Genomic DNA, 111,374 nt, shown 5'->3' on the forward strand with positions numbered 1-111,374 from the left:
GGGGTCCTGGGTCACAGGTCCGATTATCACCCGGTGTCGCGGGAACGCGGAGGGGGGGGGGGGCCCCCCCCCGGGGGCCCCGCAACCCGCAGCCGCCGGGGGCCAGGGCAGGAGGGGACCCGGCCCCGCCCCGGGCGGCGGGGCGGGGGCGGCGCCCGCCGGTCTGCCGCTTCTCGCACTCAGCCCCACGGAGCCACGCTCGCTGACGAAGTTTGCTTTCTACTGCCCTACTCCGACCGCCTCAGACGGGACGGGCGGACCGGGGAACTCCCCGAAGAGAACCGGCGGGATGAACCTTCGGACACTCGTAATTCACCTGCCGCATGGTGGGGCGCATACCACCCCGTGATCCGGCGGTGGGAAAACCTGTTCGGCCACCCTGCCCCCGCGCCTACCGAAAAGGGCCCGCGAGGCGGCATCCGGGTGACCGCTGCATTCGCCGAATGGCTCATGGGCTTTGTCCCGGGGTGGGTCACCGGAGTTCCCGGGCTCACCCGTGGCCAGCAACTCAAGGCCGTGGGCAACGCCGTGCAGCCGCAACAGGCTTACGAGGCATTCACATATCTACTTGATTACCAGGGGGACGAAGACCATGGGTAAGCGCGGAATTATTGTCGACTACGCCGGCGAGGAACTGCACCGGGGCGACCTGGTGGTGTACGGCGCCCGCCAGGGTAACCGTGTGAGGCTCGCTGACGCCGTGGTGGAGAAGGTCACCACGAAGCTTGTTGACGGCCGTCTGCGGCCCATGCTGCTGGTCAAGCCGACCGGCACCGAGAGCGGTTTCACTCGTCGTAAGAGCCTTCGCCGAGAGTGGATTTCCAGCGAGCATGTGCGGCTTGTCCTGCCGGACGTGGCGGACCTGTACGCGGACGACGAAGACAACGACTGACACGACACGGAAGGGGTCGGGGGCAACGCGCCCTCGGCCCCTTTTTGCATTTTAGGGGGATTCCATGATTGTGATCACAACGGAGCCTTTCGGCTTCTTCCTGGTCGCCGCCCTGGCCGGAGTCATCTTCTGTGCCCTGGCGCTGGCCGTAATCGTCATCTGGGGAATCGGTGGCGACGATGAGTAACCCAAACAAGGCGCGCGGGACCGCGTGGGAGAGCGCCGTTCGGGACTTCCTTAACCGCTCCCTCGGCCTGGTCGACCCCGCGGGCAAGCTTCTCGACCCGATGAACGGCGAGAACATCCGCCGAGCCGCACAGGAAGGCGCCCGGGACGTAGGCGATATCCACGCGGCCCCGTTCATTATCGAATGTAAGGATGTGAAGTCCTCGGCGGTCCCGACGTGGATTCGGCAGGGGCTTACCGAGGCGGACAACGCCGGATTCCCCCTCTCCGCCGTGGTGCACAAGCGCCGGAACTCCGGCACGGGGACGGCTCGCGTTCACTTCTCCGTGAGCACGTGGACGGCGATCCGGGATTCCCTCGGCATGCCCGTCGATGACGCCGTGTGCCTGTACGGCGCCGAGTACACCGCGCGCGGAATCGACACCGCTCGGTGGTACGTGACTATCAGCCTCGCGGATTTCGCCTATCTGCTGAGCGACATTCGGGGGGCGCATCGTGCTGTTCACTGATCTGCTCGGCCGGTTCGCCGGGGTCTCAGAGCACCAGGACGGCGGGTACACCGCTGTGTGTCCCGCACACTCCGACTCTCGGCCGAGCCTGCGAATCTGGCGGGGCGACAACGGGAAGATCCGCATCACGTGCCGCGCCGGCTGCGACACCGAAGACGTGATCCGCTCCGTCCGCCTCTCCTGGTCGGACCTGTTCGACTCGACCGGCCCCGGCGCCACGGTCACCAGTGTGCGCCCCGAGCTGGTCGTCGTGCAGCACGTCGCCGCCCTCGCCGCGTACGTCGACCGGACCCGCGCCGCCCTGGTTGACCAGGCCGACGACGCGCACGCGGGCCGGGTCGCCCTCGGGTACCTCCGGGCCCGCTTCGGAATCGACCCGGAGACGGCCGCGGATCTCCAGCTCGGTGCCGACGACGGTCACCAGGGTGGTACCTTCCCGTACCTCTCCCGCGGGTACCGGGCGTATCCCCGGCTGGTGGTGCCGCTGCTCGATTGGGACGGCAGACCCCGAGGACTACAGGGCCGGGACCTGTCCGGCGACTGCCCCGCCCGGTGGGTGTCGTTGAAGAACCCGAGGGGCCACAGGTGGACCCCGTACGGCGTGATGCGCGGGCAGGGCGGGTACGGCACGTGGCTGCTCTGCGAGGGGCCGAGCGACGCTCTCACGGCCTGCGCGGTCGGGTACGACTCGGTAGCAATCCGGGGCGCCTCGCTGTCCCACAGTCCCGAGCTGGTCGCCGAGCTTGCCGAGGGCCTGCGCGGTTCGCTGGTGATCCTCTGCGGCGACCAGGACCAGGCCGGCGAGGGCAACATCCGGCGTCTGTCGGACGGTCTCTCGGCACACGGGGTCACGGTCCTGGTGCTCGAAATCCCGCAAGGCGTAGGCGACTTGACCGAGTGGCGCGAGTCGGACCCGCCCGGGTTCGCCGCCGAGCTTCACCGCGCGGTCGCCACTGCTCGGGCCCTGCCTCGGGTCGAGCCCGCCGAACTCCGCTCCGCGGTCGCCGAGTTGGCTCCGGCTGGTGGTCTGACCGAGCGGGACGAAGCCGACGCCGTGAGCATCCTCGCCGAGCTGGTCGCCGAGTACGGCGAGTCCGACGCGATGAATGCTGCGGCCCTCGCTGCCTGGTCGAAGGGGCGCATCCGGTACGCGCCCGGAATCGGCTTTCTCACGTGGGACGGGCGGGTGTGGCTCCGCAGTGACGTTCGGGTCCGCCAGGAAATCCACCGCATGGGCGCCGCCCTGGTTCTCTCGGGCGATCAAAAGTCGGCGAAGGGCTTCACCATGACTTCGCGCATTGACGCCCTGATGACCGAGCTAAAGTCCATCCCGGGCATCTACGCGAGCGCCGATGAATTCGACTCGCGGCCCGATCTGCTCGCGTTCCGAAACGGAGTGGTGGAGCTTCGTACCGGTGAACTCCGACCACACGACCAGGCCGACCTACTGACCTACTGCCTGGATATCGACTACGTCCCCGAGGCCGAGTGCCCTCGCTGGGAAAGGTTCCTCGCCGAGGTGTTCCCGGACTCTCCGGACATGCCCACGTACCTTCGCCGCGTGATCGGATACGGGATCACCGGGCACACCCGGGAACAGATTTTCATGGTGGTGGGGTAAGGGTGCAAACGGTAAGTCGGTGTTCCTTGACGGCTTGACCGAGGTATTCCGCGCCATCACTAAGACCACGGCGTTTTCCACTTTCGAGGAACGGAAGGGAGGGGGTATCCCCAACGACCTGGCAGCGCTAAGGGCGGCACGCCTGGTCATGGCATCCGAGGGCGAGGCAGGCAAGCCGATGAGTGAAGCGATCATTAAGCGCTCGACCGGTGGCGACCTGATACAGGCGCGCTTCCTGCACCGCGAGTTCTTTGAGTTCCGGCCCGCCTTCCTGCTGCTGTTGGCGACCAACCACCGGCCCAAATTCAAGTCGCAGGATGAGGGCCTTTGGCGGCGAGTTCGGATGGTTCCTTTCGTCAGGTACTTCGCCCCGGGCGAGCGGGATTACGACCTTCCCCGAAAGCTCGCCGGCGAACGCGAGGGGATTGCAGTGTGGGCCGTTCGCGGAGCGCGCGAGTGGTACCGCGAGGGCCTGCAAGACCCGCAGGTCATCACGGGTGCAAGCCGGGAGTACCGCGAGACGTCTGACAGCCTCGCGGGCTTCCTGCCGGGCATTCTGGAGACCGCCGACGACTCCCACCAGGTTAACGGCAGCGAGGCATTCACGACCTATCTCGAATGGTGCGAGGCCGAGAACCTGCCCGCTCGGGAACGGTGGACCAGAAGGGCGTTCTATGACGCGCTAGAGGAACGAGGGGTGAGCCGAAAGAAGACTAAGAAGGGCATTGCGTTGGTCGGGCTCCGCCTCGCCGACCAGAGCCCCGACGCGAAGGGGCCAGGCATTTTCGCCGACTGAATCCGGGTCGTCTGCCTGCGGGCGGGCGGCCCGCTTTCGGCGGTTATGAAGACCTTTCGGCATGAGGTAGCCGGCGAACCGGTAACGGTCCGGGTGCCAGAGACGACAGAAGACCTGCGCGAGTTCTGGGAGTGGCTTTACCGGGTCCGGCACGCAGGCCCTATCGCGGTGGACACCGAGACGACCGGACTCAACATCTTCTCGCCCGGCTACCGGATTCGCACCGTGCAATTCGGCGACGCCCGCGACGCTTGGGTGATCCTGTGGGAGCGAGGCGGGTACTTCGAGTCCTACGCCCGGGATGCTCTGCGGCGAATCCCGGAAATGCTGATCCATAACGCCCCGTTCGACTGGCTGGTCTTGGATCGGCACGCGGGAATCCCGCTCGAAGAACTCGCGCCGAACACCACGGACACCCGGCTACTTGCCGCGCTTATCGACCCGAGGCAGCCCCAGGAAGGCGGCATAGGCGTTGGCCTGAAACCCCTTTCGGCATATTGGGTCGACCCCTCGGCGCCGGACACTCAGGCAGGGCTTACAGCGGTTTTCCGCTCGCACGGTTTGACCAAAGAGACCGGGTGGGCCGGGATTCCGCTCGAAGACCCGACGTACCTCCTGTACGCCGGACTAGACGTGATCCTGACGGCCCGTCTAGAGCCCGTCCTACGGCGCGAACATGCTCGGCTCGAAGTCCGGCCGGCTCTGGTGCCCTACGAGCACGAGATAGCCCGTATCTGCGCCGTGATGCAGCGAACCGGGCTGGTGCTGGACACCGAGTACACCACGGCCCTTGATGCCCAACTCGGCGAGGATGCACAGCACTTCGCGGCGGCAGCTCGGCGGTACGGCGTCGACAACGTGAACTCGACCGCGCAACTGTCGGCCGCCCTGGTCGGCATGGGCGAGCTGCTGACCGAGCGGACCGACTCCGGGCAACTCCGGGTCGACAAGAGCGTGTTGCACGCGCTTGCCGATCTCTCGTTGCAGGGCGAGCCGCTGGGCACCAGGACCCCGAACCCGCTCGCCGCCGCGGTGCTCAAGTCCAAGCGGGCGGGCAAGTGGCGCTCGGCGTATACGTCGACGTTCCTTGAGACCGTCGACCAGCTCGGGCGCGTCCACCCGTTCATCAACTCCCTGCAAGCCCGAACCGGCCGAATGAGCATCACGCGGCCCGCTCTCCAGACGCTCCCGAGTTCGGACCAGATGATCCGGCGTGCGCTGCTGGCGGACGAAGGGCACGTAGTCATCTCCTGTGACTTCAAGGCCGTTGAACTCCGCGTACTCGCCGCCCTGGCGGACGTGCGCAGGATGAAAGAAGCGATTAGGGACGGCCGAGACCTACACGACTTCACAGCGTCAATCCTTTTCGGCGAGGGCTTCACTCCGAAGCAGCGCAAGCTAAGCAAGAGCACCGGACTAGGAAAGGTCTACGGGGGCGGCGCGGCGACGATTGCGCGTCAGTCTGGCGTGCCTGTGGAGGACGTGCAGCGCGCTATCCGGGCGTATGACCGCCTGTACCCCGAGATTAAGCGCGCGGCCCGCAGGTGGCAGCGTGAGGCTTTCGAGACCGGAATGGTGTCTATCTCGGTCACGGGTCGCCGGCTGCCGCTCGACCGGGACCGTACGTACGCCGTAACAAACTACATGTGTCAAAGCGCGGCGAGGGACGTTCTTGGGCAGAGCCTAATCAATATCGAGGAAGCCGGATTGCTCGATATGTTGCGCCTTCCTATCCATGATGAATGCCTCTTGTCGGCTCCGGCCGGCGAGGCACAGGAGGTAGCCCGAGAGATCGAGCGGTGCATGACGTGGCCCCTGTTCGGCGTGCCGATCGAGGGCGAGGCGGAGATAGGCGGGCGGTCGTGGGGGTCGCTTTACGGCTCCGATTACTGATCTGTCAAGCGAATTCAATGCACACTCGCCGAGGCTTCGCAAGCCCCAACCTGACACCCGAGAGAATCAAAGGTTGTGCCCTGTTTGATAACGGTCTGCTTACTTCGGTGGCCGTTTCGGGGCTCTGGGCTGCCCAATCGTCACACGCCGTGAGATTTCAGATAACGAGTTGGCCGAGAGTCACGAAAGATAACGCTCATGGTGACAATCCCGAGGTTCTGTCCCGGTATGTGAGTAGCTTGCCCCGCTTTATGTGCATTGGCCGTGCGGAATTCGAAACCTAAGTTCGAATGCATCGCAGCGACCGAGTGAATGCAAACGCCCCGTCCTGCTAACCCGGGACGGGGCATTTCTATGCCCGTTTCCAAAGCAATCCAAAGCCGACAAGGGGTGAGGTCTGCCCTTTTTCAGCCCCGGCCCGGGATATCGTCCCCCTCTTCCAAGGGGGAGCCAACCCGAGGAACCGGAGCCCCCAATGATCGAGCTGTCTGCCGAGACCCTTGCCGCCGCGAAGAACAACGACATATCCGCGGTCGCCGCCGTGGTCGCCGCAACCGAAGACCTGGTGATGAGTCGAGCCCGACGGGTTGCGGGTAGCGACGTGGCGTCCGTGGACGACTACGCACAAGCCGGACGGATGGCAGTCTGGGAGGGAATCAAGCGGTTCGAGGGTGAGACCCTGGCCGAATTCGTGACGTTCATCGGCCGCTCGATCTTCGGCGCCATGGTGGATGCCCGCCGCGAAGAAATGATGCGCGGAGTAAGCCCGCATGCCGCGAAGGTCTTCGGCGAGGCCTTGGCGCAGGCAGCCGGCGACCCGTACGAGGCCGAGCAGATTGCCACGTCCGAGGCAATGGGCAAGGATCGTCTTTCCCCCGAACTCGCTTTCGCTGCTCGCCTGTCCTGGGCGGGTATGGATTCGCTGGACCGGCCGTTTAATGTTGATATCACCGGCGAATCGGTCAGCCTCGGGGACGTGGTCGCCCGCGATATCGAGATGCCCGCAGACCTGGTCGAGGCGCGCGACGTAGCAGCGCACCGCCGGAAGGTTGTCCGCGAGCGGGTTCACCTTGCCCTCGGTCGGCTGTCCGATCGCCAACGGACCGTTCTCAAGGCCGGGTTCGGGATCGCACCCATGGCGCTGTACCGCGTGGCGGTGGACGACTCCGAGCTAGCCGACGAACTCGGCGCGACCCCGGCCCAAGTACAGATGGCCCGATACAGGGGCGGGCTGCGGTTCGCCGAGGTCTACACCGAGGGGGCCCGCGAGTGCTGACCATCGAAACTGCCGACGGTGGGACGTTGGAAATCACCCGGTGTGGCCCGACGGTCGATCTGCACCTACGCGACGCCGAGGGGCGCACCGTGGCGACCGTCACCCACGCAGCCGGCTCAACTGCCCTACTTCTCTCCGGGCCCCGCTCGATCACCGGTCGGCGGATCAGTGCGCCGCCACTTCAGAACTTCCCGCGGAGTCGGGGCGCAGCGAAGGGGAGAAGCAGCAACAGGCCGTAGGCGGGGCGATCGGATGTGCCTGACGGATAGTCACTAATAGCGACTCGCCGCCCGGATGTTTGACTTTGAACTGACTGTGCGTTACATGGGCCCTCGCTTCGGCGGGGGCCCTTTTTGCATGTCCGCGTAAGTGCACGCACAAAAAATCCGTTGGCGAAATCTTTGCATCGGGCGCAACCTGAGCCGCTGGTCAACGTCATACAGGGCAAGGGGGGTGGGGGTGTGCATGCGGATGTGTTCACGTCGAAAACACAATCGGAGTAACCCCTTCCCCTGCCCGAACAGATGTTCTAAGGTGATCGCATGGTTACGCACCGTACGGAATGGCAGGTATCCACGACGATCTACGTAGCTCCCCGTAACTGCATGGGGGGCGGCGCGTGGGAGGTGTGCACAGGTGCGGGCGATCTACTCGCAGACGCCCGGGTGAGGGAGTGCGGCGACCTGCCGCCGATTCTGGAGACACAAGGGGGAGTGGTGGCGCGAGTACTCGCCGCTGTAGTGCGGTACCGGGCGTTCCGGCTGGTCGCACGGGAGACGACCAGCCGCGGAATGGTCGGCCTGACCGAGTGGCAGTATGACCCCGACTCGGGGTTGTGGCGGGCACACTGCGACCCGTGGACCGTCTGTGATTCCGGGCAGCACCGCCCGGCCGCCCCCGTGCTGGTGGTGGCAGCGTGACCACGAAGACGCGGCGCGCGTTCCTGTTGTCCCGGGACTGTGAAGACGATGCCTGGTCGACGGCGTTCCGGCTCGGCGCGGCCCTGGCCGGCTACAGCGTGACCGAGCGGTACGGCATTGCGGTCCGCCGCCTGTCCGGTCGGGGAGTCGACGGGCCCGCGTGGGGCCTGTACCTGGTTGACCGGACTCCCACGAAGCCCTACCCCGCGGAGCTGGTGTTCACTACGGTGCGTGGACGCCGCCGGACTCTACTGCCCGAGCTGGTCGCCCTCGCAGCGTAGGCACCAGGACGCGCGAAGGCCCCGCTTCCTCTGGGGGGGAGGTAGCGGGGCCGGGGCACAACGTCAGATAGTGCCGAACTCGCCTGCCTGGACGGCGGCGATGAACGATGCGAACGCATCGGCCGGGAACACCAGGGCAGGCCCCTCAGGGTCCTTGGAGTCACGGACGGGCACTCGGCCGGGATACTGCTCGGCGATCTCCACGCATCCCCCGCCATCGGTGTTGCTGTGACTGCTTTTTCGCCATTGGGCGCGTGTCAGTGCAGGTGCGGGAACGGTGCTCATGCGGGCAGTGCCTCCATTACCTCTCTGATGAGAGCTGCGGACCGACGTGGGGAAAGGGCGTGGCCCCTCAGCTCATCGTAGCTTCGCTGACGCTTTATCACGTCCTCCCGCCCTTCTAGGAGGGTGCCTGTGCTAATGCTCTCTTCGTAGGCCGCGCCGCCCCCGTCGGCGAATGTGAAGACACTTAGGCTTCCTCCGAGTAGCGGGTGTGCGCCGTGACTGAAGGGGAGCAACTGCAAGGCGCAGTACGGCGAGTCCGCTGCTCGCAGCAGCGCGGAGAGCTGCTCTCGCATGATTGCGGGGTTGCCGATGGGCCGCCGCGCAACCGACTCGTCCAGAATCATGGACAGATACGGGGGTGTGGCCGACCGCAGCAGGTCTTGCCGACTCAGCCGTGCAGCGACCAGAGCTGCAAGTTCGTCCGCCGAAGCTGTTGGTGCGCCTTCCCGTAGGAGGGTGCGAGCATAGTCGCGCGTCTGTACCAAGCCAGGCACCACATGTGCGGCGTACTCCGCGATGCGAACGGCCCGGGCTTCCAGTTCCATCCGTCGCCGGTACTTGTCCGGGTGCTGCTCGGTCCTGGCAACTCTGTAGAGCTTCGTGAAGACATCCGTACTGAACAACCTGTCGAGCGTTCCGGGAAGCTCCGGGGGCGGCATGCTCACCGCGTTCTCGATGCGGGAGATGTGACTGTCGGTCCATCCGGTTTCCTGGCCCAATCGCTCCTGGGACCAGCCGGCCAGCTCGCGACGCTCGCGCATCTCTTGCCCGAAAAGGTGCCGTGTTGATCGCTCTGGCGTCAACTCATTGATCTTTGGCATATGCCCTTTCCCCCATCGCCTAGTGCGGGAGTTGGGAGACTACCCGCCGAGGCGGCGGATGCGTAACCATTGGTGCGCAGACAGTGATGCCCTCGTATCACAGAGGATAGGTCCCCCCATGTGTCCTGATTCCCTCAAATGCCCGTGCGGTATCCCGATCACCATGACCGGACCGACTCGGGACGGAACCCCCGAATGGACTTGCGGGTGTGGTCGGTTCGGCTACGTGACCCCGCCGGGTCACCAGATTTGCCACCCAGGGGACGCCCCCGTTCAGGTCGTCGGCCGGAAGCGCATCCGCCGGAACGTGTCGGTGGCGGCGTGAAGACCGCTCGGCCCTGGGTTCGAAGGCTCGGCCACCAGATCGTTCACCCGGTGCTCACCGTTCAGCAGGCTTGGGGTATGCACCTCCAATTCACTTGGCCCGTAACCATGTTCAGCGCCCAACGCCGCGAGATCATCCGTGACGAACGGGCCGAACGTCTGGCGCTTCGAGCGGAGCTTGACCGGCGCCGCCTCGGGCTCCCGAAGGAGTGACCATGTCGTGGATCAGTGGCGGGGCGTTCGGTGACGGCGAACTCGCGCACTGGCTCGAAGACCCCGACGACCCCCCGGCGCCCCCGCCGGCCCCGGAGCGGCCCGAGGCCGACCCCCTGCCGCCGGCCTGCTGAAGGCCGCATTAGACACCCGTCCTGGCCGCCCTGCCTGGCATACCAGCGCGGTCGGGACGGGCCCAACTCCCGTCCCCTGCATGCAATTTCTCTCTCCCTTGCAGGGGGCGGGAACCCACCCCAGCGCCGTCGTCAGGGAAGGCACGGCGCTGGGTAGCTCCGGGGTCGGTCCCCGTGAGCCCCGTGCTGCCTGGGCCCACTACCAGCAGCGCGGGCCGGTCCCGTCCGTCCCATGGGTGCGCCGCCCGTGACGGGCGGGACCGTACACCTACACCCGTAAGGACCCGCCGCTGTGAAGACTTCGAACGCCGTTCTGTTTCTTGCCGGAGTCGGCGCCGGGCGCGCCGCCCTTGCCTACTGGCAGCACCGCGAGATGATCGCTCTGAAGACGGCGGCCATGCACCAGGCCATGCTGTCGGACATGGCGGCGGACCCGGCACTGACCGGTTTCTACGCGCCGTACGAGGGCGTACCCGAGGATCAGCGCGTTCGCGAGATCCATGTGAACCGGCAACTGGCCCTGCTGGAAGCCAAGTTCCGCGTGGGGCGGCTCACCCATGAAGAGCTGAAGATCAACATTTGGAACCTCGCGGAGCACCCGGCGGCCCGCGACTACTGGCAGCGGTCTGGCGAGTTCCGCCTGTATGAGGCCACCACCAGCGACCGCACCGCTCGGCGGTTCACGCAGCTCCTGAAGGAGTCGTTCGACGCGGCCGTGCACCGGCACGAGCGGCTGGCGGCGGCACTTGTGGACGCTGCACGGGAGGCCGACGCGGAGGATGAGCAGCGCCGCACTCAGCTCGCCGACGACGAGCACCAGAACGACACCGTGGCGGCCGAGGCGGAGCACCAGGGCGACAGCGAGCGTGAGTTGGCCCCCTAGACAAGCCAGCGGGGCGCAGAGGACTCGAACTCATGAAGGGGGGCAGCGTGGCAGAAAACTGGGACAGGGGAGTCGGGCGCGCAGAGCGGGAGCAGCGACGGTGGCGCGCCAGAACTGCGGAGGTAGCGCCACAGCACACGGGTACTCACTTCTACGGCCCATCGGTGGGCTCGATAGCAACCGATACCCGAGCCGGCGGGCAGCGGCATGGCATCGTGCACAACGTGGTGAGGGGCATCGCCTACCTGCGTGAGCCCGGCTCACCTGATCGCGTGTGGGACTGCCCTGTTGTTGACGTGGGACGCCCGCCGGCGGAGAGCGTCGAGCTTGCCCGGATGCTTGACCGCGGGGTGACCCTCTACCGGGAAGACGCCGAGTAGACACACAGACCCCAGCCCCGGTGACGCGACTTGGACGGACGCGGACGACCGGGGCTGGCCCTGCAAGTGCACAACGGCCCCGGGACGGACCCGTGGGCCGGCACCGCGTCAGGAGGTTCAAGATGCCCGAAATGATCTGCCCCAGTTGCTCGGGGGCCGGACAGCGTCAGGAGCAGAAGGTTTCCGTCGTCGTCAACCCGGACGGTTCGCAGAGTTCCGTGTCGGAGACCGTCGTGGTCACGTGCTCGGGCTGTGGGGGCTCCGGACGGAAGCAGTACTAGCCCATACTTGCCGCATGAGCGAAGACGCTGAGAGCACCGAGAAGCCGCCGTTCGTCGCGTTCAAGGTTCCGTGCCCCAACTGCAGCAACGGTGTGCGCACCGTGGCACGCATGGGGCTCCGGGACGGCCGGACCGGAACCGGGTACATCCCGGAGACATGCCGTGACTGCAAGGGTCGGGGATGGCTGCCTCTCGGCAACGGCGAGAAGAAGAAGCGGCCCAAGTCGGGTCACTGAGGTACAGCGCAACAAGCCCCGTCCGGGTTCGCCTGGGCTGTTCCGTGCCCGAGGCCGTTCGGGCGGCACAGTACCCTCGGGCAGGGGGCGCGTTGGCTCTGATCACGACCTATTGCCTATCGCGCCCCCTTGAGCCCCGTCCTGCTGGCCGCACCAGCTGGGCGGGGCCGTTTGGTGTTTCCACTTCCGGTGACCAGACCTTACGAGGCTAGGCGCGTCGCTAGGGTCGGTCTCGCTAGGGTCGGTCCATGGCTAGCTACTTTGTAGTACTGACGGTTCGGTGGGACCCGCCGGCGGAGCCCACCGACAGGGGCGACGTGATGGCGGTACGCAGCGTCATTGCCACGTACACCGGCACGCTGAGTACGGACGACGCGGGAGGCACCGTCGGCCATCTCTTCGAGTACGCAAAGGCCGAGGTCTGCGCCTCGGCCGACCGGGATCCGGGGGAGCAGATGTTCGTACTGCACTGGTCGGCAACTCCCAGCGATTTGGGCTGATACTCCCCGGCCCCGTCCCACTGGTGGACTCCAGTAGGACGGGGCCTACTCGTCTCCGTCGGCCTGGCCGCCGCGCTCGGTAACGAACGTGCCCCTCGGGTGGACCACGTGCAACCGCCCCTCTGCTACCAGCACGGCAATCGATCGACGCACGGTCGGCCGAGACAGCCCGTACAACTTACATAGGGCCGACTCCGAGGGGATCGCCCGTCTCGGTGCCCAGTCTCCGCGCTGGATTCGGGCACGCAGAATGCCTGCGAGCTGCTGAAACGGCGGTTCCGGTGCCTCGCGGTCGACCTGGTCGTCTGGGCCAAATTCCATGGTCAGACGGTACCGAAGCGGGGCGTCCTGGCGCACGCAAGGGGGGCGGAGCCTTTACGTCCCTTTACGTTGCTTGACGTAAAGGGCTATCGTCGCAACTGAAACGCCCCGGGACTGCGCAAACAGTCACCGGGGCACGTCCGCACAGCTATTAAGGAGCTGCCGACATGTCCAACCCTACATTCCTGGTCTGGCTCTGCGTATGGGCCGTCTGCCTAGTCGTCGCGTCCGCCCTGGCGCTGGTCATCAGCAGCACACCGGATGTCCCCACGGGACGCCACCGGGCAGGCATGCCAACGCCCAAGACCATTGAACTCCCAGTGCTCAACAGCGGATCGTTCCTGTCGCTCCCGACGCACGTGATCGAGCGCATGAAGCCCCTGGACGCCGAAGAACACGTCCCGGTTCGCCCATACGCCCCTGAGGCGGTGGAAGCCCCCGTGGCGACCCCAGAAGACCCCCGTCCGGAGCTTCCCTGCCCTGCCACGATCCGGGTGGTCCCGCTCTGGGTGGCCCGAGAGGAAGACCGACAGCAAGCGGCACGGCGACGCGCACTCGAAGCGGCATCGGCAGGACAGCCGGATCCGGGATACACCTACGCGGGTGCCCACCGGGTTCTCACTGGGGCGGTGGCGTGATGGCCAAGGCATTCGTCAAGGCCCTCCCGGACGGCACCCGACGGGGCAACACGCGGGGGCTGCTGCGGTGCGAGCGCGACGGGTGGCAGATTCTCGCCGGAGCCCGCTACGCGGTCCGCCACGCCCCCCGTACGCCGAACGACTGCCGACCGTGGACCGATGGCCTTACTCGGTTCTGGTCGCGTGACTGCTGGGCCGTCCCGCACCACCGCACCGCGAAGTAGAACCCCCTCGCCCCGTCCGGGACCAACCCGGGCGGGGCTCTCGCGGCCCTGCCGTAGAACCCCTAATCACACCTCTCCGGAGACCCGGAGGGCAACGAGTTCTGCGTCGCCGCGGCCCCGGCGTGAAGGCCCCGCCAGGGCGAGCCCTTTCGTCGTTCCGTACGGCTCGGCCGAGGTAGGGGGCCGGCCTGTGTCGAAAGGTCGAGCCGAAAGCCGTCCCGCAACCGGGCGGCGCGGTGAGATCGTGATGGCCGGTACCGGCACCGCAGGGAGTGGGGGCTCCGTTCATGGGCAACTTCGAGATCGACGAGGCGTTGGTGCGCTCCCTGCTGCGTGAGCAGCATCCGGATCTCGCCGGGCTGGACCTCCGGCCGGTGGCCGCCGGATGGGACAACCAACTGTGGCGCATCGGTGGAGAGTTGGCTGTACGTATGCCGCGCACGCCACGCGCCCCCGATCTCCTGCGCAAGGAGTGGCGGTGGCTGCCCGTCCTGGCCCCGCGCCTTCCGCTCCCGGTGCCGACCCCGGTACGGACCGGTGAACCGTCCTCGCGCTTCCCGAGGCCGTGGACCATCGCGACCTGGGTCCCCGGCGAACCGGGCGACCGCGCCCCGATCACCCGCGACGACCATGCAGCCGCCACGTTGGCGCGTTTCCTCAGGGCGCTCCACCGGAATGCGCCCGCCGGGGCGCCGGCCGGTTCGACCCGCGGCGTCCCGCTCAGGACGCGCACGCGCGAATTCGACGAGAAAGTCCACGTCATTGCCTCCAGTGACGTCGCCACTGACGTCCGGGAGGTCTGGGACGAGGCCGTCTCGGCGCCCGCGTGGGAAGACCGGCCGGTGTGGCTCCACGGAGACCTGCACCCCGCGAACGTCGTCATCTCGGACGGGACGCTCTCCGGTGTGATCGACTTCGGTGACCTCTGCGTCGGCGATCCGGCCACGGATCTCGCGGCCGCTTGGTTGCTCCTTCCCGCAGGCGCGGCTCCACGGTTCTTCGACGCGTACGCCGACGTGGACGAGACGATGATCCGGCGCGCACGGGGGTGGGCCGTCCTGCGCGCCGTCTCCCTCATCGGCATCGGCCGAGCCTGGGAGCGCGGGCTCCCGGGCGGCCAGCCGACGTGGGGGCGCGCCGGCCGGGCGGCGCTCGCCCGGGTTCTCGCAGCCGGCTGAGGGCTGTGTCACAACTGGGCAGGGCGCTCCGACAGTTCCCGGCCGGTGACGCCGGTGACACCGGTGCGGGACGGGCCGGCCCGGGAATCACGGAGTTGGTGAAGTCGTGCGTGGGGCAGCGGCCCCACGCACCGCTTCACGTGGTCACGCCCGCCGGGTCACCAGCGGTCGATGCCCATCGTGTTCGCCGCGGAGTGGATCGCGTTGTAGTGCGGGATCGACATGTCGGACTTCTTGTCCTTCGCGGGAAGGTTCCGGTCGGTCTGCCGGAACTCGTCGCGCGCCGCGGCGAGCAGGCTGGTCCCGTAGCTCACCGGCACGTCGTCCTTCCCGTGGACGGGGTGCGACTTGGCCGCCGTCTGGCTTCCGGCGTTGGCCAGGATGCTCCGGGCCTGGTTGTAGGCGGCCGGCTTGATCGTCTTGGGGTTTCGGTGCTCCGCCAGTGCACGCGCACCGGGCGCCGCCACGGCCTTCCCGGTGCCGGCGACGGCGGGGGTGGCCGGCGAAACCGGCCCGGCCGCGGCGGCGTGGGACGACGCCGGTACGGCCGCCGACAGCAGGGCGGAGGCGACGAGGGCACCGAGGACACTGATCAGACGTCGAACGTTCATGACCTGCCTAACGGCCCGGCGGCGGGCGGGTCACGGTTCGTAGCGGCACACCGGCCGGCACCTTGGGGGGCGGGTGAGGATCGACTGGCGTGCCATCCGCACCCGGACAAGGCCGAAGCGGCTCGCAGGGGGAATGCTCCCGGTCTCCGTCGTCCGGATCTCATCGGCCGGTGAGCCCGCCGACCCGGCTGACTGCCGGCCCGTCGAGTCCCAAGACCCCCGTGAAGCCGTCGACCACCTCTTCACCGCCCTCGACCCGCTCGCCCACCCCGCCCGGATGCGCGCGCTCGCCACGTGGGTGCAGGGCCTGGCCCGGAATGACGGTGACATGGGCCGACTCCGGCCGCTGCTCGGCGAGTTGGAGACCCGCGGACTGTACGGACGCAGGCTCGCCGCCTTCGCCGCGGCCATCGGAGGGAACGTCCCCTTCCTGGAGGCGCGGCTCGCGGACCCCGATGGTGCCGTCCGCGGCCATGCGCTGAAGTCCTCGCTCCGGCTGCCGGAGTGGCGCACCCTCCTCCGCGTCCTCCGCCGCCACCCCCACCCCGAGGTGCGGGAGGCGGCCCTGACGCTGACCACGGCGGCGGAGTAGCGGCAGGGGGCGGGGCGGCCGGAGCCGCGGCGTGGTGTCCCTCCATCCGGCGGTAGCCCGACGACACGCTCCTTCCCCCCGGCCCCCGCTGCCGGCGGCGTACTACTCTGCTGCTCCCTCGACATGTACCGACTCAGGGAGACGCTCACGCCATGAGGTACGAGAACGCCGCTGTCATCGAAGAGTTCAGGGCCAACGGGGGGAAGGTCGGCGGCCGCTTCACGGGGCTGGACATGGTCCTGCTCACCACCACCGGTGCGCGGACCGGCGCGTCGCACACCACTCCGCTCGCCTGCTTCACCGATGGCGACCGGCTCTTCGTCATCGCCTCCAACGGAGGGTCCGACCGGCACCCGGACTGGTACCACAACCTGGTCGCCCAGCCCGAACTCATCGTCGAGACCGGCCACGAGACCTACCGGGCGACGGCCGCACCGGTCATGGACGACGCCGAGCACGACCGGCTCTACGCGCTGGCGGAGGCCCGCCGGTCCAGGTTCGCCGAGTTCAGGGCCAGCACTGGGCGTCGCATCCCGGTGCTGACCATCGCCCGGAGCCCGGACACGGACACGGACACGGACACGGAGACGGCCACGGACACGAACACGGACTGAGCCGGAACGGGCGACGGCGCCTACGCCGGGTCCAGCAGCCGCAGGTGGGACTGGGCCAGAGCCTCCACCACGGCCGAGGCCGCGGCGTGGGTGTGCTCGTGCGAGCGCGCCTCCATCCGCAGACGCCGCCCGCGGCGAATCGGCGCAGCGCCGCGTGGCCGTCCAGCAGCACGCCCACCTGCTCGGGCGGCATCGACGTACCCGTCGTCCGCAGGTCGACGAGGACGTGCGTGGCTCAGCGCCGAACCGGCCAGCAGGGCGACCGCGGTGGCGCCACCCGGCGATCGGGGCCCGGCCGCGGCACTGCCTCCGGAGGGTCAAGGGCAGCGGGACGGTCCGGCGGGGTGCGTCAGTCCTCGTCCGCCAGGGCCGCGTCGATGGCGGCCTCGGCGTGGAGGCGGGCCGTCGGGAAGACCGGGACGGGGCTGTCCTGCGGACCGATCAGCAGCTCGATCTCGGTGCACCCCAGGATCACGCCCTCGGCGCCGGCGGCGACCAGTTCTTCGATCACCCGGCGGTAGGCCGCGCGGGACTCCTCCCGGACGATGCCGAGGCACAGCTCCTCGTAGATGACCCGGTGCACCAGGGCGCGGCCGGCCGCGTCGGGGACGACGACGTCGAGGCCGTTCGCTTCGAGGCGGCCCCGGTAGAAGTCCTGCTCCATGGTGAACGCCGTGCCCAGCAGGCCGATCCGGCGCAGCCCCGCCGACCGGACGGCGCCGGCGGTCGCGTCGGCCAGGTGCAGCAGGGGGACCGACACCGCCGCCGCCACCTGGTCGGCCACCCGGTGCATGGTGTTGGTGCAGATCAGCAGCAACTCGGCGCCGGCCGCCTCCAGGGACCGGGCGGCCCCGGCGAGGATCTCGCCCGCCTCCGTCCAGCGGCCCTCGGCCTGGAGCTGCTCGATGGCGGCGAAGTCCACCGAGTACAGCACCAGTTGGGCGGAGTGCAGACCGCCGAGGCGCTCGCGGGTCAGCTCGTTCAGCCGCCGGTAGTACTCGGCGGTGGACTCCCAGCTCATGCCACCGATCAGGCCCAGTGTCCTCATGGGGTCATGTATAACCCGCGAAATGCGCTGAGGGCAAAGCTGCGGTGGCGCGGGGTCGCAGGAGCGGCTCGCCAACAAAGCCGGCGAGCCGTCATGCACGATCGGGGCTAGAACGATCCCATCCGCTCCAGGTATTCGATGGAGCTGATTTGTCGGGAGGCGGACACCGCGGATCCGATCTGCGCCTCGCTCATTCCGAGAGTGAGGTGCGCGTCAGGGGCCACCTTCACGTCGAACTCCATGCTCCTGAAGGTCTGGACCCAGGTCTGCCATTCCTGCCTGGTCTGGGTGAATTCCCGATGGAGCTGGGCCCAGTCCTGTGATGTCCTCGCCGCGTCGAGATCTCCCTCCACGTGCGTGAAGTATTCGTGTGCGGACAGCCAAGGCTTGGTCACCACGTCGAGCGGGCTCGTCAGCGAGCCGAGTTCGGCCGCAAACTGATTGGCGTTCTGGGCCGCTTTCTGAAGGGTGACGATGTCGTCGTTGAACTCGTTGATCTGCCCGCGCAGGGCCTCGATCTGGCCTTTGAGCTCGGTGATCTTTATCGAGGCGAGCGTGACGATCGTCACTGAGCCCCCGACCGCGGCAACAGCGGGTATCAGAAGGAAAAGGCTCATACCGCCGGTGGCCGGGGCGAGGGCGATTGCCAGCACGCCCATGAGGATGCCGCCGAGCGTGCCGAGTGATCCGCCGACGATGGGCGCCACCTGGCCTGAAATTTCACCCTCAAGTGCGGTGATATTGCTGTTCAGGGACGTAACCTTGGCCCGGTCCGCCCCCTGGGTCCTGACGGCTTTGTCCGCGATACCCGTCAGTGTGCCCGCATCGGCTGCGAAGATCCCGGCCTGGCCCTGGAGACTCCCCACCATTGCGGACGCCTGCGCACGGTATCCTTCGAAACAGTCGCGAAGTGTGCTCACCCGGTCTCTCAGGAGGGCTTCTGTCCTCTTGTCTCCGGGATTGGCGGAAAGCCGGTCGGCGAATTCCACGATCTCCCCCAGGTAGGGGAGGACAATCAGGTCGGAGTCGCTGGAGAGGCCCCTGGGCATGCTGGCGAGCTGCTTCATCGTCGAGTTGGCCCAGGCACGCCGGCGCGGCCGTCCGCTGCGGAAGCTGGAGAGACGACGCCCCGGAATCCGATTCCCGGCCCGGCGGCGGATCGGCCTCTGCACAGTCGGACTGGCGGCCCAATTGATATCACGGCCGTGCGGCGCCTGGAAGGGAAAGCTTTCGGCCAGCACGGGCGGGCGGTACGGCCTGGGTGAATGATCTTTTTCGGCCAGCTGCCGACCGGCCGGGGTGCCGCGTCGATTGTGACCGGTCCGACAGTCCGCAGGGGTTGGATTCGCTCTCGGCCCACCGGCCTGCGGCCCATTGCGATCGTGCACGTGCGGCCTCGCGCAATACGGCCACGGTGTGCGGCTTATGGCCGCGGTGAAGGTTTTGCCGCGAGGGGACCGAAAGCTTCAGACGGAGCCCGCCCGGCCACCCCGGGCCACAGCCCGGAGCGGCCCGGGGCCGACGGGGCCGGCCCTGGTGGGGGCGCGCTGTGCGGGATCAGGCGGCCCGCTCATGGGCGAGAGCGGCGCGGAGGCCGGCGGCCACCTTCATCATCGTCGAGGGTGAGAGGGCGCCTCGGTCCTCTTCGAGGTCGCTGCGGTGGAGCAACGCGATGTCGTCGCACAGGACGTGGCCGACCAGCGGGTCGGCCGCCGTGAGCCGGACGATGCTGGGCAGGTCGGGCTTGACGCTCGCGGTCAGTCGAACGGCGAGGCAGTCCGACAGCGCACGGTTGCGGGCGTTGTCGGAAACGACGAGCCAGGGCTTCCGGCCTGTGCCGATGTCGGCCATGTAGACCCGGCTAGACCCGGCCTGGCACGGGGACGCGATCTCTGAACCCACAGTGACTCAGTCCCCCCGGTGGGCCGCGCGGGTGCGCACGGCTCGGCGGTCGGCGCGGTCCTCGTCGTCCTCGGCCGCTGCCAGGGCGGCATATCCGCCGATCATGACCTGCTTGGTGACGGCAGCCCGCCCGGCCAGGAGGAGGGCGTGCGGGGTCTCCGCCTCGGAGGCGTCGTCGGGCAGCAGCATCCCGGTCACTTGGCTGAGTGCCTCGTGTTCGGGCGTGCCCGGCGTGCGCAGCTGCTGGAGGTGGACCTGGTCCTCGTCGGTCAACGGGACGCTCTTGCGGATCCTCACCTTGGTCACATGTCGTGCGGCAGTCTGTGCTGCGTGGTAAGCGGCAAGGCAAGCAGCATGGCTGCGGCCGTCGTCGGACCGGGATCTTCCGTGATCTTTCAGCCCTCGCGGGGGATGCGGTGGTGCCAGTCGCGGGTGAAGAGCAGGCCGCCGGCTTCGAAGGCGCTGACATGGCAGTGGACGATGAAGTGGGTGGCGTCGCAGCGGAGTTCGGTGCGGGTCTGGACGGTGGTGTCCCAGCCGATGTCGGGGCGTTCCAGGCGGACGCTGTGGTCGGTGCGGGCCTGGGCGCTCAGGGGGGCGGCGGTGAGGACACGGTAGGCGGTGACGCTGTGCTCGTCGCGGACCAGGCCGTCGGGGTGGGTGCGGGTGCCGTCGGTGGCGGGGGAGAGTTCGACGCGCCATTCGTGGCGGCCGATGTCGTGGAGGGCGAGGCGTTCGGGGCGGGCGGTGAGCGGCTCGGTGACGTGGAGGTGGATCGGGTCGGGGAGGGCGGGGCGCTCGACGGTGAGGGGGGCGGCGCCCGCGTCGGCGGCGAGGTGGCGGACGGGGAGGGTGAGGGTGCTGCGGGAGGGGTCGAGGTCGAAGCCCGTCGCCCCGGGGGTGGGCCAGATCCACGGCCAGTAGGCGGAGGAGAGGGCGAGCCGGAGGCGGTGGCCGGCCGGGACGGTGTGGCCGGTGGCGGAGAGTTCCACGGTGGCGTCCGCGGGAGCACCGGCCGGCACGTCGGCGGACGGGGGGAGCGCCAGGACGCCCCGGCTGAGCAGGGTGGAGGTGCCGTCCGGGGTCACGTCGCAGAGCCGGGCGACGATCAGGCCGCCGCCCGACCTCGCCTCGCCCGGCCTCGCCTCGCCCGGGCGCAGCCGCAGCCGCAGGGACGGCAGACCGAGGAGTTCCAGCGGCTCCGGCAGCGGCTGGGAGTCGAAGCAGACCGAGCGCCCGTCCTCCTCGCGCTGGTCGGACGGCCGGTCGGCGGGACGCCCGAGCGGGATGTACGCCCCGGCGTTCAGGCCGGTGTGCTGGGGCGACCGGACCCGGACGAAGCGGTCGTCGGACGCCGTGCCGGCGGCGCGCAGCGGTCCGTCGAGGCCGTAGTGGATGTCGCGGACGTCGGGGGAGGGCCAGAGGTCGTCGCCGGCCCAGCGGGTGCTGATCCAGCTGCGCAGGGCGGGGCCTGCGAGGATGCCGGTGTCGATGTCCTTCAGCCAGTGGTCCCACCAGCGCAGCGTGTCCGGGAGGGCGTCGTCGGGCAGCCCGTGCGGCCAGGGGCCGACCAGGGCCCGGACGGGGACCGGGGCGGCGGACTCGTCGAGCAGGCGCAGCACCAGGGAGCAGGACGGGTCGTCCCAGCCCGCGACGGCGAGGGTGGGGACGGCGGCGGTGAGGCGGGCCGGTTCGTCCCGCCCCCGCGGCGCGAGCCAGGCCTCGACGGGCGGCTCCAGGGCGTTCAGCCGCGCGAGCCACATCGCCCGCCAGCCGTCGCCGACGTAGCGAGGGTCGGGCGGCCGGGCCGCGCCCGCGAGCAGGGCGGTGAGGCGGGCGTGCAGGCCGGCGGCGAGGACGGCGCCGCCGAGGCGGTGTCCGCCGTCGGGGCAGGCGGTGACGACGGCCCGCACGGCGTCCGGGGCGAGGGCGGCCAGCCGCAGGGCGGTGGTGCCGGCCCGGCCGTGGCCGAACAGGCCGACGCGGCCGCTGCACCACGGCCGTGCGGCGAGCAGGCGGATCACCTCGACGCCGTCGGCGAGCGCCGCCTCGGAGTGTTCGTCCCCGGGCAGGCCGCCGGAGTTGCCGTGGCCGCGGAGGTCGACGCGGACGGAGGCGTAGCCGTGGCCCGCGTACCAGGGGTGGCGGCGGGAGTCCTCGGCGGCCGTCCAGTCGGTGAGGCGGCCGGCGGAGTACTCCAGGAGCACGGGGACGGGCGCGTCGTCCAGCGGGCGCCAGACCCGGGCGTACAGCTCGGTGCCGTCGGACAGCGGGATGCGCAGGTCCTCGCGGGTGATGGGCCGGGGGTGCGACCGGCCGGCGGCGGGGGGAAGGGGCGAAGGCATGGCGGCTCCCAGCGATTCCCAGGGCTTCCCAGGGCTCCCGGTGCGTCGCGGCGGCTCCCGGCGGCTCCCGGTCGGCGCCCCGTGGTGCGGGCGGGTGGTGGGCCCGCCCGCACCGCGGGCGTCAGCATTCCGACAGTAGGCGACGAGGCCGCCGATTTCCTGGTGAGCCTTCCCGGCGGGCGCCGGGAGCGGGCCCTAGCCTCCGCGTTTCGGTTGGGGTTGGCTGAGCTGGGTTGCTCTTCCGGGCCGGTCGCGATGAGGCTGCTGGCGAGTGCGGGCGTGCCGGGGGCCCGTCGCGTGGGTCGGGTGCTCCTGTGGGTCCTCGGGTCGTGGGCGGGCAGTGGCGGTTCCGTCGGTCAGGTGGCCGGTCGGGGCAGGGCGACGAGGCGGTTGAACGCGGCGGTCAGTTCGTGGCGCCAGGGCCAGGTGGCGGCGATCCGCAGGTGTAGGCGTCGGGCTCCGCGGGTGATGCGTGCGGCGGTGTGGAGAAGCCGGTAGCGGAGCTTCTTCGGTTCGGCGGTGGCCAGTTCGCCGTCCAGCAGCAGGGTCCGGGTCCAGGCGAGCAGGTCGATCGCGGTCAGGGACAGCTCCAGCCAGACCTGGTTGATGTGGAAGTGGCGGGAGGGGAAGCGGCCGAAGCCGGTGGTCTTGCCGCTGGGGGTACCCCCGGACGGAGTCTGGGGGAGGATGTGGTCCTCGACCCGGGCGTGGGCCCGGTGGCGGACCTCCAGATGCTGGATCGAGCCGCCGCCGGCGACGGGGGTGTCGGTGAGGAAGACCTGGTGGCGCATGCCTTCGTTCTGGTCGAAGAGGGACAGCTGGGTTCCTGGGTGGGGGCGCTCGCGGCGGACGATGATGCGGGTGTCGTCCGGGTGTCCGGTGAGGTCGACCAGGCCGGTCAGCTCGGCGACTTCGGCGCCGACGCGCAGGGAGCCGTCCTGTTCCAGTGCGGGGTGCCAGACCTGTTCGGGCAGGGCGCGGATGGCTTTTCGGACGGGGTCGGTGACGGCGTGTCCGACGGAGAAGGTGGTCCGGATCCCGCGCTGTCGCAGTCCTCGCAGGTGGGCCAGGAAGGCCTTGGCGCTGCCCGCGCTGTCGGCGCGGACGAGGACCGGGGTGCCGTGGCGGTGGGCGTCGGGGATCTGGGCGAGGGCCTGGTCGATGACGGTGATGTGGTCGGTGGCGGTGTTCGCTCCGGCGTTGCCCGGCCGCAGGAGACCTGCGAGGGCTTCGCCGGTGTTGTCCAGGAAGCACAGCGGCGGGTGGTAGCCGAAGCCGCGTTTGTAGGTGGGGCGGCCTGTTCCTTCTCGGAGTGGCAGGTGACCAGGGTGGCGTCGATGTCCAGGACCAGGCCCGGAAGTTCACGTCCTCCGGCGTGCGAGGCGGGTATGTCGCGTCCGGTCTCGGAGGCCTGCAGCCAGGCGACCTCGCGGGCCGTGGCCCGCGCTGCCCGTAGGGCGTTCAGGGCTGCGGTGTCGATGCCGGACAGGACTCGCCAGGCGGTGGGGGTGGAGGCGACGGGGCCGAACACGTCGCGCTGGTCGCGCAGCACGACCAGGTCGGCGATCGCCTCGCCGCCGTCGGCGAGCATCACCGCCAGGTCCACCGCGACACGGCCGGGATCGTGCCCGGTGCCGCGAGGCCGCAGCCGGCGCGGGGCGTCGGAGAAGGCACCGGTCAGGGTGGCGGCGTCGGCGAGATCCGCGAGTAGGCGCGAGCCGGCGTGGTTGACCACTCCGTGCCCGTCGGCGCTGATGACGAGCTTGGGGCGTGAGCGGGTAGGGTGCACGCAGAAAGTGCCTTCCTGCTGGAACGACTGGGACCTTAGACAAGCCTCATCGTTGCAGCTCAGAAGGCACTTTCGCTTTTCCGATCATGATCCGGACGCGACCCCGGATGAAACGCGCAGGCTAGGCGCGCTCACGCTGCGTTCGCCGGACAACCCCGCGAGCGTCACCTACCGGGCCAGCGCTCTCCGCGTCGACGACCGCGAGCAGGCCGGCCAGGACGGCCGGTTCACCATCGACACCGTCGAATCGATCGGCTGGTACGGAAGGTTCAGCGGCACCACCCCCGCCCGGATTCTCCACGCCGCATCCAAGGCGATGCTCGACCCCAGCCCTGTTCCACGCTACCGGGACGCGCTCGCCTACTACGCCAAGCAGACGGCGACGATCAGACCGATCACCCAGCCTGCACCAAGCCCCTTGGACGTTCAACGCATGGCCGCACGGCTGCGCTCGGTCACCGCCCCGCCCTCGAGCGCGGTGCCGGTCTCACCATGGAGCGTCGTGTGGACCTCCACCACGCCCGCTGCCCGGCGCCGCTGAACCACCGCGGCGGCTGACGGCCCGCTCCCGGACGAGGAGTACACACGGCCCGGTGCCGACTGCCGTGCGCGGGCGGCAACGCCCCGTTCCATGGCCCCCCGATCCATGGCCGGCGACACTCGACCGCACCCGGACGCCTGCTGACGCCCGCGAGATCACCCCTCGGCGCAACTCACGACCGCTGTTGTCCACCAACCGCGTCGACGACCTCGTCGACAACCGGGACCGGGGCCGCCCAACCGTCCGACCCGGCCGGCAGGACCGCCGACTGCCGGAGGACCCGTAAGGACACCACCATCGCCAACACGACCCCCACCTACACGATCAAGCGCTCGCCCGACGGGTGCACCGTCGTGAACGGGCCCCTCAACGAACTCGCGCTGACCGTTCTGAAGAATCACGAGTTCACCGAACCGGCGAGCAACGGCCCGGGCATGGAACTGCGACTACCCGCGCACTTCGACGAGGCACGACAGATCGTCACCGCGGTCGACGCGGCGAACGACCTTCGCACATTCGGGTTCGGTGTCGAACTCGACCCCAGGCTCGGCACACGGGCACGTACCTTCGTCGAGACCCGATCGCCCGACCCCGGCCACGACCTCGCCCTACTGACCTACCGCCTCGCCGAAGCCGACCAGGACCATGAAGCCGTGGCCCGGCACGCCGACACCGTCTTCGGCAGCGACGGTGCCCTGGCCCGCCTCGCCACCTTCACCGGTGCCCTCGGCGGCTGGGCCGCCAGGCTGGGGCACACACCCGGCGACGACCTGTCCGATATCCTCCCCGAACACGCCCGCACCCTCGACGACATGCACAGACAGCTCACCGACACCGCGGTGCGCATGAAGGCCCTCGGAACCCTGCACGAGGACGACCGCGCCCCGAGCCCGAGGCGCCACGCGGCAACCGCCGCCACCCAGGCGCGCCCCGCCGTACCGACCCCGGCGCAGCCCCCCGCACCCGCCGTACCCGGGAAGCCGGGCCCGCGCCGGGCGCGCTGATGGCCGACATCACCTTCGGCACCACCGTCGTCGCCATCGGCGGCAGCCCGAACCGGCGCCCCGGCGCAGCCCGCCAACTGGAGCAAGCCGGCTTCACCTACCTCCCCGACCTCGGCATGCACGAACTCCCCGTCGGCACCCACCCCGAGGACGCCCTCCTGCGGATCGAGTACGCCGCCGACCTCCTGACAGCGGCCGGCCACACCAACCTCGGCATCGACCCCGACCTGACCTGGTGGCTGGAACGCCAGGCTCGGCAGACCGCCGTCCACGCCCAGAGCACACGGTGCACACCACCGCCCAACCCCACGACCGCCGTCCCCAAGAACCCAGGAGAACCGACATCCCCGCAGACCCGGACACGCTGATCGACGTCGCCCCCGCCTACCTGGCCGGCCGCTCCTACGCCAACCAGGTATTCGAGCGGCTGACCGGCGAGTGGGCATGGGGACACAGCACCGCGACGGAGCTGAGCTGGAGCTTCGCCTGGAGCCCGGACCACCGCTTCCGACTCGTCGACGGGCAACTCGACCCAGGCGCCTGGTGGCACATCGCCGCCGCCCGCGACCCGCTCGGCCCACCCCAGTGGCAGGCCGGCTTCTCCAAGGAGACCCCGCCCGAGTTCGTTACGGCCGTGGCCGAGGAACTCGCCCGCACCGGCTCCGGCATCGACTGGACCGGCGAAGGCCACCCCGCGCTCAAGGCACCCACCGACCGCCGGGCCCTGATCCGCATCCTCCAGGATGCCGGCTGGCGCAGCACCTACCGCAACGGCGAACTGGACCTCGAAGCCCCCGACCGGCTCGCCCGCGTCCAGATCCGCATCGACCCACCGGGCGACGCACTCGACCTCATGTCCCGGCCACACCTGTACGTCGAGATCGGGCCCCGCGACAACGGCAGATACCCGACCTACTGGCAGGCCATGGCGACGACCGGCACCCCCACCGCCGCCGTCGACGCGATCGCCCTCGCGCTCACCGACCCCACGCCGCCACCCGCGCTCGCGTCGACACCCACCCTCTCCTCCGCCCTGTCCTCGAAGTCCTCGCCGAAGCCGCGCCGGAGGAGTGAACGGATGATCAGGCTGTCGCCGGAAGCAGTGAGGCCTCGCCGAACCAGGGTTCGGCGAGGCCTCCTTGAGCTGCCGGACTACCTGCTGCCGACCGGTATCAGGACCATCACGAAGAAGGCCTGGACGCCTACCTGAATGGCCAGCATGGCTCCGGTGCCCACCGGCAGAATGAACACCACCGGCAGCATGAGCACCATGATGGCGACGGCTCTGAGGTCACCGGGTGAGGGGCTCCGCCGCAGCTTCGCCATCAGTGCCAGCAGAATCAGGGTGGAGCCGCCCACGAGGAGTAGCATGCCTGGCCCGTACTTCATGTAGCCCGTGAACGAGTTCCAGAGGTCGAGGCGACCTCCGGTCTCGCTCTGCGCCGGGTCGTACCGGCGGGGAGCCGTCAACGAGATCAGCGTCCACCCGATCATGAACACCACGGCGTAGCGGAACGCGCAGTCCAACAGCCAGAGCAACCCGGACCGGCCGGGGTTCCGCTCCGTCCGGACCGCCGTCAGCAACCTGCTGTGCATGTACCACCGATCCAGGTCTTGTCGATCTTGTCGAAGTTCCAGGCGATCCGGGGCTTGCCCGGATCGCGGTAGTCGTGCGCGGTGCAGCGCGCGGCCGCGACCGCACCGGCGCCGGGAACCTCGCGGATCACCGTGCGGACGGCGGCGATCAGCCGGGTGACGGTGTCCTGGGTGGCGACCGCGTCGTCCAGCACGGTGGAGTCCAGTGCCCGCTTCTGGCGGCCCCTGAGCACGCCGGTCGCGTCCACGACCTCCCGCACGGCCTCGAAGACCCGGTTCGGGCACTGTGAGCGGGCCAGCCGGCGGCGGAAGCAGGACAGCGGGGACGGGTCGAACGCGGTGTCGTTCAGCCCGAGTCCGCAGGCGGCCTTCCACCGCAGGCCGCACCGCGGTTCCTGGACCGTCTCGAAGTCGGACAGGCCGTGCAGGGCCTGCAGGGTGATCACCGCGGCCAGGATCTGCGGCGGCATGCTCGGACGGCCGTTCGCCGACGGATACATGTCCGCGAACATCGCCACCGGGAACAGACGCCCCCGATGCCCGGCCGGGAACGCGAACACACTCCCCACCGGGATCAACTCCCGGCAGATCTCCCACACATCCGGACCGACCGTCTCCCCGACCCATTCCCCCACCGCCACAGAAACGAGTCTGGCCCCACCGCTCTCGCAGCGGGGCCAGAACCCAACATCCTCATCAGCCTTCTAGGCCTTGGCGAGCCAGGCCGTGGCGTTGAGGGCGAGGGCGGCGTCGGTGCCCGCCGGGTCGTCCCAGCCGTTGAAGAGGGTGTTGCCCGGCTGGCCGGTGCCGTCGTCGACGGGGGAGCTGTCGCCCCAGATCGCGACCCGGCCGCTGCCGAAGGTGCTGGTGACGAAGAACGCGCCGGTGGTGCCGCTGTAGCCGGTGCGGTAGAGCAGGCCCTTGACCGACGGGTTGTCGGCGGGCTTGAGCGTGAACGTGGTGCCGTTGCGCAGGATCGAGCCGGTGACGGTGCCGAAGGTGCCGTGCAGCACCGGGTCGGTGGCGTCGTTGACCGCGCGCGGGTTGTCGGTGGTGATGTTCTTGAGGTCGACCGAGAACCCGAAGGGGTCGTTGTTGTTCACCCCGTTGTCGGTCAGCAGGTCGTTGATGATCGCGGGGGAGTCCCAGCCGTCGTTGTTGCGGTCGCTCTGGGTGTGGTCGGAGATGAGGAAGAGCCCGCCGCCGTTCTGCACGAAACGCAGAACAGCGGACTTCTCGGTCGCGCTGAGCCGGATGTTGGGCTCGGGGACGACGAAGGTGTCGAAGTTGGCGAGGTCGAGCGCGGCGCCGGTGCCGTAGCTGATGGTGGAGCCGGCGGGGAGGGTCTTGAGGCTGTACTGGCCGGTCTTCTGGAGGGCGACGCCCCAGGCGGAGAGGGCGCCGGTCCAGCTCTTCTCGGAGGTGGGGCCGGCGTTCTGGGCCAGCGGGTCGGGCTGGCTGGTGCTGATGATCCAGTCGGCGTTGCCGGCGGTCTCGGCCTTGCTGTTGTCGAACAGCACCCGGTGCTGGGTCCCGGTAACCCGGGGAGCGGCGGCCTGGGGAGCGGCGGCCTGGGCGGCGGGAGTGGCCAAGGCGGTGGGGGCGATACCGGTGAGGCCGGCCGCGAGCAGCGCCGCGGCGGCCAGTGCCGCAGCGGTTCGAATGCGGATCATATGCCTTTCCTCCGTGGTGAGTTGAGGTGTCGGCGCCCGAAGTATTCGCGCGTAGAACGTGAGTATCCGCGCGTGGCGGGGCCGCCGAAAGCCTCCGGAGGTTACAAGGATTTGTACGGTGCATGGCGATCGCCGGGATGGCCCTTCACACGCTCCGTGCCCGATCGCCGCCAATCCGTAATTGCACATGACTTGCAAGTACTTCCCCGCCGGGGGAAAGATGGCCCAGCTCCGTCGTCACCCCCCCCGAAAGGACGACACGATGTCCAGCCCCGCCGCAGGTGCCACCGCCGTCAGATGGCGCGACCGGCTCACCCGCGATGAGTGGGTCCGCCTGGCCGGCATGGGCGGCTTCATCCTCGCGCTGCACGTGATCGGCTGGTTCACCCTGCTCGCGGTCATCGCGCCCGAGCACTACGACGTCGGCGGCCAGGTCTTCGGCGCCGGTATGGGCCTCACCGCCTACACCCTCGGCATGCGGCACGCCTTCGACGCGGACCACATCGCCGCCATCGACAACACCACCCGCAAGCTGATGGGCCAGGGCAAGCGGCCGCTCTCGGTCGGCTTCTGGTTCTCGCTGGGCCACTCCTCGATCGTCTTCGGCCTCTGCGCGCTGCTCGCCTTCGGCATCCAGTCCCTCGCCGGGCAGGTGGAGTCGGACGACTCCACCCTGCACGAGACCACCGGCCTGATCGGCGTCTCCGTCTCCGGGACGTTCCTGCTGCTCATCGGTCTGATCAACCTGGGTGCCTTCAACGGCATCCTCAAGGTGTTCCGCAAGATGCGTCAGGGCGAGTTCGACGAGGCCGAGCTGGAGGCGCAGCTCGACAAGCGCGGCTTCATGAACCGCATCCTGGGCCGGGTCACCAGGGCCGTCACCAAGCCCTGGCACATGTACCCGGTCGGTCTGCTGTTCGGCCTGGGCTTCGACACCGCCACCGAGGTGTCCCTGCTGGTCCTGGCCGGCGGTGCGGCCGCGTTCCAACTGCCCTGGTACGCCCTGCTGGTGCTGCCGGTGCTGTTCGCGGCCGGGATGAGCCTGCTGGACACCATCGACGGTTCGTTCATGAACTTCGCCTACGAGTGGGCGTTCTCCAAGCCCGTCCGCAAGATCTACTACAACCTGACCGTCACCGGCCTGTCCGTGCTGGTCGCGCTGGTGATCGGCTCGATCGAACTGCTCGGGCTGCTCGGCGAGAAGCTGGACATCACCAGCGGGCCGATCGCCTGGATCAGCGAGCTGGACCTCAACTTCGTCGGCTACGCCATCGTCGGCCTGTTCGTGCTGACCTGGGTGGCGGCGATCGGGTACTGGAAGTTCGGCCGGGTCGAGGAGAAGTGGTCGGCCGGCCTGGCGACCGGGTCCACCACTGTCGAGCGCGAGTAGCCGCAGACGGCCGAGGGCCGGCCGGCCCGGGGGGTGAACCCCGGGCCGCCCGGCCCTTTCTCCTCGGTCCTCGCTGCTACCGGTCAGGGCGGGTCAGCGCCCGTGGATCTCCACCTTCGGGTAGGGGATGCCCCAGGAGCGCCAGATCCCGGCGTAGATCTTCACGCCACCGCGGCCCCGGTTGGCCTTCTTGGCGATGTCCTTGGCCCAGTACTTGGCCAGGTAGCTGAGCGCCCACAGGGCCCAGCCGACGATCCGCGCGGCGATGTGCGGGACCTTCTGCAGCACCTTGCCGACGAACTTCGCGAACCCGCCCGCCGCGTACAGCACGGCCGCCAGGGTGTTCGCCTCGCTCCGGCTGAAGGTCGCGGTGTACTTCTTGTACCAGGCCAGCCCGGTGAGGTCGTCCATGGTGATCGGATCGACCGGGTAGCCGTAGTGGTTGGGCGAGCCCTCCTGGAGCGGGTCGAGCTGCAGGAAGCGGCCGGTGCCGGAGTCGTAGACCCGGGCGCCCATCAGGGTCAGACCGCTGAGGCTGTCGCCGCCCCGCAGCGCCCCGCCGAGCCAGCCGTACTCGGTGCTCGCCGCGGCGTCCACCGGGTTGCCGTACTCGTCGTAGTGGTAGACGGCGAGGTCCTCGGTGCCGTCCGGGGAGAGCTGGACGGAGACGTCACCGTGCAGGTTGGTCAGCAGCAGGACGACGCCGCCGTCGGGGCCGGTGGCCGCCGTCAGCTGGCCGGTGAGGTCCTGGACGTTGCGGGTGAGCTTGCCCGCGGCCGTCCTGGACCAGGTGGGGCTGTCGGTACCGGCGCCGTAGTGGTTGGTGGACTGCTCGGTGACGGCCCAGGTGCCGTCGGCGCCCTTGGCCTCGGTGGTGACCGAGGCCAGCCGGCCGGCCGCGTCCAGGTCCCAGGTCTTGCGCTGGTCGCCGAGGGTCTCGCCGCGCAGCAGGTCGTTGACGTGGTAGCTCAGCGCGGTGCCCTTGGGCAGGGTGGTGGTGCGGCCGAGCGCGTCGTAGGCGTAGCCGGGGCCGGTGAGCCGGTCGGCGGTGTCGTGGCCGGAGTTGACGGTGGTGGTGACGGTGTCGTTGGTGGCCGGGTCACAGTCGTCCGAGACGGTGGTCAGGCCGGTCCGGTTGCTGTTCTTGTCGAAGGTGTAGGCGCGGCTGGAGCAGGCCAGGCCGGTGGTGTCGGCGGCCTTGGTGAGCCGGCCGGTCGAGTCGTAGGTGTAGTCGCTGGTGGTGCTGTTGCCGTCGCTCTGGGTCCGGCCGGCCTGCTGGCCGTGGACGGTGTAGTCGGCGGTGTCGGCCAGCAGGACGGTGCCCGACTGGTTGGTGTAGGTCTTGCCGGTCTTGATGCCCCGGCTGTCGTAGCTGGTGGTCAGGGTGTTGCCGCCGGGCAGCGTCTGGGTGGTCAGCCGGCCCTCGACGTCGTAGCCGGCGGTGAAGGTGCCCGCGACCGAGTCGGTGAGCGAGGTGGGCAGACCGCGCGGGTCCTTGGCGGTGTCGTAGCCGTAGGTGGTGGTGGACGGCACGGAGTCCGACCGCTTCACCACCCGGTCCAGCAGGTCGTACTCGGTGGTGGTGACGTTGCCCGCACCGTCGTCGTACGAGACCTCGCGGCCCAGCCGGTCGTAGCCCTGGGCGATGGTGGTCGTGCCGTTGGTGACCGTGGCGGGCTGGCCGTTGACCGGGTCGTAGCTCACGGTGAGGTCGGCCACCGGGGCGCCGGTGCCGCCGGTGACGGAGACCTTCGCCGGGCGCCCGGCGGCGTCGTAGCCGCGGGTGGTGGTGCGGGTGACGCCGTTGGCGACCTCGGTGAGGACGGTCGGGTTGCCCCAGCGGTCGTACTGCTGGGTCTTGGTCGGCAGCTGGAGCGGGTTGGCGCCGCCGCCGGCGATCTGCGCGGCCGGGCCGGTGGAGCAGACCAGGTCGGCCCACTCGGGGCGCCCGGCGCAGGCGCCGGTGCCGGTGGCGCTCCAGTACGTGGTCACCGTGGTGGCCGCGTCGGAGCCGTTGGAGTTGGGGCGGCTCTGGGTCACGACCCGGCCGGCCGCGTCGTAGCCGGTGGTGGTGGTGATCTTCAGATCGGCCGGGTCCTGGACGGTCCGCACGGGCAGGCCCTTGGCCCAGTCGTAGCCGGTCGCGGTGGTGCGGGCGTCGGCGTCGGCGGGGTAGCCGTCGACCCGGGCGCCGAAGGTCACCGTGGTGGAGCGGTCGCTGACGGCGGCGTCCGCCGGGCGGCCCTCGTCGTAGGCGGTGACGGTGTGGGCACGGGCCGGGACCTCGGCGCCGGCCGCGAGGGCCGGGCTGGTGCCGGAGGCGGCCAGGCCGTGCTCCAGGGTGACCAGTTGCAGCGGGTCGAGCTGGTCGACCAGGCGCTTGCCGTCGGCCGAGTACGCCGACAGCGAGGAGAGCACCTGGGCGCGGTCGGCCGTGGAGCGGCCGGCGATGCCCAGCTCCCGCAGGGTGGCGAGGTCCTTGCCGGTGGTGGCGAGGGCCAGGATGCGGTTCTCCGCGGAGAGGGTGCGCACCGTGCTGCCGAAGGCGTTGTACTCGGTGGTGGTGATGCCGCCGCCGGGGGTGGCGGTGTTGACCTCGCGCCCGGAGGCGTTGGTGTAGGTCAGCGAGGCGCGGGTGTACGCGTTGGTGCCGAGCGCCTTGCCGTCGTGGCTCGCCGGAACGGCGTCCGGCGGCAGCACGGCGGTGGCGTCGGTCGGGGCGTCGCTCTGGCCCCAGGCCGCGACGTCGGACGGGCCCAGCGGGTACGGCGCGTTGGCACCGCTCAGCGGGACGTCGTAGACGACGGAGGTGGTGGCGGTGCCGCTGGTGACGTCCTTGCTGCCCTGCTTGAGGGCGGGCCGGGAGGCCGCGAGCAGCATGCCGTCGCCGGCCGTGGCGGCGTTGCCGGCCTTGCCGTACTCCAGCGTCCACGGCAGCTCGCCGGGCCCGGTCGTGGTGGTGACCCGGCCGGCCGCGTCGTAGCCGTACGCGGTCTTCAGCGCCGGGCTGATCCGCGGGTCCCAGACCTCGCGCAGCCGGCCCGCGTCGTCGTACGCGTACTGGGTGACCACGACGGGGGTCGCCGCGGCGGCGCCCGGGTCGGTGGACCAGAGCCGGATCTGCTTCACCTGGCCGGTGACGTCGCCGAGCGCGGCGGAGGTGGCGGTGGTGGCGGTGGCGTAGACGTACTCCAGCACCCGGCAGCCGGCCGTGGCGGGCACGGCGGCGCAGGTGGCGGAGGCGGCCGCCGAGGTCGGCGCGACCACGTACTTCGGGCGGGCCAGGGTCTTGCCGCCGGTGACGACCTTCTCCGAGACCACGCTGGTGGTGGAGTTCTCGCTGGGCAGCGAGGAGCCGGTGGCCTGCCAGGTGGTGGCGGCCGGGTCGACCTTGGCGAAGGTGACGGTGGTGCCGGCGGTGTCCTTCAGGGTGAAGGAGCCGGTCAGCGCGCCGGTGAGGGTGAGGTCCTCGGCGCCGGGCTCGGGCTTCCAGCCGCCGGCGCCGGTGGCGGTGAAGCCGGTCTCGGCGCCGTCGGCGGAGACCACCGCGAGCGAGGTCGGCGACGTCTGACGGACGTACCGGTAGGCGACGTCGGTGATGTCGGCGGTGGTGCCGGAGCTCCACTGCGGGCCGAAGATCGCGGCCTGGCCCTCCTGTGCCGAGCCGTTGGCGGGGCGGCGGGAGGAGTAGGAGCGCTCGGCGGAGAGGCCGAAGCCCGCGGCGTCGGTGGCGGCGAGGGCGAGGTCACCGGTGAGGGTGTTGACCTTGCCCGGGCCGACGGTCGTCTCGGGCGCCGTGCCCGCGTTGCGGTCCACCGTGACGGTGTTGGGCTCGGTGGCGTCGGTGGCCGTGCCGTCGGTGAACACCGCGCGGACGTCCACCGGACCGTTCTCGGCCAGGGTGTCGGTGATGTTCCAGGTCAGCGCGGCCGGCTTGCCCGCGGGGGCGGCGAACGGCCAGCCGGTGACGGCCTTGCCGTCGGTGGTGGTGACGTTGGCGGCCGGCACGTCCTTCCAGGCGTCCGTCTCACCGCGCCGGTACTGGTAGCGCACGCCGGTGTAGGTGCTGTTGCCCTCCGCCTGGAGGGAGGTGCGGCGGGCCGGGCGCTCGCCGGCGCCGGGGGCGACCAGGGCCGAGCCCTTGCCCGCGTAGAAGGTGTACGTCTTGTCGGCGGAGACGTTGCCCGCCGCGTCCCGGGTGTGCGCGGTGACGGTGTGCGCGCCCGCCTTGAAGCCGAGCGTGGCCTTCACCGGGGCGCCGGTGGTGGCGACGGTGACCCAGGCGCCGCCGTCCAGCCGGTACTGGATGTCCTTCACGTCGCTGGTCGGCGGGGTGAAGGTGAAGGAGCCGCTGTAGCCGCCGTTCGCGTCCGGGGTGCCCGCCCACTGGCCGGCCGGGAAGTCCCCGGAGGACACGGTGGTCGTGCCCGGCGCGGTGGTGTCCACGGTGAACGAGCGGAAGCCGGACCAGGCGCTGTTGGCGGTGCCGTCCCAGGAGCGCGAGCGCCACTTGTAACCACCGGGCGCCAGCGCGGTGGTGGGCGACCAGGTGAAGGTCGAGCCGGAGGCCGCGTACGGGGTGTTGCCGGCCTGGAGGGCCGCGGTGCCGTTGGCGGCCCAGACCTCGAAGTCCAGCTTGATGTTGCCGCCGTCGGGGTCGGTCGCCTTGGCGGACAGGGTCGGCTTGGCGTCGCCGGTGAGCGCGCCGTCGGCCGGGCTGAGCAGGGTGGAGACGGCCGGCGGGGTGTTGTAGGTGACCGACAGGTACGGCGTGTTGGAGGACGCGTTGCCGGAGTTGAACTTCTTCCAGCCGTACGGGTCGCTCTCGTCGGTGGCCCGGATGCCCAGGGTGTTGCTGGCGTTGCCGTTGCCGGCCCAGGCCTGGACGAGGGCGGTGATGTCCTGGTTCACCCAGCCGTCGTTGCAGGAGCTGGAGTAGCCCTTGGTGGCCGTGGAGGTGGCCCACTTGCGGTTCCAGCCGGGCTGCGCCGTCCAGCGGGTGCTGGTGCTCGCGCTGCCGGTGTCCCAGACCTCCCAGCCCTTGGCGGTGCAGGACCAGGAGTGGAAGTTCCACAGGTTGAGCTTGCCGCTGGTGATCTGCTTGCCGCTGATCTTCGCCATCGGGAACTGCAGGAACGAACGGGCCTTCTGGCCGGAGCCGTTGTTGCCCAGCTTCAGCTCGGTCTGGGAGGAGACGTCGGTGCCGTACCCCTCCTGGACGAAGGTGTCGAAGCCGACGCCGATGTTGACCGCCGGGTCGATGGTGACGGGGTACTTGGTGTTCGGGTCGTTCAGGAAGGCCGCGTCGGGGGTGAGCGTCAGGTCGACGTCGTCGCCCCGCTGGGTCACCTTCAGGGTGACCGGCGCGGTGCGGGTGTGGTCGCCGCTGCGCTCGTCGACCTGGGCGTCCCACATCACCGGCGCGGGCAGCTGGCCGGCCTCCTGACCGGTCTTCGGGTCGAGGAAGGAGACCGAGTTGTCGGCGTTGTGCCGGGCCTGGAGGCCGGCCGCGTTCAGGGTGAGCGTGACGCTGCCGTTGGCGGCGACCGCCGAGCGGTCCTTGAGCTCCAGGAACTGCTCGAAGCCGGTCCGGGTGGACTCGATGACCAGGTCGGTGGCGGTGAGCGCGTTCTCGTACCGGGCCTTGGCGCCGTCCACGGTGGGCGCGGGCAGGGTGCCGCGCCAGGACAGCGACATCGCGGTGCCGGCGCCGTTGTCCAGCGAGAGCAGCGGAGTCGCCGGGGCCTGCTGGTCGCCGGCCGGGGCGCCGGCCGCCTTGAACCCGGACACGGCGGCGGGCGGGGTGGCGCCGGCCAGGGCGAGGTTCAGCGGGTGGCCCTTGGCCTTGACGCTGCCGTCCGCCTGCCGGGCGAGGTTCACGTCGATCGGCTGGAGCTTTCCGGACTTGTCCTTGTAGCGGACCGGCCCGGTGGCCATGTCGAGCGTGGTGGTGCCGTCCGGGTTGATCCAGGTGGTGGTGGACTCGGTGCGCTCGTCCGTCACCTCGATCCGGCGGTTCTCCAGCCGGGCCTTGAGGTGGGCGGTGGCGAGGTCCGGTGCCTCGGCCGGGCCGAGCGCCTGGGCCTGCTGGGGGGTCGGGGCCTGCGGGGTGACGGCGACGGCCTGGCCGGTCGCCATGATGACGGCGGCGGACTCGGCGGCCAGGACGACGGCGAGCGCGACGGCGGTCTTGCGCAGGACGCCGTTGTGGCGGCGCCGGGCGGTCGGGGGCGGTGCGGCGTCTCCGGCTCCTGGGCGGGGGAGTGCGCCGTGGGGGTGTGGCATCGGGCTCCTTTGAGGGTCTTGACGGCTTCGACGGGCTTGTTTCCGGCGGGCTCGACGGCTCGGCTCCGGCGGTCGGCTCCGACGGCTGGTGGAGCATGCCGACGGAGCTGCGCATAGCTCACGTGATGTGGCCATGCCAGTCATGAGGGGGTAAAGCGATCGATATGAATCGGCCAAAATGGCGGGGGACCGGGATGGGGGGAAACCCGCCCGGAAGATCAGAAAGCGCGCACGGTCGCGGAGTTACCCCAGCGGCAGTGCGAAGCGACCGGACGGCCCGGCCGCCAGGGCCCGGTCGAGCAGGGCCTTCGCCCGCAGCTCGGCCACGGCCTCGTCCGGCGCCCGGACGTACAGCACCAGACCGACGCCCTCCGGGACGGCGCGGGCACGCACGTGTTCCAGGCCGTCGCCCGGGCCCGCGGACCCCCACAGGGCGGCCTGGACGTCGGCGGCCCCGGCCTCGCCCGGCGGGGTGGCGGAGACGTCCAGGAGGGTCAGGTGGACGGCGAACACCGGGAGGTCAGTCCCACCCGATGGTGCCGCCGTCGACGGGGGCGCCGTCCCAGCCGACCGGTCCGGCCGGCGGGGTGTCCCAGCCGATGCCGCCGTCGTCGGCGCCGCCGGCGGCGGTCACGGTGACGGCGGCGGTGGCGGGCGCGGCGGGGGAGGGCTGGGCGACGAAGGCGGGTGCGGCGGCCGCGGCGAGGGCGAGGGCGAGAACGGTGACGGCGAGCGGGCGGACGGTCTTGGGCACGACGGTTCCTGTTCTGTGCAGGGGAGGTGCGGGGCTGTTCGGGCTCAGGGCTGTTCGGGCCCGGGACCCGGCCGGGTTCGGGGCTCGGCCGGGCTCTGGGACGAACGGAGGCGAACGGGACTGAACGGAGGTGAGGGTGGGTCACGAGGATGGCTGCGCGCAGGGTGAATCCTCCCGGCGTCCGCCCGGCGGCGGGAGGGGCAACCGCGGGCAGCATCAGGACAGGCAGCTTGCTGCAACCCCCGCCGGGCGCACCCCGCCGGGCGGCCGCCCGGGGCCGCCCGGGCGCTTGACCGGATCATGTCTTGTGGCGGCGCCGCGGCGGCGGAAAGATCGAACCGGTGGGCCGACCGGACATCCGTTCGACTGATCAGGGGTCGCTGAAGTGCTGGAGCTGCTGGGGCTGGACGCGACCGCCGAGGCCGTCTACCGGGAGATGCTGACCGACCCCGAGGGTGGCGTCGCCGAACTCTGCGAGCGGCTCCGACTCCCCGAGGCCGCCGTCCGCGAGGCCCTGGACCGGCTCGCCGACCTCACCCTGCTGCGGGCCTCCCGTGACCGCCCCGGCGCGTTCTGGCCGGTCAGCCCGGAGCGCGGCCTGGAACTGCTGCTGCGCCGGCAGGAGGAGGAACTCGCGCGCCGCCAGCAGGAGCTGGCCGTCTCCAAGGCGGCCGTCGCGCGGGCCGTCGCCGAGTACGCCATGCTGCGCACCAGCACCCTGGTGGACGGTGGCGAGCGGCTGGTGGGCCTGGACGCGATCCAGGCCAAGCTGGAGGTGCTGACGGCCCGGCTGGCCGGCGAGTGCCTGGCGGTGATGCCCGGCGGCGCGCAGTCCGCGGCCAGCCTGGCCGCCTCCCGGCCGCTGGACGAGGACGCCCTGCGGCGCGGGATGAGTCTGCGGACCATCTATCAGGACAGCGTCCGCAACGACCCGGAGACCTTCGCCTACGCCCGCTGGATGACCGGCCTCGGCGGCAAGGTGCGCACCGCACCCGTGCTGCCGCCCCGGATGCTGGTGTTCGACCGGCGCGCGGCCGTGGTGCCGATCGACCCGGAGAACACCCGGCTCGGCGCGCTGTGCACGGAGGAGCCGGGCATCGTCGCCTCGCTGGTCGCCCTCTTCGAGCAGACCTGGGAGACCGCCGTCCCGCTCGGCGACGACCAGCCCGAGGACGTCGGCACGGGCCTGAGCGCCGGCGAGCGCGAGCTGCTGCGGCTGCTCTCCACCGGGCTCACCGACGACGCGGCGGCCAAGCGGCTCGGCGTCTCGGTGCGGACGGTACGCCGGCAGATGGCCGCGCTGATGGAGCGGCTGGACGCGGCGAGCCGGTTCGAGGCGGGTCTGAAGGCGGCTCAGCGGGGCTGGCTGTAGGGCTTCGTGCGGGCCGGAGACCTGGGCGGCGGTACCGAAAGTTCACCACCGGGGTCTTGTCGCGTCATTTTCTACGCGCGTATCTTGAGCGCTGCGGGGGACGGCCGTCCGGCTCCCGCGGCTGTCTTCTACGCGGGTAGCGCGCTGTCCGCGCCTGCCTGACCCACCCTCACGGCCCGGCGGTCCCACCTGCGCCGGGCGAACGTGCCACCCCCGTCCGCCGTGTCCCGACCGTGCCGCACGGCTGAGCAAGGAGTCCTGCCCCGGTGACCACGCCCCCCGCTCCCCGCCCCCGCTCCCGCCGGGCCCTGCTGCGCGCCACCCTCCTCCCGGCCGGGCTGGCCGTCTCGCTGGTGCTCGTCCCGCTGCCGGCCGCCGTGGCCGCGCCCTCCGCCGACGCGGTGATCTCCGAGGTGTACGGCGGTGGCGGCAACTCCGGTGCCACCCTGAAGAACGACTTCGTCGAGCTGGCCAACAAGGGCGGTGCGGCCTTCGGCCTGGACGGCTGGAGCGTCCAGTACATATCCGGGACCCCGGGCCCGGCCTCCCAGTGGGGCGTCACCCCGCTGACCGGCTCGATCGCCCCCGGCGGCCGCTACCTGGTCGGCGAGGCGGCCGGCGCCGGCGGCACCGTCGACCTGCCGACCCCGGACGCGGCCGGCTCGCTGGCGCTGTCCGGCACCAGCGGCACCGTCGCCCTCGTCCGCGGCACCGACCCGCTGACCTGCAAGACCGCCGCCGACTGCGCCGCCGACCCGCGCGTGCGCGACCTGGCCGGCTTCGGCACCGCCGTGATCCACGAGGGCTCGGCCGCCGCCGCCGGGGCCTCCAACACCGCCTCGGTGGCCCGCCGGGCCGACCTCGCCGACACCGACGACAACGCGGCCGACTTCACCGCCGGCGCCCCGACGCCGACCAACAGCAAGGGAGAGGTCGCCGAGGGCTCCACCCCGACCGGCCCGACCGAGCCGGGCAGCGTCCGGATCCATGACATCCAGGGCAGCACCCGCCTCTCGACCCGTACCGGTGCGACCATCGCGGGCGTGCCCGGCATCGTCACCGGCGTCCGCGGCTACGGCTCCAAGGGCTTCTGGATCCAGGACCCGAACCCGGACGCCGACCCGGCCACCAGCGAGGGCATCTTCGTCTACACCGGCAGCGCCACCCCGACCGTCAAGGTCGGCGACTCGGTGCTGGTCACCGGCAAGGTGACGGAGTACTACCCGAACTTCAACAGCGGCTCGCAGTCGCTCACCCAGCTCACCAACCCGGCCGTCACCGTGGTCTCCTCCGGCAACCCGCTGCCGGCGCCGGTCGTCGTGGACACCCGCAACATCCCCGGCACCTACACCCCGCAGGCCCCGGCGGGCGGCACCATCGAGTCGCTCCCGCTCCAGCCGGAGAAGTACACCCTGGACTTCTTCGAGTCCCTGGAGGGCATGCTCGTCCAGGTCAAGGACGTCCGGGTGATCCAGGCGACGGACAAGTACAACGAGCTCTGGGTCGCCGCCGACAAGCAGGACCAGAAGAGCGCGCGCGGCGGCGTGCTGTACGAGTCGTACGCCGAGCCCAACGTCGGCCGCCTGATGGTGCAGCAGCAGGCGCCGGTCTCCCAGCAGCCGTTCCCGGTCGCCAACGTCGGCGACGTGCTGACCGGCACCACCACCGGCCCGCTGGACTACAACGCCTTCGGCGGCTACACCCTCGTCGCGGGCACCCTCGGCGCGCTCCAGGACAACCACCTCCAGCGCGAGGTGACGGCCCCGACCGCCGACCGCGAACTCTCCATCGCCACCTACAACGTGGAGAACCTCGCCCCCGGCAACCCGGACGCCAAGTTCGCCGAGCTGGCCCAGGGCGTCGTCACCAACCTGCGCTCGCCCGACATCGTCGCCCTGGAGGAGATCCAGGACAACAACGGCGCCACCAACGACGGCACGGTGGACGCGAGCGAGACCGTCGCCAAGTTCATCGCCGCGATCAAGGCGGCCGGCGGCCCGGCCTACGAGTGGCGCTCGGTGGACCCGGAGAACAACAAGGACGGTGGCGAGCCCGGCGGCAACATCCGCCAGGTCTTCCTGTTCAACCCGCAGCGGGTCTCCTTCACCGACATCCCCGGCGGCTCCGCGACCTCCGCCGTGGACGTGGCCGGCAAGGGCTCCGCCGCCTCGCTGACCGCCTCGCCCGGCCGGATCTCGCCCACCGACGAGGCCTGGGCCAACAGCCGCAAGCCGCTGGTCGGCCAGTTCGACTTCCGCGGCAAGAAGGTCTTCGTCATCGCCAACCACTTCAACAGCAAGGGCGGCGACCAGGGCATCGACAGCCGCTTCCAGGCCCCGGTCCGCAGCTCCGAGGCGCAGCGGATCAAGCAGGCCACCGTCGAGCAGGCCTTCGTCGCCAAGCTGCTGGCCGCGGACAGGAACGCGAAGATCGTCTCGCTGGGCGACTTCAACGACTACCAGTTCTCGCCCGCGCTGGCCGCGCTCACCAAGGACCGGGTGCTGCGCGACCTGGTGAACGAGCTGCCGGAGAAGGAGCAGTACTCCTACGTCTACCAGGGCAACTCGCAGGTGCTGGACCACATCCTGGTCAGCCCCGAGGTCGGGTACGCCAAGTACGACGTGGTGCACATCAACAGTGAGTTCGCCCAGCAGGCGAGCGACCACGACCCGCAGGTGGTCCGCATCAAGCCGTAGTGTGCGAGACCGAGGGGGCGCGACCGGGGTTCGGTCGCGCCCCCTCGGGCGCTTTCCGGGTCGGCTGTCCGGGCCGGCCGGCCGCCCGGGCCGGCGTCAGCGCAGGGCGGCGAGCACCGCGTCCGCCATCACCTTCTCGCCGGTCGCGTTCGGGTGGAACGGCACGGCGGGGGAGCCCGGCAGCGCGCCCTCGATCCAGCGGTCGGCGGAGCAGACGTCGTGGCCGGCGGTCGGGGCCGCGGTGTCCACGTAGGTGGCGCCGCCCGCGGCGGCGGTCGACCGGAGCATGGTGTTCAGCCGGCCGAGCACGCCGTGCAGGTACTCGACGTCCCCCGGGGTGATGGGCTGGCGCAGTACGCAGGCCGCCCCGTCGGCGGGCAGCACGGACGGGTAACCGACCACCAGCACACGGGCGTTCGGCGCCTTGGCGTGGATCCGCCGCAGTGCGTCGGCGATCTTCGGCCCGGCGGCGGCGATCCGGTCGGCGAGGTCGTCGTTGCCGTACTGCCAGGACCAGCTGCTCCAGTCCCGGTAGCCGTGGTTGTAGACGTCCCGGCAGGGCGTGCCCAGCGGGTTGACCACCGCGCCGGCGAGGCAGGTGGCGATCACGTCGCCGACCCCGAGGTCACTGGTGCCGAGGTCGTTGCCGCCGATGCCGAGGGTCACCAGGTCGGTGTCGGCGGTGACGGCGTCCAGTTGCGGGTCGTTGACCCGGAGGAAGGCGTCGTACTGGGGCTGCGTCATCGCCTTCACCTTGGCCGCGGCGCAGGTGACATCGGTGTACGCGCCCGCCTTGAGGGCGGCGGCCACCAGGTGGCCGTAGTTGCGGTCGGAGCGCAGGCAGAGGCCGGCCGACTGGCCGGGCACACCGGCGCCGGCGGCGTACGAGTCGCCCAGCGCGACGTAGTGCCGGGGGGCGGCGGTGGCGGCCTGCGCGCTGGTGGAGGTCAGGGCGAGCGCGGCGCCCAGGGCGACGGCGCCGAGCAGGGCGGACTTCTCGGCCGAACGGGATTTCGGGGCAGGGCGGAGCACGGTTCCTCCTGGGGGGGAGAGAAACGGGTGGGGGGCGTGCGAGCCGGGCCACAGCTACTGCTACTGGCAGGTAAGTTACTGCCAGGTTTCGCCTCCGTCCATGCACCGGGCGGAATTTCCCGAAAAACCGTCAGGGATATTCCCGAATAACGCTCCACCGGGTATCGGCGGTATTTCCGGTACACCGCGGAGCGGAATTCCCGCCGCGGCTTGTTACCGACCGGTTGACTGGCCCCGCCGCAGGCCGCAGTATCGGGCGCACAGCGGCGGCGCCCCCTCGCCGCCCGGACGGCCGATGGAGGACCCGCATGGCCCTGGACGCCGACGTCATCGTCATCGGAGCCGGACTCTCGGGGCTCGCCGCGACCGCCGAACTCGCCGACGCCGGACGGAAGGTGATCCTGCTCGACCAGGAGCCCGCGGCCTCGCTCGGCGGTCAGGCGCACTGGTCCTTCGGCGGCCTCTTCCTGGTCGACTCGCCCGAGCAGCGCCGGATGCGCATCCGCGACTCGCCCGCGCTCGCCTGGCAGGACTGGCTCGGCAGCGCCGGCTTCGACCGCCCCGAGGACGCCTGGCCGCGCCGCTGGGCCGAGGCCTACGTCGACTTCGCGGCGGGGGAGAAGCGGGCCTGGCTGCGCGCGCAGGGGGTGCGGTTCTTCCCGGTCGTCGGCTGGGCCGAGCGCGGCGGGCTGCTCGCCGACGGCCCCGGCAACTCCGTCCCCCGGTTCCACATCACCTGGGGCACCGGGCCCGGGCTGCTCGAACCCTTCGTCCGGCGGGTCCGGGCCGCCGCCGGGCGCGGCCTGGTGGACCTGCGCTTCCGCCACCGGGTCACCGGCCTGTCCGCGCACGCCGGGGCGGTCGACACCGTCAGCGGCGAGGTGCTGGTGCCCAGCGGCGCCGTGCGCGGCGCGGCGAGCTCCCGGGAGGTGGCCGGCGCCTTCGAACTGCGCGCCCAGGCCGTGATCGTCACCTCCGGCGGCATCGGCGGCAACCACGGCCTCGTCCGCAAGGCCTGGCCCGCCCGGCTCGGCACCCCGCCCGCCCGGCTGCTCTCCGGTGTCCCCGCGCACGTGGACGGTCTGATGCTGGAGATCACCGGCGGGGCCGGCGGCAACCTGATCAACGGTGACCGGATGTGGCACTACACCGAGGGCATCGAGAACTGGGACCCGGTCTGGGCCCGGCACGGCATCCGCATCCTGCCCGGCCCCTCCTCGCTCTGGCTGGACGCCCGCGGGCGGCGGCTGCCCGTGCCGCTCTTCCCCGGCTTCGACACCCTCGGCACGCTCGACCACATCATGTCCACCGGGCACGACCACACCTGGTTCGTGCTCAACCAGAAGATCGTCGAGAAGGAGTTCACCCTCTCCGGCTCCGAGCAGAACCCCGACCTCACCGGCCGCTCCCTGCGCGGCGTCCTCGGCCGCGCGCTGCCCGGTGCGCCCGGTCCGGTCCGGGCGCACCTGCGGCACGGCCCCGACTTCGTGGTCGCGGGCAACCTGTCCGACCTGGCCCGCGGCATGAACGCCAGGACCCGTCAGGCGCTGATCGACCCGGACGAACTGCGCCGGGTCGTCGAGGCCCGGGACCGCCAGCTGGCCAACCCCTTCGCCAAGGACCTCCAGGTCACCGCCATCCACGGCGCCCGCCGCTACCTCGGCGACAAGCTGATCCGCACCGCCGCGCCGCACCGCCTCCTCGACCCGGCCGCCGCCCCGCTGATCGCCGTCCGGCTCCGCGTCCTCACCCGCAAGTCGCTCGGCGGCCTGGAGACCGACCTCTCCGGCCGCGTCCTGCGGCCCGGCGGCGAGGTCCTGGAAGGCGTGTACGCGGCCGGCGAGGCGGCCGGCTTCGGCGGCGGCGGTGTGCACGGCTACCGCTCCCTGGAGGGGACCTTCCTCGGCGGCTGCCTCTTCTCCGGCCGCACGGCGGGCCGCGCGGCGGCGGCCGCGACGGCGTAGCGGCGAGGCGTGGTGGCGAGGCGTGGCGGCGACGGCGTGTCGGCCGGCATCGACATGGCACTCCACCTGGTCGAACGCCTCGCGGGGGAGCAACTGGCCCGCACCGTCCAGCTCTTCATCGAGTACGGCCCGCAGCCGCCCCTGGGCGGTATCGACGGGAGCCCGGCCGACCTGGACTCCTTCAGGCCCCAGGCACGCGCCATGCTCGATTCGGCGCCGGCGGACCACCCCGAACTCCTGGCCCGCCTGACGGACCGACACCGCGGCCCCGCCGCCGGGCCGGTGTCAGCCGGTGAACGCGCCGGCCCGGCGGCGGGAGCGGAGCACGGCTGCGGCGACGAAGCCGATCACCCCGGCGACGAGCAGCAGCCCGCCCCCGCCGACCGCGGCCAGCGGGGCGACCAGGCCGACCGGCAGCGGCTCCGAGCCGCCGCTGTGCCAGACCACCCGCTCGCGGACGTCCGCGGCGGCGACGGTGCCCTGCTGGTCGTCGAGGAACATCCGGGAGTCGACCGATTCGGCGCGGTAGTCGCCGAGCAGGAAGACCCGCCCCGGCGGCACGGTCGCGGTGTACGCGGGGAAGTTCCCGTTGGGCGAGCCGTCGTAGGTGTAAGGCTCGGTCAGTGGCTGCCCGTTGACGGTGACCGGCCCGTCGGCGCGGCAGGTCACCCGGTCACCGCCGAGGCCGACGACCCGCTTGACGATCAGGCCCGACATGGTCCACGGCGACTCCACGAGGACGACGTCGCCCCGCCGTACCTCGGAGGCCCGCACCGTCTCGGTGAGGATCCGGCCGCCCGGCTTCAGCGTCGGGCTCATCCCCCCGCTCTGCAGGGTGCGCGGCGAGTAGTCGAACGCCACCAGCACCAGCCCCAGCACCGCGGTCAGCAGCCCCGCCGCCGCCACCCCGGCCGATGTCCAGAGCGGCCACCGCTTCGGCCGTCCGGATCCCGGTCCCGTGACCAGCGCCATGCGTCGCTCCTCTCGCACCGCGCGGACACCCCGCGCGATCGCGGGACACCTTAGCGGTCGTGATCGCGGGACGCCTCAGCGCTCGTCGGTCAGGCCGAGCCGCAGGTGGTCCACGTGGTAGACGGCCTGGTCGAGGAGGGCGGCGACATGATCGTCGTGGAGGGAGTAGACGACCGAGCGGCCGCGGCGTTCGCCGACCACGAGGCCGAGGTTGCGCAGCAGGCGCAGCTGGTGGGAGCAGGCGGACTGCTCCATGCCGACGGCGTCGGCGAGTTCGGTGGCGGCGCGCGGGCCCTCGCGGAGTTCGGCGAGTATCAGCAGCCGGGAGGGGGTGGCGAGGGCCTGGAGGGTGCTCGCCACCTTGGCCGCGTTGGACGCGTCCAGACGCATCCGCGGCACGGCGTTCTCGGCGGTGGCGTGTCCCATGGGGGCATCCTACGGTGGCCGTGATGAATGAAAGCTTGTTCATGTGTTCCTGTATCGTGACGCCCATGTCCGCCACCGTGCTCACCCGTCCGGCCCCCGCCGCCCCCGCGGCACCGCACCCGCGCCGCACCCGCGTGCTGGCCCTGCCCGAGGCGCGCTGGGCGGCCGCCGCCACCGTCGCCTTCCTGGCCGCGCTCGCCGTCCACCTGCCCGGCGGGCCCGCCTGGGCGTACGGCCCGCTGTACGCCGTCGCCTACCTCGCGGGCGGCTGGGAACCGGCCTGGGCCGGACTGCGGGCGCTGCGCGGGAGGACCCTGGACGTGGACCTGCTGATGGTGGTCGCCGCGCTCGGCGCCGCCGCCATCGGACAGGTGCTGGACGGTGCGCTGCTGATCGTGATCTTCGCGACCAGCGGCGCCCTGGAGGCACTGGCCACCGCCCGCACCGCCGACTCCGTCCGCGGCCTGCTCGACCTCGCCCCGGCCACCGCCTGCCGGTTCACCGCCGACGGCCGGGAGGAGACCGTCCCCACCGCCGAACTCGCCGTCGGCGACACCGTGCTGATCCGCCCCGGCGAGCGGATCGGCGCCGACGGCCTGGTGCTGGACGGCCGTAGCGACGTCGACCAGGCCACCATCACCGGTGAACCGCTGCCCGCGGCCAAGGCCCCCGGCGACGAGGTGTACGCCGGCACGCTGAACGGCGCCGGCGCGCTGCGCGTCCGCGTCGGGCGCGACGCCGCCGACACCGTGATCGCCCGGATCGTCGCCCTGGTCGAGGAGGCCTCCGAGACCAAGGCGCCCACCCAGCTCTTCATCGAGAAGGTCGAACAGCGCTACGCCGCCGGCCTGGTGGCGGCCACCCTGCTGCTGTTCGCCGTCCCGCTCGCGTTCGGCGCGGAGCTGACCGGCACCCTGCTGCGCGCCATGACCTTCATGATCGTCGCCTCGCCGTGCGCCGTGGTGCTCGCCACCATGCCGCCGCTGCTCTCCGCCATCGCCAACGCCGGACGGCACGGCGTGCTGGTCAAGTCGGCGGTGGTGATGGAGCGCCTCGGCCAGGTGGACGCGGCCGCCCTGGACAAGACCGGCACCCTCACCGAGGGCACCCCCCGGGTCACCGAACTGCGCCCGTCGGCCGGCCTCACCGAGGACGAACTGCTGGCCCTCGCGGCCGCCGCCGAGCACCCCAGCGAGCACCCGCTGGCCCGCGCGGTGGTCGCCGCCGCCCGCGAGCGCGGCCTCGCCGTCCCGGCCGCCGCCGACTTCGTCTCCACCCCGGGCGTCGGCGTCCGCGCGGTGGTCGGCGACGCGGTGATCGCGGTCGGCGCGCCGGGCCCGCACCGCGCCCACCCGCAGGTCGTCGAACTGGAGGAGGCCGGCCGCACCGCCGCCGTGGTGCTGCGCGACGGCGAACCCGTCGGCGTCCTCGGTCTCGCCGACCGCCCGCGCGAGCAGGCCGCGGCCGCCGTACGGGGCCTGGCCGCGCTGACCGGGCGGCCCCCGGTCCTGCTCACCGGGGACAACCCGCGCGCCGCCGCCCGGCTGGCCCGGGAGGTCGGCCTCACCGACGTCCGGGGCGGGCTGCTGCCGCAGGACAAGGTGGCCGCCGTCCGTCAACTGGCCGACGGCGGCCGCCGGGTGCTGATGGTGGGCGACGGCGTCAACGACGCGCCCGCGCTGGCGGCCGCGCACAGCGGCATCGCGCTCGGCCGGGCGGGCTCGGACCTCGCGCTGGAGACCGCCGACGCGGTGGTGGTGCGCGACGAACTGACCGTCGTCCCGGCCGTGGTGGCGCTCTCCCGGCGGGCCCGCCGGCTGGTGGTGCAGAACCTGGTGATCGCCGGGGCGTTCATCACCGCCCTGGTGGTCTGGGACCTGGCGGGTACGCTGCCACTGCCGCTCGGTGTCGCCGGGCACGAGGGCTCCACCGTGCTGGTCGGCCTCAACGGCCTGCGGCTGCTGCGCGAACGGGCCTGGCAGCGGGCCCTGGAGAACGAGTAGGGCCCTGGACCACGAGGAGAGCTGATCCGATGAGCCGTCGAGACCGCGAGCGCAGGCCGGCGCCCGCAGCCCCGGTGACCGTCACCGTCTGCCGGGGCTGCTGCTGCGGCACCCAGGAGAAGCACCCGGGCGTCGACCACGCCGGCCAGTACGAGCGGCTGCGCGAGGCGGTCGGCGCCGCCGGCAAGGTCCGGGCGGTGAAGTGCCTGGACGCCTGCGCGCAGTCCAACGTCGTGGTGGTCGGCCCCTCCGGCGAGGGCCGGCTGGCGGGCGGCCGCCCGGTCTGGCTCGGCTGGGTGCTGGCCGAGGACATGATCGACGAGATAGCCGAGTGGGTGCACGCCGGTGGCCCCGGCCTGGCCGACCCGCCCGGTCTGCTGGACCTCCAGCAGATCACCGTCTCCCGCCGGGTCCGCGACGGTCTCCCGGGCTGATCCGGACCGCGCCGCCGGGCACTACCATTTCCAGCAGTGCCGGCATGGGAGGAATGACGACGTGACCACGGTCTGCCGTATCTGTGCGGGCACCGGCCGCACCGCCGGCCTCAGCTGCCGCACCTGTCAGGGCACCGGCACCACCGAGGTCGGCGGCGGTGGCGGCAACTGCTTCCTCTGCGACGGCACCGGCGTCTACGTCCGCTACCGCGTCGATGCCACCGGCGCCAAGCACGCCTACCGCGACGAGATCTGCCGCACCTGCGACGGCACCGGCAACCGGGCCCCCTCCACCTGGGACGACCCGGCCTCGTAGACGCCTGCCCGTGCCACCAGCACGAGCCGGCGCGCCCGGCGGCGCACCGCGGCAGGGGGAACGGGCGGTCCTGGCGCGTCGGCAGCGGTCAGGGCGAGATCCCCAGGTGCCGCAGGCCGCCCAGGAGGTGGGTGCGGAAGGCGGGGTCGGCGTAGGCCTCGGGGGAGTGGCCGAGGGAGGTGTAGAAGGTGGGGGCGCCGTCGTGTTCGCCGCACCAGGCGAGCGGGTGGGCCGGGCCCCGGCCCATGGTGGCGCCCCGGTAGTCGGCCTCGTCGACGGTGAGCAGGACGCGGGCGCCGTTCTCGCGCGGGTCGGAGCGGAAGTCGTACCACTCGTCGGTCCACTCCCAGCGGGCCGGCAGATGGGCGGTGGCCGGGTGGCCGGGGTCGGCGACGCGGACGGGGGCGGCCTGGATCGGCGGGTGGCCGGCGAAGCGGGCGCCGACCAGGCCCTCGAACCAGGGCCAGTCGTACGCGGTGGTGGACGCCGCGTGCACGCCCAGCCAGCCGTGACCGGCGGTCAGGTGGGCGCGCAGCGCGTCCTGGCCGGCCTCGTCGAGGACGTCGCCGCCGGTGGAGAGGAAGACCACGGCCGCGTACCGGCGCAGCGCGTCCGGCCGGAAGGCCGCCGGGTCCTCGGTGGCGTCGGCCGTGAAGCCGTGCCGCTCGCCGAGTTCGCGGAAGGCCCGGGCGCCGTCGACGGCCGAGGCGTGCCAGAAGCGCAGGTTGCGACTGTAGATCAGGATCCGGGTCATGACGGATGATCCTGCCAGGTACGCATACGCACCGGCCCTTTACCGAAGCATGGTCGAACGTTGGCGTTCGACTGACCGGCGCGCTGCGGCTCGTTCACCGCGCGTCCGCGTGCGGTCAACGCGTCGCTGGAAGAGTCCCGCCCATGGATATTCCGAACATGGGCGTGCCCGCGAAGCTCGCCGACCGCATGAGCATGGCCGAGCAGCACGAGTACCTGCGGGCCCGTCACTCCCGCCGCCGGATGCTGCGGGCCGGCGCCGTCACCGTTGGCGCGCTGGCGGTGGGCGGTGCGCTGGGCACCGGCACCGCGACCGCGGCGCCGGCCGGCCCCCAGCTGCTGACGGGCGGTGTGGCGGACGGCATCGACGGTTCGCTGGTCGCCCCGATCGGGCGTCACCTCTCCTTCGGGCCGGAGCCGGACACCCAGTTCCGGGTCTCCTGGCAGGTCCCGGCCCCGGTGAAGAAGCCGTACCTGCGCTTCGGCAAGCAGCCGTGGGACCTCAGCCACAAGGTCCAGGCCGAGGTGCGCGCCCTGCACACCCCCGCGCTGACCCCGACCGGCCAGCCGGTGGACCAGTACTACCTGCACGTCGCGCTGGAGGACCTGCAGCCCGACACCACCTACTACTACGGTGTCGGCCACCAGGGCTTCGACCCGGCCTCGCAGCAGGCGATCTCCACCCTGAGCACCTTCCGCACCGCGCCCTCGCGCGACCACCGCTGGGGCAAGGTGTACGAGCCGTTCACCTTCACCGCCTTCGGCGACCAGGGCGTCAGCTCGCACGCGGCCGGCAACGACCACATCATCCTGGCCCAGAACCCGGCCTTCCACCTGCACGCCGGCGACATCTGCTACGCCGACCCGGCCGGCTCCGGCCAGGACTCGGACAAGACCTCCTACAACGCCCGTACCTGGGACGCCTTCCTGGCCCAGACTGAGACGGTGGCGTCCAAGGTGCCGTGGATGGTCTCCTACGGCAACCACGACATGGAGGCCTGGTACTCGCACAACGGCTACGGCGGCGAGAACACCCGCTTCTTCCTGCCGGACAACGGCCCGGACCCGCGCACCGTCCCCGGCGTCTACACCTTCCGTTACAAGAACGTCGGCGTCATCTCGCTGGACGCCAACGACGTCTCCTACGAGATCCCGGCCAACCTGGGCATCTCGGCGGGCAAGCAGACCAAGTGGCTGCAGCGCACCCTGAAGGACCTGCGCAACGACGAGACCATCGACTTCGTCGTGGTCTTCTTCCACCACTGCGCCTTCTCCACCACCCACCAGCACGCCTCCGAGGGCGGTGTCCGCGAGGCGTGGGTGCCGCTGTTCGAGAAGTACCGGGTGGACCTGGTGATCAACGGCCACAACCACGTCTACGAGCGCACCGACGCGATCCTCGGCAACAAGGTCTCCAAGGCGGTGCCGAGCGGCGCCACCATCGAGCCGGCCACCGACGGCGTGGTGTACGTGACGGCGGGCGCGGCCGGCCGCAGCCTGTACTACTTCGACGCGCCGGACACCTACGAGGGCCACGAGAAGCGGCTCGACTCGGTGAACACCTACCACTTCGCCAAGGGCGGCGTGAAGGTGACCGAGACGGTCGAGTGGTCCCGGGTGCGCTACACCGGTTACTCCTTCATCAAGGTCGACGTCACCCCGGCCCACCTGGGTCAGAAGTCGGCCATGAAGGTGACCGCGCTGGCCGAGGACGGCACGCAGGTCGACCACTACACGATCCTGCGCAAGGTCGGCGAGGGCTGGGACAGCACCACCGACGACGACGGCCACGGCGGTGGCTGGGGCTGGTAACCGGCCCTGCGGGGAAGCGTGTTGACGGGCCCCGGCGCCGAAGGGGAGCCCCCGGTGCCGGGGCCTCAGCGCCGGGGCCCGTACATGATGACGGCGACCCCGGCCAGGCAGATCAGTGCCCCGGCGACGTCGTAGCGGGTGGGCCGGAAGCCGTCCACCGCCATGCCCCAGAGCAGTGAGCCGGCCACGAACACCCCACCGTACGCGGCCAGCACCCGGCCGAAGTGGCTGTCCGGCTGGAGCGCGGCGACGAAGCCGTAGCCGCCGAGCACCACCACGCCGACCCCGGCCAGCCACCACGGCCGGGCCTCGCGCACGCTCTGCCAGATCAGCCAGCAGCCACCGATCTCGGCGAGCGCGGCGAGGGCGAACAGGGCGACGGAACGCAGCACGGTCATGGACGCCGAGCCTACGTCGTCGGTCCCGGGCCGCCGGAACCGCGCCGGCCGGGCCGGTCCGCTCAGACCTGCCGGTACGTGGTGAGGAAGCGGCCGATCCGGTTGATCGCCGTCTCCAGGTCGTCGGCCCGGGGGAGGGTGACGAAGCGGAAGTGGTCCGGGCGCGGCCAGTTGAAGCCGGTGCCCTGGACGACGTGGATCTTCTCGCGGAGCAGCAGGTCCAGCACGAACTGCTCGTCGTCGACGATCCGGTGCACCGCCGGGTCGAGCCTGGCGAAGGCGTACAGCGCGCCCTTGGGCTTGACGCAGCTGACGCCGGGGATCTCGTTCAGCGCCTTGAACGCGACGTCCCGCTGTTCGGCCAGCCGGCCGGTGGGCAGCACCAGGTCGTTGATGGACTGGTGGCCGCCGAGCGCGGCCTGCACCGCGTACTGGGCGGGGACGTTGGGGCAGAGCCGCATGCCGGAGAGCATGGTCAGGCCCTCCAGGTAGTCGGAGGCGTGCTGCTTCGGCCCGGAGACGACCAGCCAGCCGCTGCGGAAGCCCGCCACCCGGTAGGACTTGGAGAGTCCGTTGAAGGTGAGGGTGAGCACGTCGTCGGCGAGCGCGGCCAGGCAGTGGTGCTCGGTGCCGTCGTAGAGGATCTTGTCGTAGATCTCGTCGGCCAGCACCATCAGCTGATGGCGGCGGGCGAGGTCGAGGATGCCCTCCAGCAGTTCCTTCGGATAGACCGCGCCGGTGGGGTTGTTGGGGTTGATGACGACGATGGCCTTGGTGCGGGCCGTGATCTTGGACGCGATGTCGTCGAGGTCGGGGTACCACTCCGCCTCCTCGTCGCAGGCGTAGTGCACCGCCTTGCCGCCGGCGAGCCGGATCACCGCCGTCCAGAGCGGGTAGTCGGGCATCGGGACGAGCACCTCGTCGCCGTCGTCCACCAGGGCGGTGACGGCCATCTGGATCAGCTCGGAGACGCCGTTGCCGAGGTAGACGTCGTTGACGGTGACCCCGTCGACGCCGCGCTGCTGGTAGTACTGCACCACCGCGCGCCGGGCCGGCAGGATGCCGCGCGAGTCGCTGTAGCCGTGCGCGTTGGGCAGGTTGCGGATGATGTCCTGGAGGATCTCTTCGGGCGCCTCGAAGCCGAACGTGGCCGGGTTGCCGGTGTTCAGCCGCAGCACGCTGTGCCCGGCCTCCTCCAGCGCGTTGGCCCGGTCGACCACCGGGCCCCGGATCTCGTAGCACACGCCTGTCAGCTTGCTGGACTGCCGAAACTCCATCTGCGGCCTCCCGACCCGTCACCCGCCGTGGCCGTACGCGCCACCGGCGCGCCGTCCTGGTTGCTTTGTTCTACCAAGTAAGCACTTGGAAAGTCCAACCTTTTGGCTATGCTGATCCACATGTCACGCCGAAGCTACGACCAGTACTGCGCCGTCGCCCGCGCCCTGGACGCGGTGGGGGAGCGCTGGAGCCTCCTGATCGTCCGTGAACTCCTCGCCGGCCCGCGCCGCTACACCGACCTGCACGCCGACCTGCCCGGCGTCTCCACCGACATCCTCGCCGCCCGCCTCAAGCAGCTGGAGGGCGAGGGCCTGGTGACCCGCCGTCGGCTCGAACGACCCGCCAACGCCACCGTCTACGAGCTCACCGGGCGCGGCGCGGCACTGCGCCAGGTCGTCGACGCGCTCGGCACCTGGGGCCTCGACGCGCTCGGCGAGCAGCGGCCGACCGACGCCGTCCGGGCGCACTGGGTCACCCCGCCCGCCGACGACCGGGCGGCGCAGCGGAATTCGGCGGACACCGCGGTGCCGGCCGGTTAGGGTCCTGCCGGTGACGTCCCACGAACTCGCCCAGGTCAACATCTCCCGGATGCTCGAACCCATCGACAGCCCCCTGCTCGCGGGCTTCGTCGCCGCCCTCGGGCCCGTCAACGCGCTCGCCGACGAGGCCGACGGCTTCGTCTGGCGACTCAAGAGCGACGAGGGGTACGCGACCGGCTTCCGGATCTTCGACGACGAGTGGCTGCTGGTCAACCTCTCGGTCTGGCGCGACCCCGAGGCCCTGGACGCCTTCGTCCACCACTCCGAACACCGGGCCGTGATGCGCCGGCGCCGGGAGTGGTTCGCCCGGCCCGCCGAGGCGATGACCGCGCTCTGGTGGGTCCCGGCCGGCCACCGTCCCACCCCGCAGGAGGCCCAGCACCGCCTCACCCTGCTGCGCGCGGACGGCCCGACCCCGGCGGCCTTCACCATGCGCCGGCCCTTCGCCCCACCGGCGGGGTGACCCCGCCTCCGCCCCGCGTGCACCGCCGTGCCGGTGGCGGCGCTGCGGCCGGCACCCCCGTGGCCTGCCGTCGCGGACGCCACCGGCACGGCGGGGTCCGTGTCACACCGTGCCGGACGGCGATAAACGGGCGATCGGCGCCCGATGCGCGGCGGCGTTGATCCGGAGCGCGGCGGGGCACGGCAGGGCACGGCAGGGGCGGGGCGCGGCAGGACGGCAGGGCGCGGGCCGAGGCGAGCCGCCGGGAGGGGCACGCGTACCATCGTCGGGTCATGGAGAACGCCACCCACACCGCGCCCGCCAAGCCCACCGTGCCCACCGCGTACGCCAGTTACGTCGCCGTCGGGGACTCCTTCACCGAGGGCATGTGCGACGACCTGCTGCCCGACGGCCACTACCGGGGCTGGGCCGACCGCGTCGCCGCCCGGCTCGCCGCCGAGCGGCCCGCCGAGGAGTTCCGGTACGCCAACCTCGCCGTCCGGGGCAAGCTCATCGGCCAGATCCACGACGAGCAGCTGGCCCCCGCCACCGCGATGCGCGCCGACCTCGTCACCCTGGCCGGCGGCCTCAACGACGTCCTGCGGCCGCGCTGCGACATCGACCGGATCGAGGACCTGCTCGGCCGCTCCGCCACCGCGCTGCGCGCCACCGGCGCCACCGTGGTCCTGTTCACCAGCACCGACCCCACCCGCCGGATGGCCGGCAGCGCCCGGCTGCTCCCCGCCATCCTGCGGATGAAGGCCTTCGTGCACGAGCTGGGCCAGGACCGGGGCATCGCCGTGGTCGACCTGTTCGCCGCGCCCTGCTTCGACGACCGCCGCCTCTGGGCCGAGGACCGCCTGCACCTCTCGCCCGAAGGCCACCGCCGGGTCGCCGAGGGCGTGCTGGAGGCCCTCGGCCGCCCCGCCGCCTTCGACTGGCGCGCCCCGCTGCCGGCCGCCGCCCCGCCCGGCCGCACCGAGAAGCTGGCCGCCGACGCCCGCTGGCTGCGCACCCACGTCGGCCCCTGGATCGGCCGCCGCCTCACCGGCCGCTCCTCCGGCGACGGCCGGCCCCCGAAGCGCGCGGAGCTGCTGCCGTACGAGCCGTCCGAGTCGTACAAGTCGTCCGAGCCGTACGGGGGCTGAACCGGAGGGTCACCGCCCGGGATCCGGCAGCCGCCGGCCGAAGGGCATCAGGTCCCGCTCCCAGTCGGGTGACCCGGCCGGCGCGGCGGCGGCCTCCGGGGCCCGCAGCAGACCGCAGTGGCGCAGCAGCTCACGCCGTTCGGCGGGTGTCAGCAGCCGCTCCTCCGGGCTGAGGTTCGCCGGGTGGTCCGGGTGGAGGTCCGGGCTGCCGTCGATCGGGCGGTCCTCCGCCACGTTGAGCAGATCGCCGGCCGGGGTCCGGTAGTCGAGGCGGAGGTCGGTGCACCACTGCGAGTTGCTGCCCCACCCGTGGGAGAGGTCGGCCGTCGGCCGGTGACGCCGCCGGAAGGCCCGGTAGAGCGGCGGGCGGTCGGCGACGCCGCGCTGGGCGTGCTCCACTCCGGCGCGGACCCGGACGCCGGCCCGGCCGAACAGCAGTCGGCCCAGCCGAAGGCCGGGCCGGACCACCCCGGTGAGCTCGATCGGCGTGCCCGGGTCGTCGGCCTGCTCGACCTCGACGATCTCGTGCCGGAACGGGTCGAAGCCGCCGCCCTTGAACGAGGTCATGCCGAGCGCGGTGAACAGGCCGAGGTACTCGTCCTCCGGGAACCCGAGCCACGGGCCCGGGGCATCGACCCTGTCGCCGGGCGGCTGGAAGGAGAGCAGCAGGTCGCTGACCGCCTCGTACGCCTCCGGCCCCTCGTACGCCGTCAGGGCCTCGTACAGCCCGCGCGCTCCCACCTCGATCGCCATGCCCGGAGCCTGGGGTCTGTGGTCGGCGCGCAGGCGGGAGTTCGACGACGGCCCCAGGACGCGGACGTCCGAACGGGCCGGCCGCTCAGCCGCGGAAGAGGTTGTGGCCGACGTCGCTCGGCACCTCGTCCTGGTAGCCGGTGCTGTCCGGGCCGGGGACGTGCTCGCCCGGGACCGGTTCGGTGCTCTCGCGGTGCAGCAGCACCACGCCGTCCTCGGCCCAGATCTGCCGGTAGCCGTGCGCCAGCAGCAGCTCGATCCGGGCGGCCTGCTCGCGGTCGGTCTTGAACGGGAACGCCCGCTTGTCGGAGCGGATCAGCACGTAGTCCCGGCCGCGCGGGGTGCCGTCCACCAGGACCACGTCGGTCCGGGCGGTCAGCCGCGGGGCGGCCTGGTTGTCGGCCTCGACCGTCGCGCCGTCCGGGATCTGCGCGGCGCCCCGGATCAGCGCCGCCTCGCTCGGCTTCGGCTGCCAGTAGGCGGGGACGAACAGGTTCGCCACCCCGAGCGGCAGCGCGGCCGCGACCGTCACGGCGGCGGCCGCCACCCCGAGCCGCCGGGTGCGCACGCTGCCGTGGCAGCGGCCCAGTACCTCCAGCGCCGCGACCAGCAGGATCGGCCAGAGGAACGCGTCGTAGTGCCGGGCGATCGACCAGTGGTTGGGGTTGCTGGAGAGCACCCGCTCCGCCAGCAGCGGCACCGCGCACAGCACCGTCGCGGAGCGCAGCGGCAGGGCGAACAGCGTGCCGAAGAGCCAGAGCAGCAGCAGCGGCTTCAGCGGCGCGTCGAACATCGACGAGACGAGGATCGTCGGGTTGGACAGCACATGGGAGACGGCCGAGCCGCCGTCCTCGCCGAGCGAATCGTAGTTCCAGTAGTAGCCCGGCACCCCGCCCATCGCGGGCACCAGCCAGGCGATCGCGACCACCGAGGCGAGCGGCCCGCCGAGCAGGAAACCGGCACCCCAGCGGACCGTCCGCCGGCGCCGCGCGGTGTCCTCGTCCCGGCGGCCGCGCAGGATCAGCACCAGCCCGTAGGCGCCGACCGCCAGTCCGAGGTCCTCCTTGGTGCAGCAGAGCAGCAGGGCGGCCAGTGCGGCCGTGCCGTACCGGCGGGCCAGGCCGCGCTCCAGCATCAGCAGGGTCAGCGGCACCGCGAAGGCCACCTCGTGGAAGCCGCCGCGCGAGGCCACCAGCAGCGGCCAGCCCAGCCCGTACGCCAGCGCCGCCAGGTCGGCGGCGCGGCGGGCGGTGCGCGGGTCGGCGTCCGCGAAGCAGTGGTCGGCGACCCGGCGGATCAGCGGGACGCCGGCCGCGAAGAGCAGCGCCTGGCCGATCAGCAGCGAGCGCGGGTCGTCCCAGATCCAGTAGAGCGGCGCCATCAGCGCGATCACGGGGGAGAAGTGGTCGCCGAGGAGGGAGAAACCCGGGGGGAACTCGTGGTGGAAGCTCTTCAGCGTCGACACCGGCAGGCCGAGGTTCGCGTAGCCGCGCACACCCTGGTCGAAGATGCCGAGGTCGAAGCCGCCCAGCTGGGCGGTGGTCCACTGCTGCGCGCCGATGGCGAGGCAGACGGCGAAGCAGAGCAGGGTGAACCCGAGGGTGCGGGTGCGCGCCGAGAGGCGCGGGGCCGAGGCCGTCACGGGCGCGGCGGGCGGGTCGTCCCTGGTGCCCTCGGCGTCCGGGTGTGCCGTGACGTCGTGCCGGGACATTCCTGCTCTCCTCCTGCGTCCGGGGCGGGATCGGCGGACCGAACCGACACCGGCCGACCACACTAACGGACTACGGCCGGGACTCCGTCGGTTCCCGGCCGCCCCCGCGGCCCCGGCCGCCCAGGGCCCGCGAGCGGGATCGGCACGCTCCACATCGGTACGCTCTACTGCGGACCCGGGCCGGCCGGGCGCCGCAGTACGGAGGACTCACAGGTGACCGACAGCACGAGCACTGGCACGAGCGGTGGCACCGGCGCGAGCCCGGGCGTGGCCCTGGCGGCGGACTGCGGGAGCTGCTTCGGGCTGTGCTGCGTGGCGCTGCCCTTCGCGGCCTCCACCGACTTCGCGGTCAACAAGGCCGCCGGCACCCCGTGCCGCAATCTGCGGACCGACTTCAGCTGCGGCATCCACGTCCAGCTGCGGGACCGCGGCTTCCAGGGCTGCACGGTGTACGACTGCTTCGGAGCCGGTCAGCGCGTCTCCCAGGTGACCTTCGGCGGCCGGAGCTGGCGCGAGGCGCCGGAGGACGCGCAGGGGATGTTCGACGTGTTCCCGGTGGTGCGGCAGCTGCACGAGCTGCTCTGGTACCTCACCGAGGCGCTGACCTTCGCCCCCGCCCGACCCGTGCACGCCGAGCTGCGCCGGGTGCTGGAGGAGACCGACCGGCTCGCCCAGGGCAGCCCGGCCGAGATCCTCGCGGTGGACGTGCCGGCCCACCGGCAGCGGGTGAGCGAGCTGCTGCTGCGGGCCGGCGAACTCGTCCGGGCCGCCGTCCCGCGCCGCCGTGAGCACCGGGGGGCCGACCTGTTCGGCGCCCGCCTGCGCGGCGCGGACCTGCGGGGCGCCAACCTGCGCGGCGCCCTGCTCGTCGCCGCCGACCTCGGCGGTGCGGACCTGCGGCTCGCGGATCTGATCGGGGCCGACCTGCGGGACGCCAACCTGGCGGGTGCCGACCTCACCGAGGCCCTCTTCCTCACCCAGGCCCAGCTCAACGCGGCGCGCGGCGACGCCTCCACCCGGCTTCCGTCCGCCCTCACCCGGCCCGCCCACTGGCCGGACACGGCTGCCGGGGCCGCCCCGGCGGCCGAGCGCAGCCGGCCCGGCAAGCCCCAGAGCGGCCGTCCGGCCGGGCGCACCGGCAGGCCGCGCCGCCGCTGAGCGACCGCCGTTGAGGGACTGTCGTTGAGGGACTGCGGCTGAGTCACTGCCGGGGGCGGGTGCTGCTGCCCGTGCCGTTGTCCGTGCCGTCGGGGATGCTGTTCGCGCAGGGGGCGACGGCGGACAAGGAGCGGGCGATGCGGTTCGACGACGAGGCCGTGCGGGTGGCGGGCGGAGGAGCGCCCGATCAGCCGGCGATGCCCTGGGAGCGGTTCTGGCAGCTGATCGACGGGCTGGGCGGCGCGGCCGGGACCGCGGACTGCCAGGGTTTCGATGACGCCTGCGCCCGGCTGACCGAAGTCCTGGCAGAGCGGCCGCTGGAGGAGATCATCGGCTTCGGCGAGCGGCTCGCCGAGGCCCTGTACCGGCTGGACCGGGAGGACTTCGGCAGGCTGCCCGTGCTCGGGATGGAGCTGCCCGACGGCTCGCCGTTCCCCCAGTCGGACGACGGCTTCCTGTACGCGCGGGCCGCCGTGGTGGCCGCCGGCCGAGAGGTGTACGAGGACGTCCTCGGCCATCCCGAGCGGTTCGCGCCGTTCACCGCGAGCTCGTGCGAGTCGCTGCTGTACGTGCACGAGGAGGCGTTCGAGCTGGTGACCGGGGCGGAGTGGGACCGCCCGACCCGCTACGACTACGAGTCCTGCTCGAACCGGGAGGGCTGGCCCGGGCGCTGACCCCGGGGCCCGGCGGGAGGACCGGAATGGGAAGTCGGCCCCGTCGACTTCCCATTCCGGGGTAGGGGGCCTGCTCAGGCGAGGACGCGCAGTTCCACCGCCGGGCGGCGGCGCAGCAGGGCGAAGGCCGCGCCCGCGAGCAGGGTGAGCGCCACCAGGGTGAGCGCCTGCGGGGAGTCCCCGGGGTGGAGCGGCCAGGCCCAGGGCTGCGGTCCGCCGCCCCGGCGCCAGCCCGCGGCGGAGCAGAGCAGCGGGACGACGGCGACGGCCGCGGCGGCCGGGCGGTGGCCGATCAGCGGGTGCAGCAGCAGCGCCAGACCGGTGTACCCGGCGATGTTGCGGCCGAGGACGAGTGCGAGGTCGCCCTGTCCGGCCGCGCAGACGAGCACGCCCGCCAGTGCGCCGGCGGCCGCGACCGCGAGGGCGAGCCCGGTGTCCAGCCCGCGCAGGAACCGTCCGGCCACCGCCTCTGTCCGCAGGTCGCCCCGGCCTAGCCCGTGCAGCAGGTAGACCGCCGGGAACAGGGTGACGAGGTGCGCGACCAGGAAGTGCCCGGCCTGGCCGCGCAGCGCGGGCACCGGCAGCTCGCCGTCGCCGATGAGCAGGCCCACCGCGAACGTCCCGGCCAGTGCGGCGGCGATGGCCGGCACCGAGCGGGCCTTGCTCCACCAGATCACCGGTCACCGCCGTCGGCGAGCGCGGCCGGCGCGGCCGGCGCGGGCGGGGTCAGCGCGGGTGGCGCGTCGCAGCGCCGCATGGCTTCCGCATTCCGCTGGTACCAGTTGAGTTGGGCCTCCGGAGGGAGCCGCAGTACCTGTTCGGCGAGGGCCACGTCCGCCTCCCCGAACCGTCCGCCCGCGGGGTGCGGCGCGCTGCCGGGTGCCGCCTTCGCGGTGAGCCAGGCGGTCACCGGTCCGGCGGCCACGCCGGCCGGGTACGAGTCCCCGTGCAGGGCGCACGCGGGGACGCGGGGGACCAGCCCGCCGACCACGCCCGGCATCACGTCCGCCGCCCTGGCGGTGGTCGGGATGCCGAACTTGGCCTCGCCAGGGCCTGGTTGGGCCGCCATGGTGAGCACGCCAGGCACCGGTACGCCCCCGGAGGCCAGGGTGGTGACGACCCGTCGGGCCTCCTCGCGGACCGCGCCCGAGCGGGCCCCGCCCAGTTCGGGCCAGAGGCAGATCCTCGGCCGTTCGCCGTCGCAGACCAGCGCACTGGCGGGCCGGGCGAGGACGGGCGTCGGGCCGAGGTCCTGGGCCAGGTGCGCGGCGAGGCCGATCCCGCCGGCCGTCACCGCCAGCCCGGTGGCGAGCGCGATCGGGGCACCGCGCCGGCGGATCACCAGGACGGCCGCCGCGGACACCGCGCCGGAGAACGCCAGCGCGCTCAACACGGCACGTTCGTCCAGGACCTGATCCACCGAGCAGCAGTCGGAGAGGCCGCCGCCGACCAGGTGTCGCAGCCAGAACTCGTCGAAGGAGGCCGGATAGGCGTTCAGGACGAAGCTGCTGATCAGCGCGAGCGGCACGGCGAGGACGGACGCCAGGACCCGCCCGACGATCGACCCGACCAGGGTGTTCGCGACGAGCAGCCCGGCCCAGACCGCGAGGACGCCGGGCTGCGGCACCCCGGAGGCCGTGCTGCCGGCCAGCGCCGTGCTGCCGAGCGCGGCGGCCATGCCGAGCGCGCCCATCACGGCCACCGGCAGCAGGACGGGCGCGGTGATGGTCAGGGGGGACCGCACCGGCGAGTGGTCGAAGACCCGCCCCCGGTGCAGCCGGCCCGCCTCCCAGGCGCCCGCGGCCGCGCAGGCCGCGCAGACGAAGGGCAGGGCGAAGGTCGCGTGCCCGGCGGCGGAGAGTCCGTAGGCCGGGGTGACCCAGGCGGTGAGGTCGTCGCCGAGGGCGACCAGGACGAAGCCGACGAGGAACGGCAGCGCGCGGGTGGCGGCGGAGGTGCGCAGAACGGTGCGCAGCAGCATGGTCAGGCCTCCCGTTCGACCAGCCGCGTGTACGCGGCCTCGGCCCGCTCGCGCGGCGAACCGCTCGCCCCGGCGGCGAGCGCGTGGAACTCCTCGGTGCCGCCCTGGAAGCGGACTTCACCCTGGTCCAGCACCACCACGTGCCGGTAGGTGTCGGCGAGGTCCTCGGTCTGGTGGGTGGAGACGATCACATGGACCTCGTCGGCCAGGTCCTCGACCAGGCTGCGGAACATCCCGCGCTGGGCCGGGTCGAGCCCGGCGGTCGGCTCGTCCATCAGGATCAGTTCGCTGTGGTGGGCCAGGCACCCCGCGATGCCCATCCGGCGCAGTTGGCCGCCGGACAACTGGTGACCGCCGCGGTCGGCGAGCTGGGCGAGCCCGACCCGCTCCAGCGCGCCCGCCGAGGCGTGCCAGGCGGCCCCGCGCGACATGCCCTTGAGCCAGCCGGAGTACGCGACCTGCTCGCGCACGCTGAGCCCGGGCACCGGGGTCACCTGTTGCGGCAGCCAGGCCACCGCCCGCCGGTAGGCGGCCAGTTCGCCGCGCCCGGTGGCGGTCCGGCCGCGCCAGGAGACCGAGCCGTGGCCCGGCGTCAGCTGGGTGGCGGCCAGGGCCATGAGAGTGGACTTTCCGGCGCCGTTCGGCCCGAGCAGGACCGTGGCCGGATTGTCGATCCGTAAGGCGAGGCCGGTGAACAACTGGGCCTTCTGGGTGTACTGGAAGTCGACGCGGTGGAATTCAAGGGTCATGGCGGGGGCTCGACGCATTTCGCTCGGTGAGGTGGCGGGTCCGGGATCCGGGGTTCGGGGTCCGGAGCCGGGATCCCGGTCCGGGATCCGTGAGGGGAGAGCGGAGGAGCGGGGAGCGTCCGGGGTGTTCCGGCGGGAGGGGGCTTCCGCCGGAACACCCCGGACGCCCGTGGCGGGCGGTGGCCGGGGTCAGTACCGGACGCTCACCGAATCCACCCAGAGCTTGCCGCCGGAGCGCACCCCCTCCAGTGCGAAGTAGTAGTCGCCGGCGCTCTGGTCCCCCCAGGCGGACAGATCGCAGTGGTTCAGCCGGTAGCCGTAGGCCTTGTCGGGGCCGAAGACGTCCTTGTACAGCTGGAGATCGGCGTTCTTGAAGTCGTTGTTGTCGGTGGTGCAGCCCTGGAACGCCACGGTGGTGACGGTGTCGTCCCGGTCGCTGTCCCCCCAGCGGCGGGACTCCGAGCCGGGCCCCCAGTTGCTGATGTGGGACGTCCAGGAACCCTCCGCCAGGGCCGGCGTGGCCCCCGCGAACCCGAGCATCGCGGCGGCCACCAGAATGCCGCGAACGAGCTTGCGATTCTTTGCGTGCATATTCGTCCGATCTTTTCGGTGACGCCGTGCGGGCGCCATGCAGGCAAAAAGAAATGACCGGCGGTTCGACTACCGAGCTCACCCCGGTCGGACGATCCCCCCGCCGGGGAAGACATTAGCGTGCACGAACCGGCGGGGAGCACCATTTATTTCGGCCATTCGGCAGGCCTTGCCGCAGGATCGTTCGCGCGCAAGAGGGCGGACGAAAATGATCGCAGATTTAGCGTGTTCGATTGATTGCAGCATGGTGGGTCGGAAAATGTCGCTGTTTGATCGAAATGGCTGACTGTTTGTGTCCGTTCGAGCTGGGCGCCGAGCGCCGGTCTGGCTGGTTCCCGACCCCCGGTCGGCTATCCGGTCAGCAGTCGGGCGCGCAGCTCGCCGATCAGGTCGTCACCGAGGCCGAGTGTGTCGGTGACATAGGCGTGGACGGAGCCGTGCGCGGCGGTGAGGTCGGCGAGAGCCAGCCGGATCACGGTCTCGGGGGCGCGCCCGAACCCGGGCCAGCGGAGCTCGCGGCCGGGGTTGGCGGCGTGCCACCGTGCGACCAGCCGGGGCGTGGCGAGTTCGGTGAGCGCGAAGTCGGCGGCTATGTCGTCCTCGGAGACGCCGAGGAGGGAGAGGACCAGCGCGGCGATCAGGCCGGTGCGGTCCTTGCCGGAGGCGCAGTGGAAGACCAGCGGTTCGTCGGCGCCGGCGATCAGTTCCAGCACCCGGCGGATCTCCGCCACCCCGTCCTCGGCGACCTCGGCGAAGCGGTCGGCGAGATAGCGCCAGGGATCGAGGGCCGGGTCGATCTCGGCCTGGTCGTACGGGCGGTGCTCGATGGAGAGGTTGTGGTAGCTCAGGCCGTCCAGCTCCGGCACGCGGCCCGTGCGGGCCGTCTCCCACGGGTAGCGGAGGTCGATGACGGTGCGGACGCCGAGCGCCCGGAACCGTTCGAGATCGGCGGGCGAGCCGAGCCGGCCGAGCGAGTCGGCGCGGTAGAGGCGCCCCCAGCGGACCGACCGGCCGTCGGAGGCGGAGTAGCCGCCCAGGTCACGGAAGTTGTGCAACTGGTCGAAGACGATGTGTCGTGTCATGCGCGCACTCTAGGGCGTCGCCGTGGCCGCCGGGCGGCATGCGGCTGCCCCGGACCGGGTGGTGGTCCGGGGCAGCCGGGGGCGGGCCGGGTCAGCCCACGTGGCCGGGGCTGATGCCGGTCTCGGTGAAGTTGCCGCCGACGCCGTTGGCGCCGATCGCCAGGGCGGCGCTGAGGAAGGAGGCACCGCCGGGGCCGAAGTCGACGTCGGTGAGCTGGGCGGCGCTGCCGTTCGGGCCGACGGCGAACGCGCCCTGGTCGAAGTTGGCGTTGGGGACGGGGGAACCGTCGTGAGCCGAGGCGATGGTCGCCCCGCCGATGACCAGCGGGAGCGCGATGGCGGAGACGGCCAGGACGCGGTGCACAGTGCGCATGAGGAAAAGCCCTTCCAGGCATTGAAGGTGATGGTTCGGTCGGCCGCCGTGACGAAGCGGCCCTTCACCATCAACACACGCGCGCTCACGCACTGCCACCGGAGGCGGGCGTCCGGGGGGCAAGGTCACCCGGACGGCCACACGGCGCGGGGGCGCCCCCGCGCCGTGTGGCCGCGGTGTCACTCGGGCAGGCCCTTGAAGCTCGGCAGGATCGCCTTCATGGCCGTGTCGGTGTCCTCCCCGGCGTCGGCCTCACCGTAGACGGTGTTCCACGGTCGTGAGACCTCCAGGGCCTCGACCAGGATCCGGCCGTTGACGCCGTACCGGATGACCTGGGTGTAGGTCGGCGTGGAGGCGCCGGCCGTGGTCAGGTCGGCCGTGCTGGTCACCGCGAGTCCTTCGCCCCCTTCGCCCAGGGTGGGGCGGGCGGTGGTCCCGACCGGAGTGTCCTTGGCCCCGGAGGCCGTGACGGTACGGGTCTCGCAGGCCCGGGCGGCCGCCGCCAGCTCGGCGAACACCTTCTGGGCGTCCGGCTTCGGCGGCAGCAGGTACGCCCGCACCTGGAGGCCGTTCGTGTATTCGCGGATCAGCGCCGAGTAGCGCACGCCCAGGCCCACGGTCGGCCGACCGGTCTGACCGCCTCCGGTCGGGGTGAGGCTGCCGCTCTTCTCCGGCACCTCCAGACGGCACGGCGACACTTGCACCGGCTTTGTCCGGGAGGTGTAGTCGATGCCCGCGCCGTGCAGGCCGGCCAGCCCGGGCACGTAACCGGACTGCAGGATCTGCGCGATGTGCCGGGCGTTCAGGTCCGGGTGGTCCGAGGCCGGATCGTCCGCGGGGGCGGTGGTGCTGGACGACGAGGCGGAGCCGCCCGCCGAGCAGGCCGCCAGGAGAAGCGCTCCGGCGGCCAACACCACTGGAATCAAACGGCGTTCGGTCGTCTGCATGGCTCGCACCGTACCGTCCCGGCGGGCCCGGAGGGAGGCGATCGGCCGCACTGGCCGGCAACGGCCCGTGCGGGGGCGGTGCAGGTGTCGTGGGCGGCCGGGCGCGGCCGGTGTGTCAGGACCGGCCGGCGGTCTCGTCCGCCGTCATCCAGACATAGCCGAACCCGTTCGCCCACACCGCCGGTGGCCGGGCCGGACCGTACCCGCCGTCCCCGGTGGGCGAGTTGTGGCGCCGACGGCGCAGTCCGTGCAGGAAGGACGGCAGATTCGCCGCCCACAGCACCGCCGTCGTGATCAGGCCGGCCCACAGGAAGGTGCCGAAGCCCTCGATGCCGAGGGTGGGTCGCATGGCCGTGCTCAACCAGGACAGCAGCCAGAGCGTCAGCGCGATGGCGCAGACGCCGAAGGCGGCGACGAAGGGCAGGCCCGCGAGCAGGAGCGAGCGCAGGTGCGGCCAGCCGAAGTCGCTGTACACCGTGGCGCCGAGGCCGGCCAGGGCGAGGAGGAGGACGGCCAGCGCCGCCATGGTCGCCGTCGACCGCCACCACTCGTCGGCACCGAGACGGCCGATGCCGAGCCCCGACGTCAGGAGCCACAGCGCCCAGAAGCACGCGACCAGGCGCGTGAACCGGCCCACGGACCCGGTGGCCCGCCCCTTGCGGGTGAGGCACGCGCCCGGCATCGCCAGGGCCACCGACAGGAGGAGATCGACCAGGGGGGCCACCACGAACGGCCAGAAGCCGGAGATGTGCAGGGGGAGGCCGAGGTGGTCGCAGAGGACTTCCGTCAGCCACCACTGCACGGGCCCCAGTGTCACCGCGCCGATCAGCATGCCCAGGGCGGCGATACAGGAGACGGCCGCAGCGGCACCCTCGCTCCACCGGACGCGCCTCAGCAGTCGCTTCGCCAATCGGCCTGCCCGGATGGGGAGTCGGGACAGTACGAGGAAGACCAGCGCGACCGCCGCCTGCCGCCCCGCCGGTCCGTTCAGTTCGACGCCGCCGGTGATCTGTGCGGCGGTCCAGGCGGTGAGACCTCCCGCGCCGGCCCGGAGGACCTGTGTCGTTGCCGCGCCGGCCCGCCCTGCGGCTGTGGCGGTCCCGGCTTCCTCCGCGCTGCCTGCCGTCATCCGCGCATCGCCGCCCTTCACCCCCGGCCACCGCTCTGCCTGGTGCGGTGGGCCGCTTGTGAACTTGTACCCCGGGGCCGTGATGGTCACTCGGCCCGCCCCGGCCCCGCGAGTTCAGGGTCCGCGGCACGTCCGCCCGGTCGAGTGGGGGGCGGCTGGTTCGCCGGAACTCCCGGCGGCCGGGGCGATGGCAGAATGGACAAATGACGACGGACTATGGGAATTCCTCGCACCCCGACGCGGACTCCGAGCCGTGGTCCGCCGGAGACGTGGTCCATGAGGACCTTCTCGCGGCGAAGGCGCTGGTGTACGACCCGAACGGGTTCAGGTGCTCACGGCCGGTGGCCGAGGCCGAAAGCGCCGATTACGGGGCGTTCGGCTTCGTCCTGGACGGCTACTCCGTCAGGTTCCGCGCGGCCAGGACGACCCCGACCAAGGTCGGCCAGTTCGTCACGGTGTGGAAGAGGTCCGGCGACGGCCCGATCCAGCCCTTCGACGCCGAGGACGCCGATGACCTCTTCGTCATCAGTACCCGTGACGGCCGGGACTTCGGACAGTTCGTCTTCCCCCGTGAGGTGCTCTGCGAGCGGGACATCGTCGCGAGGAACGGCACGGGCGGGAAGCGGGGGGTCCGCGTCTACCCGCCGTGGGTCACCACGACGAACCGCCAGGCCCGCGGTACGCAGACCTGGCAGCTGAACCACTTCCTGCCCATCGGCGAGGACGGGCCGATCGACGCAGCCCGCGCCCGGGCGCTCTATCACCCGTGAGCCACTGACCCCGGCGTCGCACGCGTACCTCGCCCAACTCTGCCGGCGCGACCTCACCGCGCCGGGGACCACGCACGTCCCGGTCCCGCAGGAGCTCTCCCGGGAACATCCCGGGAATGTGGGATGTCGCCGCACCGACCGCCACTGCGAGGATGCGGCACGCGGAGCCGCACCACCGACCGGGTGCCGAACCACGCAAGCCGTCTAGGAACCCAGGACACGGGGCCTGGTGTCCCGCCTGCCGTTCCGCGCGTGCGCACTGGCTCCGGGAAAACTGCCATGCTTCTAACTGATCGTTTCAGAATGAGGTTCGGAGCTTTCGCAGGCAGATGATGCTGCAGGCGAGTTGGAGCAGGCCGAGGTGGAGGTCGGCGCGTATCTCGTAGCGGATCCGCAGGCGCTTGAACTGGTGGAGCCAGGCGAAGGTCCGCTCGACCACCCAACGTGTCTTGCCGAGTCCGGAGCCGTGGGCGACGCCCCGGCGGGCGATCTTCGGGGTGATTCCGCGGCGGCGGAGGATGCGGCGGTACTTGTCGTAGTCGTAGCCGCGGTCGGCGAACAGTCTTCGGGGGCGTCGTCGGGGCCGGCCGCGCAGGCCCCGAATCGGTGGGATGGCGTCCAGCAGTGGTAGGAGCTGGGTGACGTCGTGCCGGTTGCCGCCGGTCAGTGTGACGGCGAGCGGGGTGCCGTGCCGGTCGACGATCAGGTGGTGCTTGCTGCCCGGGCGGGCCCGGTCGACCGGCGAAGGTCCGGTGTGAGCCCCCCTTTCAGGGCCCTGACGTGCGAGCCGTCGATGGCGGCGTCGTCCATCTCCAGCAGCCCCGCCGCCCGCAGCTCGGCGAGCAGGGCCTCGTGCAGACGCGGCCACACACCGGCCTCGGTCCAGTCCCGCAGGCGCCGCCAGGCTGTGATCCCGCTGCAGCCGGTCCGCTCGGCAGGTACGTCCCGCCAGCTCACGCTCTTGCACAGCACGTACACGATGCCGCGCAGAGCAGCACGGTCGTCCGCGGGGAGCCGGCCGGGGTAGCGGTGGCGTCGCGGCGGACGTGGCGGCAGCAGCGGAGCCACCCGCTCCCACAGGTCATCAGGCACAAGATCATCCGACACGTGGAGCACTCTGCCGCCCGAACACATCAACTGCCAAGCCCCTGAGCTGAACTCATTTTGAAACGATCAGTAAGGAGAGTCGACGCTCTATGAGAATCCGCCGAATGGCCACCGCAGCGGCCACCGTAGCTGTGCTGGCGCCCCTGCTGGTCCTGACCGCCGGGACCCAGGCGAACGCCGCGCCGACGGCCGTCGTCCACACGTCGCTCGAACCCGGGGTTGATCAGCCGTCGAAGACCGACCAGTGCCTGGCGGCCTACAACGTCAACTACTGGGCGGGGGGCGCCTCCTTCGCTCTCGGCCAGCTGCACGCCTGCCTGGGCGACTGACCACCCCCGCGGGGCGTCAGCCGTTCAGCTGCCGCAGCACCAGGTCGCGGTACGGGATCGCGACCGTCGGGTTCCCGATGATGCCGAGAGCCTTCTCGGTCTCCTCGATGAGCTCGGCGGCCCCGGCAGCCGTGGCCCGGTTCACTTCGGTCTCGATGAAGGTGCCGACCCCGGCCACCGTGTCGATGCTGACTGTCACACCGGCGGTATCCGGATGCCGGTAGCTGGTGCGTGTCTTCTCGACCCTGACCAGCTCCCGCATTCCGATGCAGTCGGGCAGCCGTTCCGCCGTGGAGGCCTGCCCGCCGTCGCGGAGAACGACGTTCGTCTCGACCTTGGACACCACGTCGTCACTCCCGTGCGTCGTCGGGTTGGACGCGGGCTTGTACGTGATTTCTGCGAAGTCGCCCCGGTGCCGCACCCGTAGGCACTCCACGGTCGCCAGGTAGTCCACATCGGGGCGGCTGTAGTACGTGTCGATCTCGGTCACCGGCGCGCTGCCCACACAACCGAGTTCGGCAAGCAGGGGCCGAACGCCCGCACCGCCGTCCGGAAGCTCCCGCTTCCGCTCCACCTCGATCGTGCCGTCTTCCATGTCACCCTCCCGTGTTGACCGCCGAGTACACGCGGGCCGGATTGCTGAATGGAAATGCACGGCCGACCCCAGGGCGGCCCGACGATCCTCCGTATGGGAGGGAGTTCGGGGCTCTTGGGTCAGTGCGGGCGACCGTGGACGTGCCCGAGGCCGGCCGTGGAGCAAGGCCCGGCCTCGGTGGGGTGGGCTGAGGTGGAGTCAGCAGTTGGGGGTGGGGAATTCGTTGGCGCGGATGGCGTCGACGAAGGACTGCCAGGAGTTGGGGGAGAAGGTGAGGACGGGGCCTTCGGGGTCCTTGGAGTCGCGGACCAGCTGGCCGGGGTGGCCGTCGGCCACCTCGACGCAGAGACCGCCGTTGTTGTCGCTGTAGCTCGACTTGCGCCATGGAGCCTTGGAGGCATTGGCCTTGATGGGTGCCATGTTGAGAAGTCCTTCCCTCACACTGCGGATCAGGGCGGCGCTTTCTCGGGGAGACAGCGCGTTCGCCTGGAGGAGATCATAAGTCCGCTGCGTGCGTTGGACCTCCCTTGGATCCTCGATGAAGTGTCCATAATCCAGGCTTTCGGAGTAGATCCGCGTCTTGCCGTCAGGCGACGTGATCAGCGACATGGGAGTGCCGAACGGGGCGCGTGCACCGAGAGTGAATGGCGCGATCTGGTGCACGATGTCGGGGAGTTCCCCCATCCGCAGCAAGTGTCCGAGTTGCTCGTACATGACCTCGGGGCCGCCTACCAGCGAGCGGATGGCTGCCTCGGAGTGCACAACCATGAAGAGAGGCCCGTCGTCAGGACTGGTCAGCCGGTGTTGACGAGCGAGCCGGGACGTCACCCGCTCCTCGATCAACTCGGGGTTGCCTGCTGCGCTTCCCGACTCGAACAGAGCTCGGGCATAGGCCTCTGTCTGGAGGAGACCTGAGATACGTGCGATCTGGAACTCGCAGATCGTCGAGGCCTTCTCCTCGAAGCCCGCGTAGCGCCGGAACCAGTCCGGGTGCTCCACCCGCGCGTACCAGTCGATCTCCTTCCACAGCGCCATCAGCTGACCGCCTGTCTCCAGCAACTCGTCGGCGGTGATGACGAAGTCCTCCGGCGGGGTGCGCGTGCCGGCCTCGATCCGGGAGACGTGGGGGCGGCTGCACGGGACGAGCGCGGCCAGTTCGCCCTGGGAGACGCCCTTGGCCTCCCGGAGGCGGCGCAGGACGGCGCCGAACACGGCGCCCGCGCTCGATCGCAGGTTCGGGTTCGTGGACTTCTTGCGGGTCATGGTGCGAGCCCCCTGTGTCATGGCGTGCCTTGGAACTGGCTGATCCCTCGTCACCCGATCCGGAACAGCCGATGCTTAATCATGGAACTGCCGGACGTACTTGCACTAGTGAGTGCACGAAGCGCCACGCCCGCGCGCGGAAACCCCCATGCATCCAGAAGGTGGCACATCCATGCCCGAAGCCCTTGACAGAACCCTCGGTGACCAGTTCTGCTCGCTGCCCCGCCACCCGACCTCGGCTGCGGCGGCGCGCATACTCCTCCGAGGGTTCCTGTCCGACTTCAAGGGCGGCGAACACTACATCGAGGACGCAGAGTTGATCATCACCGAGCTGATCACCGCCGCCGTGCTGCGGCCCTGGAGACCCGAACACCTGCCCATTGACGTGGTGTTCGACCACTCCGCCTTCACCGGGCTGCGGATCGAGGTGTGCGACACCGGCCTGCCGGTCCGTGAAACCCTCCCGGTCGGCGGCGGGGGATCCCCGGGCCTGCGGCTGGTCCGCGAGCTGTCCGCCGACTGGGGCCACGAGTTGGTCGAGTGCGGCACGGTGACCAGCCGCTTCTGGGCGCACCTCGCACCGCCGCCACCCCTCTGACGCGGACGGGCCCACACCCGAAGGGGCGGCGGCGCCATCCGCGCCGCCGCCGCTCTCAGATGCCCAGGGACTCCAGCACCCGGCGGACCGCCTCGATCACCGGGACGCCCGCCGTGACCATCGACGCGACGCCGTTGATGTTCCTGAGCGCCTGCCGCAGGGTGCCCGGCGGCACGTTCTCGCCGGTCCCGATGGCCTCCAGGGACTCGTCGATGACCTGCTGGTCCTCGGCCGGCACCTGGTTGCGCAGGAACTGGACGGCGGTGATCATCTCCCGCATCGCGGCCCGGGGGTCGGCCGGGGCCTGGTTCTTGATGATGCCGACGTTGTGGTCGCCGTGCTGGGTGACCGAGTCGCCGATGTGGAAGCTTCCGCTCACCAGTTGACCTTCTTTCCGGTGTTGTTGTCGCCGAACTGGTTGATCTGGTCGCCGATGTGGACGTTCTCCACCTGGAGCTGGAACTCGGCCTGGGGGTTGTCGATCGCCTCCATGATCAGGCCGATGAGATGGTTCACCTCCTTGACGTCGGTGCTCACCACCGCCGTGTCCGACGAACTGGAGGTCTCGATGACCAGTTGGTGCAGTATCGGCCGGCGCAGCCGCCTGACCAGCTTGACGATGTTCAGCACGAACAGCGCCAGCACCACCAGCGCCGCGAACGTGGCCAGGCCGGACGGCGACGACGAGTCGCCGATGTTCTCCGTGATCGCCAGGGCGACCGCCCCGAGGACCACCACCAGGATCTCGGCCTTCAGGAAGGCCCGTACGGCGTACCCGCGTCTGGGCACGATCTCGAACCGCCGGGCCCGCGCGATGTTCTGCAGCGGGTAGGCGTCGGCGCCCACCCAGAGAACCCGCCTGCTCACTCTGACGTCGATGACGTCGCGTCTCCGTGCCATGGGACACGTTCCCCCGATCCGTCCCGCCACCCCGCCGGCGGCCCCGCAGACCTTGCGGAGGAGCAGCACCTTAGCAACAGCTTCCGCTGCGGGGACTGCTCTCTGCGGAAAGGTTATTGACGGAACGACAGAGCATGCGAAAGGGCTCCCGAACGGATGTCCGTCCGGTCCGGACGTTCCGGCTTCACGCGCTGCGGCCGGCGAGGACCTCGCGGATCACCGGGCGGGCGCGCCATGGGCCTCGGGGGTCAGGATGCGTCGAGACCGGCCAGCCGCTGGAGGGCGTGGCGCACCTGATCGACCGTCTGCGGGCGGGTGTCCAAGGTGAGGTGTGTGGACGCACCCTCGATGTACGTGTTGATCGCGCGGGCTGTCTCCTCGTCGAAGTAGGTCCGGAGTGCGGTGAATCCGGCGTCGATCATCTCGTGGACCAGCGGACGGAATTCGGAGCGGTGAGAGGCGATGGCGTAGAGCTCGTACGTGAGGTGGTAGATGTTCTGGTCCACGCCGAAGTCGTCGTAGATGAGCGCGATCACCGCATCGATGGCGTCGGCGGGTTCCAGGGTGCGCTCGAACCTCTTCTGGACGAGGTCGCGGATCCGCTGGGTGAAGCGGTGGAATGCCTCGTAGAGGAGTTCGTCGATGCCGGAGAAGTGATACGTCATCGAGCCGAGCGGGACTCCGCAGCGCTTGGCGACCACCCGGTGGGACGTTCCTGCCACGCCCTGTTCCGCGATGCAGTCGACGGCGGCGTCGATGATGCGGTCCCGACGTCCCGCGTCGACTTGATTGGCCATCGATTCCGCCTCCGGACTGCGTATGGGCTGCGCGTTGTACAGGGATGATCGTACGCGAGCCGACACAGCGGGTGGCGGCCCTGTCGGGCGGCCACCCGCTGGCCTATTCCGCCAGCCAGACGGCGCAGTCGGCGGGAAGGAGGTCCGTCACGCCGTCCGCGCTCGCCACGAGCACGCGCGCGCTCGCGGGAATCGGCCAGGGCGCGGAGCCGAGGTTGAGCACGATCCGGGTGGCTCCCCGGTCGTTGGTGACGTCCAGCGCCACGAGATCCGGTCCGAGGTCGACGAGCGCGAGCGACCCGTTCCCCAGCTGTCGCTGCCGTCGTACGGCGAGCAGGCTCCGGTAGAGCTCCAGGGTGGAGCCGTCTCGGCCGTGTTGCCGGTCCACGGCGTAGTCACCGAAGTCGGCGGGCTGCGGGAGCCATGAGGCGCCGGTGTCGTTGAAGCCGAACGCCGGGGCGTCCTTCTTCCAGGGGATCGGCACCCGGCATCCGTCGCGACCGAGGCGGTGCCCGCCCCCACGAAGGAAGTCGGGGTCCGTGCGGGCGTCGGCGGGGAGCTCGATCACCTCGCGAAGGCCGAGTTCCTCGCCTTGGTACAGGTACGAGCTGCCGGGGAGGGCGAGCATGAGCGCCGTCGCCGCCCGCGCCCTTCGCAGCCCGAGTTCGGTGTCCGGCCGGGGCTCGGTGGCCTCGAGTATCCACGGTGCCATCGTCGGGTCGGCCCGCACGAGCCGGGTCGCGTGACGAATGACATCGTGGTTCGAGAGCACCCAGGTCGCCGGCGCGCCGACGGAATCCGCGTTCCGCAGCGTGGTCCTGATCTGTGCCCGCAGGGCTTCGGCGTCCCAGGTCGCGCGCATGTAGTCGAAGTTGAACGCCTGCTGGAACTCGTCCGGTCGCACGTACAGGGCGAGCCGGTCGTGGGGCGTCACCCAGGCCTCCGCGACCATCGCCCGCTCCCCGGGGTAGCTGTCGAGGATCGCCCGCCACTCCCGGTAGATGTCGTGCACGCCGTCCTGATCGGCGAACGGCACGGCGTTGGTGGGGAGCGCGCCCCTGTTGTACGCGTCCCAGTCGGCATCGAAGTCGGAGAGGCCGGGCGCCTTGACCAGGTGGTGGGCGACGTCGATCCGGAAACCGTCGACGCCCCGGTCCAGCCAGAACCGCAGTGTCCCCGCGAACATCTCCCGGACTTCGGGATTCTCCCAGTTGAGATCGGGCTGCTTCCGGTCGAAGAGATGCAGGTACCACTGTCCGTCCGCCACCTGCGTCCACGCCGGTCCGCCGAACTCGCTGGGCCAGTTGTTCGGCACCCCTGGGGAATCGACGAACCAGTACCGGGCACGCTCGGGAGAACCCGGGCCGGCCGCGAGTGCCGCCTGGAACCAGGGATGCTCGTCACTCGTGTGGTTGGGCACGATGTCGATGATCACCCGGATACCGAGCGCGTGTGCGGTCGCGATCAGGTCGTCCGCATCGGCGAGCGTTCCGTACATCGGATCGACGTCGCGGTAGTCGGCGACATCGTATCCGCCGTCCGCTTGCGGAGAAGGATAGAAGGGAGAGATCCAGATCGCGTCGACACCGAGGTCCCGAAGGTAGGCGAGGCGCTGCTTGATGCCGCCGAGATCGCCGTTCCCGTCGCCGTCCGAGTCGGAGAACGAGCGCGGGTACACCTGGTAGATCACCGCGGTGCGCCACCATTCCGCGGTGTCGAGAGCATCGTGCACGTGCTCGACGGCGGAACCGGTCATCGCGTGGTGCTTTCGCAGGCTCATGCCTCGCCCTCCGGTGCGAGAGAAACGGACTCGGCACGACGCCTCCGCAGGTCAGCGAGGATCTGCGGATGCTCCTTGTCGAGGTGGTAGAAGGCCAGGACGGCGGCCATCGCGATGGCGAAGACCAGGGGCAGCCAGATGAAGACGAAGTCGATCGCGCTGATGGCGGATGCCGGCTGAGTCGCGCCACCGCCCTCTCGGAATCCGCCGAATCCAAGCATCCAGCCGATGGAGACACCGCCGAGGGCGCCGCCGATCTTCTGCCCGATGGTCGCACCCGCGAAGACGAGCCCCTCGGCGCGAAGACCGCTGCGCCACTCCTCGTACTCGATCGTGTCGGCGACCATGCCGAACAGAACCGCGAACATGCTTCCCACGCCGACGCCGCCGACCGAGAGACCGGTGAGGACGACCGGAAGCGACGCGGGAGCCACCGCGATGACCAACTGCCCCACGACCATCGCGACGCATCCCAGCAGCGAGATATTGCGCTTGCCGATCCGTCTCACCAGGGGGATCGCAAGGAACACACCGGCGAATTCGACGATCGTGCGGAACGTGAAGAGCATCGTCGCGAGGTTCTCGTCACCCAGCGTGTACTGGGCGTAGTACGGGTAGACCCCGACAAGGCCGTACGCCGACAGCAGCAGGATTCCGAGGAGCGTGAGCTGGAGCCAGTACTTGTTGCGCAGCAGCGACGCGAGACCCTCACGGGTCGTGAACGGGCGGCCCACCGCCACGACGGGGGTCACCGCGTCGGATGAACCGGCCTCGTCCGGCGCGCGGGACGAACCGACGCGCTCCTTGCAGAACACGAACACGATGAAGAAGAGGACAACGGCAAGTCCGCCGTACAGCGAGAACGTCAGCGTCCACGCACCGGCGCCTCCGCCGAACGCATCGACGAGCGGCATGGTGAGCGCGGCGACGATGAGTGTCCCCACATAAGCACCGACCATGCGGAACGTGCTCAACAGGCCACGATCCCCGGCGTCTTCGGTCATAAGAGCGCTGAGAGCCCCGTAGGGGATGTTCATCGCGGTATAGATGACGACACCCGAGATCATATAGGTCGCGAATGCGTAGACTATTTTACCGGTCTCACCGAGGTTCGGAGCCGAGAACAGAAGTGCCGCACTCGCGCCATAAGGAACGGCAAGGAAAAGCAGCCACGGCCGGGCCTTTCCGAACCTTGAGCTGAGCTTCTCCATCAGCACGCCGACAACGAGGTCCCATACTCCGTCGAGCAGACGGGCCACCAGGAACATCGTGCCGACGGTTGCTGCCGGAATTCCGACGACCTCAGTGTAGAAGAACATGAGGTACGTGCCCGTCGCGACATACACGAGGTTGAACGCGAGGTCACCGCTCGAGTAGGCGACTTTTTCCGGAAATGGGACGCGAGCTGTCACCGAGCCGCTGGTTCTTGGCATCACAAACGGTCCTTTCGAGGCTCCGGCAGAGCGCCTCGTCGCTGAGGTGAGGAAAGGCATGCGTTGCGTGCGCACACCGCTTCACGGGCGGCGCGCGGAGTCGCTGTCGTCGGCCGATCGCGCCGAGATGATGTACGACCGTACACCACGATGTGTACGACCGTACACCCAGCGTCGACTTGCTCCACCCTGATGCTCCCCGAGCCGATGCGGCTTTCGTCCAACGCCTCGATCCGGCGTCGGGAAGCTGTCGATCGGTGCCGTGTCGCCCCGTCGTACGGAACTCGGCCCAGGGGATCTCCGCACCGTAGGCGCGGGAGGGGGCAGTAACGCCCGCCCCCTTCGAGGGCAACAGTCGGCCCGGGGGCGATCTCGGTGGATCCCGCGTCCTGCACCACCGGCAGCTCGCTGGCGAGCAGCTCAGCCCAGGCCTCCGGCGAGGCGGTCCGCACCGCGAGCGCGAAGGGGGGCTTGTGGGCTGCTCCGGCGGCTCTGCGACCGCAACCGTCACGTGCACGGCGGTGAACTGCGCGAACCCCGCGTGACCTGTCTCCCGGGTGTGCTCGGCCATGTCGAGCGCGAGCAGGTCAGGAAGCGTCCAGTGCCGGGGCGATGACGGCGAAGGCCCGGGCGGTCAGTTCGGCGGGATCCTCGCTGCCGTCGCTGTCGCTCCACCGCTGCAGCACGGCGTCGAAGGCGGTCAGTGCCATTCCGGCGGCCAGTCGCGGATAAAGGTCGGTGTCGGGGTCGAGCCCCTGGCGGAGCGCCAGTTCTGCGGTCAGCTCGTCGCGCCATCGCGCCTGGCGCTCCAGGAAGCGGGCGAGCAGGGCGGGGGTCCGCAGGATCAGCTGCACCACCCGCAGGGCCCGGTCGGCGTGGTCGCCGCAGGCCCTGACGGGGACCGAGACGGCGTGCAGCAGTGCCACGGAGGGCCGCTCCCCGACGGGGCGGGCTGCCAGTCCGGCGCGCATGCCGGTGCCCAGGTCGGCCAGGAACTGGACGACCACGTCCTCCTTGGACGCGAAGTACCGGAAGAACGTGCGCTTGGACACGCCGGCGGCGGCCGCGATCTCGTCGATGGTGACCACGTCGAACCCCTTCACCGTGAGCAGCTCCAGCGCTGCCGCGGTGAGCTCGTCCGAGACGAGTCGGCGTTTGCGTTCGGCCATGGTGAATTCGGGGCGGGTGCTCACCGGCCCATGGTAACGCCATGCCTTCCGCGGCACTCGGGGGCATCTTGACACCGAGTGACACCAGCGACAGCATGTGCCGAATGACACAGAAACAGCGCTGGACGATCGATCAGATCCCGGACCAGACAGGGCGGGTGTTCGTCGTCACCGGAGCCAGCAGTGGCCTCGGCCTGGCGACCACCCGCGCACTCGTCCGCAGGGGCGGGCACGTGATCCTCGCGGTGCGGGACGTGGGGAAGGGGGACCGGACGGTCGCGGAGATCACCGATCAGCAGCCGGGCGCCGGTCTTGAGGTGCGCCACCTCGACCTGGCCGATCTCGACTCCGTCCGGTCCTTCGCCGACCAGGTGCGCGCCGATCATCCGCGGCTGGACGTGCTCGTGAACAACGCGGGCGTGATGGCGCCGCCGCGATCGCTGAGCGCGCAGGGCCACGAGCTGCAGTTCGCCGTCAACCATCTCGGTCACTTCGCGCTCACCGGGCTGCTCCTCGACCTGCTGGCCGTCGGGCGCGATCCCCGCGTGGTCACGGTGAGTTCGCTCAGGCACCGGAACGGTCGCCTGCGCTTCGACGACCTCGCGGGCGGGCGCGGCTACTCGCCGATGGCCTTCTACGACCAGTCGAAGTTCGCCAACGCCGTCTTCGGCCGGGAGCTTCACCGACGGCTGGCCGAGGCCGGCAGCCCGGTGCGCAGCGTGCTTGCCCATCCCGGCTACACCGCCACCAGCCTGCAGACGAGTGGGCCGGTCGGCCTGTGGCGGGTGGTGTTCGGCAGCATCGGAAACCCTCTGCTCGCCCAGGCCCCGGACCGCGGCGCCCTGCCCCAGTTGTACGCGGCGACCGAGCCGACGGTGGAGGGCGGGCAGTTCATCGGCCCGGACGGACCGGCCGAGCTGCGCGGCGGACCGACGCGGGTGCGGTTGTCGGCCGGGGCCGCCGATGAGGGGACCGGCCGCCGTCTGTGGGAGGTGTCGGAGCAGCTGACCGACGTGCGGTTCGCGTTTCCGACCCCGGCCTGACGACGGATCCGGCCGGACCGGTGGGGGCGGTTGAACAGGAAGTCGACGGGCCCGACTTCCTCTGCTCATCCGGTGCTCTTCCGCCGTGCGTGGTGCCCGAGCCGGCCGCCGATGTCCTGGTGGCTCACCGGTGGCCTCCCCCGATCGGGGGAGCGTTTTCTCCCGCCTTCCCGCGATGCGCGCCCGATACCCCGGAGGCGAGGATCGTGTCCTGCTCAGTCGACGAGAGGACGGTTGTTGAACACGCAAGGCAGCGAGACGTGGGCCACGGGGACGGACCCGTACTCCCCCCGCTCCCAGGGTCCCGGTCATGGCATGCGGTCCCCGGTCGGCAGGAACGGCCTGGCCGTGGCAGCCATGGTGCTGGGTGTCATCGGTCTGATCACCTCGATCATCTCCGTCGGCGGCCTGTTCGGAGTCATCGGCCTGATCCTGGGCATCGTGGCCCTGACGAAGGCCAGGCGGAGCGGCGTCGGCCGGGGCATGGCCATCACCGGCGTGGTGGCGTCGTTCCTCGCGATCGTGGTGTCCGTCCTGGTCGCCGTCTTCATGGTCTGGTACGCCAACAACACGCAGGAGTGCTACCGGCCCGACAGCCTCCGGCAGTACCAGCAGTGCGTCCACCAGCAGCTCACCGGGCACTGACCGGGGCCGGCTCCGTCCCCGGGCGGACGCCTCTCCCGTCGGCCCCGTCGGCGTGAGGGCGTGAGCGCTCAGCTTCGCGCGCAGGTGTCCTGGTAGGGCAGCCCCTTGGCGTAGGTGAGCTCCCAGTCGCCGCGCGAGAGGCCGCCTCCCGCGATCCGGCAGGCCAGACCGACGGGGTCGGCGGTGATGGCGGGAAGGGCACCGAGATCCCAGAGCTGGCCGGAGCCGTCGTCGCGGACGACGAACAGGGATCTGCGGTTGGGGCTGAAACGGACGTCCGCCAGGTCGGTGGCGGAATCGGGCAGGTCGGCGGCCCAGCCCGGCACGGTCGGATCGGCCGTCTCGTAGAGCCGGACGACACCGTTCCGCTGGCCGAGGGCGATCAGCCCACCGTCCGGGTGGTAGGCGACCTGGACCAGCTCCGCGGTCACCGGGATGGTGGCCAGCGGGGCCGGTCCGATGCTCTGCCCCGACTGCCAGAGGCGGACGCCGTCGAGGCCGTCGTCCGCCAGGACTGTTCCGTCCGGTCCGAAGGCCGCGGCGGACGTGCCGGACAGCGGCCTGGTGATGCCGGCCAGCAGGCCGGCCAGCGGGTCGGCCGGTTTGGCGACGGGCACCAGAACCGGCGCGGCGGGATCCGAGACGTCCCAGAGCGATCCCGGAAGGATCAGCCGCCGCCCGTCGGGGCTGAACACCGTCGGCGTGTGCTGAATGGAGGGCAGGGGGTCCGGAATCGTGACGAGGGGTCCGCCGCCGGAGCCCGTCGGGGTCGTCAAGGAGTTGACCAGCGGGCTGAGCCGCTCGATCAGTTTCAGCTGGACGGGGGCGGAGGGATCGTCCGTGTCCCAGAGGCCCACCCAGGAGTCGGCCCAGTCCTTGCCGCCCGTGACGGCGAGCACCCCGGACCGTGGGCTGAACGCCAGCGATCCCACCCCCGACGGCACCGCGAGAGTGGTCAGCCGCCGGGGGTGGCCCTGGTCGGACACGTCCCAGAGGGTGACCTCGCCGCCCTGCCCGGAGGACACTCCGTACCGCGTGCCGACCGCCACCACGGTGGAGTCCCGGTTGAACCCCACGGCCACGGCCTGCCACCCGGCGCGGCCGGGAAGCACCGCCAGCTCCTGCGGCCTGGCCGGGTCGGAGGTGTCCCAGAGGTGCGCGTCACCCGACCGCCCGCCGACGACCAGCCGGCGGCCGTTGGGGCTGAACGCGGCACTGCGCAGATCCGTGCCCGGAACCGGGGCGATCACGGCCGGGGCCGGGCGGCCGCCGACCAGCCACTGGGAGACCGTCCCGCCGCCGTCGACCTGGAGGACCCGTTGGCCGTCCCCGCTGAACGCGACGGACTCGATCCGCCGGAAACTCCCGGCCCGGGTCTGCTGGTCGAGCTCGTTCCGGGAGGCGGCCACGGCGCCGTGCGAGCCGACCAGCGGCGGCTGGGGCCGGGGGTGCGCCGGGTCCGTGAGGTCCCAGAGCACGGAGCCGCCGTCGGAGGAGGAGGTGATGAGGGACCGGCCGTCCGGCCCGAACGCGAACGCCGAAACGTCGCCGGAGTTGTTGAGGGCCGCCAGTTTCCTCGGCGAGCCCGGGTCGGTGAGGTCCCAGAGGACGACCGTCCGTCTCCAGCCCGTGGCCAGGACCGGGGCGGTCGGGCTCAGGACGACCGGCCCGTTGATCAGCCGCTCTTCGGCTGTCGCCCTCGGGGCCGTCGGGTCCGTCACGTCCCAGACCTGCCAACCCGTCCCGTGGGTGACGGAACCCGGGGTGCCCGACTCGTCCTTGGCCTCGAACGTTCCCGAACCGGTGACCAGGAGGCGGCCGTCGGCGCTGAATGCCGCGTACTGGGCCTGCGTGGCCGCGACCGGGCCGCCGAGCCGGCGCGGGGCCGCGCCGTCGCCGACGTCCCACAGGGTCAGCGTGCCGGTCGAGCCGCCGGCGAGGAGGGCCAGCCTGCGACTGTCCGGGCTGAACACCGCGGCTTGCACCCGGTCGCCGACCTCGGCGTCGAAGGCCATCCGCCGCGGGTGGTGGCGGTCCGTCAGGTCCCACAGGATGACATCGCTGTCGGCCGGCTTCTCGCCCGCGGCCGCGCCATCGGGGGTGGGGGCCGCAACGGTGACCAGTCGGCGCAGGTCAGGGCTGAAGGCCACCGCCTGGGCCTCGTTGGCATGACCGGTCAGGGTGGCGAGCAGACTCGGGTACCCGGCATCGGTGGTGTCCCAGAGCCGGACCGTCCCCTTCTCCTGGCCCTTCGCCCGCCCGACGGCCAGCATGCCGCCGTCCCGGCTGAAGGCGGCGGTGTCCATGAGCGATCCGACGGCGCCCGGCTGTGAACCGCCGTCGAGACGGGTCTGCTGGAGGGTGGTGATCAGCCCGGTCCGGGCCTCCTGGGTCGGATGGAGGCGCAGCGCGGCCAGGCTCAGCTGGAGCGACAGCTGGGGATCGGTCCCGCGCAGATTCTCGGCCCGGGCCTGGAGCAGGCGTTCCATGGCGAGGTTGCCCTGTTCCACGGCCGTCCGGCGCTGTTGATCGGCCACTTTCTTCTGGTCCCGGGCCGACTCCGCGGCCGTCATGGCGATCAGCGAGAGCGCGATCAGCAGTGCGACGGCGGTGCGGCGGGTGAGGGTACTGCGTCGTCTCAGGCGGATCGAGGCGTCCAGGAAGGCCGAGGCCGTGGCGCCGAGACCGGCCCGCCCGGTGCGGGCTGCCCAGGCACGGGCGGCCTCCAGCCGGCTGCCCCGGTACAGCAGGGCGGGGTCGCGGCGGGGCGTTCGGGCCCAGGCGGCGGCCGCCTCCTCCAGCTGCTGGCGGAGGAGGTTGTCGGCGCGGTCGGTGTCCACCCAGGCGCGCAGGCGGGGCCAGGCGTGCAGCAGGGCCTCGTGGGTGATCTGTACGGTGTCACGGCTCCGGGTGAGCAGCCGGCGGCCCGTGAACCCGGCGAGCACGGCCTCGGCCGCAGCGGGGACGAGCCCTTCGGTGAGCCGCTCCTCCGTGACCGCGCGCCGGGTGTCCTCCGATCCCTCGCCGATTCTGACGAGACGCCGGAAGAGCACCTCGGCGGCCTCCCGCCCGGCTGTGTCGAGCCCCCGGTAGATGGTCTCGGCGGTGTCCGAGACGGCGCCGTGGATCCGGCCGGACGCCTTGTAGCCGTCGACGGTCAGGGTCGAACCGTGTCTCTGCTGCCAGGTGGTGCGGAGCGCGTGGGCCAGCAGGGGGAGGCGTCCGGCCTCGTAGCCGCGCCCGGGTGCCGAGGGCTCCGCGCTCCCGTCCTCCTCGGGCCGGTGGAGACCGCCGGCGGCGACGCCGAGGTCGCTCAGCAGCAGTTCGACCAGGCCCTCTTCGAACTCCAGCCGCTCCCGCTGCGCGGGGAAGAGGATCGCCTCCCGGAGCTCGGTCTCCGACATCGGGCCGATGAAGACCTGGCGGCGCTCCAACGCCTCGTGGACAGGGCGGTATTGGGCGAAGCGGGCGTAGAAGTCCGCGCGGACGCCGTAGACGACCAGAGCCGGCGGGCCGCCGGTGGACGGGCCGGGGGAGTCCGTGAGGCGGGCGAGCGCGGTGATGAACCGTCGTCTCTCGTCCTCCGAGGCGGTCTGGGTGAACAGTTCCTCGGCCTGGTCGACGATCACCATCAGCCGGTCGGCGCCCCGGCTGCGGAGCGCGCCGCCGAGCCGGTCGGCGAGGGCCCGTGGATCGCCGTCCAACTCGCCCTCGACGTCGTCGGGTTCGCTGTCGGTCAGCGCGGCCAGGTGCCTCGTGAGCGCGGCCACGGGGTGGGCGCCCGGCGTGAACAGCAGGCAGGGCCACCGGCGCGAGCCGGGCAGCGTCCCACGGGCGAGCGCGGGCACCAGACCGGCTTGCAGCAGCGAGGACTTGCCGGTGCCGGAGGCCGCCACCACCGCGACCGCCCCGCCGTCCCGCAGGCACTCGTCCAGCCGGCCGGTCAGCTTGGCGAGGGCTCTGTCCCGGCCGAAGAACCACTTCGACTGCTCCGCTCCGAAGGCGGTCATGCCGGGGTACGGGCAGTCGTCGCCGCTCTCCGGGTGGGACTCGATCCGGCGGACGCGGTGGACACCGTCCCCGTGATGTACGTGCAGGTCACGTACGGTGATGTGCTGGTCCCCGGCGGCCAGGTAGATGGTGCCGTAGCCGGATGCGTAGGCCTCCAGCCGGAGCCCCGGTCCACTCACTGGCCGGTGATGTGCATGTCGTTGCCGGACATGAAGATCTTCGCCTGGTCGGAGGCGGTGGCCCGCATGGTCACCCGGTTTCCGCCGGCGCCGGACTCGGGGCTCGCGCGGTCGAGTTCGGTCAGCATCCCGCGCAGCTCCGTCGCGAGCGAAGGGTCGGCCCTGAGCGCGTCGCGCAAGCGGGTGCGCCACTCGACGGCCAGTTCCTGTTCCACCTGCCGGTCGCCGGAGAGCCGGGCGGCCAGCAGTTCCTCGCGCGTCTCGACCAGCCGGGCCTCGACGGCCTCCGTCTCCTCGGGCCGGTCCGGGTGCCGGCGCCGCCAGAGCGCCTCGAGCGCCTGCTTGGCCTGCTCCCAGCCGTCGGTGGCCAGCCGGCCGACCAGCGCGGCCGCGGCCGTCGAGGCCAGCGCTACCAGTTCGGGATCCATCTCCAGCCCGCCACCTTTTCTATGACGTCACATCAGATGTGTATGCCACCACATTTTGAGACCGGACCGGCGCCCCGGACAACCCGCCCGGCGGTGAGGCCGTGGCGTGGCGCCCCGGGCGAGGGGGCCCGAACGGTCGTGTGCGAGGTCGGGCGCCCGGCTTCAGACGCTGCGGTCGGCGAGGACCTCGCGGATCACATGGCGGGCGTTGGCGGCCAGGGCGGGGTTGGTGTGGCGGTAGTAGGGGAGTTGGATCAGGGCGATCGACAGCGCCCAGGCGCGGCCGCGGGCCCAGGCGGCCTCGTCGGCGGCGAGGGCGGTCCGGAACGCGGACCGGGCGATGCCGGGCAGCAGGTTCCAGGCGACGATCAGGTCCACCGTCGGATCGCCGACACCGATCAGGCCGAAGTCGATGACGGCGCCCAGCCGCCGCCCGGCGAGCAGGACGTTCCCGGGGGAGAGGTCGCCGTGCACCCAGACGGTCGGGCCGGCGTGCTCGGGCAGGCGGAGCGCCTTGTCCCAGACCGCGGTCGCCGCCTCGGTGTTGATCGCGCCGTCCAGCCTGGCGATCGCGGCGCGGGTGGCGCCGTCCCGGGAGGCCAGTGGGACGCCCCGGGAGGACGGCGGGCCGTCGGCCGGGTCGACCGCGCGCAGAGCGGTGACGAACCCGGCCAGGTCGCGGGCGAGTTGGACCGGCTCGGCGATGCTGCCGACGATCGGGTTGCCGCCGCCCAGCCAGCGGATCACCGACCACTGCCAGGGGTAGCCGGAGCCGGGCCGGCCCTGCGCGAGCGGCGTGGGGATGGGCAGCGGCAGCTGCGGGGCGAGCCGGGGCAGCCAGTGCTGTTCGCGGTCGACGCTCTCGGCGGCCCAGCCCACCCGGGGCAGCCGCACGGCGAGTTCGGGCCCGAGCCGGAACATCGCGTTGTCCGTGCCGGAGGAGGCGACCCGTTCCAGCGGCAGGGACGCCCACTGCGGGAACTGGACGGCGAGCAGTCGCCTGACCAGGGCCGCGTCGATGTCCGGCTCGTCGGGATGCATCCGCGCGGCAGCACACATGGCGGGCAGCCTATAGCGGATCTCCCCGACCCTCAGCCGGATTTCGAACACCAGGGTGTGGGGATGAGAAGGGGATGAGAAACAGGCGGGAGCGTTGGGTCCTGTGGGGGGGCGCTCGGCGGAGTGGCGGCGCTGGCGGTGGCGGCGGTGACCGGGCGGTTCAGCCGGCGGCCCGGTGGGCCGCTGGTGCTGCGGGAGTGGCTTGACGAGCCGTTGCTGTTCGGGACGCTGATCCTCGTCCTGCTCTTCGTCGTCCTGGTGTTCTCGACCGGCCAGGTCCACCTGATCGACCTGGCCGAGTCGGGGGAGCCCCGCTCGTCGGCCTCCCCGGCCTGAACGGGCCGGGGAGGTGCCGGGCGGGCCTGAGCAGGCCTGAACGGGCCAGGCTCGAACGGCCCGCCGGATCAGTCGAGTTCGAAGGCCGCCCGGTAGGCCTTGATGACCTCCGGGTCGCCGAACACCTCCAGCCGGTCCGCGTCGCGCCGGCCCCAGAGCATCAGCAGCAGGTCGGAGGCCGTGCCGCGGACCGCCGCCGCGGCCTTGCCGTGTTCCCGTCCGAGCTGCCAACTCCCGCCCACCGCGCGGAGGGTCCACTCTCCGGCGCCGCCTTCGGCATCCGTGGCGTGCAGGTGCAGGCCGGCCTCCGGGAGGCCGTCGGGGGCGGCCCGGGGGAGGAAGAGGGTGAGCAGTTCGTCGATGCCGTCCAGGGCCAGCGTCCGCTCGACGGGCTCGTCCCGGCCCACCGCGTTGACCGCGTCCCAGCAGTGCACGGCGATCTCCTGGGCCATCCGCCGCTGGATGAAGCCGGCGTTCGCCTGCGTCGACCAACTCCACCTCGGCTCCGCAGGGTCGAGCCGCTCCAGCACCGCCGCGCACTGCTCGGCGCCCTCCGCGAACCAGCCCGGCAGGGCGTCGTCGGCGGGCCGCTCGGGCTCGGTGTACTGGGTGTGCGGGTCGGTGATCTCCCCCTCGGCCACCCTGGTCCAGAACCGGTACACCTCGCCGACGTGCCAGAGCAGGTCGGCCCCCCGCCACCCCGGACAACTCGGCACGGTCAGGCCGAGATCGCCGGTGACGGCGGTGAGGAACCGGGTGGTGTCACGCCGCATCGCGGCCGCGTAGTCGCTCTTCTCCATACCGGCGGACGCTACCCCGCGCCGGTACCGCCCGCCGAACCGATTTCGGCTGACGCGGGGGCGGGACGGAGACGGCGGCGGAGGAAGCGGCGCGGCCGGGAACGGAGCCGGGAACGGAGCCGCGCCACGCCCGGCGCGCCCGGGGGCGTCCGGGACCGGTCACCGGTACCTGCCAGAATGCAGGGCGTACGGGGAACAACGGGGACAGCAACTCTGGAGAAGGTGACCGGCTTCGTGAGCACGTCAGCCGAACAGGTGGTCAAGCAGGCCCAGCAGGCCATCGAGCGGCAGATCGCCGAGGAGCTGGGCGTCCGCGAGGGGCAGGTGAAGGCGGCCGTCGACCTGCTCGACGGCGGCTCGACCGTGCCCTTCGTGGCCCGCTACCGCAAGGAGGTCACCGGCTCCCTCGACGACACCCAGCTGCGCACGCTGGAGGAGCGGCTGCGCTACCTCCGCGAGTTGGAGGAGCGCCGCACCGCCGTCCTGGAGTCCATCGAGGCGCAGGGCAAGCTGGACGACGCGCTGCGCGCCCGCATCCTCGCCGCCGACTCCAAGGCCCGGCTGGAGGACATCTACCTGCCGTACAAGCCGAAGCGGCGCACCAAGGCGCAGATCGCCCGCGAGGCCGGCCTGGAGCCGCTCGCCGACACCCTGCTCGCCGACCCGGCGCAGGACCCGGCCGCGCTGGCCGCCGGCTACCTGAACGAGTCGGTGGCCGACGCCTCCGCCGCGCTGGAGGGCGCCCGCGCCATCCTGGTCGAGCGGTTCGGGGAAGACGCCGACCTGGTCGGCACGTTGCGTGAGCGGATGTGGACGCGGGGTCGCCTCGTCGCCACCGTCCGGGACGGCAAGGAGCAGGACGGCGCCAAGTTCGCCGACTACTTCGACTTCGCCGAGCCGTACACCAGGCTCCCCTCGCACCGCATCCTCGCGATGCTGCGCGGCGAGAAGGAGGAGGTGCTGGACCTGGAGCTGTCCCCGTTCGACGGCGAGGACGGCGACCTGCCCGGGGAGAGCGACTACGAGCAGCGGATCGCCGCCCGGTTCGGCATCGCCGACCACGGCCGCCCGGCCGACAAGTGGCTCGGCGACACCGTCCGCTGGGCCTGGCGCACCCGCATCCTGGTCCGGCTCGGCATCGACCTGCGCGGCCGGCTCCGGCAGGAGGCCGAGGACGAGGCCGTCCGCGTCTTCGCCGCCAACCTGCGCGACCTGCTGCTCGCCGCCCCGGCCGGCACCCGCGCCACCATGGGCCTCGACCCGGGCTTCCGTACCGGGGTGAAGGTCGCGATCGTGGACGACACCGGCAAGGTCGTCGCGTACGACACGATCTACCCGCACCAGCCCGCCAACAAGTGGGACGCCGCCCTGGCCACCCTGGCCGCGCTGGCGAAGAAGCACTCCGTCGACCTGATCGCGATCGGCAACGGCACCGCCTCCCGGGAGACCGACAAGCTCGCCGAGGACCTGCTCAAGCGCCACCCCGAACTGAAGCTCACCAAGGCGATGGTCAGCGAGGCCGGCGCCTCGGTCTACTCGGCCTCCGCGTTCGCCTCGCAGGAGCTGCCCGAGCTGGACGTGTCCATCCGCGGCGCGGTCTCCATCGCCCGCCGCCTCCAGGACCCGCTGGCCGAACTGGTCAAGATCGACCCCAAGTCGATCGGCGTCGGCCAGTACCAGCACGACCTCAGCGAGGTGAAGCTCTCCCGCTCGCTGGACGCCGTGGTCGAGGACTGCGTCAACGCGGTCGGCGTGGACGTCAACACCGCCTCCGCGCCGCTGCTCACCCGGGTCTCCGGGATCACCGGGACGCTCGCGGACAACATCGTCGCCCACCGTGACGCCAACGGCCCGTTCCGCACCCGCAAGTCGCTCAAGGACGTCGCCAGGCTCGGCCCGAAGGCCTTCGAGCAGTGCGCGGGCTTCCTGCGGATCCCGGACGGCGACGACCCGCTGGACGCCTCCAGCGTGCACCCGGAGGCGTACCCGGTGGTGCGGCGGATCCTCGCCGCCACCGGCGGGGAGCTGCGGCAGCTGATCGGCAACGGCACCGCGCTGCGGGCGCTGCGGCCGGGCGACTTCGCCGACGACACCTTCGGCATCCCGACCGTCACCGACATCCTCGGCGAGCTGGACAAGCCCGGCCGCGACCCGCGCCCGGCGTTCCGTACGGCCACCTTCAAGGAGGGCGTCGACAAGATCGGCGACCTGGAGGCCGGCATGGTGCTGGAGGGCGTGGTGACCAATGTCGCCGCCTTCGGCGCCTTCGTGGACGTGGGCGTCCACCAGGACGGGCTGGTGCACGTCTCGGCGCTGTCGAAGAACTTCGTCAAGGACCCGCGCGAGGTGGTCAAGCCCGGTGACATCGTCACGGTGCGGGTGACCTCGGTGGACGTGCCGCGCAAGCGGATCGGGCTGACGCTGCGGCTGGACGACGAGGTCGGCCGGGGCGGTGGCGGCGACCGCGGTGACCGGGGCGGTGACCGGGGCCGTGGTGGCGAGCGCGGTGGCGAGCGGGCGGCGCGTCCGCCGCGCCAGGACCGGCGCGGCTCCGGCTCGGGCTCCGGCTCCGGCGGGTCGGCGCCGCTGGGCAACAGCGCCATGGCGGACGCGCTGCGCCGGGCCGGTCTGACCGGTGGCGGCCAGAACAGTGGCCAGGGCAGCGGCCAGGGCAGCGGCCAGAACAGCGGCCAGGGCGGGTCCGGCAACCGCCGCTCCGGGCGGCGCTGAGCAGACGACGGCGGGCCGGTGGACATCGTGTCCACCGGCCCGCCGCCGTCGCTTCCCTCGCTGCCCGGCCGGTGCTCAGGCCAACAGTCTTTCCTTGGCCCGCTGGTACTCCTCCTCGGTGAGCGAGCCGGTGGCCTTGAGCTCCGCCAGCTTGGCCAGATCGTCGACATGGCTGCGGGCGCCCGTGGCGGCCCCGGTGCCGCCTCCGCCCTCCGCCGGCGGGGCGGCGGCACTGCGGATGTATTCCTTGAAGGCGGCCTCGTTCCGCTGGGCCTGCTCCACGTCTCGCTGGCTCATCGACCTGCCGCGCGCGATGACGTAGACGAGCACGCCGATGAGTGGTAGCACGATCACGAGGAGTAGCCAGCCGGCCTTTGCCCAGCCGCCCAGATCATGGCTGCGGAAGATGTCCGTGATGATCTTGAACAGCAGGAAGAACCAGAGAATCCACAGGAAGAGCTCCAGCATCGTCCAGAAGATGTTGAGCAGCGGGTAGTTGTCCATGGCGCTCCCATCGGTGCGACCCCCTGGCTACAGGCGTCACCCGATTCATATCACCGCATATTGGACATTGCGCTGCGCTGCTCGGCCATTCAAGTGATCTCCGGCGCCGATGGGAATACCTCGCCGACCAGGCGTCTCGGCCGCGCGTCAGCCCCCGGCCCGCCCCCGCAGCTCCACGGCCAGGCCGATCAGCTCGGCCCACCAGGCGTCGCGCCCACCGGCCAGCAACTGCTGCGCCTCGCCCGCCTCCATCGCCCGGACCTCGACCACCTGTTCGCCATCGGCCGGATTGGTCGGCGCGGAGTCCACCGTCACCTCCGCCCAGCCCCAGAGCCAGGCCTTCTCGGGGTGCGGCTGCCACGGCCGGTACGGCTCCGGGGCGTCCGTCACGCACCGATGCGCCCCCAGCCAGACCGGCGCCCCGAGCAACTGCGCGCCGGCCTCCTCCCGCAACTCCCGGACCAGGCAGGACTCGATGCTCTCCCCGCTCTCCCGCGTCCCGCCCGGCAGGAACCAGTGGTCGCGCTCGTCCCGGCAGAGCACCACCAATCCCTCGCTGAACCCGACCAGATGGATGTTGGTGACCAGTTCGTCCGGCGGCAGTTCCGTCGAGAACTGCGCGTCGTAAGGCCCCCACGCCCAGTGCTGCGGCGCGTGCAGCGTGGGGAAACGCGCCGCCAGTTCGGCGGCTCTGCCAGTGGTGTCCGTTCGGTCCGTGGTATCGGTCATTCCGAGATCGTAGTGCCGGCGGGGAGGCGGAGGGGGGTGGCGGTACGGGCCAGGGCGAGGCCGGCGGTGCCGAGGGCGCGGGAGCGGTGGGGGATGGTGGCCCCGACCGGGGTGGCGACCCAACTGCCCAGCGAGATCTCGGCAGTGATGCCTGGTCCGAAACCGGCGATCAGGCCCTGGGCGCCGTCGGGAAGGGCGCCCTCGTCGAAGAGGCGGGCGAGGGCGTCGAAGACGACGGCGCTGGCGATGTTGCCGCGCTCGGTGAGGGTGGCGCGGCTGAAACGGAAGGCGGCGGGCTCCAGATTGAGGTAGTGGCAGAGGTCGTCGAGGATGCGGGGGCCGCCGGCGTGCACGATGTAGAAGCCGAGGCCCGAGACGTCCCAGCTGTGCTCGGTGGCCAGCGCGCGCAGGGCGGGGGCCAGCATCTCCATGGTGCCGGGGACGCGCTTGTCGAGCTGGAAGTGGAAGCCGGTGTCCTTGACCCCGTAGGAGATCCAGTCCTCGGTGTGCGGGACGAGGTGCGAGCCGTTGCGCTCGATGTGCACGCCGGTGCCGCCGCGGCCGCGCATCACCACGGCGGCGACGGCGTCCCCGAACAGGCCGTTGGAGAGCAGCGAGCCGACGCCGAGGTCGGTCGGCTGGTAGCAGAGCGAGCAGAACTCGCAGGCCACGATGAGGACGTTGGAGCCCGGGTAGGCGCGGCAGAAGTCGTGCGCCCGGTTGACGGCGGCGCCGCCGGCCGCGCAGCCGAGCTGGGCGATCGGCACCTGGCGGGTGTCCGAGCGGAAGCCCATGGTGTTGATCAGCCAGGCCGTCAGCGAGGGCATCATGAAGCCGGTGCAGGAGACGTAGACGATCAGGTCGATGTCCCGGGCGGACAGCTCGGCGTGCCCGAGGGCGCGTTCGACCACCTCGGGGACGCGCAGCTTGGCCTCGCGTTCGTAGACGGCGTTGCGGGTGGTGAAGCCGGGGTGCTCCAGGGTCTGCTCGATGGGCTGGACGAGATGCCTGGTCCGCACCCCGGTGTTCTCGATCAGCCGTAGCGCCAGGGCGAGTTGCGGGTGGCCGGCGTGCAGGGTGCGGGCCAGGTCGAGGGTCTGGCCGAGCGTGATGACGTGCTCGGGTACCGCGATGGCGGGTCGGCAGAGTGTTGCCATGGATGAGGTCTCCCCTGGTGCCTACGGGTGCGTCGGACGTGCGCCTGGGTGGCGCGGGGGAAGGGTCACCAGGCGACCGGAAGGGTGCGCGGGTAGCGCCAGATCGAGCCCGTCCGCCAGTCCAGCCCGTCCGCCGGGACGGCGAGCCGCAGCCCGGGGAAGCGCCGCAGCAGGGTGCCGATGGCGACCTGGAGCTCCATCCGGGCCAGGTGCGCGCCGGGGCAGTGGTGGGTGCCGTAGCCGAAGGTCATGTGGTTGGCCGTGCCGCGGTCGAGGTCCAGCTCGTCGGGCCGGTCGAACATCCGCCCGTCGCGGTTGGCGGCCAGGTAGGAGACGTGCACGGCCTCGCCGGCCTTGATCAGCACACCGCCCAGCTCGACGTCCTCGGTGGCCACCCGGGCGATGCCGACGCCCTGGCGGAACGGGATGAAGCGGAGCAGCTCCTCCAGGGCGCGCGGCAGCAGGTCGGGCTGGGCGCGGAGCTTGGCGAGCTGCTCGGGGTGGGTGAGCAGGGTGTAGGTGATGTTGCTGAGCTGGTAGGTGCTGGTGTCGTGGCCGGTGACCAGCAGGACCATCGCCATCACGGCGAGCTCCTGGTCGTCCAGCAGTTCCTCGCCGTCCCGGGCGGTGGCGAGGGCGCTGATCAGGTCCTCGCCGGGGGCGCGGCGGCGGGCGGCGGTCAGCTCGGCGAAGTAGTCGCGCAGGGCGGTCTTGGCGCGGACCTGGCCGTCACCGCTGCCGGGGCCCATCGACATCATCGCGACGGCGTGGCCGCGGAGTTCGGCGCGGTCCCGCTCGGGGATGTCGAGCATCTCGCAGATGGTGGTGAGCGGCAGCCGGCTGGAGAGGTGGTGGACCAGGTCGGCGGGGGAGCCGTGTTCGGCCATCTCGTCCAGGAAGCCGTCGACGATCCGCTGGGTCTTCGCCCGCATCTGCTCGACCTGGCGGTTGGTGAAGCCCTTGGCGACCAGCCGCCGCAGCCGGTTGTGGGCGGGCGGGTCCATCAGGTTGATCGCCTCGACCTGGGCGATCGGGGCGGGCGTCATGCGGGGGAGGTCCCGCCCGATGCCGGCGGCGCGGCTGAACCGGCGGTCGGTGGTGACGACGCGGACGTCCTCGTAGCGGGTGGCCAGCCAGGCCTCGCCCTCGCCGTGCGGCAGCCGGATCCTGGCGATCGGGTCCTCGGTGAGCAGTTGCTTCAGGAGGGGGTCGAACTCCAGGCCTGCGGTGTGGTTGAACGGGCAGTCCCACACGGGGGCGGAGGTAGTCACGGGCTGATCCAAGTGGCCTGAGGTGGTGCCGCCCGGACATGGGCCGTTCGGGCGCGGACGTGCTGATGTTCCCCCATGAGGAGGCAAAAGTGTGGGCGTGACGGATAGTTCGCTCGATCGAGCGAGATAGATGATTGTCATCAGATATGCGGGAGTTGGGGATCACCTGCTGCCGGGGACGCACTCGGCAGGACGTGCGGGGCGCGCGGCAAATGGCATGCACGCTACTAGGCAACCGGCCAGTAACAGCCCTACCGTCGAACCCTCTTAGCTCTGACGGAGGAGCTGGTATGCACCGACGCCCCCATGCGCTCAGGCTCCCGGTCGCCGGCCTCTCGGCGGCCCTCCTCATCACCGCGGCCCTCACCACGACACCCGCCCCGGCCACCCCCGTGCCCGGCGCCCCCGCCGCGGCCGGCGACTACTGCGGCGGCCGCTGCCTCGACATCCTGCCGCCCGGCGAGAACGGCAACGCCACCCTCGCGGAGATCATCCTCAACCGGATGTTCGGCAGCCGCCCCGCCCACACCGACGACCAGCTCGGCCCGTACGCGGCGCTCGCGGCCGGCTACCTGGGCCTCACCGAGGCCCAGTTGCGCAGCTTCTTCAACGACGCCTCCTTCGGCGTCCCCGCCGACCAGGTGGCCAGCACCACCCGGCCCCGCGCCGACGTCGCCATCGTCCGGGACAAGGCCACCGGTGTCCCGCACATCACCGGAACCACCCGCTACGGCACCGAGTTCGGCGCGGGCTACGCCGCCGCGCAGGACCGGCTCTGGGTGATGGACCTCTTCCGGCACGTCGGCCGGGGCGAGCTCTCCGGCTTCGCCGGCGGCGCCGCGGCCAACCGCCAGCTGGAGCAGAGCTTCTGGCAGGCCGCCCCGTACACCGAGGACGAGCTCCAGCGGCAGATCGACGCCATCGCGGGGCAGGGCGACCGGGCGAAGCAGGCCCTCAACGATGCCACCGCCTACCTCGACGGCATCAACCAGTACGTCAAGGAGGCGTACGACGGCCGCTACTTCCCCGGCGAGTACGACCTCACCGGGCACATCGACCCGATCACCAACCAGGGCTCGATCGCACCGTTCAAGCTGACCGACCTGGTGGCCCTCGCCTCCGTGGTCGGCGCCCTCTTCGGCTCCGGCGGCGGCGGTGAACTCGCCTCCGCCCAGGTCAAGTCGGCCGCCGAGGCCCGCTACGGCAAGGAGGCCGGCGACGCCGTCTGGAAGTCGCTGCGCGAGGCCGACGACCCGGAGGCCGTCCAGACCCTGCACGACGGGCAGAGCTTCCCCTACGCCCAGGCGCCCGACGACCCGCAGGGCGCCGCGCTGCCCGACCCGGGATCGGTGGTGCCCGAGCGGCTGGTCTACGACGCCACCGGCTCGGCCGGACAGCTCACCACCCCGGCAGGCGGCGTGCTGCCCGGCAACCTGCTCCGCGGCCGGCACGGGATGTCCAACGCCCTGCTGGTCTCCGGCAGCCACACCGACGACGGCCACCCCGTCGCCGTCTTCGGCCCGCAGACCGGCTACTTCGCCCCGCAGCTGCTGATGCTGGAGGAGATCCAGGGCCCCGGCATCAGCGCCCGCGGCGCCGCCTTCGCCGGCCTCAGCTTCTACGTCCAGCTCGGCCGCGGCCAGGACTACGCCTGGAGCGCCACCTCCGCGGGCCAGGACATCACCGACACCTACGCCGTCCCGCTCTGCACCACGGACGGCTCACCCGTCACCACCGCCGCCAACTCCTACCGCTGGCACGGCCAGTGCCTGCCGTTCGACCGGCTGGAGCGGAAGAACGCCTGGAGCCCGACCACCGCCGACTCCACCGCGGCCGGCTCCTACACCCTGGTGATGTACCGCTCCCGCTACGGCCTGGTGACCGCGCGCGGCACCGTCGGCGGCGCCCCCGTCGCCTTCACCTCGCTGCGCTCCTCCTACCGCCACGAGGCCGACTCCATCATCGGCTTCCAGGAGCTCAACGACCCCGGCGCGGTGCACGACGCCGCGAGCTTCCAGCGGGCCGCGCAGGACATCAACTACACCTTCAACTGGTTCTACGCGGACTCCAGGGACATCGCGTACTACAACTCCGGCGCCAACCCCGTCCGCGCCCCCGGGGTCGACCCCGGCCTGCCCGTTCGGGCCGAACCCGCCTACGAGTGGGTCGACTTCGACTCGGTGGCCAACACCGCGCGGTACACCCCGCCGGCCGAGCACCCGCAGTCGGTCAACCAGGACTACTACATCTCCTGGAACAACAAACAGGCCGCCGGGTACGCCCCGGCCGGCTACGGCAACGGTTCGGTGCACCGGGCCAACCTGCTCGACGACCGGGTCAAGGCCCTGCTGAAGAACGGCGGCAGGGCGAGCCGGGTCTCGCTCACCCAGGCCATGGAGAGCGCCGCGCTGGCCGACCTGCGGGCCGAGGACGTGCTGCCCGAGCTGCTACGGGTGATCCGCAGCGCCCCGGTGACCGACCCGGCCGCGGTCACCGCCCTGCAGCAGCTGGAGAGTTGGCTGGCGCACGGCGCGCAGCGCCGGGAGACCTCGGCCGGCAGCCAGACGTACGCGGACGCGGCGGCGATCCGGATCATGGACGCCTGGTGGCCGCTGGCCGCGGAGGGGGTGATGCGGCCCGGGCTGGGCGACCAGCTCTTCGCCGCGCTGACCGGGGCGTTGCAGATCAACGAGTCGCCGTCGGGCGGGCAGCCGGGCCCCGGTGGCGGCCCGGTCAGCGCCAACGAGTCGATCCCGCACAAGGGTTCCGCCTTCCAGTACGGCTGGTGGAGCTACCTGGACAAGGACCTGCGGGCCGTGCTCGGCCAGCCGGTGGCGGTCCCACTGGCCCGGCCGTTCTGCGGCGGGGGCGACCTCGCGGCCTGCCGGTCGGTGCTGCTCGACACCCTGAAGCGGGCCGCCGCACAGACCCCGGCCCAGGTCTACCCGGGGGACGCGGACTGCGCGGCGGGCAACCAGTGGTGCGCGGACACCGTCATCCAGCGGCCGCTGGGCGGGGTGACCGACGCCAAGACCACCTGGCAGAACCGGCCGACGTACCAGCAGGTGGTGCAGTTCTCCGCCCACCGCTGAGCACTCCGGCCCTGCGGCCCTGGCCGCGCCGGAAACCGGCGCGGCCAGAACCGGGCGGGCGTCCGGGGCGTCCGTTCAGGCGTGATCACAGGTCTCCTGAGCGGGGTGCCGCTGTTCTGGCCCGGGCTGCTCTGCTCGCTGGTACCGGCGGCGCTGCTGAACCGGCCGGTGGGGCGGCTGCTGCGGGCGCACTGGGCGGTGGCGTTCGTGCTGCTGCTGGCAGGTGGCGGGGTGGTGACGCTGACGCTGCTGCCCGACAGCCAGGGGGCGTTCTGGGAGCTCTCCCGGGACGCCGTCCGGCACTGCGCGTTCGCCGGGGCCGGGCTGCGGCCGCCCGATGAGTGGCTGACCTCGCGGCAGGCGGAGCTGAACATCGCGATGTTCGTTCCGGTCGGCCTCGCGGCGGCGCTGGCCGGGACCAGGCCCCGGGCGGCGGCCGCCCTGCTCGGTGCGGCGGCCCTGCCGTTCGCGGTGGAGGCCGTCCAGTACGCGCTGCCCGGACTCGGCCGGGCCTGCGACGCCCAGGACGTCTGGGACAGCCTGCTCGGCCTCGCGCTGGGCGCGGCCCCCGGCCTGCTCGCGGGCCAGGTGGTCCGGGCGGCGGCGCGCTCGCTGCGGGCGGGGAGGAGCGCCTGACGGACCCGTACGGGGGAGGGGCGGCGGCCGTACAGAACCGGGCTGTCCGCCGTGGGACGGACAGCCCGGGTGTGTGGCGGGTAGTCAGAGGGAACGGGCGAACTCGACGAACGCCTGCCAGGCGGTCGGCGTGAAGTCGAGCCGCGGACCGCTCTTGTCCTTGGAGTCGCGTACGTGAACGGTGTCGATGCAGGAGGCGATCTCAACGCACTCGGCGCCCTCGTTGCCGCTGTGGCTGCTCTTGAACCAGACGAGTCCTGTGCTCATAGCTCCCCCAACTCAGGGACGAATCGGCGACTCGACGGTACGCCAACGGCCCGCCGCTGCCTAGCGACGGGCCGTTGGGGAGCTCAGATCTCGGTAGCGGCCGCGAACTCCACGAACGCCTTCCACGAGGCCGGCTCGAAGGCCAGCTGCGGTCCGCTCTTGTTTTTGGAGTCACGGACGAGGATGGCTTCGGTCGCGTCGGCAACCTCGATGCACTCGGCGCCCTCGTTGCTGCTGTAGCTGCTCTTGAACCATGCGAGCTCGGTGCTCATCGTTCTCCCAGCATCTTCTCGATCAGGGTCAGGGACTCCTGCAGAGTGAGCGCCTGGGCCCTGATGCTGCTGTACCGTGCGGCCATCCTACGGACTTCTTCCGAGTCCGTGATCAACCTGTTGACGTGCTGCACTTCCACGTACGCGATCTGCGGTCGTCCGGACGGAGTGAGCAGCGTGAACGGACCGCCCATTCCGGCTTGTTCCGTCCTGTCCAAGGGCATCACCTGGAGTTCCACGCCCCACATCCGCCCGATCGCGACCAGCCGCCTCAGCTGTTCGAGGTGCACATCCCAGCCACCCAGGGGCCTCTGCAGCACGCTCTCATCGAGCACCCAGCTCAACACCGGGAGCGGAGAGCGATTCAGGATCTCCTGCCTCTCCATGCGGGCGGCCACCCACTGTTCCACCTCCCCTTCGGTCAGCCACGGCCTACGCATTTGATACAGGGCCCGGGCATGAGCTTCGGTCTGGAGGAGGCCTGGGACAAGTAGTGTGCTGTACCCGTGGATCTCGACCGCCTGCGACTCCTCCTTCGTGAAGGCCTTCGAGAACGCGGGGTTCGTGAGGCGCATCTTCGCCTTCGCCTTCATGACGTCTTCCGCCACGATTTTCAACGCCCCACGAGCTCCGAGGAGTTCGTCGGCGGCCTCCAGCAGCTCGACTCTCGGGGTCCGCCGTCCCCGTTCGACCGATCCGATCATGTTCTCGCTGTACCCGGCGCGGCGCGCGAACTCCCGCTGCGTCAGTCCGGCCTGCTCCCGGAACAGCTTCAGCTGCTTGCCCACCGCGCTGAAGAACTCCGACACCTCGTCGGACAGCTCGTCGTCCTCGAACACCACGCGCTCGTCGTCCGCCACAGCAACCACCCCGTCCTGCTCACCGTGTGTGTGATCGGTTAATCCCGCACCCACCGGCAGGAAACCGTACGCATCCGCACAAGCACTCTCAGTACTCGCCGGATGCATGGTCAGGGTACGCCCCACCCGCCGCGCTATGTCTCATGAAGTCCGGAATTCCCCTCGACATCGCGACTCCACGCCACCCCCTCAGCGCGGATTGGGAAGTCGGGCCCTCCGACTTCCCAATCCGCTCAGGCCGCGTGCCCCGCCGCCTCCTCCGGGCGGATCACGGGCGGAGTCCGGAGATCGCTGCGGTGCCTTCCCGTGGGCAGCCCGGCGAGATCGCGAGCGGGGCCGCGCCGGTACGATCCGGCCCATGCTTCTGTCGATCGACGTCGAGTCACATGCCTACCAGTACGGGCAGTACGCCGGATACGCCATCGTGGGTGCGCTCGGACTGCTCTTCCTCTGGAAGGCGACCGGCGAATGGCGCGGCGTGGTCGACCAGCAGCCGCCCCGGACCCCCGAGGACGCCACCCGGATCGCCGGGCTGCGCCGGAGGCGTACGAACATCGTCCTGACCGTGATGGGCGCACTCGCCGCCGTCGGGACGACCGCGATAGGTGTGAAGGCCTCCGGGAACGACTTCCGTGACTCCGCCGCGTCCTCCGGCCCCACCGACCGCACGGTCGTCGCGCCGGCCTCCGTCGGGGACTACCACCTGCTCGTCGGGGAGAACGCCGCACAGCTGGAGGCACGGATGGCGAATGACGCGTCGCATCGCAGCTGGTTCTACGCGAGCTCGCCGGACGACACCCACCCGCAGGTCGTGCTGACCGCCGCCACGAACGAGTGGAGCCCCGGACTCGCCCACGAGAAGGCCACGCATTCGTCCTCCTGGGCTCTCCAGAACTTCTTCGCCGGGGCCAGGATCGACCGCCCGCAGGCCGTCGACCCGGGCCCCCTCGGCGGGCAGATGCAGTGCGGCGGCAAGGGTGCGAACACCATCTGCGCCTGGGACGACGCCTCGACGTCCGGAGCCCTCGTCCTGCTGGGCATCACGGATATTCACGACGCTGCCGACCTCGCGGTGAAGTTCCGCAACGCGGCCGAACACTGAGTCAACGGGACGCCGGACCACAAGCTGACCGGGTGAACCCGGGCCGGTGCGAGGGCCGTCAACCCAGGTGTCGGCCCTCCGGGCCGGCCGGTTCGGACACCCGCGCGCACGGCGTGCTCCGGACAACGGCTCACCACGGTCAGTGCCCTGACCGCTCCCCAGGAGGTCCGCAATGGCGCCGAGGAAACCCACGAAGATCCTGCTCGGAAGCACGACACTGGTCTGCCTGAGCGCCGGCGTGATCGCGATCGGAGGCGTGGCATCCGGGCACGAGGGCACCGGGGCGACGTCGGCCGTGGCGGCGTCGGCGCGAAACGCCCGCCCGGTCCTGAAGTTCAGCAGCCTGGACGGCCCGGTCACCGCAGACGAGATCAAGTCGTACAAGTCCTACATTCAGACGCTCACGCCGGCCGCTGACAACATCGGCAACCAGTGGGCCCAGGGGCACAGCGGTGAGTCCACCAAGGCGATGGGCCTGGTGTACGAGGTCTCCGCGGACCGGGCGATCCTCGACCGGATGATCGGCTTCTGCGACACCGTCCTCTCCGAGCGCAACGACCTGGCGGCCCGCCCGGTCGGACAGCACGTGCTCTGGACCGGCAAGGTCGATCCCGCGTGGCCCAACGACGTCACGGCCAAGCCCATCGGCACCGGTGGCGAGCAGGGCGACCCGGTGGGGCACCTCGCCAACTGCGCCCGGCTCATCTTGCGGACGCCCGGCATCTGGCAGAAGCCCGTGACCAGCGGCGACCCCCACGGGTACGGCGCCACCTACCTCGACCGGGCCAAGCGGTTCGTCGCGGAGGCCGACACCGCCGTCGACCGGCACATCCTGGCCCGGCTGCTGGACGTCTCCAAGGGGAACCGCCAGTACTTCGCGGCGGACTCGCCCTACAAGGGCGGCCAGCCGGTGCCGTGGAACCAGCAGATGATGTTCGACTACGCCTTCCAGAACCTCGCGATCGCGCACCAGCTCCTGGGCGACGACCCGAAGCGGGTCAACCGGTACGACGACCTGGTGCAGGCCAGCATCGACTGGTTCTTCTCGCAGGCGCGCAAGTACACCGACGGCGCCGGCAAGACCGCCTACGACTGGGGATACGCCCCTTCGACCAACGGCAAGGAGGACAACAACCACGGCAGCCTGGACTGCGCGGGCCTCTACCGGGCCTACCTGTCCGGCCGGTACGGCATCACCCCGGCCATGCTCGCCCCGCTCGCGAACACCTTCGTGGACGTGATGAGCAAGGAGCCCGGCCACTACGCGGGGCGCATCGACGGCGCCGACGGCGCAGGGAACAGCGGGCCCACCACCTACGTCCGCAGCGGCTGGCTCCTCATGGCCGAGTTCCGGCCCGACGCCTACCAGAAGCTGATGAGCGCCAACTTCCCCCAGGGGACGACGACGGCCGACGACCAGTTCTCGCGCGCCCTGATGCTGAAGAACCGGCGGAACAAGCCCCAGGGCTGACCGGCCCGACCCACCCCGAGGCCGGCCGTCCACCACCGCGCCGGACGGGTCTCCGCACCGTGGCACCGGGCCCGTGCGACGACGTCCAACGGAGAAGTTCTAGGGTGAGCCCATGCCTGACACTGTGCCGCACGACGCCGACCGGACCGGCGGGGGCGCCGGTGACGGGTGGTTGGAGGAGATGAGAGCGCGGGTGCGCGGAGCCCAGGCCCAGGGCGGACGGGGTGCGTGGGGTCCGTCGGCCCCGGCGGGGGCGGCGCCCGGCCGGGCCGACGCCACCGCCTCCCCGGTCGAGCGCCGCCTCCGGCTGGCCTTCGCCGCGCACACCGGTGAGGTGACGGCGGTGGCGGCGGCCACGGCGTACGGCCGCCGGTTCGCCGTCACCTGCGGCTGGCAGGAGGAGGCGGTCCGCGTGTGGGATCTGGACACGGGGCATCCGCTGGGCGGACCTCTCGTCGGCCACACCGGCAGGGTGTCGGCGGTGGCGACGACGGTGCTGGCCGGCCGGCCGGTCGCCGTCACCGGCGGCGAGGACGGCACGGTTCGGCTCTGGGACCTGGTGACCGGCGCGCAGATCGGCGAACCGCTGATCAGCCCCGCCGGCCGGGTACCGGCCCTGGCGACCGCCCGGCTCGACGGCCGCCCGGTGGTCGTGATCTGCGGCGAGGACGGAACGGCGCGCGTGCGGGACCTCGCCACCCGCCGACAGGTCGGGCAGTCGCTCGCCGGCCACACCGGCGAGGTGCTGTCCGTGGCGACGACGGCGCTGGACGGCCGCCGGGTGGCCGTCACCGGCGGCGAGGACGGCACGGTTCGGCTCTGGGACCTGACCACGCGCCGGCCCCTCGGCGAGCCCCTCACCGGTCACACCGGCCGGGTGACCTCGGTGGCGACCACCCGGATCGACGGCCGCCCGGTCGCAGCCACCGCCGGTCCTGAAGCCGTCCGGGTCTGGGACCTGACCACGTGCCGTCAGCTCGGCACGCCCCTCACCGGCCTCGCCACCACCGTGGTGACCGCGACCCTCGACGGCCGCCAGGTCGCCGTCACCGGCGGCTGGTACGAGGTACGGACCTGGGACCTGGCCACCCGCGAGCAGATCGGCGAGGCCCTGGACGTCCCGATGTCCGTGGGAGCGCTGGCCCTGGCACCGGACGGCCGGCTGCTGGTCGGCTTCGACTGGGACCTCACCGTGCTGGCCCACCTGCGCTGAGGGGCGATGACCGGGCCACCGCACCTCGGCTGCCCGGGTGTCGGTGCCGTGTGGCACATTGCCGCTCGTGACGACTGACACGAACGACCCGCTGGCCGGGCTGGACACCATCGACTGGGCGGCCCTGGGGCACGCCTACGGCGCTGCGGACGACGTACCGGAACAGCTGCGGGCCCTCTGCGGGGCCGACGAGGGCGGGCGGGAGAAGGCGCTGATCGACCTGTACGGCAACATCTTCCACCAGGGCAGCCGCTACCAGGCGTCGGCCGTGGCGGTGCCGTTCCTGGCGCGGATGGCCGCCGACGCGTCGCTGCCCGGGCGGCCCGAGGTACTGGGGCTGCTCGCGTCGCTGGCCATCGGGTACGACGAGGCGCACCTGCCGGGCGGCGTCGACGTGGCGGGGTGGCGGCGGGAGACGGCGGAGTTCAGGGCGAAGGGGCCCGCGCGGATCCGCGCCGAGTACGACGCGTGGGTTGCGGAGGCGGCCGGGGAGGGTGAGCGCCGGGTCCGCGAGAGCCGGCGCGAGGCGTTCGACTTCGACGATCAGCTTCGGTACCTGGAGACCGAGTTGGGCGTCTACGACGCGGTCCGGGCGGAGGTGCCGGGCCTCCGCGCACTGCTGGACGACGGCGATCCGGCGGTCCGGGCGGCGACGGCGTACCTGCTGGCCTGGTTCCCCGAAGAGGCCGCGCCCACGCTGCCGCGCTTGCTCCGGCTGCTCGACCGGGAGCCGGTCCCGGCCGTCCTGGCGACGGCCCTGGTCGCGGCGGGGCTGCTGGGCGATGCCGAACTCGTCGAGCGCCTGCGGCCGTTCCTCGCCACCGAGGACCGGGCGGTGCGGTGGGCGGCGGCAACCGCCCTGGCCCGCCTGGGCTCTGCCGAAGCCGGCGTGCTCGCCGAACTCGCCGCCGCCGAGACCGACCCGCCGGAGCCGGGCGCGCCGGACATCCCGTTCCACGACGGCGACCTGCGCGGCTACGCCGCGGCCAGCCTCACCCTGCTGGCCGGCCACTACCCGGCCGAGGCCCTGGACGCCGTGACGACCGGCCTGGCCGCCACCTCGGGCCCCGCCGCCTTCGCGATCACCGCGGCCGCCCTGCGCCTGGCCTTCGGCCCGCAACGTCCGGCGGTGATCCCGGCGTTCGCGGAATTGGGGGAGCGGCAGCAGCGCCTGCTCCGCGTCCTGGCCTCGCTCGACAGCGAGACGTGGCGGTGGGTGAACTTCCTGGAGATCCTGGCTGCCTGGGGGCTGCCGCAGGACCGCCCGGCGCTGCGGCGCTATGCGGGGATGGCGGCGGAGTAGCCGGGGCGGCGGGGGCGCATCCCGGGAGTGGGACGTCGGACCGGCCGACTTCCCACTCCGCGGCTCGCCGGAGCACGGGGGCCCGGGGGCCCGGGGGATCAGCGTCGGCCGGTGGCGTGCTCGTTCAGGAAGGCGCCGGCGTGGGCGGCGGCCTCCTCCTTGGTGGCCCAGGAGGTGCCGCTGTCGGCCGCGCCGTCCGTCCCGTCGGCGCCGCGGGCGGTCCACCGCCAGTGGCCCGATGCCGGATCGCGGGACAACTCGGCCTTTCCGCCGAACAGTTCGACGGTGGCCCGGTCCGACTGCGCGGCCGGCCTCTCGACGGCGTCGGGCCACTTCTTGCGGGCGCCCTGCCGGGTGATGCCCCAGGCGGCCCCGAGCTGCTCGTAGTTCGCGCCGTAGGAGCCGGCGGTCCGCGCGGCGATCGCCGTCAGCCGTTCGACCTCCGTGTCCACCACCTTCCAGGCGGCGAGGACGGACAGGGTGACCTCGATCGGGTCCGCGTTCCACATGCGGTCCTCGGTGAGCCCGGTCGCCCGGGCGCGCAGGGCCGCGGCGAGCGGGGTGAGGGCGTCCTGGAGGGCCCGGTCGAGAGAGGCGAGCTCGGCGGAGGTGGCTTCGGTCGGCTTCATGGCGACAACTTTAGTTTCCAAACCTCCTTGTGGTAATAAGAGTTTACGAATGGCATATGCCAACCATGGCCGGCGGCCCGGACGTGCGGGTGCCGACGGCTCCCCGAGCCGCCGGCGCCCGCGTCAGACCTGGTCAGCCGCCGTACTGGGCGAAGAGCTTCGCGAACTCGTAGGGCTGCTGCGGGATGTTGGTGCACTTGAACAGCGCGCCGGTGCAGGCGTTGGCGTCCCGGGTGGCGTCCCAGAAGGCGAGCGCGCCGAGGTGGTGCTGCTGGGCGAAGGAAACCAGCTGCTGGGCGTCCGCCTGGTTGTAGATCTGGTGGTCGTCGTTCTCCCCGATCATCGGGGTGATGCCGACCATCGCCCAGAGCTGGGCGTCGCTCTTCGCCGGGTAGAGGGTCTTGAGCTGGCCGTAGAGCGACTGGGCGGCCTGGACGGCCGCGTCGCCGTAGTCGGCGCCGGTGCGGTAGTAGTCCATGGCCATGACGTTCACCAGGTTGACGTCCACGCCCGCGTCCCGGGCGGACTTGACGATGGCGACGCCGTCGGCGGTGAGGCCCTCGGGCAGCACCGGCAGGGTGAAGGAGACCTTGAGGCCGGGGTTGGCCTGCTGCAACCTGGCCAGCGCGGCGGACCGGCGGGTGTTGGAGGCGGTGTCGGCGATCGCCGCGCCCTCGATGTCGAAGTCGACGTAGCGCAGGTTGTAGGCCTTCACCACGGCGTCGTACTCGGCGAACAGCGAGTCCACCGTGGTGCAGGCGGCGGCGAGTTCGGTGCCGCTGGCGCCGCCGAAGGAGACCTTGACGTCGCCGCCGGCCGCGCGCAGCGCGTCCACCTGGTCCTTGGCCCAACCGGTGCGCGGGTCATAGGCGTTGAACCAGCTGGCCTTGCAGCCGACGCCGGTGACGAAGCCCATCGTGAAGGACTTGAGGTTGCCGGACTTGGCCATCGCGGGCATCGACGGGGTCGGCCAGGCGCCCATGTCGATGTACGGGGCCACCGGGACGGCCACGTTCGGGGGCGGGGTGCCGGGGCCGGTGGGCGTGGCGGTGGTCGTCGGGGTGCCCGATGTGGGCGGCGGGGTGGACGGGTTGCCGCCGCCGGGGCCGGTCAGCGAGACGTCGTCGGCGAGGTAGGAGCCCTGCCCGTACCAGCCGTGCAGGTACACCGTGACGCTGGTGGTGGCCGGTCCGGTGGTGAACGTGGTGGACAGCTGCTGCCAGGCGGCCCCACCGGGCGTCCAGACGGCCGGGTCGGTGACCCCGCTGCCGGTCGCGCCGAGGTAGACGTACTGGCCCTGCACCCAGGCGCTGAGCGTGTACGTGGTGTTGGGCTGCACGGTGACGCTCTGGCCGCACTGCGCGGTGTCGCTGCTGCCCGCGGCGCCCTTGAGTGCGTACGAGCCGTTGTGCGCACCGGTGTTGACGATGCTGCCGGTGGTGGCGGAACAGCTCCACGGGCCGAGCGAGCCGCTCTCGAAGCCGGCGTTGGCGAGCAGGTTGCCGTCGGCCGCACCGGCGTTGCCGGCGAGGGCGGCGAGTCCGCCCGCGGCCAGGGCGACGGCGGCGGCGAGGCTGAGCAGCTTGGCGCGGCCGGCGGGGCGGCGGTGCTGGGCGGGCGCGTGCTGGACGGGGGCGTGCTGGGGCGCGCGTGGCATGGGGGTGCCTCTCGGGGACGGTGCCCCGCCGACCACGGGCGCAGAAAAGGACCGGGGTGCGCGGGCGGGCGGCGGCGGGCTGGGGGCGGGGTGTCCGGATGCGGGGGAGGTGCGCGGTACTGAGCATCAAACTGGACTAGACCAGCTGTGCACGTCAAGCATTTCCGGGACATCAAGGCGCGCCACAGCCCGGCTTGTGCATGGTTTAAGAGTGCTCTCATCCTGGCGGCCGCTCGGGTTCCACACCGTCGGCTCACCGGGCGGCCGCGGGTGTGGTCGAGGCGGGCGCCGGCCCGGGCGCCGCACCGTTCGGGTGTGCCGCACTTGACCTTGAGTGCGCTCGAAGGTGAAGGCTGGTTCCCGTTGGTCCCGGTGACACCGGATCCCGACGGATCCCGACGAATCCCGACACGAAGGAGAACCGCGATGCGTACCGCCACGCTCGGAACCGAGGGCCCCGAGGTCGGGGTGGTCGGCCTCGGCTGCATGGGGATGACCTGGGCCTACGACCTGCGCGACCGCGACGACGAGGTCTCGGTCCGGGTGATCAGGGAGGCGCTGGACCTCGGTGTCACCCTGATCGACACCGCCGACATCTACGGCCCGTACAACAACGAGGAGGTGGTCGGCACCGCCCTGGCCGGCCCCTACCGGGAGCGCGCGGTGCTCGCCACCAAGGTGGGCCTCGTCCCGGGCACCGACACGCGGGTGGCGAACGACGGGCGGCCGGAGCACGTGCGGCGGGCGATCGACGAGAGCCTGCGCCGGCTCGGCACCGACCACGTGGATCTGTACCAGCTGCACCGGGTGGATCCGCAGGTGCCGATCGAGGAGACCTGGGGCGCGCTCGCCGAGACGGTCGCGGCGGGCAAGGCGCGCCGGATCGGGCTCTCCGAGGTGAGCGTCGAGCAGATCAGGCGGGCGCAGGCGGTGCACCCGGTGGCGTCCGTGCAGTCGGAGCTGTCGCTGTGGACGCGCGACGCGCTGGCCGAGGTGCTGCCGTACACCGAGGAGCAGGGCATCGCCTTCCTGCCGTTCTCGCCGCTCGGCCGGGGCTTCCTGACCGGGCGGATCTCCTCGGTGGACGAACTGCCCGCCGACGACTTCCGCCGGACGCTGCCGCGCTTCCAGCAGGAGGCGCTGGCGGCCAACCTGGCGCTCGTCGGGAAGGTGAAGGAGGTCGCCGCGCGGGTCGGGGCGACGCCCGCGCAGGTGGCGCTGGCCTGGGTGCTGGCGCAGGGCCGGTACGTCTTCCCGATCCCGGGCACCAAGACGCCCCGCTACCTGGCGGACAACGCGGCGGCGGCCGAGGTGGTGCTCGGCGCGGCCGACCTGGCCGAGCTGGACGCCCTGCCCGCGCCGACCGGCGGGCGGTACTGAGCGGCTCCGAACGGCACCGCCGCCCGCCGCCGGGCGCTCAGCGCTCCTTGACCCAGACCAGCTGCCGCCCGGTCTCGCCGGGTGCCCTGACCGCGGTGTCGGCCACCCGGTCCAGGCGGTAGCCGAGCTTGCGCGGGACGGCGGCGCTGGGGCCGTTCGCCTGGTCGCAGCGGATCTCCACCCGCTCGATGCCGGGCAGGGCGAGGGCGGTCTCGGTGAGCGCCCGGGCGGCGGCGGTGGCGATGCCGCGGCCCACGTGCTCGGCGCTCACCCAGTAGCCGATCTCCAGCGCGCCCGGCCCGATCCGGCCGTGCAGGCCGAACGCGCCGATGACGCTGCCGGGCCTGGCGTCCAGCCCGGCGAGGTAGATGAAGTCGGTGCCGGCGTCCCAGGCGGCGGCTCCGGCCGCGGTCAGCCGGCCGGTCTGCGCGCGGGTGGGCGCCTCGGCCGCCCACTCCATCCAGGGCCGCAGATGGTCGAGGTTGGCGCGGACGGCGGCGTTGAGCGCGGTGGCGTGCCAGGCACAGCGGCGGTGCAGGGAGACACCGCCGGCCAGCCGCAGCAGCTCCGGCGGCCGGCCGGCGGTGACCTCGCCCGGCGCCCCGGCACGCGGGGTCTCGCCCCGCACGGTGGCGCGCGGCCCCGGCTCGGGCGCTTCCTTGCAGGACCGTGGCATGACGTGACTCATGACAGCGATTATGTCGGCGGCCCAAACCGGGGACCACCGAGTTTCGGGGCGGGCGCCGGGAGCGTCGGAGCGCGCGACGGGCGCGTCAGAGGCGCACCAGCACCTCGTCGAGATCCTTGCGCCGCAGGTCGGGCACGCGCGCCCCGTCCGCCGGGTACCCGACCGGGATCACGTACGCGGCCCGCTCCTCGGCCGGCCGCTCGCACACCTCGTTCAGGAACTTCATCGGGCTCGGGGTGTGGGTGAGCGTGGCCAGCCCGGCCTGGTGCAGGCTCGCGAGCAGCAGTCCGACCGCGATGCCGACCGACTCCTTGGTGTAGTACGGGCGCGGCGAGTGCGGGCCCTTGTGCACCTCGAAGACGACGATCACGGCGGGCGCGTCCTCCAGGAACGGCTTCTCCCAGTCGGTGCCGATCGGCGCCAGCGCGGCCAGCCACTCCTCGGAGGCCCGGTGCGCGTAGAACTCGCGCTCCTCGGCCTCGGCGGCCGCGCGCAGCCGCCGTTTGCGCTCCGGGTCGGTGATCACCACGAAGCGCCAGGGCTGGACGTGGGCGCCGCTGGGCGCGGTGTTCGCGGTGCGGACCGCCCACTCGACGACGCCGTCCGGGATCGGGCGGGTGGAGTAGTCGCGGACGGTCCTGCGCTGGTCCATCACGTCGTGGAAGGACTTGCTGCGCGCCTCGGCCTCGTGGGCGGGCACCGTCATCGGGCGGAGCGGGACGCTCGGGTACGAGGCGCCGGCCGCCGCCGTGCTGTCAACCATGGGGCTCTCAACCATGGTCGACAGCAGAGCACATGACGGACGGTCGGGGAAGGGGTCAGGTCTGGACCACGGATGCGTCCGCCCGCCCCGACCGCCCGCCCCGACCGTCCGCCCCACTCGCCCCCCGACCGTCCGCAGGGGTTCAGCTCTCCCGGACGCGACCGCCGCTGACCTCGATCCGCCGGTTCACCGCGACGGTGTCCAGCATCCGCCGGTCGTGCGTGACCAGCAGCAGCGTGCCGGTGTACGAGGCCAGCGCGGACTCCAGTTGCTCGATGGCGGGCAGGTCCAGGTGGTTGGTGGGCTCGTCCAGCACCAGCAGGTTCACCCCGCGCGCCTGCAGCAGCGCCAGCGCGGCGCGGGTGCGCTCGCCGGGGGAGAGGGTGCCGGCCGGGCGCAGCACGTGCGCCGCCTTGAGGCCGAACTTGGCCAGCAGGGTGCGCACCTCCTCCGGCGTCAACTCCGGTACGGCGGCCGCGAACGCCTCCGCCAGCGGCGCCCCGCCGAGGCTGTGCTCGTTCTTGAAGATGTGACCGCGCGCCTGGTCCACCTCGCCGACGACCACGCCGGAGCCCAGGACGGCGCTGCCGCCGTCGAGTTCGAGCCGGCCGAGCAGGGCGGCCAGCAGCGTGGACTTGCCCGCGCCGTTGGCGCCGGTGATGGCGACCCGGTCGGCCCAGTCGATCTGGACGTCCACCGGGCCGAAGGCGAAGTCGCCGCGGCGGGTGGTGGCCCCGCGCAGGGTGGCGATCACCGAGCCGGAGCGCGGCGCGGTGGCGATCTCCATCCGCAGCTCCCACTCCTTGCGCGGCTCCTCGACCACGTCCAGCCGCTCGATCATCCGCTGGGTCTGCCGGGCCTTGGACGCTTGCTTCTCGGTGGACTCGGCGCGCACCGCGCGCCCGATCTTGTCGTTGTCGCTCGCCTTGCGGCGGGCGTTGCGCACGCCGTGCTCCATCCAGCCGCGCTGCATCCGCGCCCGGGCCTCCAGGCCGGCCTTGGTGTCGGCGTACTCCTCGAACTCCTCGCGGGCGTGCCGACGGGCCACCGCGCGCTCCTCCAGGTACGCCTCGTAGCCGCCGCCGTACACGTTGACCTGCTGCTGGGCGAGGTCCAGCTCCAGCACCTTGGTCACCGTGCGGGCCAGGAACTCGCGGTCGTGGCTGATCAGCACGGTGCCCGCGCGCAGGCCCTTGACGAAGGCCTCCAGCCGCTCCAGGCCGTCCAGGTCGAGGTCGTTGGTGGGCTCGTCGAGGAGGAAGACGTCGTAGCGGGAGAGCAGCAGCGAGGCCAGACCGGCCCGGGCGGCCTGGCCGCCGGAGAGCGCGGTCATCGGCAGGTCCAGCGAGACCTTCAGCCCGAGCGACTCGGCGACCTCCTCGGCCCGCTCCTCCAGGTCGGCGCCGCCGAGGTCCAGCCAGCGGTCCAGGCTCGTCGCGTACGCGTCGTCGGCGCCCGGGCGGCTCTCGACCAGGCCCTCGGTGGCCTCGTCCAGCGCCGCCTGCGCGGCCGCGACGCCGGTGCGGCGGGCCAGGAAGTCCCGGACGGACTCGCCCTCGCGGCGCTCCGGCTCCTGCGGCAGGTGGCCGATGCTGGCGCCGGCCGGGCTGAGCCGCAGCGTGCCGCCCTCGGGGGTGTCCAGCCCGGCGAGCAGCCGCAGCAGGGTCGACTTCCCGGCGCCGTTCACCCCGACCAGGCCGATCACGTCGCCGGGGGCGACGACCAGGTCCAGGCCGGAGAAGAGGGTGCGGTCGCCGTGGCCGGCGCTGAGGTCCTTGACTACGAGTGTGGCGCTCATGATGCTCCCGATTCTAGGAGCAGCGGGGCCGGGGGCGGAAAGCCGCCGGAGCGCCCCCGGGCCCGCGGCGGGATGCCGCGGGCCCGGGGTGCCATCGGGCCGGGTGTCCGGGCCGGGTGTTCGGGGGGACGGGCCGGGCCATGGGGGCAGGGCCGGAAAACCGGTTGCGGGGCCGTCCGGGCCTCCGTAGCGTGAGCTCCGCCACCCGCCAGAACAGGAGAAGGCCGTTGCTCTACTGAGGTCCCGAGACACCGCCCCCGCCGTGCCGCAGCCCTGCTGTGCGTGGTGCGCGAGTGTGCGACCTCAGTGGTGAGCAGGCCCCGCCGCCGTTCGTTTCCGGCGCTCCGACCCGGCCAGGCCCGATCCGGCCCCGCCAGGCCCGACCCGGCGCTCCCGCTCCCGCCGCACCCGCGGTGTCTCCCGTGTTGCTCCCCCTCATCACGTCAGGCAACCATCCGGGAGGCCGTCCATGGCACCATCCACCACCTCCGTCCTCTGCACCGACCTCGCCTTCGAATGGCCCGACGGCAAGACCGTCCTCGACGGCTTCCACCTCGCCGTCGGCCCCGGCCGGACGGGACTGATCGGGCTCAACGGCGCCGGCAAGTCCACGCTGCTGCGGCTCATCGCCGGCGAGCTCACCCCCACCGCCGGCACCGTCCGGGTCAGCGGCGAACTCGGCTACCTGCCCCAGGGGTTGACGCTCGACACGGCGCTGCGGGTCGATGAGGCGCTCGGCATCCGGGCCGTCCGCGAGGCCCTGCACGCGATCGAGTCCGGCGACACCGACCAGCGGCACTTCGACGCCGTCGGCGACGACTGGGACGTCGAGGAGCGCGCCCGCGCCACCCTCGACCGGCTCGGCCTGCACCGCCTCGGCCTCGACCGCACCACCGGCGAGCTCTCCGGCGGCGAGGCCGTCCTGCTGCGGCTGGCCGCCCTGCTGCTGCGCCGCCCCGACGTCCTGCTGCTCGACGAACCCACCAACAACCTCGACCGCGCCGCCCGCGAGCGGCTCTACGAGACGGTGGCCGGCTGGAGCGGGGTCATGCTGATCGTCAGCCACGACCGCGAACTGCTCCAGCACGTCGACCAGATAGCCGACCTGCGGGACGGCGAAGTCACCTGGTACGGCGGTAACTTCGCCGAGTACGAGCGCACCGTCGCCGCCCAGCAGGAGACGGCCGAGCGGCTGCTGCGCAACGCCGAGGCCGACGTCCAGCGCCAGAAGAGGGACCTGGTCGAGGCCCGGAGCAGGCTGGAGCGCAGCGCCAGCTACGGCAAGAAGCGCTCGGTCACCCGCAACGACCCGCACATCTTCGCCGGCAAGCTGAAACGCCAGGGCCAGGAGACGACGGGCCGGCTCCAGGGCATGCACACCGAGCGCCTGGAGGAGGCCAAGCAGCGCCTCACCACCGCCGAGGAGGCCGTCCGCGACGACGCCGAGATCCGGATCGACCTGCCCCGCACCGCCGTCCCGGCCGGCCGCACCGTGCTCACCCTGCAGAAGGTCCGGCTGCCCTACGGCACCACCGCCGACCTCGACCTGCGCGGCCCCGAACGGATCGCCCTGGTCGGCCGCAACGGCTCCGGCAAGACCACCCTGCTGCGCGCCATCGCCGGTGAACTCGCCCCGCTGGAGGGGGAGATCACCACCCCGGTGCCGCTGCGCCACCTGCCGCAGCGGCTCGACCTGCTGGACGACCGGCTCACCGTCGCGGGGAACGTCAAGCTGTTCGCCCCGTCGGCGGGGGACAACGCGATCCGGGCCCGGCTGGCCCGTTTCCTGTTCCGCGGCGGCCGGGCCGACCAGCCCGCCGCCACCCTCTCCGGCGGCGAGCGCTTCCGGGCCGCACTGGCCGCCCTGCTGCTGGCCGACCCGCCGCCGCAGCTGTTGCTGCTCGACGAGCCGACCAACAACCTGGACCTGGCCAGCGTCCGCCAGCTCACCCAGGCGCTCGCCGCCTACCAGGGCGCGCTGATCGTGGCCAGCCACGACCTGCCGTTCCTGCGTGGCCTCGGTCTCACCCGGTGGCTGGAGCTGGACGGCGAACTGCGGGCGGTGGAGCCGATGTGAGAGGCGGACGCCGAGGGGCCGATGCGAGGCCAGGCCCGCGGGGCCCCCGGCTCCTCAGCGGTCGCCACCGAGGAGCCGGCGGGCCGTGGTCAGCGCCGAGTCCTTGAGGGTGTCCAGCTCCTTCTCGGTGAACACCGGCGTGGGCACCTGCGGGGGGATGCCCGGCCCGTCGAAGGTGCGTCCGTCGCGGGTCAGGAACTCCTCGTTCGGCAGACCCACCGCCCAGTGCGCCGACAGCAGCCGGATCATGACGTCGGAGAAGACGCCCTGGGTGTTCTCGCCGATCCTGGTCACCCGCGGGCTGCGCTCCATCAGCGCCATGGTGAACGTCTCGCCCGCGCTGACCGTGGTGCCGGCGGTCAGCAGGGCGACCGGTCCGGTGAAGCGCGGAGCCGCCGCCGGGCGCACGGTGATCGGCTGCGGCCGGGTGAAGCGGCTCGGGTCGGCCGGGTCGTTCCGGGCCCGCTTGGTGTACGCCGGATACGGGCGGTCGGTGAGCCGGGCGGCGATCCGCAGCCCGAGTTCGTCCGAGCCACCGCCGTTCAGCCGGACGTCGATCACCAGTCCGCGCAGCCCGGCCGAGCCGGCCAGGAGAGCGTCCAGAGCCCGGTCCAGCTCGGCCGCCTGCTGCTGGTAGCTGCCGTCCTCGACATAGTCGTCGAAGCTGCCGACGCGCAGATAGCCGATACCGCCCGGGAGTTCGCCGACCCCGAGCTTGCCCCCGCCGAACATCCGCTCCGGCCCGACCAGTTGCGCCGCGACGGCCTTCCCGGCCCGCTTGGCAAGCTCCGGGGTCTCCTCCTGGGTGCCCGGCCGCAGGCCGAAGAAGACCCCGTGGAGATCGCGGGCGAGGCTGGTGTGCGC

103 protein-coding genes and 3 pseudogenes (1 of these 106 running past the window's edge) are annotated in these 111,374 nt (G+C 71.7%); 48 read left to right on the forward strand and 58 right to left on the reverse strand.

Features of this window, described 5'->3' with window-relative positions; translation table 11 throughout:
• The first annotated feature begins 592 nt into the window (after positions 1-592).
• The 8 genes from ACIQIB_RS16475 to ACIQIB_RS16510 all read left to right on the forward strand — a co-directional run bounded on the left by ACIQIB_RS16475 (position 593) and on the right by ACIQIB_RS16510 (position 8,374).
• Positions 593-892 carry a hypothetical protein gene (locus tag ACIQIB_RS16475; protein WP_400758562.1) on the forward strand — a complete coding sequence of 100 codons (300 nt, stop codon included), beginning with the start codon at positions 593-595 and terminating at the stop codon, positions 890-892.
• Positions 893-956: 64 nt separating this feature from the next.
• Positions 957-1,079: a hypothetical protein gene (locus tag ACIQIB_RS16480; protein WP_400758564.1), complete on the forward strand. Its 123-nt coding sequence runs from the start codon at positions 957-959 to the stop codon at positions 1,077-1,079.
• Positions 1,072-1,587 (forward strand): hypothetical protein, encoded by a 516-nt coding sequence (locus tag ACIQIB_RS16485; RefSeq protein WP_400758566.1) that lies wholly within the window; start codon positions 1,072-1,074, stop codon positions 1,585-1,587. The genes ACIQIB_RS16480 and ACIQIB_RS16485 overlap by 8 nt, the downstream gene beginning before the upstream one ends.
• 157 nt (positions 1,588-1,744) lie before the next feature.
• A complete protein-coding gene (locus ACIQIB_RS16490) occupies positions 1,745-3,208 on the forward strand; it encodes a toprim domain-containing protein (RefSeq protein WP_400758568.1) in 1,464 nt (487 codons plus the stop codon).
• A gap of 34 nt (positions 3,209-3,242) precedes the next feature.
• Entirely contained in the window at positions 3,243-4,004 is a 762-nt protein-coding gene (locus tag ACIQIB_RS16495; protein ID WP_400758569.1) for a phage/plasmid primase, P4 family, read from the forward strand.
• Between the two features lie 45 nt (positions 4,005-4,049).
• Entirely contained in the window at positions 4,050-5,897 is a 1,848-nt protein-coding gene (locus tag ACIQIB_RS16500) for a DNA polymerase (protein WP_400758570.1), read from the forward strand.
• A gap of 475 nt (positions 5,898-6,372) precedes the next feature.
• Positions 6,373-7,173, forward strand: a complete 801-nt coding sequence (locus ACIQIB_RS16505; RefSeq protein WP_400758571.1) for a sigma-70 family RNA polymerase sigma factor — start codon at positions 6,373-6,375, stop codon at positions 7,171-7,173.
• 916 nt (positions 7,174-8,089) lie between these two features.
• Entirely contained in the window at positions 8,090-8,374 is a 285-nt protein-coding gene (locus ACIQIB_RS16510) for a hypothetical protein (RefSeq protein ID WP_400758573.1), read from the forward strand.
• A gap of 63 nt (positions 8,375-8,437) precedes the next feature.
• On the opposite strand, the gene ACIQIB_RS16515 is transcribed toward ACIQIB_RS16510, so the two are convergent.
• Both ACIQIB_RS16515 and ACIQIB_RS16520 read right to left on the reverse strand, forming a co-directional pair.
• Positions 8,438-8,659, reverse strand: coding sequence for a DUF397 domain-containing protein (locus tag ACIQIB_RS16515; protein ID WP_400758575.1), 222 nt, complete (start codon positions 8,657-8,659; stop codon positions 8,438-8,440).
• A complete protein-coding gene (locus ACIQIB_RS16520) occupies positions 8,656-9,480 on the reverse strand; it encodes a helix-turn-helix domain-containing protein (RefSeq protein ID WP_400758577.1) in 825 nt (274 codons plus the stop codon). Before ACIQIB_RS16520 ends, ACIQIB_RS16515 begins: the two co-directional genes overlap by 4 nt.
• A gap of 539 nt (positions 9,481-10,019) precedes the next feature.
• On the opposite strand from ACIQIB_RS16520, the gene ACIQIB_RS16525 reads away from it, so the two are divergent.
• The 4 genes from ACIQIB_RS16525 (at position 10,020) to ACIQIB_RS16540 (ending at position 12,431) form a co-directional block, all read left to right on the forward strand.
• Positions 10,020-10,151: a hypothetical protein gene (locus ACIQIB_RS16525; RefSeq protein WP_400758579.1), complete on the forward strand. Its 132-nt coding sequence runs from the start codon at positions 10,020-10,022 to the stop codon at positions 10,149-10,151.
• A gap of 292 nt (positions 10,152-10,443) precedes the next feature.
• Positions 10,444-11,034, forward strand: coding sequence for a DUF6082 family protein (locus tag ACIQIB_RS16530; RefSeq protein ID WP_400758581.1), 591 nt, complete (start codon positions 10,444-10,446; stop codon positions 11,032-11,034).
• A gap of 675 nt (positions 11,035-11,709) precedes the next feature.
• Positions 11,710-11,931 carry a hypothetical protein gene (locus ACIQIB_RS16535; protein WP_400758584.1) on the forward strand — a complete coding sequence of 74 codons (222 nt, stop codon included), beginning with the start codon at positions 11,710-11,712 and terminating at the stop codon, positions 11,929-11,931.
• A 248-nt stretch (positions 11,932-12,179) separates the two neighbouring features.
• Positions 12,180-12,431 (forward strand): hypothetical protein, encoded by a 252-nt coding sequence (locus ACIQIB_RS16540; RefSeq protein ID WP_400758586.1) that lies wholly within the window; start codon positions 12,180-12,182, stop codon positions 12,429-12,431.
• Between the two features lie 45 nt (positions 12,432-12,476).
• On the opposite strand, the gene ACIQIB_RS16545 is transcribed toward ACIQIB_RS16540, so the two are convergent.
• Positions 12,477-12,752, reverse strand: coding sequence for a GntR family transcriptional regulator (locus ACIQIB_RS16545; protein WP_400758588.1), 276 nt, complete (start codon positions 12,750-12,752; stop codon positions 12,477-12,479).
• 637 nt (positions 12,753-13,389) lie between these two features.
• Here ACIQIB_RS16545 and ACIQIB_RS16550 point away from each other — a divergent pair.
• Positions 13,390-13,614 (forward strand): hypothetical protein, encoded by a 225-nt coding sequence (locus ACIQIB_RS16550; protein WP_400758590.1) that lies wholly within the window; start codon positions 13,390-13,392, stop codon positions 13,612-13,614.
• Positions 13,615-13,901: 287 nt separating this feature from the next.
• On the forward strand, positions 13,902-14,792 hold the full coding sequence (locus tag ACIQIB_RS16555; RefSeq protein ID WP_400656546.1) for an aminoglycoside phosphotransferase family protein: 891 nt from the start codon (positions 13,902-13,904) through the stop codon (positions 14,790-14,792).
• Between the two features lie 158 nt (positions 14,793-14,950).
• Here the strand turns inward: ACIQIB_RS16555 and ACIQIB_RS16560 are convergent, their stop codons facing one another.
• Entirely contained in the window at positions 14,951-15,403 is a 453-nt protein-coding gene (locus ACIQIB_RS16560) for a hypothetical protein (RefSeq protein WP_400656543.1), read from the reverse strand.
• Positions 15,404-15,536: 133 nt separating this feature from the next.
• Between ACIQIB_RS16560 and ACIQIB_RS16565 the strand changes: the two genes are divergently transcribed.
• Together ACIQIB_RS16565 and ACIQIB_RS16570 are read left to right on the forward strand one after the other, a co-directional pair.
• A complete protein-coding gene (locus ACIQIB_RS16565) occupies positions 15,537-15,995 on the forward strand; it encodes a hypothetical protein (RefSeq protein WP_363615007.1) in 459 nt (152 codons plus the stop codon).
• A gap of 152 nt (positions 15,996-16,147) precedes the next feature.
• Entirely contained in the window at positions 16,148-16,609 is a 462-nt protein-coding gene (locus tag ACIQIB_RS16570; protein WP_400758592.1) for a nitroreductase/quinone reductase family protein, read from the forward strand.
• Between the two features lie 349 nt (positions 16,610-16,958).
• Here ACIQIB_RS16570 and ACIQIB_RS16575 read toward each other — a convergent pair whose 3' ends face one another.
• From ACIQIB_RS16575 to ACIQIB_RS16600, 6 genes and pseudogenes are all read right to left on the reverse strand, one after another.
• Positions 16,959-17,657 (reverse strand): aspartate/glutamate racemase family protein, encoded by a 699-nt coding sequence (locus tag ACIQIB_RS16575; protein ID WP_363615011.1) that lies wholly within the window; start codon positions 17,655-17,657, stop codon positions 16,959-16,961.
• Between the two features lie 107 nt (positions 17,658-17,764).
• On the reverse strand, positions 17,765-18,898 hold the full coding sequence (locus ACIQIB_RS16580; protein ID WP_400758594.1) for a hypothetical protein: 1,134 nt from the start codon (positions 18,896-18,898) through the stop codon (positions 17,765-17,767).
• Positions 18,899-19,214: 316 nt separating this feature from the next.
• Entirely contained in the window at positions 19,215-19,508 is a 294-nt protein-coding gene (locus tag ACIQIB_RS16585) for a type II toxin-antitoxin system PemK/MazF family toxin (protein ID WP_400758596.1), read from the reverse strand.
• Positions 19,509-19,565: 57 nt separating this feature from the next.
• Positions 19,566-19,865 carry a hypothetical protein gene (locus tag ACIQIB_RS16590; protein ID WP_400758598.1) on the reverse strand — a complete coding sequence of 100 codons (300 nt, stop codon included), beginning with the start codon at positions 19,863-19,865 and terminating at the stop codon, positions 19,566-19,568.
• Between the two features lie 89 nt (positions 19,866-19,954).
• Positions 19,955-21,904: a CocE/NonD family hydrolase gene (locus ACIQIB_RS16595; protein WP_400758600.1), complete on the reverse strand. Its 1,950-nt coding sequence runs from the start codon at positions 21,902-21,904 to the stop codon at positions 19,955-19,957.
• Between the two features lie 356 nt (positions 21,905-22,260).
• A pseudogene (locus ACIQIB_RS16600) lies at positions 22,261-23,693 on the reverse strand (IS1380 family transposase).
• 52 nt (positions 23,694-23,745) lie between these two features.
• Between ACIQIB_RS16600 and ACIQIB_RS16605 the strand changes: the two are divergent.
• The 4 genes from ACIQIB_RS16605 (at position 23,746) to ACIQIB_RS16620 (ending at position 26,448) form a co-directional block, all read left to right on the forward strand.
• Positions 23,746-24,234, forward strand: a complete 489-nt coding sequence (locus ACIQIB_RS16605) for a hypothetical protein (RefSeq protein ID WP_400758602.1) — start codon at positions 23,746-23,748, stop codon at positions 24,232-24,234.
• Between the two features lie 353 nt (positions 24,235-24,587).
• Positions 24,588-25,238 carry a hypothetical protein gene (locus ACIQIB_RS16610; protein ID WP_400758604.1) on the forward strand — a complete coding sequence of 217 codons (651 nt, stop codon included), beginning with the start codon at positions 24,588-24,590 and terminating at the stop codon, positions 25,236-25,238.
• On the forward strand, positions 25,238-25,606 hold the full coding sequence (locus ACIQIB_RS16615) for a hypothetical protein (protein WP_400758606.1): 369 nt from the start codon (positions 25,238-25,240) through the stop codon (positions 25,604-25,606). The genes ACIQIB_RS16610 and ACIQIB_RS16615 overlap by 1 nt, the downstream gene beginning before the upstream one ends.
• A complete protein-coding gene (locus tag ACIQIB_RS16620) occupies positions 25,525-26,448 on the forward strand; it encodes a DUF317 domain-containing protein (protein WP_400758608.1) in 924 nt (307 codons plus the stop codon). Before ACIQIB_RS16615 ends, ACIQIB_RS16620 begins: the two co-directional genes overlap by 82 nt.
• Here ACIQIB_RS16620 and ACIQIB_RS16625 read toward each other — a convergent pair.
• The 3 genes and pseudogenes from ACIQIB_RS16625 to ACIQIB_RS16635 all read right to left on the reverse strand — a co-directional run bounded on the left by ACIQIB_RS16625 (position 26,391) and on the right by ACIQIB_RS16635 (position 28,507).
• Complete coding sequence (locus ACIQIB_RS16625; RefSeq protein ID WP_400758611.1) at positions 26,391-26,834, reverse strand: hypothetical protein; 444 nt, start codon at positions 26,832-26,834, stop codon at positions 26,391-26,393. The two genes, ACIQIB_RS16620 and ACIQIB_RS16625, sit on opposite strands and share 58 nt — an antisense overlap.
• 35 nt (positions 26,835-26,869) lie before the next feature.
• Positions 26,870-27,469 (reverse strand): annotated as a pseudogene (locus tag ACIQIB_RS16630) (transposase); the annotation flags it as partial.
• Positions 27,470-27,538: 69 nt separating this feature from the next.
• Positions 27,539-28,507, reverse strand: a complete 969-nt coding sequence (locus ACIQIB_RS16635; protein WP_400758614.1) for a hydrolase — start codon at positions 28,505-28,507, stop codon at positions 27,539-27,541.
• 262 nt (positions 28,508-28,769) lie between these two features.
• Between ACIQIB_RS16635 and ACIQIB_RS16640 the strand changes: the two genes are divergently transcribed.
• Positions 28,770-29,897, forward strand: coding sequence for a HoxN/HupN/NixA family nickel/cobalt transporter (locus tag ACIQIB_RS16640; protein ID WP_400758616.1), 1,128 nt, complete (start codon positions 28,770-28,772; stop codon positions 29,895-29,897).
• A 93-nt stretch (positions 29,898-29,990) separates the two neighbouring features.
• Here ACIQIB_RS16640 and ACIQIB_RS16645 read toward each other — a convergent pair whose 3' ends face one another.
• From ACIQIB_RS16645 to ACIQIB_RS16655, 3 genes are all read right to left on the reverse strand, one after another.
• The gene (locus ACIQIB_RS16645) at positions 29,991-36,182 is read right to left on the reverse strand and encodes a DNRLRE domain-containing protein (protein WP_400758617.1); all 6,192 of its coding nucleotides are present in this window, start codon (positions 36,180-36,182) and stop codon (positions 29,991-29,993) included.
• 243 nt (positions 36,183-36,425) lie between these two features.
• On the reverse strand, positions 36,426-36,695 hold the full coding sequence (locus tag ACIQIB_RS16650) for a hypothetical protein (protein WP_363613625.1): 270 nt from the start codon (positions 36,693-36,695) through the stop codon (positions 36,426-36,428).
• A 7-nt stretch (positions 36,696-36,702) separates the two neighbouring features.
• Positions 36,703-36,936, reverse strand: coding sequence for a hypothetical protein (locus ACIQIB_RS16655; protein ID WP_400758619.1), 234 nt, complete (start codon positions 36,934-36,936; stop codon positions 36,703-36,705).
• A gap of 385 nt (positions 36,937-37,321) precedes the next feature.
• Between ACIQIB_RS16655 and ACIQIB_RS16660 the strand changes: the two genes are divergently transcribed.
• On the forward strand, positions 37,322-38,308 hold the full coding sequence (locus ACIQIB_RS16660; protein WP_363613621.1) for a LuxR C-terminal-related transcriptional regulator: 987 nt from the start codon (positions 37,322-37,324) through the stop codon (positions 38,306-38,308).
• A gap of 266 nt (positions 38,309-38,574) precedes the next feature.
• The gene (locus tag ACIQIB_RS16665; protein ID WP_400758621.1) at positions 38,575-41,004 is read left to right on the forward strand and encodes a lamin tail domain-containing protein; all 2,430 of its coding nucleotides are present in this window, start codon (positions 38,575-38,577) and stop codon (positions 41,002-41,004) included.
• 96 nt (positions 41,005-41,100) lie between these two features.
• Here the strand turns inward: ACIQIB_RS16665 and ACIQIB_RS16670 are convergent, their stop codons facing one another.
• The gene (locus ACIQIB_RS16670) at positions 41,101-42,036 is read right to left on the reverse strand and encodes an SGNH/GDSL hydrolase family protein (protein ID WP_400758623.1); all 936 of its coding nucleotides are present in this window, start codon (positions 42,034-42,036) and stop codon (positions 41,101-41,103) included.
• A 308-nt stretch (positions 42,037-42,344) separates the two neighbouring features.
• Here ACIQIB_RS16670 and ACIQIB_RS16675 point away from each other — a divergent pair, with 308 nt between their 5' ends.
• On the forward strand, positions 42,345-44,000 hold the full coding sequence (locus tag ACIQIB_RS16675; protein ID WP_400758625.1) for an FAD-binding dehydrogenase: 1,656 nt from the start codon (positions 42,345-42,347) through the stop codon (positions 43,998-44,000).
• A 285-nt stretch (positions 44,001-44,285) separates the two neighbouring features.
• Here the strand turns inward: ACIQIB_RS16675 and lepB are convergent, their stop codons facing one another.
• Together lepB and ACIQIB_RS16685 are read right to left on the reverse strand one after the other, a co-directional pair.
• A complete protein-coding gene (gene lepB, locus ACIQIB_RS16680) occupies positions 44,286-44,972 on the reverse strand; it encodes a signal peptidase I (RefSeq protein WP_363613613.1) in 687 nt (228 codons plus the stop codon).
• A gap of 75 nt (positions 44,973-45,047) precedes the next feature.
• Positions 45,048-45,398 (reverse strand): metalloregulator ArsR/SmtB family transcription factor, encoded by a 351-nt coding sequence (locus ACIQIB_RS16685; RefSeq protein ID WP_363613611.1) that lies wholly within the window; start codon positions 45,396-45,398, stop codon positions 45,048-45,050.
• Between the two features lie 65 nt (positions 45,399-45,463).
• On the opposite strand from ACIQIB_RS16685, the gene ACIQIB_RS16690 reads away from it, so the two are divergent.
• The 3 genes from ACIQIB_RS16690 to ACIQIB_RS16700 all read left to right on the forward strand — a co-directional run bounded on the left by ACIQIB_RS16690 (position 45,464) and on the right by ACIQIB_RS16700 (position 48,151).
• Complete coding sequence (locus tag ACIQIB_RS16690) at positions 45,464-47,401, forward strand: heavy metal translocating P-type ATPase (protein ID WP_400758627.1); 1,938 nt, start codon at positions 45,464-45,466, stop codon at positions 47,399-47,401.
• A 29-nt stretch (positions 47,402-47,430) separates the two neighbouring features.
• Positions 47,431-47,835 (forward strand): (2Fe-2S) ferredoxin domain-containing protein, encoded by a 405-nt coding sequence (locus ACIQIB_RS16695; RefSeq protein WP_363613607.1) that lies wholly within the window; start codon positions 47,431-47,433, stop codon positions 47,833-47,835.
• 61 nt (positions 47,836-47,896) lie between these two features.
• Positions 47,897-48,151, forward strand: coding sequence for a hypothetical protein (locus ACIQIB_RS16700; RefSeq protein ID WP_363613605.1), 255 nt, complete (start codon positions 47,897-47,899; stop codon positions 48,149-48,151).
• A gap of 88 nt (positions 48,152-48,239) precedes the next feature.
• Here ACIQIB_RS16700 and ACIQIB_RS16705 read toward each other — a convergent pair whose 3' ends face one another.
• Positions 48,240-48,905: a ThuA domain-containing protein gene (locus ACIQIB_RS16705; RefSeq protein ID WP_400656514.1), complete on the reverse strand. Its 666-nt coding sequence runs from the start codon at positions 48,903-48,905 to the stop codon at positions 48,240-48,242.
• A gap of 143 nt (positions 48,906-49,048) precedes the next feature.
• On the opposite strand from ACIQIB_RS16705, the gene ACIQIB_RS16710 reads away from it, so the two are divergent.
• A complete protein-coding gene (locus ACIQIB_RS16710; protein ID WP_363613601.1) occupies positions 49,049-50,716 on the forward strand; it encodes a metallophosphoesterase family protein in 1,668 nt (555 codons plus the stop codon).
• Between the two features lie 65 nt (positions 50,717-50,781).
• On the opposite strand, the gene ACIQIB_RS16715 is transcribed toward ACIQIB_RS16710, so the two are convergent.
• The gene (locus tag ACIQIB_RS16715; RefSeq protein ID WP_363613599.1) at positions 50,782-51,114 is read right to left on the reverse strand and encodes a YnfA family protein; all 333 of its coding nucleotides are present in this window, start codon (positions 51,112-51,114) and stop codon (positions 50,782-50,784) included.
• 62 nt (positions 51,115-51,176) lie between these two features.
• Positions 51,177-52,391 carry a pyridoxal phosphate-dependent aminotransferase gene (locus ACIQIB_RS16720; RefSeq protein ID WP_400758629.1) on the reverse strand — a complete coding sequence of 405 codons (1,215 nt, stop codon included), beginning with the start codon at positions 52,389-52,391 and terminating at the stop codon, positions 51,177-51,179.
• A gap of 120 nt (positions 52,392-52,511) precedes the next feature.
• Between ACIQIB_RS16720 and ACIQIB_RS16725 the strand changes: the two are divergent.
• From ACIQIB_RS16725 to ACIQIB_RS16735, 3 genes and pseudogenes are all read left to right on the forward strand, one after another.
• Positions 52,512-52,874: pseudogene (locus ACIQIB_RS16725) on the forward strand (winged helix-turn-helix transcriptional regulator); the annotation flags it as partial.
• 67 nt (positions 52,875-52,941) lie between these two features.
• On the forward strand, positions 52,942-53,394 hold the full coding sequence (locus ACIQIB_RS16730; protein WP_400758631.1) for a DUF3291 domain-containing protein: 453 nt from the start codon (positions 52,942-52,944) through the stop codon (positions 53,392-53,394).
• 272 nt (positions 53,395-53,666) lie between these two features.
• Positions 53,667-54,521, forward strand: a complete 855-nt coding sequence (locus ACIQIB_RS16735; RefSeq protein WP_400758633.1) for an SGNH/GDSL hydrolase family protein — start codon at positions 53,667-53,669, stop codon at positions 54,519-54,521.
• A gap of 9 nt (positions 54,522-54,530) precedes the next feature.
• On the opposite strand, the gene ACIQIB_RS16740 is transcribed toward ACIQIB_RS16735, so the two are convergent.
• Positions 54,531-55,274: a hypothetical protein gene (locus ACIQIB_RS16740; RefSeq protein WP_400758635.1), complete on the reverse strand. Its 744-nt coding sequence runs from the start codon at positions 55,272-55,274 to the stop codon at positions 54,531-54,533.
• A gap of 85 nt (positions 55,275-55,359) precedes the next feature.
• A complete protein-coding gene (locus ACIQIB_RS16745; RefSeq protein ID WP_400758637.1) occupies positions 55,360-56,985 on the reverse strand; it encodes a DUF2079 domain-containing protein in 1,626 nt (541 codons plus the stop codon).
• Between the two features lie 213 nt (positions 56,986-57,198).
• On the opposite strand from ACIQIB_RS16745, the gene ACIQIB_RS16750 reads away from it, so the two are divergent.
• Positions 57,199-58,143, forward strand: coding sequence for a pentapeptide repeat-containing protein (locus ACIQIB_RS16750; RefSeq protein ID WP_400656503.1), 945 nt, complete (start codon positions 57,199-57,201; stop codon positions 58,141-58,143).
• 71 nt (positions 58,144-58,214) lie between these two features.
• Complete coding sequence (locus tag ACIQIB_RS16755) at positions 58,215-58,817, forward strand: DUF4240 domain-containing protein (protein ID WP_363613587.1); 603 nt, start codon at positions 58,215-58,217, stop codon at positions 58,815-58,817.
• Positions 58,818-58,891: 74 nt separating this feature from the next.
• Here ACIQIB_RS16755 and ACIQIB_RS16760 read toward each other — a convergent pair whose 3' ends face one another.
• The 8 genes from ACIQIB_RS16760 to ACIQIB_RS16795 all read right to left on the reverse strand — a co-directional run bounded on the left by ACIQIB_RS16760 (position 58,892) and on the right by ACIQIB_RS16795 (position 65,669).
• Positions 58,892-59,494 (reverse strand): hypothetical protein, encoded by a 603-nt coding sequence (locus tag ACIQIB_RS16760; protein ID WP_400758639.1) that lies wholly within the window; start codon positions 59,492-59,494, stop codon positions 58,892-58,894.
• Positions 59,491-60,798 carry a hypothetical protein gene (locus tag ACIQIB_RS16765; protein ID WP_400758641.1) on the reverse strand — a complete coding sequence of 436 codons (1,308 nt, stop codon included), beginning with the start codon at positions 60,796-60,798 and terminating at the stop codon, positions 59,491-59,493. The genes ACIQIB_RS16760 and ACIQIB_RS16765 overlap by 4 nt, the downstream gene beginning before the upstream one ends.
• 2 nt (positions 60,799-60,800) lie before the next feature.
• Positions 60,801-61,547, reverse strand: a complete 747-nt coding sequence (locus tag ACIQIB_RS16770) for an ATP-binding cassette domain-containing protein (protein WP_363613581.1) — start codon at positions 61,545-61,547, stop codon at positions 60,801-60,803.
• 189 nt (positions 61,548-61,736) lie between these two features.
• Complete coding sequence (locus ACIQIB_RS16775) at positions 61,737-62,138, reverse strand: hypothetical protein (protein WP_363613579.1); 402 nt, start codon at positions 62,136-62,138, stop codon at positions 61,737-61,739.
• Positions 62,139-62,488: 350 nt separating this feature from the next.
• A complete protein-coding gene (locus ACIQIB_RS16780) occupies positions 62,489-63,220 on the reverse strand; it encodes a tyrosine-protein phosphatase (protein ID WP_400758643.1) in 732 nt (243 codons plus the stop codon).
• A 91-nt stretch (positions 63,221-63,311) separates the two neighbouring features.
• A complete protein-coding gene (locus ACIQIB_RS16785) occupies positions 63,312-63,593 on the reverse strand; it encodes a hypothetical protein (RefSeq protein ID WP_363613575.1) in 282 nt (93 codons plus the stop codon).
• A gap of 179 nt (positions 63,594-63,772) precedes the next feature.
• Positions 63,773-64,540 carry a hypothetical protein gene (locus ACIQIB_RS16790; RefSeq protein WP_400758645.1) on the reverse strand — a complete coding sequence of 256 codons (768 nt, stop codon included), beginning with the start codon at positions 64,538-64,540 and terminating at the stop codon, positions 63,773-63,775.
• 115 nt (positions 64,541-64,655) lie between these two features.
• Complete coding sequence (locus tag ACIQIB_RS16795) at positions 64,656-65,669, reverse strand: hypothetical protein (protein WP_363613571.1); 1,014 nt, start codon at positions 65,667-65,669, stop codon at positions 64,656-64,658.
• Between the two features lie 203 nt (positions 65,670-65,872).
• On the opposite strand from ACIQIB_RS16795, the gene ACIQIB_RS16800 reads away from it, so the two are divergent.
• On the forward strand, positions 65,873-66,439 hold the full coding sequence (locus ACIQIB_RS16800) for a MepB family protein (RefSeq protein WP_363613569.1): 567 nt from the start codon (positions 65,873-65,875) through the stop codon (positions 66,437-66,439).
• A 298-nt stretch (positions 66,440-66,737) separates the two neighbouring features.
• Here the strand turns inward: ACIQIB_RS16800 and ACIQIB_RS16805 are convergent.
• A protein-coding gene (locus ACIQIB_RS16805; RefSeq protein ID WP_400758648.1) for an IS5 family transposase occupies positions 66,738-67,546 on the reverse strand; the annotation gives its coding sequence in 2 pieces (ribosomal slippage) (positions 66,738-67,207 and positions 67,207-67,546; 810 coding nt in all).
• Between the two features lie 104 nt (positions 67,547-67,650).
• On the opposite strand from ACIQIB_RS16805, the gene ACIQIB_RS16810 reads away from it, so the two are divergent.
• Positions 67,651-67,875: a hypothetical protein gene (locus tag ACIQIB_RS16810; protein WP_363612339.1), complete on the forward strand. Its 225-nt coding sequence runs from the start codon at positions 67,651-67,653 to the stop codon at positions 67,873-67,875.
• 16 nt (positions 67,876-67,891) lie between these two features.
• On the opposite strand, the gene ACIQIB_RS16815 is transcribed toward ACIQIB_RS16810, so the two are convergent.
• Together ACIQIB_RS16815 and ACIQIB_RS16820 are read right to left on the reverse strand one after the other, a co-directional pair.
• Complete coding sequence (locus tag ACIQIB_RS16815; RefSeq protein ID WP_363612341.1) at positions 67,892-68,470, reverse strand: class IV adenylate cyclase; 579 nt, start codon at positions 68,468-68,470, stop codon at positions 67,892-67,894.
• A 198-nt stretch (positions 68,471-68,668) separates the two neighbouring features.
• Positions 68,669-69,733, reverse strand: coding sequence for a Scr1 family TA system antitoxin-like transcriptional regulator (locus ACIQIB_RS16820; protein WP_400758651.1), 1,065 nt, complete (start codon positions 69,731-69,733; stop codon positions 68,669-68,671).
• A 172-nt stretch (positions 69,734-69,905) separates the two neighbouring features.
• Between ACIQIB_RS16820 and ACIQIB_RS16825 the strand changes: the two genes are divergently transcribed.
• Positions 69,906-70,331: an ATP-binding protein gene (locus ACIQIB_RS16825; RefSeq protein ID WP_400758653.1), complete on the forward strand. Its 426-nt coding sequence runs from the start codon at positions 69,906-69,908 to the stop codon at positions 70,329-70,331.
• A 55-nt stretch (positions 70,332-70,386) separates the two neighbouring features.
• Here ACIQIB_RS16825 and ACIQIB_RS16830 read toward each other — a convergent pair whose 3' ends face one another.
• The 6 genes from ACIQIB_RS16830 to ACIQIB_RS16855 form a co-directional block, all read right to left on the reverse strand.
• Positions 70,387-70,710 (reverse strand): hypothetical protein, encoded by a 324-nt coding sequence (locus ACIQIB_RS16830; RefSeq protein ID WP_400656486.1) that lies wholly within the window; start codon positions 70,708-70,710, stop codon positions 70,387-70,389.
• A complete protein-coding gene (locus ACIQIB_RS16835) occupies positions 70,707-71,231 on the reverse strand; it encodes a DUF6232 family protein (protein ID WP_400758655.1) in 525 nt (174 codons plus the stop codon). Before ACIQIB_RS16835 ends, ACIQIB_RS16830 begins: the two co-directional genes overlap by 4 nt.
• 248 nt (positions 71,232-71,479) lie before the next feature.
• The gene (locus tag ACIQIB_RS16840; protein ID WP_400656481.1) at positions 71,480-72,028 is read right to left on the reverse strand and encodes a TetR/AcrR family transcriptional regulator; all 549 of its coding nucleotides are present in this window, start codon (positions 72,026-72,028) and stop codon (positions 71,480-71,482) included.
• 103 nt (positions 72,029-72,131) lie between these two features.
• Positions 72,132-73,784 carry a glycoside hydrolase family 13 protein gene (locus tag ACIQIB_RS16845; RefSeq protein WP_400758752.1) on the reverse strand — a complete coding sequence of 551 codons (1,653 nt, stop codon included), beginning with the start codon at positions 73,782-73,784 and terminating at the stop codon, positions 72,132-72,134.
• A 20-nt stretch (positions 73,785-73,804) separates the two neighbouring features.
• On the reverse strand, positions 73,805-75,241 hold the full coding sequence (locus ACIQIB_RS16850) for an MFS transporter (protein WP_400758657.1): 1,437 nt from the start codon (positions 75,239-75,241) through the stop codon (positions 73,805-73,807).
• Positions 75,242-75,828: 587 nt separating this feature from the next.
• Complete coding sequence (locus ACIQIB_RS16855; RefSeq protein WP_400656554.1) at positions 75,829-76,410, reverse strand: TetR family transcriptional regulator; 582 nt, start codon at positions 76,408-76,410, stop codon at positions 75,829-75,831.
• A gap of 104 nt (positions 76,411-76,514) precedes the next feature.
• Between ACIQIB_RS16855 and ACIQIB_RS16860 the strand changes: the two genes are divergently transcribed.
• Positions 76,515-77,453, forward strand: coding sequence for an oxidoreductase (locus ACIQIB_RS16860; protein ID WP_400758659.1), 939 nt, complete (start codon positions 76,515-76,517; stop codon positions 77,451-77,453).
• Positions 77,454-77,801: 348 nt separating this feature from the next.
• Positions 77,802-78,098, forward strand: a complete 297-nt coding sequence (locus ACIQIB_RS16865; RefSeq protein WP_363612355.1) for a DUF4190 domain-containing protein — start codon at positions 77,802-77,804, stop codon at positions 78,096-78,098.
• A 68-nt stretch (positions 78,099-78,166) separates the two neighbouring features.
• Here ACIQIB_RS16865 and ACIQIB_RS16870 read toward each other — a convergent pair whose 3' ends face one another.
• The 3 genes from ACIQIB_RS16870 to ACIQIB_RS16880 all read right to left on the reverse strand — a co-directional run bounded on the left by ACIQIB_RS16870 (position 78,167) and on the right by ACIQIB_RS16880 (position 83,775).
• Complete coding sequence (locus tag ACIQIB_RS16870; RefSeq protein WP_400758661.1) at positions 78,167-82,288, reverse strand: hypothetical protein; 4,122 nt, start codon at positions 82,286-82,288, stop codon at positions 78,167-78,169.
• A complete protein-coding gene (locus ACIQIB_RS16875) occupies positions 82,285-82,716 on the reverse strand; it encodes a hypothetical protein (protein ID WP_363612359.1) in 432 nt (143 codons plus the stop codon). Before ACIQIB_RS16875 ends, ACIQIB_RS16870 begins: the two co-directional genes overlap by 4 nt.
• A 162-nt stretch (positions 82,717-82,878) precedes the next feature.
• Entirely contained in the window at positions 82,879-83,775 is an 897-nt protein-coding gene (locus tag ACIQIB_RS16880) for an aminoglycoside phosphotransferase family protein (protein ID WP_363612361.1), read from the reverse strand.
• Between the two features lie 123 nt (positions 83,776-83,898).
• Between ACIQIB_RS16880 and ACIQIB_RS16885 the strand changes: the two genes are divergently transcribed.
• Positions 83,899-84,111: a hypothetical protein gene (locus ACIQIB_RS16885; RefSeq protein ID WP_400758663.1), complete on the forward strand. Its 213-nt coding sequence runs from the start codon at positions 83,899-83,901 to the stop codon at positions 84,109-84,111.
• A gap of 68 nt (positions 84,112-84,179) precedes the next feature.
• On the opposite strand, the gene ACIQIB_RS16890 is transcribed toward ACIQIB_RS16885, so the two are convergent.
• Positions 84,180-84,911 carry a maleylpyruvate isomerase family mycothiol-dependent enzyme gene (locus ACIQIB_RS16890; protein WP_400758665.1) on the reverse strand — a complete coding sequence of 244 codons (732 nt, stop codon included), beginning with the start codon at positions 84,909-84,911 and terminating at the stop codon, positions 84,180-84,182.
• 234 nt (positions 84,912-85,145) lie between these two features.
• Between ACIQIB_RS16890 and ACIQIB_RS16895 the strand changes: the two genes are divergently transcribed.
• Complete coding sequence (locus tag ACIQIB_RS16895) at positions 85,146-87,641, forward strand: Tex family protein (RefSeq protein WP_400758667.1); 2,496 nt, start codon at positions 85,146-85,148, stop codon at positions 87,639-87,641.
• 75 nt (positions 87,642-87,716) lie between these two features.
• Here the strand turns inward: ACIQIB_RS16895 and ACIQIB_RS16900 are convergent, their stop codons facing one another.
• From ACIQIB_RS16900 to ACIQIB_RS16915, 4 genes are all read right to left on the reverse strand, one after another.
• Positions 87,717-88,145, reverse strand: a complete 429-nt coding sequence (locus tag ACIQIB_RS16900; RefSeq protein WP_363612369.1) for an SHOCT domain-containing protein — start codon at positions 88,143-88,145, stop codon at positions 87,717-87,719.
• Positions 88,146-88,292: 147 nt separating this feature from the next.
• Positions 88,293-88,874, reverse strand: coding sequence for an NUDIX hydrolase (locus tag ACIQIB_RS16905; protein ID WP_363612371.1), 582 nt, complete (start codon positions 88,872-88,874; stop codon positions 88,293-88,295).
• Complete coding sequence (locus ACIQIB_RS16910) at positions 88,871-90,031, reverse strand: type III polyketide synthase (RefSeq protein WP_400656461.1); 1,161 nt, start codon at positions 90,029-90,031, stop codon at positions 88,871-88,873. The genes ACIQIB_RS16905 and ACIQIB_RS16910 overlap by 4 nt, the downstream gene beginning before the upstream one ends.
• Positions 90,032-90,096: 65 nt before the next feature.
• Entirely contained in the window at positions 90,097-91,302 is a 1,206-nt protein-coding gene (locus ACIQIB_RS16915) for a cytochrome P450 (protein ID WP_400656459.1), read from the reverse strand.
• A gap of 290 nt (positions 91,303-91,592) precedes the next feature.
• Between ACIQIB_RS16915 and ACIQIB_RS16920 the strand changes: the two genes are divergently transcribed.
• Positions 91,593-94,394, forward strand: coding sequence for a penicillin acylase family protein (locus ACIQIB_RS16920; protein ID WP_400758670.1), 2,802 nt, complete (start codon positions 91,593-91,595; stop codon positions 94,392-94,394).
• A gap of 81 nt (positions 94,395-94,475) precedes the next feature.
• Positions 94,476-95,030, forward strand: coding sequence for a VanZ family protein (locus tag ACIQIB_RS16925; RefSeq protein ID WP_363612379.1), 555 nt, complete (start codon positions 94,476-94,478; stop codon positions 95,028-95,030).
• An 84-nt stretch (positions 95,031-95,114) separates the two neighbouring features.
• Here ACIQIB_RS16925 and ACIQIB_RS16930 read toward each other — a convergent pair whose 3' ends face one another.
• The 3 genes from ACIQIB_RS16930 to ACIQIB_RS16940 all read right to left on the reverse strand — a co-directional run bounded on the left by ACIQIB_RS16930 (position 95,115) and on the right by ACIQIB_RS16940 (position 96,429).
• Positions 95,115-95,297 (reverse strand): DUF397 domain-containing protein, encoded by a 183-nt coding sequence (locus ACIQIB_RS16930; RefSeq protein ID WP_363612381.1) that lies wholly within the window; start codon positions 95,295-95,297, stop codon positions 95,115-95,117.
• An 83-nt stretch (positions 95,298-95,380) separates the two neighbouring features.
• The gene (locus tag ACIQIB_RS16935; RefSeq protein WP_363612383.1) at positions 95,381-95,569 is read right to left on the reverse strand and encodes a DUF397 domain-containing protein; all 189 of its coding nucleotides are present in this window, start codon (positions 95,567-95,569) and stop codon (positions 95,381-95,383) included.
• A complete protein-coding gene (locus ACIQIB_RS16940; protein WP_400758672.1) occupies positions 95,566-96,429 on the reverse strand; it encodes a helix-turn-helix domain-containing protein in 864 nt (287 codons plus the stop codon). Before ACIQIB_RS16940 ends, ACIQIB_RS16935 begins: the two co-directional genes overlap by 4 nt.
• A gap of 358 nt (positions 96,430-96,787) precedes the next feature.
• On the opposite strand from ACIQIB_RS16940, the gene ACIQIB_RS16945 reads away from it, so the two are divergent.
• From ACIQIB_RS16945 to ACIQIB_RS16960, 4 genes are all read left to right on the forward strand, one after another.
• Entirely contained in the window at positions 96,788-97,531 is a 744-nt protein-coding gene (locus tag ACIQIB_RS16945; RefSeq protein ID WP_400758674.1) for a hypothetical protein, read from the forward strand.
• A gap of 172 nt (positions 97,532-97,703) precedes the next feature.
• Positions 97,704-99,002, forward strand: a complete 1,299-nt coding sequence (locus ACIQIB_RS16950) for a hypothetical protein (RefSeq protein WP_363612389.1) — start codon at positions 97,704-97,706, stop codon at positions 99,000-99,002.
• Positions 99,003-99,114: 112 nt separating this feature from the next.
• Positions 99,115-100,215 (forward strand): WD40 repeat domain-containing protein, encoded by a 1,101-nt coding sequence (locus tag ACIQIB_RS16955; protein WP_400758676.1) that lies wholly within the window; start codon positions 99,115-99,117, stop codon positions 100,213-100,215.
• A 67-nt stretch (positions 100,216-100,282) separates the two neighbouring features.
• Positions 100,283-101,518, forward strand: a complete 1,236-nt coding sequence (locus ACIQIB_RS16960) for a HEAT repeat domain-containing protein (RefSeq protein WP_400758678.1) — start codon at positions 100,283-100,285, stop codon at positions 101,516-101,518.
• A 98-nt stretch (positions 101,519-101,616) separates the two neighbouring features.
• On the opposite strand, the gene ACIQIB_RS16965 is transcribed toward ACIQIB_RS16960, so the two are convergent.
• Together ACIQIB_RS16965 and ACIQIB_RS16970 are read right to left on the reverse strand one after the other, a co-directional pair.
• Positions 101,617-102,147, reverse strand: a complete 531-nt coding sequence (locus tag ACIQIB_RS16965; protein WP_400758680.1) for a hypothetical protein — start codon at positions 102,145-102,147, stop codon at positions 101,617-101,619.
• A 133-nt stretch (positions 102,148-102,280) separates the two neighbouring features.
• Positions 102,281-103,804: a carbohydrate binding domain-containing protein gene (locus ACIQIB_RS16970; RefSeq protein WP_400758682.1), complete on the reverse strand. Its 1,524-nt coding sequence runs from the start codon at positions 103,802-103,804 to the stop codon at positions 102,281-102,283.
• Between the two features lie 426 nt (positions 103,805-104,230).
• Here ACIQIB_RS16970 and ACIQIB_RS16975 point away from each other — a divergent pair, with 426 nt between their 5' ends.
• Positions 104,231-105,184, forward strand: a complete 954-nt coding sequence (locus ACIQIB_RS16975) for an aldo/keto reductase (RefSeq protein ID WP_363612399.1) — start codon at positions 104,231-104,233, stop codon at positions 105,182-105,184.
• Between the two features lie 37 nt (positions 105,185-105,221).
• Here the strand turns inward: ACIQIB_RS16975 and ACIQIB_RS16980 are convergent, their stop codons facing one another.
• From ACIQIB_RS16980 to ACIQIB_RS16990, 3 genes are all read right to left on the reverse strand, one after another.
• Entirely contained in the window at positions 105,222-105,872 is a 651-nt protein-coding gene (locus ACIQIB_RS16980) for a GNAT family N-acetyltransferase (protein WP_400656444.1), read from the reverse strand.
• An 85-nt stretch (positions 105,873-105,957) separates the two neighbouring features.
• Entirely contained in the window at positions 105,958-106,635 is a 678-nt protein-coding gene (locus ACIQIB_RS16985) for a nitroreductase family protein (protein ID WP_363612403.1), read from the reverse strand.
• Between the two features lie 142 nt (positions 106,636-106,777).
• Positions 106,778-108,433, reverse strand: a complete 1,656-nt coding sequence (locus tag ACIQIB_RS16990) for an ABC-F family ATP-binding cassette domain-containing protein (RefSeq protein ID WP_400758684.1) — start codon at positions 108,431-108,433, stop codon at positions 106,778-106,780.
• Between the two features lie 469 nt (positions 108,434-108,902).
• Between ACIQIB_RS16990 and ACIQIB_RS16995 the strand changes: the two genes are divergently transcribed.
• Positions 108,903-110,510 (forward strand): ABC-F family ATP-binding cassette domain-containing protein, encoded by a 1,608-nt coding sequence (locus ACIQIB_RS16995; RefSeq protein ID WP_400758686.1) that lies wholly within the window; start codon positions 108,903-108,905, stop codon positions 110,508-110,510.
• 54 nt (positions 110,511-110,564) lie between these two features.
• On the opposite strand, the gene ACIQIB_RS17000 is transcribed toward ACIQIB_RS16995, so the two are convergent.
• Positions 110,565-111,374, reverse strand: partial view of a S41 family peptidase gene (locus ACIQIB_RS17000; RefSeq protein ID WP_400758687.1) — the 3' portion only. It continues 612 nt past the right edge of the window; only the last 810 of its 1,422 coding nucleotides appear in the window; its start codon lies off the right edge, out of view; the stop codon is at positions 110,565-110,567.

The organism is Kitasatospora sp. NPDC092286 (genome assembly GCF_044755565.1).
In the GTDB taxonomy this organism is placed as follows: domain Bacteria; phylum Actinomycetota; class Actinomycetes; order Streptomycetales; family Streptomycetaceae; genus Kitasatospora.

Bases quoted from the DNA above. Each gene is read 5' to 3' on its own strand.
- ACIQIB_RS16970 (WP_400758682.1), bottom strand. From the start codon at position 103,804: ATGCCACGCGCGCCCCAGCACGCCCCCGTCCAGCACGCGCCCGCCCAG.
- ACIQIB_RS16540 (WP_400758586.1), top strand. From the start codon at position 12,180: ATGGCTAGCTACTTTGTAGTACTGACGGTTCGGTGGGACCCGCCGGCG.
- ACIQIB_RS16775 (WP_363613579.1), bottom strand. From the start codon at position 62,138: ATGCACGCAAAGAATCGCAAGCTCGTTCGCGGCATTCTGGTGGCCGCC.
- ACIQIB_RS16995 (WP_400758686.1), top strand. From the start codon at position 108,903: ATGGCACCATCCACCACCTCCGTCCTCTGCACCGACCTCGCCTTCGAA.
- ACIQIB_RS16585 (WP_400758596.1), bottom strand. From the start codon at position 19,508: ATGGCCGACATCGGCACAGGCCGGAAGCCCTGGCTCGTCGTTTCCGAC.
- ACIQIB_RS16990 (WP_400758684.1), bottom strand. From the start codon at position 108,433: ATGAGCGCCACACTCGTAGTCAAGGACCTCAGCGCCGGCCACGGCGAC.
- ACIQIB_RS16555 (WP_400656546.1), top strand. From the start codon at position 13,902: ATGGGCAACTTCGAGATCGACGAGGCGTTGGTGCGCTCCCTGCTGCGT.
- ACIQIB_RS16595 (WP_400758600.1), bottom strand. From the start codon at position 21,904: ATGCCTTCGCCCCTTCCCCCCGCCGCCGGCCGGTCGCACCCCCGGCCC.
- ACIQIB_RS16975 (WP_363612399.1), top strand. From the start codon at position 104,231: ATGCGTACCGCCACGCTCGGAACCGAGGGCCCCGAGGTCGGGGTGGTC.
- ACIQIB_RS16820 (WP_400758651.1), bottom strand. From the start codon at position 69,733: ATGACCCGCAAGAAGTCCACGAACCCGAACCTGCGATCGAGCGCGGGC.
- ACIQIB_RS16745 (WP_400758637.1), bottom strand. From the start codon at position 56,985: ATGTCCCGGCACGACGTCACGGCACACCCGGACGCCGAGGGCACCAGG.
- ACIQIB_RS16875 (WP_363612359.1), bottom strand. From the start codon at position 82,716: ATGGATCCCGAACTGGTAGCGCTGGCCTCGACGGCCGCGGCCGCGCTG.
- ACIQIB_RS16635 (WP_400758614.1), bottom strand. From the start codon at position 28,507: ATGATCCGCATTCGAACCGCTGCGGCACTGGCCGCCGCGGCGCTGCTC.
- ACIQIB_RS16910 (WP_400656461.1), bottom strand. From the start codon at position 90,031: ATGGCAACACTCTGCCGACCCGCCATCGCGGTACCCGAGCACGTCATC.
- ACIQIB_RS16850 (WP_400758657.1), bottom strand. From the start codon at position 75,241: ATGCCAAGAACCAGCGGCTCGGTGACAGCTCGCGTCCCATTTCCGGAA.
- ACIQIB_RS16790 (WP_400758645.1), bottom strand. From the start codon at position 64,540: ATGCAGACGACCGAACGCCGTTTGATTCCAGTGGTGTTGGCCGCCGGA.
- ACIQIB_RS16980 (WP_400656444.1), bottom strand. From the start codon at position 105,872: ATGAGTCACGTCATGCCACGGTCCTGCAAGGAAGCGCCCGAGCCGGGG.
- ACIQIB_RS16485 (WP_400758566.1), top strand. From the start codon at position 1,072: ATGAGTAACCCAAACAAGGCGCGCGGGACCGCGTGGGAGAGCGCCGTT.
- ACIQIB_RS16905 (WP_363612371.1), bottom strand. From the start codon at position 88,874: ATGACCGATACCACGGACCGAACGGACACCACTGGCAGAGCCGCCGAA.
- ACIQIB_RS16480 (WP_400758564.1), top strand. From the start codon at position 957: ATGATTGTGATCACAACGGAGCCTTTCGGCTTCTTCCTGGTCGCCGCC.
- ACIQIB_RS16855 (WP_400656554.1), bottom strand. From the start codon at position 76,410: ATGGCCGAACGCAAACGCCGACTCGTCTCGGACGAGCTCACCGCGGCA.
- ACIQIB_RS16935 (WP_363612383.1), bottom strand. From the start codon at position 95,569: ATGAGCACCGAGCTCGCATGGTTCAAGAGCAGCTACAGCAGCAACGAG.
- ACIQIB_RS16475 (WP_400758562.1), top strand. From the start codon at position 593: ATGGGTAAGCGCGGAATTATTGTCGACTACGCCGGCGAGGAACTGCAC.
- ACIQIB_RS16685 (WP_363613611.1), bottom strand. From the start codon at position 45,398: ATGGGACACGCCACCGCCGAGAACGCCGTGCCGCGGATGCGTCTGGAC.
- ACIQIB_RS16945 (WP_400758674.1), top strand. From the start codon at position 96,788: ATGCTTCTGTCGATCGACGTCGAGTCACATGCCTACCAGTACGGGCAG.
- ACIQIB_RS16560 (WP_400656543.1), bottom strand. From the start codon at position 15,403: ATGAACGTTCGACGTCTGATCAGTGTCCTCGGTGCCCTCGTCGCCTCC.
- ACIQIB_RS16920 (WP_400758670.1), top strand. From the start codon at position 91,593: ATGCACCGACGCCCCCATGCGCTCAGGCTCCCGGTCGCCGGCCTCTCG.
- ACIQIB_RS16710 (WP_363613601.1), top strand. From the start codon at position 49,049: ATGGATATTCCGAACATGGGCGTGCCCGCGAAGCTCGCCGACCGCATG.
- ACIQIB_RS16570 (WP_400758592.1), top strand. From the start codon at position 16,148: ATGAGGTACGAGAACGCCGCTGTCATCGAAGAGTTCAGGGCCAACGGG.
- ACIQIB_RS16765 (WP_400758641.1), bottom strand. From the start codon at position 60,798: ATGCTGCTGCGCACCGTTCTGCGCACCTCCGCCGCCACCCGCGCGCTG.
- ACIQIB_RS16505 (WP_400758571.1), top strand. From the start codon at position 6,373: ATGATCGAGCTGTCTGCCGAGACCCTTGCCGCCGCGAAGAACAACGAC.
- ACIQIB_RS16535 (WP_400758584.1), top strand. From the start codon at position 11,710: ATGAGCGAAGACGCTGAGAGCACCGAGAAGCCGCCGTTCGTCGCGTTC.
- ACIQIB_RS16645 (WP_400758617.1), bottom strand. From the start codon at position 36,182: ATGCCACACCCCCACGGCGCACTCCCCCGCCCAGGAGCCGGAGACGCC.
- ACIQIB_RS16955 (WP_400758676.1), top strand. From the start codon at position 99,115: ATGCCTGACACTGTGCCGCACGACGCCGACCGGACCGGCGGGGGCGCC.
- ACIQIB_RS16675 (WP_400758625.1), top strand. From the start codon at position 42,345: ATGGCCCTGGACGCCGACGTCATCGTCATCGGAGCCGGACTCTCGGGG.
- ACIQIB_RS16985 (WP_363612403.1), bottom strand. From the start codon at position 106,635: ATGGTTGACAGCACGGCGGCGGCCGGCGCCTCGTACCCGAGCGTCCCG.
- ACIQIB_RS16525 (WP_400758579.1), top strand. From the start codon at position 10,020: ATGTCGTGGATCAGTGGCGGGGCGTTCGGTGACGGCGAACTCGCGCAC.
- ACIQIB_RS16785 (WP_363613575.1), bottom strand. From the start codon at position 63,593: ATGCGCACTGTGCACCGCGTCCTGGCCGTCTCCGCCATCGCGCTCCCG.
- ACIQIB_RS16545 (WP_400758588.1), bottom strand. From the start codon at position 12,752: ATGGAATTTGGCCCAGACGACCAGGTCGACCGCGAGGCACCGGAACCG.
- ACIQIB_RS16815 (WP_363612341.1), bottom strand. From the start codon at position 68,470: ATGGAAGACGGCACGATCGAGGTGGAGCGGAAGCGGGAGCTTCCGGAC.
- ACIQIB_RS16825 (WP_400758653.1), top strand. From the start codon at position 69,906: ATGCCCGAAGCCCTTGACAGAACCCTCGGTGACCAGTTCTGCTCGCTG.
- ACIQIB_RS16625 (WP_400758611.1), bottom strand. From the start codon at position 26,834: ATGCACAGCAGGTTGCTGACGGCGGTCCGGACGGAGCGGAACCCCGGC.
- ACIQIB_RS16705 (WP_400656514.1), bottom strand. From the start codon at position 48,905: ATGACCCGGATCCTGATCTACAGTCGCAACCTGCGCTTCTGGCACGCC.
- ACIQIB_RS16520 (WP_400758577.1), bottom strand. From the start codon at position 9,480: ATGCCAAAGATCAATGAGTTGACGCCAGAGCGATCAACACGGCACCTT.
- ACIQIB_RS16860 (WP_400758659.1), top strand. From the start codon at position 76,515: ATGACACAGAAACAGCGCTGGACGATCGATCAGATCCCGGACCAGACA.
- ACIQIB_RS16835 (WP_400758655.1), bottom strand. From the start codon at position 71,231: ATGGCACGGAGACGCGACGTCATCGACGTCAGAGTGAGCAGGCGGGTT.
- ACIQIB_RS16845 (WP_400758752.1), bottom strand. From the start codon at position 73,784: ATGACCGGTTCCGCCGTCGAGCACGTGCACGATGCTCTCGACACCGCG.
- ACIQIB_RS16500 (WP_400758570.1), top strand. From the start codon at position 4,050: ATGAAGACCTTTCGGCATGAGGTAGCCGGCGAACCGGTAACGGTCCGG.
- ACIQIB_RS16770 (WP_363613581.1), bottom strand. From the start codon at position 61,547: ATGACCCTTGAATTCCACCGCGTCGACTTCCAGTACACCCAGAAGGCC.
- ACIQIB_RS16930 (WP_363612381.1), bottom strand. From the start codon at position 95,297: ATGAGCACAGGACTCGTCTGGTTCAAGAGCAGCCACAGCGGCAACGAG.
- ACIQIB_RS16565 (WP_363615007.1), top strand. From the start codon at position 15,537: ATGCTCCCGGTCTCCGTCGTCCGGATCTCATCGGCCGGTGAGCCCGCC.
- ACIQIB_RS16550 (WP_400758590.1), top strand. From the start codon at position 13,390: ATGGCCAAGGCATTCGTCAAGGCCCTCCCGGACGGCACCCGACGGGGC.
- ACIQIB_RS16950 (WP_363612389.1), top strand. From the start codon at position 97,704: ATGGCGCCGAGGAAACCCACGAAGATCCTGCTCGGAAGCACGACACTG.
- ACIQIB_RS16900 (WP_363612369.1), bottom strand. From the start codon at position 88,145: ATGGACAACTACCCGCTGCTCAACATCTTCTGGACGATGCTGGAGCTC.
- ACIQIB_RS16780 (WP_400758643.1), bottom strand. From the start codon at position 63,220: ATGACACGACACATCGTCTTCGACCAGTTGCACAACTTCCGTGACCTG.
- ACIQIB_RS16575 (WP_363615011.1), bottom strand. From the start codon at position 17,657: ATGAGGACACTGGGCCTGATCGGTGGCATGAGCTGGGAGTCCACCGCC.
- ACIQIB_RS16890 (WP_400758665.1), bottom strand. From the start codon at position 84,911: ATGGAGAAGAGCGACTACGCGGCCGCGATGCGGCGTGACACCACCCGG.
- ACIQIB_RS16965 (WP_400758680.1), bottom strand. From the start codon at position 102,147: ATGAAGCCGACCGAAGCCACCTCCGCCGAGCTCGCCTCTCTCGACCGG.
- ACIQIB_RS16720 (WP_400758629.1), bottom strand. From the start codon at position 52,391: ATGGAGTTTCGGCAGTCCAGCAAGCTGACAGGCGTGTGCTACGAGATC.
- ACIQIB_RS16615 (WP_400758606.1), top strand. From the start codon at position 25,238: ATGGCCGACATCACCTTCGGCACCACCGTCGTCGCCATCGGCGGCAGC.
- ACIQIB_RS16695 (WP_363613607.1), top strand. From the start codon at position 47,431: ATGAGCCGTCGAGACCGCGAGCGCAGGCCGGCGCCCGCAGCCCCGGTG.
- ACIQIB_RS16800 (WP_363613569.1), top strand. From the start codon at position 65,873: ATGACGACGGACTATGGGAATTCCTCGCACCCCGACGCGGACTCCGAG.
- ACIQIB_RS16690 (WP_400758627.1), top strand. From the start codon at position 45,464: ATGTCCGCCACCGTGCTCACCCGTCCGGCCCCCGCCGCCCCCGCGGCA.
- ACIQIB_RS16735 (WP_400758633.1), top strand. From the start codon at position 53,667: ATGGAGAACGCCACCCACACCGCGCCCGCCAAGCCCACCGTGCCCACC.
- ACIQIB_RS16740 (WP_400758635.1), bottom strand. From the start codon at position 55,274: ATGGCGATCGAGGTGGGAGCGCGCGGGCTGTACGAGGCCCTGACGGCG.
- ACIQIB_RS16715 (WP_363613599.1), bottom strand. From the start codon at position 51,114: ATGACCGTGCTGCGTTCCGTCGCCCTGTTCGCCCTCGCCGCGCTCGCC.
- ACIQIB_RS16840 (WP_400656481.1), bottom strand. From the start codon at position 72,028: ATGGCCAATCAAGTCGACGCGGGACGTCGGGACCGCATCATCGACGCC.
- ACIQIB_RS16795 (WP_363613571.1), bottom strand. From the start codon at position 65,669: ATGACGGCAGGCAGCGCGGAGGAAGCCGGGACCGCCACAGCCGCAGGG.
- ACIQIB_RS16880 (WP_363612361.1), bottom strand. From the start codon at position 83,775: ATGTGTGCTGCCGCGCGGATGCATCCCGACGAGCCGGACATCGACGCG.
- ACIQIB_RS16515 (WP_400758575.1), bottom strand. From the start codon at position 8,659: ATGAGCACCGTTCCCGCACCTGCACTGACACGCGCCCAATGGCGAAAA.
- ACIQIB_RS16810 (WP_363612339.1), top strand. From the start codon at position 67,651: ATGGCCACCGCAGCGGCCACCGTAGCTGTGCTGGCGCCCCTGCTGGTC.
- lepB (WP_363613613.1), bottom strand. From the start codon at position 44,972: ATGGCGCTGGTCACGGGACCGGGATCCGGACGGCCGAAGCGGTGGCCG.
- ACIQIB_RS16640 (WP_400758616.1), top strand. From the start codon at position 28,770: ATGTCCAGCCCCGCCGCAGGTGCCACCGCCGTCAGATGGCGCGACCGG.